Source organism: Stenotrophomonas capsici (assembly GCF_034961085.1).
Taxonomy (GTDB): Bacteria; Pseudomonadota; Gammaproteobacteria; order Xanthomonadales; family Xanthomonadaceae; genus Stenotrophomonas; species Stenotrophomonas capsici.
Genome location: NZ_JAYFUH010000249.1, coordinates 378,239 through 492,315 on the forward strand (window position 1 = coordinate 378,239; position 114,077 = coordinate 492,315).

The 114,077-nt window shown below is 67.5% G+C and carries 99 protein-coding genes (2 of these 99 running past the window's edge); 38 read left to right on the top strand and 61 right to left on the bottom strand.

Translation table 11 applies throughout. The features are described from left to right. The 6 genes from VA603_RS14870 to VA603_RS14895 all read right to left on the bottom strand — a co-directional run. Window positions 1–86: the beginning of an MFS transporter gene (locus VA603_RS14870; protein WP_323439306.1), read on the bottom strand. Its footprint begins 1,714 nt before the window's first position; the window shows 86 of its 1,800 coding nt (coding positions 1–86); its start codon is at window positions 84–86; the stop codon falls past the left edge of the window. 79 nt (window positions 87–165) lie between these two features. Beyond that, window positions 166–1,290, bottom strand: a complete 1,125-nt coding sequence (gene nagA / locus VA603_RS14875) for an N-acetylglucosamine-6-phosphate deacetylase (protein ID WP_323439307.1) — start codon at window positions 1,288–1,290, stop codon at window positions 166–168. Further along, window positions 1,287–2,063 (bottom strand): DeoR family transcriptional regulator, encoded by a 777-nt coding sequence (locus tag VA603_RS14880; protein ID WP_323439308.1) that lies wholly within the window; start codon window positions 2,061–2,063, stop codon window positions 1,287–1,289. Before VA603_RS14880 ends, nagA begins: the two co-directional genes overlap by 4 nt. A gap of 36 nt (window positions 2,064–2,099) precedes the next feature. After that, window positions 2,100–3,434, bottom strand: coding sequence for a D-tagatose-bisphosphate aldolase, class II, non-catalytic subunit (locus tag VA603_RS14885; RefSeq protein ID WP_323439309.1), 1,335 nt, complete (start codon window positions 3,432–3,434; stop codon window positions 2,100–2,102). Between the two features lie 18 nt (window positions 3,435–3,452). Further along, window positions 3,453–4,388: an ROK family protein gene (locus tag VA603_RS14890; protein ID WP_192287352.1), complete on the bottom strand. Its 936-nt coding sequence runs from the start codon at window positions 4,386–4,388 to the stop codon at window positions 3,453–3,455. Next, the gene (locus VA603_RS14895) at window positions 4,381–5,529 is read right to left on the bottom strand and encodes an SIS domain-containing protein (protein ID WP_323439310.1); all 1,149 of its coding nucleotides are present in this window, start codon (window positions 5,527–5,529) and stop codon (window positions 4,381–4,383) included. Before VA603_RS14895 ends, VA603_RS14890 begins: the two co-directional genes overlap by 8 nt. A gap of 320 nt (window positions 5,530–5,849) precedes the next feature. Between VA603_RS14895 and VA603_RS14900 the strand changes: the two genes are divergently transcribed. The 3 genes from VA603_RS14900 (at window position 5,850) to VA603_RS14910 (ending at window position 13,789) form a co-directional block, all read left to right on the top strand. After that, a complete protein-coding gene (locus VA603_RS14900; RefSeq protein ID WP_323439639.1) occupies window positions 5,850–9,212 on the top strand; it encodes a TIM-barrel domain-containing protein in 3,363 nt (1,120 codons plus the stop codon). 124 nt (window positions 9,213–9,336) lie between these two features. Further along, the gene (locus tag VA603_RS14905; RefSeq protein WP_323439311.1) at window positions 9,337–12,312 is read left to right on the top strand and encodes a TonB-dependent receptor plug domain-containing protein; all 2,976 of its coding nucleotides are present in this window, start codon (window positions 9,337–9,339) and stop codon (window positions 12,310–12,312) included. Window positions 12,313–12,433: 121 nt separating this feature from the next. Further along, window positions 12,434–13,789 (top strand): Gfo/Idh/MocA family protein, encoded by a 1,356-nt coding sequence (locus tag VA603_RS14910; protein ID WP_323439312.1) that lies wholly within the window; start codon window positions 12,434–12,436, stop codon window positions 13,787–13,789. 147 nt (window positions 13,790–13,936) lie between these two features. Here the strand turns inward: VA603_RS14910 and VA603_RS14915 are convergent, their stop codons facing one another. Further along, window positions 13,937–15,418 (bottom strand): MATE family efflux transporter, encoded by a 1,482-nt coding sequence (locus tag VA603_RS14915; RefSeq protein ID WP_323439313.1) that lies wholly within the window; start codon window positions 15,416–15,418, stop codon window positions 13,937–13,939. 103 nt (window positions 15,419–15,521) lie between these two features. Here VA603_RS14915 and VA603_RS14920 point away from each other — a divergent pair, with 103 nt between their 5' ends. After that, window positions 15,522–15,932, top strand: a complete 411-nt coding sequence (locus VA603_RS14920; protein WP_323439314.1) for an RNA-binding S4 domain-containing protein — start codon at window positions 15,522–15,524, stop codon at window positions 15,930–15,932. Window positions 15,933–16,084: 152 nt separating this feature from the next. Here the strand turns inward: VA603_RS14920 and VA603_RS14925 are convergent, their stop codons facing one another. Together VA603_RS14925 and VA603_RS14930 are read right to left on the bottom strand one after the other, a co-directional pair. After that, window positions 16,085–16,693 (bottom strand): DUF937 domain-containing protein, encoded by a 609-nt coding sequence (locus VA603_RS14925; RefSeq protein ID WP_323439315.1) that lies wholly within the window; start codon window positions 16,691–16,693, stop codon window positions 16,085–16,087. 154 nt (window positions 16,694–16,847) lie between these two features. Continuing rightward, a complete protein-coding gene (locus tag VA603_RS14930) occupies window positions 16,848–18,488 on the bottom strand; it encodes a catalase (protein WP_425603719.1) in 1,641 nt (546 codons plus the stop codon). A 236-nt stretch (window positions 18,489–18,724) separates the two neighbouring features. On the opposite strand from VA603_RS14930, the gene VA603_RS14935 reads away from it, so the two are divergent. After that, on the top strand, window positions 18,725–19,417 hold the full coding sequence (locus tag VA603_RS14935) for a helix-turn-helix transcriptional regulator (protein WP_323439316.1): 693 nt from the start codon (window positions 18,725–18,727) through the stop codon (window positions 19,415–19,417). Between the two features lie 66 nt (window positions 19,418–19,483). Next, window positions 19,484–20,104, top strand: coding sequence for a glutathione S-transferase family protein (locus VA603_RS14940; RefSeq protein WP_132865203.1), 621 nt, complete (start codon window positions 19,484–19,486; stop codon window positions 20,102–20,104). An 81-nt stretch (window positions 20,105–20,185) separates the two neighbouring features. On the opposite strand, the gene mutS is transcribed toward VA603_RS14940, so the two are convergent. The 8 genes from mutS to VA603_RS14980 all read right to left on the bottom strand — a co-directional run bounded on the left by mutS (window position 20,186) and on the right by VA603_RS14980 (window position 33,636). Continuing rightward, the gene (gene mutS / locus VA603_RS14945) at window positions 20,186–22,756 is read right to left on the bottom strand and encodes a DNA mismatch repair protein MutS (RefSeq protein ID WP_323439641.1); all 2,571 of its coding nucleotides are present in this window, start codon (window positions 22,754–22,756) and stop codon (window positions 20,186–20,188) included. A gap of 137 nt (window positions 22,757–22,893) precedes the next feature. Continuing rightward, on the bottom strand, window positions 22,894–24,213 hold the full coding sequence (locus VA603_RS14950) for an amino acid permease (RefSeq protein WP_323439317.1): 1,320 nt from the start codon (window positions 24,211–24,213) through the stop codon (window positions 22,894–22,896). After that, entirely contained in the window at window positions 24,210–25,115 is a 906-nt protein-coding gene (locus VA603_RS14955; protein WP_132865200.1) for a cation diffusion facilitator family transporter, read from the bottom strand. Before VA603_RS14955 ends, VA603_RS14950 begins: the two co-directional genes overlap by 4 nt. Window positions 25,116–25,460: 345 nt before the next feature. Further along, entirely contained in the window at window positions 25,461–27,749 is a 2,289-nt protein-coding gene (locus VA603_RS14960) for an Orn/Lys/Arg family decarboxylase (protein WP_323439318.1), read from the bottom strand. A gap of 30 nt (window positions 27,750–27,779) precedes the next feature. After that, a complete protein-coding gene (gene adiC / locus VA603_RS14965) occupies window positions 27,780–29,129 on the bottom strand; it encodes an arginine/agmatine antiporter (RefSeq protein WP_323439319.1) in 1,350 nt (449 codons plus the stop codon). 102 nt (window positions 29,130–29,231) lie between these two features. After that, window positions 29,232–30,656, bottom strand: a complete 1,425-nt coding sequence (locus VA603_RS14970) for a DcaP family trimeric outer membrane transporter (protein ID WP_323439320.1) — start codon at window positions 30,654–30,656, stop codon at window positions 29,232–29,234. A gap of 349 nt (window positions 30,657–31,005) precedes the next feature. Further along, on the bottom strand, window positions 31,006–32,115 hold the full coding sequence (locus tag VA603_RS14975) for a metallophosphoesterase (RefSeq protein WP_425603720.1): 1,110 nt from the start codon (window positions 32,113–32,115) through the stop codon (window positions 31,006–31,008). A gap of 87 nt (window positions 32,116–32,202) precedes the next feature. Beyond that, window positions 32,203–33,636 (bottom strand): GGDEF domain-containing protein, encoded by a 1,434-nt coding sequence (locus VA603_RS14980; RefSeq protein ID WP_323439321.1) that lies wholly within the window; start codon window positions 33,634–33,636, stop codon window positions 32,203–32,205. A 137-nt stretch (window positions 33,637–33,773) separates the two neighbouring features. Here VA603_RS14980 and VA603_RS14985 point away from each other — a divergent pair, with 137 nt between their 5' ends. From VA603_RS14985 to VA603_RS14995, 3 genes are all read left to right on the top strand, one after another. Continuing rightward, the gene (locus VA603_RS14985) at window positions 33,774–34,571 is read left to right on the top strand and encodes a TlpA disulfide reductase family protein (protein WP_323439322.1); all 798 of its coding nucleotides are present in this window, start codon (window positions 33,774–33,776) and stop codon (window positions 34,569–34,571) included. A gap of 28 nt (window positions 34,572–34,599) precedes the next feature. After that, window positions 34,600–35,424 carry a thiol:disulfide interchange protein DsbG gene (gene dsbG, locus VA603_RS14990; RefSeq protein WP_323439323.1) on the top strand — a complete coding sequence of 275 codons (825 nt, stop codon included), beginning with the start codon at window positions 34,600–34,602 and terminating at the stop codon, window positions 35,422–35,424. A gap of 83 nt (window positions 35,425–35,507) precedes the next feature. Continuing rightward, complete coding sequence (locus tag VA603_RS14995) at window positions 35,508–36,488, top strand: cation diffusion facilitator family transporter (RefSeq protein WP_323439324.1); 981 nt, start codon at window positions 35,508–35,510, stop codon at window positions 36,486–36,488. Window positions 36,489–36,587: 99 nt separating this feature from the next. Here the strand turns inward: VA603_RS14995 and VA603_RS15000 are convergent, their stop codons facing one another. Continuing rightward, on the bottom strand, window positions 36,588–38,651 hold the full coding sequence (locus tag VA603_RS15000) for a 3-hydroxyacyl-CoA dehydrogenase NAD-binding domain-containing protein (protein WP_323439325.1): 2,064 nt from the start codon (window positions 38,649–38,651) through the stop codon (window positions 36,588–36,590). Between the two features lie 238 nt (window positions 38,652–38,889). On the opposite strand from VA603_RS15000, the gene rpoE reads away from it, so the two are divergent. From rpoE to recO, 9 genes are all read left to right on the top strand, one after another. Beyond that, complete coding sequence (gene rpoE, locus VA603_RS15005; RefSeq protein WP_132865191.1) at window positions 38,890–39,510, top strand: RNA polymerase sigma factor RpoE; 621 nt, start codon at window positions 38,890–38,892, stop codon at window positions 39,508–39,510. Next, window positions 39,507–40,400 carry a sigma-E factor negative regulatory protein gene (locus tag VA603_RS15010; protein ID WP_243694024.1) on the top strand — a complete coding sequence of 298 codons (894 nt, stop codon included), beginning with the start codon at window positions 39,507–39,509 and terminating at the stop codon, window positions 40,398–40,400. The genes rpoE and VA603_RS15010 overlap by 4 nt, the downstream gene beginning before the upstream one ends. A 121-nt stretch (window positions 40,401–40,521) precedes the next feature. After that, window positions 40,522–42,042, top strand: a complete 1,521-nt coding sequence (locus VA603_RS15015; protein ID WP_192288537.1) for a DegQ family serine endoprotease — start codon at window positions 40,522–40,524, stop codon at window positions 42,040–42,042. A gap of 156 nt (window positions 42,043–42,198) precedes the next feature. Continuing rightward, window positions 42,199–43,989 carry a translation elongation factor 4 gene (gene lepA, locus VA603_RS15020; protein ID WP_165931246.1) on the top strand — a complete coding sequence of 597 codons (1,791 nt, stop codon included), beginning with the start codon at window positions 42,199–42,201 and terminating at the stop codon, window positions 43,987–43,989. Window positions 43,990–44,042: 53 nt separating this feature from the next. Beyond that, window positions 44,043–44,846, top strand: a complete 804-nt coding sequence (gene lepB / locus VA603_RS15025; protein ID WP_132865188.1) for a signal peptidase I — start codon at window positions 44,043–44,045, stop codon at window positions 44,844–44,846. A gap of 29 nt (window positions 44,847–44,875) precedes the next feature. Further along, complete coding sequence (locus VA603_RS15030) at window positions 44,876–45,247, top strand: DUF4845 domain-containing protein (protein ID WP_323439326.1); 372 nt, start codon at window positions 44,876–44,878, stop codon at window positions 45,245–45,247. Beyond that, window positions 45,237–45,914 carry a ribonuclease III gene (gene rnc, locus VA603_RS15035; protein WP_323439327.1) on the top strand — a complete coding sequence of 226 codons (678 nt, stop codon included), beginning with the start codon at window positions 45,237–45,239 and terminating at the stop codon, window positions 45,912–45,914. The genes VA603_RS15030 and rnc overlap by 11 nt, the downstream gene beginning before the upstream one ends. After that, window positions 45,911–46,810 carry a GTPase Era gene (gene era / locus VA603_RS15040; protein WP_132865185.1) on the top strand — a complete coding sequence of 300 codons (900 nt, stop codon included), beginning with the start codon at window positions 45,911–45,913 and terminating at the stop codon, window positions 46,808–46,810. Before rnc ends, era begins: the two co-directional genes overlap by 4 nt. Window positions 46,811–46,921: 111 nt before the next feature. Continuing rightward, entirely contained in the window at window positions 46,922–47,647 is a 726-nt protein-coding gene (recO, locus tag VA603_RS15045; protein ID WP_323439328.1) for a DNA repair protein RecO, read from the top strand. Between the two features lie 9 nt (window positions 47,648–47,656). Here the strand turns inward: recO and VA603_RS15050 are convergent, their stop codons facing one another. Next, window positions 47,657–48,373: an Hpt domain-containing response regulator gene (locus tag VA603_RS15050; RefSeq protein ID WP_132865183.1), complete on the bottom strand. Its 717-nt coding sequence runs from the start codon at window positions 48,371–48,373 to the stop codon at window positions 47,657–47,659. A 124-nt stretch (window positions 48,374–48,497) separates the two neighbouring features. Here VA603_RS15050 and rlmD point away from each other — a divergent pair, with 124 nt between their 5' ends. The 9 genes from rlmD (at window position 48,498) to VA603_RS15095 (ending at window position 57,097) form a co-directional block, all read left to right on the top strand. Then, window positions 48,498–49,835, top strand: a complete 1,338-nt coding sequence (rlmD, locus tag VA603_RS15055) for a 23S rRNA (uracil(1939)-C(5))-methyltransferase RlmD (RefSeq protein WP_323439329.1) — start codon at window positions 48,498–48,500, stop codon at window positions 49,833–49,835. Between the two features lie 3 nt (window positions 49,836–49,838). Then, complete coding sequence (locus VA603_RS15060) at window positions 49,839–50,324, top strand: CYTH domain-containing protein (protein WP_323439330.1); 486 nt, start codon at window positions 49,839–49,841, stop codon at window positions 50,322–50,324. Window positions 50,325–50,610: 286 nt separating this feature from the next. Beyond that, a complete protein-coding gene (locus VA603_RS15065) occupies window positions 50,611–51,300 on the top strand; it encodes a DsbA family oxidoreductase (RefSeq protein WP_323439331.1) in 690 nt (229 codons plus the stop codon). Window positions 51,301–51,366: 66 nt separating this feature from the next. Then, window positions 51,367–52,374 (top strand): beta-N-acetylhexosaminidase, encoded by a 1,008-nt coding sequence (gene nagZ, locus VA603_RS15070; RefSeq protein WP_323439332.1) that lies wholly within the window; start codon window positions 51,367–51,369, stop codon window positions 52,372–52,374. Further along, window positions 52,374–52,925 carry a hypoxanthine-guanine phosphoribosyltransferase gene (locus VA603_RS15075; RefSeq protein ID WP_132865178.1) on the top strand — a complete coding sequence of 184 codons (552 nt, stop codon included), beginning with the start codon at window positions 52,374–52,376 and terminating at the stop codon, window positions 52,923–52,925. Before nagZ ends, VA603_RS15075 begins: the two co-directional genes overlap by 1 nt. Window positions 52,926–53,043: 118 nt before the next feature. After that, window positions 53,044–53,790: an S-methyl-5'-thioinosine phosphorylase gene (locus VA603_RS15080; RefSeq protein WP_132865177.1), complete on the top strand. Its 747-nt coding sequence runs from the start codon at window positions 53,044–53,046 to the stop codon at window positions 53,788–53,790. A gap of 90 nt (window positions 53,791–53,880) precedes the next feature. Beyond that, window positions 53,881–54,087, top strand: coding sequence for a cold-shock protein (locus VA603_RS15085; RefSeq protein ID WP_005410590.1), 207 nt, complete (start codon window positions 53,881–53,883; stop codon window positions 54,085–54,087). 80 nt (window positions 54,088–54,167) lie between these two features. Beyond that, entirely contained in the window at window positions 54,168–55,403 is a 1,236-nt protein-coding gene (locus tag VA603_RS15090; RefSeq protein ID WP_132865176.1) for an FAD-dependent oxidoreductase, read from the top strand. Window positions 55,404–55,459: 56 nt separating this feature from the next. Further along, entirely contained in the window at window positions 55,460–57,097 is a 1,638-nt protein-coding gene (locus VA603_RS15095) for an acyl-CoA dehydrogenase family protein (protein WP_323439333.1), read from the top strand. A gap of 119 nt (window positions 57,098–57,216) precedes the next feature. On the opposite strand, the gene VA603_RS15100 is transcribed toward VA603_RS15095, so the two are convergent. The 3 genes from VA603_RS15100 to VA603_RS15110 all read right to left on the bottom strand — a co-directional run bounded on the left by VA603_RS15100 (window position 57,217) and on the right by VA603_RS15110 (window position 59,424). After that, window positions 57,217–57,645, bottom strand: a complete 429-nt coding sequence (locus VA603_RS15100; protein ID WP_313251548.1) for a hypothetical protein — start codon at window positions 57,643–57,645, stop codon at window positions 57,217–57,219. Between the two features lie 140 nt (window positions 57,646–57,785). Further along, window positions 57,786–58,127, bottom strand: a complete 342-nt coding sequence (locus tag VA603_RS15105; protein ID WP_132865173.1) for a hypothetical protein — start codon at window positions 58,125–58,127, stop codon at window positions 57,786–57,788. 121 nt (window positions 58,128–58,248) lie between these two features. Then, window positions 58,249–59,424 (bottom strand): thiolase family protein, encoded by a 1,176-nt coding sequence (locus tag VA603_RS15110; protein ID WP_323439334.1) that lies wholly within the window; start codon window positions 59,422–59,424, stop codon window positions 58,249–58,251. Window positions 59,425–59,614: 190 nt separating this feature from the next. On the opposite strand from VA603_RS15110, the gene VA603_RS15115 reads away from it, so the two are divergent. After that, window positions 59,615–62,449 carry a S8 family serine peptidase gene (locus tag VA603_RS15115; RefSeq protein WP_323439335.1) on the top strand — a complete coding sequence of 945 codons (2,835 nt, stop codon included), beginning with the start codon at window positions 59,615–59,617 and terminating at the stop codon, window positions 62,447–62,449. Window positions 62,450–62,506: 57 nt separating this feature from the next. On the opposite strand, the gene VA603_RS15120 is transcribed toward VA603_RS15115, so the two are convergent. After that, window positions 62,507–63,604 carry a Glu/Leu/Phe/Val family dehydrogenase gene (locus VA603_RS15120; protein ID WP_323439336.1) on the bottom strand — a complete coding sequence of 366 codons (1,098 nt, stop codon included), beginning with the start codon at window positions 63,602–63,604 and terminating at the stop codon, window positions 62,507–62,509. Window positions 63,605–63,910: 306 nt separating this feature from the next. On the opposite strand from VA603_RS15120, the gene VA603_RS15125 reads away from it, so the two are divergent. After that, on the top strand, window positions 63,911–67,429 hold the full coding sequence (locus VA603_RS15125; protein WP_323439337.1) for a methylmalonyl-CoA mutase family protein: 3,519 nt from the start codon (window positions 63,911–63,913) through the stop codon (window positions 67,427–67,429). A 130-nt stretch (window positions 67,430–67,559) separates the two neighbouring features. Beyond that, a complete protein-coding gene (locus VA603_RS15130) occupies window positions 67,560–68,603 on the top strand; it encodes a S66 peptidase family protein (protein ID WP_323439338.1) in 1,044 nt (347 codons plus the stop codon). 39 nt (window positions 68,604–68,642) lie between these two features. On the opposite strand, the gene VA603_RS15135 is transcribed toward VA603_RS15130, so the two are convergent. The 6 genes from VA603_RS15135 to VA603_RS15160 all read right to left on the bottom strand — a co-directional run bounded on the left by VA603_RS15135 (window position 68,643) and on the right by VA603_RS15160 (window position 73,646). Continuing rightward, window positions 68,643–69,605, bottom strand: a complete 963-nt coding sequence (locus VA603_RS15135; protein ID WP_323439339.1) for a tetratricopeptide repeat protein — start codon at window positions 69,603–69,605, stop codon at window positions 68,643–68,645. Window positions 69,606–69,658: 53 nt separating this feature from the next. After that, on the bottom strand, window positions 69,659–70,249 hold the full coding sequence (locus VA603_RS15140; RefSeq protein ID WP_323439340.1) for a TMEM175 family protein: 591 nt from the start codon (window positions 70,247–70,249) through the stop codon (window positions 69,659–69,661). Window positions 70,250–70,339: 90 nt separating this feature from the next. Further along, a complete protein-coding gene (locus tag VA603_RS15145) occupies window positions 70,340–70,678 on the bottom strand; it encodes a tRNA-binding protein (protein ID WP_323439341.1) in 339 nt (112 codons plus the stop codon). Window positions 70,679–70,758: 80 nt separating this feature from the next. Continuing rightward, window positions 70,759–71,157: a nuclear transport factor 2 family protein gene (locus VA603_RS15150; RefSeq protein ID WP_323439342.1), complete on the bottom strand. Its 399-nt coding sequence runs from the start codon at window positions 71,155–71,157 to the stop codon at window positions 70,759–70,761. 26 nt (window positions 71,158–71,183) lie between these two features. Next, entirely contained in the window at window positions 71,184–71,645 is a 462-nt protein-coding gene (locus VA603_RS15155; RefSeq protein ID WP_323439343.1) for a methyltransferase family protein, read from the bottom strand. Between the two features lie 198 nt (window positions 71,646–71,843). Continuing rightward, the gene (locus VA603_RS15160; RefSeq protein WP_323439344.1) at window positions 71,844–73,646 is read right to left on the bottom strand and encodes a DUF885 domain-containing protein; all 1,803 of its coding nucleotides are present in this window, start codon (window positions 73,644–73,646) and stop codon (window positions 71,844–71,846) included. A 193-nt stretch (window positions 73,647–73,839) separates the two neighbouring features. On the opposite strand from VA603_RS15160, the gene VA603_RS15165 reads away from it, so the two are divergent. After that, window positions 73,840–74,634 carry a DUF4349 domain-containing protein gene (locus tag VA603_RS15165; protein WP_132865161.1) on the top strand — a complete coding sequence of 265 codons (795 nt, stop codon included), beginning with the start codon at window positions 73,840–73,842 and terminating at the stop codon, window positions 74,632–74,634. A 49-nt stretch (window positions 74,635–74,683) separates the two neighbouring features. Here the strand turns inward: VA603_RS15165 and VA603_RS15170 are convergent, their stop codons facing one another. The 5 genes from VA603_RS15170 to VA603_RS15190 form a co-directional block, all read right to left on the bottom strand. Beyond that, a complete protein-coding gene (locus VA603_RS15170) occupies window positions 74,684–74,932 on the bottom strand; it encodes a hypothetical protein (RefSeq protein ID WP_132865160.1) in 249 nt (82 codons plus the stop codon). Window positions 74,933–74,947: 15 nt separating this feature from the next. After that, a complete protein-coding gene (locus VA603_RS15175; protein WP_132865159.1) occupies window positions 74,948–75,340 on the bottom strand; it encodes an OsmC family protein in 393 nt (130 codons plus the stop codon). A gap of 107 nt (window positions 75,341–75,447) precedes the next feature. Beyond that, entirely contained in the window at window positions 75,448–76,842 is a 1,395-nt protein-coding gene (locus VA603_RS15180) for a DUF2867 domain-containing protein (RefSeq protein WP_323439345.1), read from the bottom strand. A gap of 18 nt (window positions 76,843–76,860) precedes the next feature. Then, entirely contained in the window at window positions 76,861–77,181 is a 321-nt protein-coding gene (locus VA603_RS15185; protein ID WP_057635045.1) for a metalloregulator ArsR/SmtB family transcription factor, read from the bottom strand. A 194-nt stretch (window positions 77,182–77,375) separates the two neighbouring features. Next, window positions 77,376–78,290, bottom strand: coding sequence for a peptidylprolyl isomerase (locus VA603_RS15190; protein WP_425603721.1), 915 nt, complete (start codon window positions 78,288–78,290; stop codon window positions 77,376–77,378). A gap of 153 nt (window positions 78,291–78,443) precedes the next feature. On the opposite strand from VA603_RS15190, the gene VA603_RS15195 reads away from it, so the two are divergent. Both VA603_RS15195 and VA603_RS15200 read left to right on the top strand, forming a co-directional pair. Then, entirely contained in the window at window positions 78,444–78,806 is a 363-nt protein-coding gene (locus VA603_RS15195) for a PadR family transcriptional regulator (protein ID WP_132865156.1), read from the top strand. Beyond that, a complete protein-coding gene (locus tag VA603_RS15200; protein ID WP_323439346.1) occupies window positions 78,806–79,786 on the top strand; it encodes a sensor domain-containing protein in 981 nt (326 codons plus the stop codon). The genes VA603_RS15195 and VA603_RS15200 overlap by 1 nt, the downstream gene beginning before the upstream one ends. An 85-nt stretch (window positions 79,787–79,871) precedes the next feature. Here the strand turns inward: VA603_RS15200 and VA603_RS15205 are convergent, their stop codons facing one another. Continuing rightward, window positions 79,872–80,141, bottom strand: coding sequence for a DUF2798 domain-containing protein (locus VA603_RS15205; protein WP_225591887.1), 270 nt, complete (start codon window positions 80,139–80,141; stop codon window positions 79,872–79,874). A 319-nt stretch (window positions 80,142–80,460) separates the two neighbouring features. On the opposite strand from VA603_RS15205, the gene VA603_RS15210 reads away from it, so the two are divergent. The 3 genes from VA603_RS15210 to VA603_RS15220 are packed head-to-tail and all read left to right on the top strand — an operon-like array spanning window position 80,461 to window position 81,766. Beyond that, window positions 80,461–81,039 carry a TetR/AcrR family transcriptional regulator gene (locus tag VA603_RS15210; RefSeq protein WP_323439347.1) on the top strand — a complete coding sequence of 193 codons (579 nt, stop codon included), beginning with the start codon at window positions 80,461–80,463 and terminating at the stop codon, window positions 81,037–81,039. A 54-nt stretch (window positions 81,040–81,093) separates the two neighbouring features. Then, complete coding sequence (locus VA603_RS15215; RefSeq protein WP_323439348.1) at window positions 81,094–81,450, top strand: DMT family transporter; 357 nt, start codon at window positions 81,094–81,096, stop codon at window positions 81,448–81,450. 1 nt (window position 81,451) lies between these two features. After that, window positions 81,452–81,766, top strand: coding sequence for a DMT family transporter (locus VA603_RS15220; RefSeq protein ID WP_323439349.1), 315 nt, complete (start codon window positions 81,452–81,454; stop codon window positions 81,764–81,766). Between the two features lie 265 nt (window positions 81,767–82,031). Here the strand turns inward: VA603_RS15220 and VA603_RS15225 are convergent, their stop codons facing one another. Then, window positions 82,032–83,348 (bottom strand): polyhydroxyalkanoate depolymerase, encoded by a 1,317-nt coding sequence (locus VA603_RS15225; protein ID WP_425603722.1) that lies wholly within the window; start codon window positions 83,346–83,348, stop codon window positions 82,032–82,034. 83 nt (window positions 83,349–83,431) lie between these two features. Then, window positions 83,432–84,028, bottom strand: a complete 597-nt coding sequence (locus VA603_RS15230) for a class I SAM-dependent DNA methyltransferase (RefSeq protein ID WP_192287959.1) — start codon at window positions 84,026–84,028, stop codon at window positions 83,432–83,434. A 63-nt stretch (window positions 84,029–84,091) separates the two neighbouring features. Between VA603_RS15230 and VA603_RS15235 the strand changes: the two genes are divergently transcribed. After that, complete coding sequence (locus VA603_RS15235) at window positions 84,092–84,547, top strand: CopD family protein (RefSeq protein WP_323439350.1); 456 nt, start codon at window positions 84,092–84,094, stop codon at window positions 84,545–84,547. Between the two features lie 161 nt (window positions 84,548–84,708). Here VA603_RS15235 and VA603_RS15240 read toward each other — a convergent pair whose 3' ends face one another. The 22 genes from VA603_RS15240 to VA603_RS15345 form a co-directional block, all read right to left on the bottom strand. Beyond that, a complete protein-coding gene (locus VA603_RS15240) occupies window positions 84,709–85,458 on the bottom strand; it encodes a tetratricopeptide repeat protein (RefSeq protein ID WP_323439351.1) in 750 nt (249 codons plus the stop codon). Between the two features lie 26 nt (window positions 85,459–85,484). Then, a complete protein-coding gene (locus VA603_RS15245; RefSeq protein WP_132865147.1) occupies window positions 85,485–86,444 on the bottom strand; it encodes an acetyl-CoA carboxylase carboxyltransferase subunit alpha in 960 nt (319 codons plus the stop codon). A 73-nt stretch (window positions 86,445–86,517) separates the two neighbouring features. Further along, window positions 86,518–90,111: a DNA polymerase III subunit alpha gene (dnaE, locus tag VA603_RS15250; protein WP_323439352.1), complete on the bottom strand. Its 3,594-nt coding sequence runs from the start codon at window positions 90,109–90,111 to the stop codon at window positions 86,518–86,520. Window positions 90,112–90,301: 190 nt separating this feature from the next. Next, window positions 90,302–90,913 carry a ribonuclease HII gene (locus VA603_RS15255; RefSeq protein WP_243694102.1) on the bottom strand — a complete coding sequence of 204 codons (612 nt, stop codon included), beginning with the start codon at window positions 90,911–90,913 and terminating at the stop codon, window positions 90,302–90,304. 38 nt (window positions 90,914–90,951) lie between these two features. After that, complete coding sequence (lpxB, locus tag VA603_RS15260; RefSeq protein WP_425603739.1) at window positions 90,952–92,220, bottom strand: lipid-A-disaccharide synthase; 1,269 nt, start codon at window positions 92,218–92,220, stop codon at window positions 90,952–90,954. 2 nt (window positions 92,221–92,222) lie between these two features. Next, window positions 92,223–93,014, bottom strand: coding sequence for an acyl-ACP--UDP-N-acetylglucosamine O-acyltransferase (lpxA, locus tag VA603_RS15265; RefSeq protein WP_132865143.1), 792 nt, complete (start codon window positions 93,012–93,014; stop codon window positions 92,223–92,225). An 18-nt stretch (window positions 93,015–93,032) separates the two neighbouring features. Further along, on the bottom strand, window positions 93,033–93,491 hold the full coding sequence (gene fabZ / locus VA603_RS15270; RefSeq protein ID WP_132865142.1) for a 3-hydroxyacyl-ACP dehydratase FabZ: 459 nt from the start codon (window positions 93,489–93,491) through the stop codon (window positions 93,033–93,035). Then, window positions 93,488–94,510: a UDP-3-O-(3-hydroxymyristoyl)glucosamine N-acyltransferase gene (gene lpxD / locus VA603_RS15275; RefSeq protein ID WP_132865141.1), complete on the bottom strand. Its 1,023-nt coding sequence runs from the start codon at window positions 94,508–94,510 to the stop codon at window positions 93,488–93,490. Before lpxD ends, fabZ begins: the two co-directional genes overlap by 4 nt. Before the next feature lie 324 nt (window positions 94,511–94,834). Then, window positions 94,835–97,300: an outer membrane protein assembly factor BamA gene (gene bamA / locus VA603_RS15280; protein WP_165931192.1), complete on the bottom strand. Its 2,466-nt coding sequence runs from the start codon at window positions 97,298–97,300 to the stop codon at window positions 94,835–94,837. A 71-nt stretch (window positions 97,301–97,371) separates the two neighbouring features. After that, window positions 97,372–98,730, bottom strand: coding sequence for an RIP metalloprotease RseP (gene rseP / locus VA603_RS15285; protein ID WP_323439354.1), 1,359 nt, complete (start codon window positions 98,728–98,730; stop codon window positions 97,372–97,374). Window positions 98,731–98,756: 26 nt separating this feature from the next. Further along, entirely contained in the window at window positions 98,757–99,953 is a 1,197-nt protein-coding gene (locus VA603_RS15290; protein ID WP_323439355.1) for a 1-deoxy-D-xylulose-5-phosphate reductoisomerase, read from the bottom strand. Window positions 99,954–99,955: 2 nt separating this feature from the next. After that, on the bottom strand, window positions 99,956–100,777 hold the full coding sequence (locus tag VA603_RS15295) for a phosphatidate cytidylyltransferase (RefSeq protein WP_132865137.1): 822 nt from the start codon (window positions 100,775–100,777) through the stop codon (window positions 99,956–99,958). Beyond that, window positions 100,774–101,550 (bottom strand): polyprenyl diphosphate synthase, encoded by a 777-nt coding sequence (gene uppS / locus VA603_RS15300; RefSeq protein WP_132865136.1) that lies wholly within the window; start codon window positions 101,548–101,550, stop codon window positions 100,774–100,776. Before uppS ends, VA603_RS15295 begins: the two co-directional genes overlap by 4 nt. Window positions 101,551–101,553: 3 nt before the next feature. Beyond that, on the bottom strand, window positions 101,554–102,111 hold the full coding sequence (gene frr, locus VA603_RS15305) for a ribosome recycling factor (protein WP_132865135.1): 558 nt from the start codon (window positions 102,109–102,111) through the stop codon (window positions 101,554–101,556). Between the two features lie 78 nt (window positions 102,112–102,189). Further along, window positions 102,190–102,918: a UMP kinase gene (gene pyrH / locus VA603_RS15310; RefSeq protein ID WP_132865134.1), complete on the bottom strand. Its 729-nt coding sequence runs from the start codon at window positions 102,916–102,918 to the stop codon at window positions 102,190–102,192. A gap of 109 nt (window positions 102,919–103,027) precedes the next feature. Next, window positions 103,028–104,539, bottom strand: coding sequence for a GGDEF domain-containing protein (locus VA603_RS15315; protein WP_132865133.1), 1,512 nt, complete (start codon window positions 104,537–104,539; stop codon window positions 103,028–103,030). Between the two features lie 173 nt (window positions 104,540–104,712). Next, window positions 104,713–105,591 (bottom strand): translation elongation factor Ts, encoded by an 879-nt coding sequence (gene tsf / locus VA603_RS15320; RefSeq protein ID WP_132865132.1) that lies wholly within the window; start codon window positions 105,589–105,591, stop codon window positions 104,713–104,715. Between the two features lie 134 nt (window positions 105,592–105,725). Beyond that, window positions 105,726–106,532 (bottom strand): 30S ribosomal protein S2, encoded by an 807-nt coding sequence (gene rpsB / locus VA603_RS15325; RefSeq protein ID WP_132865131.1) that lies wholly within the window; start codon window positions 106,530–106,532, stop codon window positions 105,726–105,728. A gap of 287 nt (window positions 106,533–106,819) precedes the next feature. After that, window positions 106,820–107,839 (bottom strand): Csu type fimbrial protein, encoded by a 1,020-nt coding sequence (locus VA603_RS15330; RefSeq protein WP_323439356.1) that lies wholly within the window; start codon window positions 107,837–107,839, stop codon window positions 106,820–106,822. Continuing rightward, the gene (locus VA603_RS15335) at window positions 107,830–110,145 is read right to left on the bottom strand and encodes a fimbria/pilus outer membrane usher protein (RefSeq protein ID WP_323439357.1); all 2,316 of its coding nucleotides are present in this window, start codon (window positions 110,143–110,145) and stop codon (window positions 107,830–107,832) included. The genes VA603_RS15330 and VA603_RS15335 overlap by 10 nt, the downstream gene beginning before the upstream one ends. Window positions 110,146–110,176: 31 nt before the next feature. Beyond that, window positions 110,177–110,950, bottom strand: a complete 774-nt coding sequence (locus VA603_RS15340; protein ID WP_165931190.1) for a fimbrial biogenesis chaperone — start codon at window positions 110,948–110,950, stop codon at window positions 110,177–110,179. Between the two features lie 37 nt (window positions 110,951–110,987). Further along, window positions 110,988–111,365, bottom strand: a complete 378-nt coding sequence (locus VA603_RS15345) for a Csu type fimbrial protein (protein ID WP_323439358.1) — start codon at window positions 111,363–111,365, stop codon at window positions 110,988–110,990. Between VA603_RS15345 and VA603_RS15350 the strand changes: the two genes are divergently transcribed. Continuing rightward, window positions 111,349–111,831, top strand: coding sequence for a hypothetical protein (locus tag VA603_RS15350; RefSeq protein WP_323439359.1), 483 nt, complete (start codon window positions 111,349–111,351; stop codon window positions 111,829–111,831). The two genes, VA603_RS15345 and VA603_RS15350, sit on opposite strands and share 17 nt — an antisense overlap. Here the strand turns inward: VA603_RS15350 and VA603_RS15355 are convergent. Together VA603_RS15355 and VA603_RS15360 are read right to left on the bottom strand one after the other, a co-directional pair. After that, entirely contained in the window at window positions 111,784–112,743 is a 960-nt protein-coding gene (locus tag VA603_RS15355; RefSeq protein WP_323439360.1) for a Csu type fimbrial protein, read from the bottom strand. The two genes, VA603_RS15350 and VA603_RS15355, sit on opposite strands and share 48 nt — an antisense overlap. An 89-nt stretch (window positions 112,744–112,832) precedes the next feature. After that, window positions 112,833–114,077, bottom strand: the 3' portion of a protein-coding gene (locus tag VA603_RS15360) for a fimbria/pilus outer membrane usher protein (RefSeq protein WP_323439361.1). The gene runs 1,149 nt beyond the window's last position; 1,245 of the gene's 2,394 nt are visible here — the last part of the coding sequence; its start codon lies off the right edge, out of view; it ends in the stop codon at window positions 112,833–112,835.

The following is a 114,077-nucleotide window of genomic DNA, read 5'->3' on the forward strand; positions in this document are numbered from 1 at the left end:
CCCAGCCCGGCGATGAAGAGCAGGTAGCGCACCGGCCAGCGCGGGGCGGCCTCGGTGGCGGGTACGGCGAAGGCGGTATCGGTCATCGGGAGCGCTCCGGGAGCGGTGGCAGGTGCGCGGCTGCGCGTTGGATGCCGGTGCGCGTTGCACGCACCGGAACAGGGGTCAGTGCAGGGCCGGGCGTGGGTCGATCGGTTGGCCGTTGACCCAGACCTGCTGCAGCTGCAGGTCCGGGCCCAGTACGACCATGTCCGCGCGCAGGCCCGGGGCGATGCGACCGCGGTCGTCCAGGCCGAGGTAGTCGGCGGGGATGGTGGACACGCGCTGCGAGGCATCGGCCAGCTCCAGGCCGACGTCGACCAGGTTGCGCAGCGCCTGGTCCATGGTCAGCGCGCTGCCTGCCAGCGAACCGCTGGCCAGGCGCACGCAGCCCATGCACTTGTGCACGCGTTGTTCGCCCAGCGCGTACTCGCCGTCGGGCATGCCGGTGGCGGCGGTGGCATCGGTGACCGCGTACAGGCGCGGGATGGCGCGCGTGGCCATGCGGATCACGCCACGATGGACGTGTTCCAGGTCGGGGATGAGTTCGGCGTACTCGGCGTGGGCCAGGGCGGCCGCGGCGATGCCGGGATTGCGGTGGTCCACGCCGGTCATGCCGTTGAACAGATGGGTGAAGCCGACCGCGCCGGCCTGCAGCGCGGCCACCGCGTCCTCGTAGGTGCCGGCGCTGTGGCCGACCTGCACGCGGATGCCCATTGCCGCCAGCGCGGGAATGAGCGCGGTGTGCTGGCCGATCTCCGGCGCGAGGGTCAGCACCTTGATGGGCGCCAGCGCGTGCAGGTGCTGCACCGATTCCAGCGTGGCCTCGAGGGTGCGCGGCGGTTGTGCGCCGAGCCGTTGCGGGCTGATGAACGGGCCTTCCAGGTGCACGCCGATGATCTGCGCGGCGTCGGCATCGGGGGTGGCGATGACCTGGGCCAGCCCGCGCAGCGCATTCTCGATTTCCTCGAACGCGGCGGTCATGGTGGTGCCGAGCAGGGTGGTGGTGCCGTGGCGTGCATGGGTGCGGGCGATGGTGCGGGCGACGTCGCCGCCCTGCATCAGGTCCACGCCGGCACCGCCGTGCACGTGCAGGTCGATGAAGCCTGGCAGGAGGATCGGCAGGTCGCCGGCATCACCTGCGTGGTCCTCCACCTGCAGCGTGCGGATCCGCTGGTCGAAGTGCACGCTGCCGCGGCGCCAGCCCAGCGGGGTGAGCACGCGGCCGTGCAGGGAGCGGGTGTCGGTCATGAAGAGGGCTCGGCGATGATCACTTCGATCCCCTGCTGCAGCAGGCCGTCGCGGGTGGCGTCGTCGATGCCGGGGTCGGTGATGATGGCGTGGACCTGGTCGAGGCGGACGATGCGGTGCAGGCTGACGCGCCCGAACTTGGAGGCGTCGGTGAGCACCACGATGCGCCGCGCGCGTTCGACCATGCGGTGGTTGAGGCGGGCTTCGCCCTCGTCGTGGGTGGTCAGGCCGAACTGCAGGTCCAGGCCATCCACGCCGAGGAACAACGTGTCGAAACTGTAGGTGGTGAGGCTGGACTCGGCCTGGCTGCCCTGCAGCGACAGCGACTGCTTGCGCAGCACGCCGCCGGTCAGCAGGACGTTGATGTTCGGTGCGTTGGCCAGCTCCCAGGCGATGTTCAGGCCGTTGGTCATCACCGTGACGTCGCGCTGGTCGTGCAGGTGGCGGGCCAGGGTCATGGTGGTGGAGCCGGAGTCGATGATGATGTTGTCACCGGGCTGCACCAGTTGCGCTGCACGCGCGCCGATGGATTCCTTCAGCGACAGGTTCAGCACGTCCTTCTCGTGGATGTCCTGTTCCATCGGCGGCACCCGCACCAGCGTGGCGCCGCCGTGGGTGCGCGTGGCCAACCCCTGCGACTCGATCTGCCCCAGGTCGGTGCGGATGGTGACCGCCGAGACACCGAACTGCTCCACCAGGTCCGATACCTGCACCGAACCCTGCTCGATCAGGAGCTGCAGGATCTGCTGGCGTCGCGGGCGGGTGTTGCGCATGTCGGGTCTCGTTCTGGTGGGAAGGAAAGGGGGAGATTACCCTTTCGCAAGAACGGAAGTTTGCGTGCTTTCGTTTTCCCGGCGTGTGCCGGCCTGGTTGTCGCTGCAGGCGCGCGCGTATTCGGCCAGGCACAGGCCGACGTGGAACTGCACCAGCTCGGCCGGCGTGTTGGACAGCGCACCGGCGCGCACGGCGCGGAACTGCTCGGGCAAGTACTGGCTGAGCAGCACCAGCGGCGGCGCATGGGCTTCCAGGTTGGCGAACAGGGTGGCCACGGCCTGCACCAGCGCCGGCTCGCCCCAGTAGTAGCGGCAGCGGTCGCTGAAGGCGAACGCGCGCAGCAGGCGCAGCGTGGCCTCGTCGCCGTGGTAATGCGCCTGCCAGTACTTCGGCTGCGCCAGCATCACCTGCTCCAGCACCTGCGGCAGCTGCGAGCATTGCCCGGCGGGCAACAGCTGTGCTTCGATCGCGGCCAGCGCGAACAGGGCCTCGCGGTAGGCGAAGGTCGCGGCCGGGCCGACCTTGAGGATGGCGAAGTGGTCGCGCACCAAGGCATGCAGGCCGGATTCGCGCTGGTAATCGGTGGAGTGCGCCTCGAACACGATGCGCGGCTGCTGCTCAAGGAAGTCGGCCAGCTCGCCGGCGTCGGCAGGGTCGTAGTCGTGCACGCTGCTGTGGTCGAAGTCCACGCCCGGCTGCACCACCATGGCGATCACGCGCTGCCAGGCATCGCGCAGCGGCGGCGTGTCGAAGGCCTGCTGATGGATGGCCAGGGTCTGCGCGGCGGCGGCCGGCGTGGTGACGGCCAGCCCGCCTTCGAGCGAGGCTTCGCCGCCGGGGACCGGCACTTCGGTGCCGATCACGTAGACCGGCAACGGCAGCCCGTTTTCAACGGCGGTGCGTTCGGCGATGACGGCCAGCTCGGCCGAGCGCGCGGCGACGACGGCGTCGGGCAGCGGCGTGGGGTCGTCGGCACAGGACATGCTGCAGTCCAGGTGGATCTTGTGGAAGCCGGCGGCGACATAGGCTTCGATCAGCACGCGGGCGTTGGCCATCGCTTCGGCGGCCGGCAGCTTCTGCCAGGCGTTGGGGCCGAGGTGGTCGCCTCCGAGCACCAGGCGCTCGCGCGGGAAGCCTTCGGCGTCGGCCAGCTGCCACACGTAGTCGCGGTACTGCGGTGGGGTCATGCCGGTGTAGCCGCCGAACTGGTCCACCTGGTTGGAGGTAGCCTCGATCAGCAGCAGCGTGTCGTGCGCCAATGCCACGTGCATGGCCGCGCGCAGCACCTGCTCGTTGCTGCAGCAGACGCTGTACAGGCCCACGTTGTGGCCTTGGCGATGGGAGAGGAGCAGGGACTGCAGCGGTGACATGGACGGACTCCCGGGGAATCAGGAAAAGACGGGTTGGCTGACGAGCAGTGCGGCACCACGGGCACCGCCGGCATCGCCGAAGCGCGGTGGCACGATCGGTGGCACCTCCACGCCGTCGAACAGGTGCGCGGCGATGGCGGCCGGCAGTTGCTCATACAGCGGCGCGTACTGCGAAAGGCCGCCGCCGAGCACGATCACGTGCGGGTCCAGCGCCAGCACCAGCGCGGCGAAGCTGTGGCCGAGCAGGTCGCGGTGGATGTCCAGCGCCTGGCGTGCACGCGCATCGCCGGCGTCGGCCAGGGTGATCACGTCGCTGGCGTTGCGGGCGACGCCGCCGAGGTGGCGCTCGATCATCGCCACGCCGCTGCCGGAGACATAGCGCTCGACGCAGCCGCGCAGGCCACAGCCGCACTCCAGCAGTGGCAGTTGATGGCGTTGCAGCAGGCCGGCCGGGACACTCCAGTGCCCCCATTCGCCCGCCAGCCCGTTGAAGCCGCTGACCAGCCGCCCCTGCACGCAGTAACCGCCGCCGGCACCGGTGCCGAGGATGGCGCCGAACATGCTGGCGTAGCCATCGGCGGCGCCGCCATGCGCTTCGGACAGGGCGAAGCACTGCAGGTCGTTGCCGAAGTGCAGCGGGCGCTGCAGCAGGTCGCGCAGGTCCTGGGCCACGGCCTGGCCGGTGAGGGCCGGCACGTTGGCGCTGAGCTGGCGGCCACTGCGACGGTCACGCACGCCGGGCAGCGCGATGCCGATGGCGACGGCCGGATTGCCGCGCGCCTGGTCGGCATCGTGGACCAGGTGCTTCACCGCCTGCAGGAAGGCCGGATAGTCCCCCTGCGGGGTCGCAACGCGTTTGCGCCACGTCACCTGCAGGGTGGCGTCGCAGGCCACCAATTCGATCTTGGTGCCGCCGATGTCGATGCCGTAGCAGGTGCGGGTGGCGTCAATCATGGTGGATGGTCACGCCCTTGACGACGCGGTTGACCGTGCCATCGGGGAAGGGATTGTCTGGGGTCAGGCCGAGCGCGGCCGAGCGCTGCAGCGCGTACAGCTGCGCGAACGGCAGCCACACCGGCGCCAGCCAGCTGTCCGGCAGGGCCGGTACCGGCAGCGTGTAGTCGTCGCCGGCGTCCACCTGCGGGCCGATCGACAGCACCTTGCCGGCCACGCCATCGGCGCGCAGCTCTTCCAGCAGGTCCTGTTCGTAGCGACGCGCCAGCGGCTGCACGCTGCGGAACACGACCACCAGCGTCTCGCCGTTGAGGGTGGACTTGGGGCCATGGCGGAAACCCAGCGGCGTGTTGGCCAGGGCAAGCACCCGTCCGGCGGTGAGCTCGAGCACCTTCAGCGCGGCTTCGCGGGCCAGTGCTTCGTGCGGGCCGCTGCCGAGGTAGATCACGCGCGAGAACGGTTGTTGCGCGAGCGTGGTGACGGCTGCATCCCAGTCGGCGATGCCCTGGCGCGCGAGCGCGGCCACCTGCGCCAAACGCTGGATGCGCGCGTTCCACGGCGCACGGTCGAAGCTGGCCAATGCCGCCAGCAGCATGCAGCTCAGGCTGCTGGTCATGGCGAAGGCGCGGTCGCAGGACGCCGGTGGCATCAGCAGCGTGAAGGTATCGGCACGGCCGGCGCCGCGGCGGGCCAGTTCGCCGTCGGCATTGCAGGTGATGTCCAGGAAGCGCGCGTCGTCCACGTCGGCGCGCACGCGTTCTACCGCGGCGACGCTTTCCGGGCTGGAGCCGCTGCGGCCGAACGACACCAGCAGGGTCGGGCGGTCACGCTGCAGGTACAGCGCCGGATGGGTGAGCAGGCTGGTGGTATGCACGGCGCGGATTTCGGCCGGCCACTGCGCGTTGAGGGTGTCGGCCACCATCTCGGCGATGAAGCCGGAACTGCCAGCACCGGTGAACAGCACGCGTTGCCGCGGGTCGTCCAGGCGTTCGCCGAGGAAGGCCTGCAGGCGCGGCGCATGTTCGGACAGATCGTGGGCCAGCGCCTCCCACAGCAAGGGCTGTTGGGCGATTTCGGCGGCGGTATCGGCACCGCCCAGGCGCTGCCAGTTGGACAGATCGGAAAGCAGGGTGAGGTCCATTCTTGGTTCCTGTTGTGCAGGCGAACCATCTTCGTTTTCTTTCGAAATGTCAAATATCGAAAGCAAATGAAAAGAAGATGCCGGCGGTCATGTACCCGTCGCGATCGGCGTCACGAACGAAAGGTTTCCATGAAAACCCTTTCGTACCGGGTGAATGCGCGAATCCAGGGGCAACAGAAAGTGGTGCTTTGCACCATCTTTCGATTGCAAGAAATTCCACTTACTTTTTGCTTTCATTTTGTTGACATCTTTCGATTTGCTGCCCTAGAGTCGGCCACAACCGCATTTCGAAACGTCCGATGAACGGGCCTGGGGACACGATGCACAACCGCTTCCGTCAATCGCCGCTGCTGGTGGCCCTGCTTTCGGCGCTGTTGTTGCCGGCGCTTCCGGCGCAGGCCGAGCCGGTGGGCAACCTGCGCTCGGTGAGTGCTTCGGACGGGCGCGATGGCGTGCGCGGCTGGGAACTGCTCACCGACAACGGCAGCAAGCTGCGCATCGAAGTGCTGGCCAATGACATCGTGCACGTGCAGGCCGGGCGCAACGGCAAGCTGACCGACGCCGGCAACAAGGCCGCGCCGATCGTGCTGCCGCAGCCGGTGCAGCCGGTGCAGGCACAGCTGGAGGAGGATGCCAGCGAGATCCGCGTACGCACGCCGGCCCTGGTGCTGCACGTGCAGCGCCAGCCCCTGCAACTGCGCCTGGAACGGCTGGACGGCGCGCGCGGCGTACCGATGTGGCAGGAGCTGCAGCCACTGGACCTGGATGCGGCGCAGAGCGTGCAGGTGCTGTCCTCGCAGGCCGATGAGGCGTTCTATGGCGGTGGCCAGCAGAACGGCCGTTTCCAGTTCAAGGGCCGCGAGCTGGAGGTGTCCTATTCCGGTGGCTGGGAAGAGGGCGACCGCCCCAGCCCGGCGCCGATGCTGCTCAGCTCGCGGGGCTGGGGCATGCTGCGCAATACGTGGAGCGACGGCAGCTACGACCTGCGCCAGCCCGACCAGTCCACGTTGCTGCACCGCGAGGACCGCTTCGACGCGTACTACTTCGTGGGTGCCGACCTGCAGCGCCTGCTCGAACGCTACACCCAGCTGACCGGCCGCCCGAACATGGTCGCGCGCTGGGCGCTGTCCTACGGCGATGCCGATTGCTACAACGACGGCGACAACATCAAGAAGCCCGGCAGCGTGCCCGAAGGCTGGAGCGATGGCCCCACCGGCACCACGCCCGACGTGGTCCAGAGCGTCGCCGCCAAGTACCGCGAGAACGACATGCCCGGCGGCTGGATCCTGCCCAACGACGGCTACGGCTGCGGCTACAAGCAGCTGCCGGAAACCGTGCAGGGGCTGGCCAGGTACGGCTTCAAGACCGGCCTGTGGACCGAGAACGGCGTGGACAAGATTGCCTGGGAAGTCGGCAAGGCCGGCAGCCGCGTGCAGAAGCTGGACGTGGCCTGGACCGGGCAGGGCTACCAGTTCGCGATGGACGCCAACCAGCAGGCCTTCAATGGCATCCTCGACAATTCCGACTCGCGCCCGTTCCTGTGGACGGTGATGGGTTGGGCCGGCATCCAGCGTTATGCGGTGGCATGGACCGGTGACCAGAGCAGCAGCTGGGATTACATCCGCTGGCACGTGCCGACCTTGGTGGGCTCGGGCCTGTCGGGCATGGCCTACGCCAGCGGCGACGTCGATGCGATCTTCGGCGGCAGCGCCGAGACCTTCACCCGCGACCTGCAGTGGAAGACCTTCACTCCCGTGCTGATGGGCATGTCCGGTTGGTCGTCCAATGCGCGCAAGCACCCCTGGGCCTTCGACGAGCCATATCGCTCGATCAACCGCGACTATCTCAAGCTGAAAATGCGCCTGACCCCGTACATGTACGGGCTGGTGCACGACGCTGCACAAAGCGGTGCGCCGCCGGTGCGCGGGCTGATGTGGGACTACCCGCAGGACCCGCACGCGCAGGATGAAACCTACAAGTACCAGTTCCTGCTCGGCCGCGACCTGCTGGTCGCGCCGGTCTACCGCAGCCAGGCGGCGAGCCGTGGCTGGCGCCGCGACATCCATCTGCCGGCCGGTGGCTGGTACGACTATTGGGATGGCCGCCACCTGCAGGCAGGTGCCGCAGGCAAACAGTTGGACCGTGCGGTCGAGCTGGCGACGCTACCGGTATTCGTGCGCGCCGGTGCGATCCTGCCGATGTACCCGGAGATGCTGTTCGACGGCGAAGAGCCGTTGGATGAGGTGACCTTCGATCTGTATCCGCAGGGTACATCCAGCTACACCCTGTACGAAGACGATGGCAGCACCCGCCGTTACCAGAAGGGCGAGTCAAGCACGCAGCAGATCCGCGTGCAGGCACCGGCGCAGGGCAGTGGCCCGGTGCAGGTGGAGATCGCGCCGGTGCAGGGCGAGTATCAAGGCCAGTTGGCGCAGCGCCGTTATGGCTTGCGTGTACTGAATCGCAGCGCACCGACCGCCGTGCAGCTGGATGGCCGCGCGCTGCCCCAGCTGGCCGACGCGGCCGCGCTGCAGGCCGCCAGCGAGGGCTGGTACTTCGATGGCAAGGAGCGCAAGGGCACGCTGCATGTGCGTACCGCCAGCCAGGACATCCGCACCTCGCTGAAACTGCAGCTGGATTTCCCGGTCGCCGCCGCGCTGGCCGACGACGCGTTCCCGAACGCGCCCGAACTGGGCCGCGCGCTGCCGTCCGACAGCCTGCTGGTGGTCAACCGCCCGGCCGAAGAGCCCGGCCATCCGCTGGAAAATGCCTTCGACGACGATCCGGCAACTTGGTTCCGCAGCGTGCGCAACCAGGCCATCCGCACCGGCGCCCACGAATGGGTGGTGGGCTTTGGCGAGCGCAAGCTGATCGACGGCATCGAGCTGGCACCGCGCAGTGACCAGCACTGGAAGCATGGCCAGGTGCGTGATTACGAAATCTACATGGCCGACAGCAATGGCGAGTGGGGCAAGCCGATCGCCAGCGGTCATCTGCAGCTGAAGCAGGAACTGCAGCGTATCGACTTCCCGGCCCACGCCGGCCGCCTGCTGCGCTTTCGCGTGCTCAGCGTGCAGAACCCGGAGGGAGATGGCGCAAGCGGTGCCGATCCGATGGTGAGCGCAGCGCAGGGCAGCAGCGCACGTGCGGTGGATGCACTGCAGCCGCGCGACGTCGGCCCGATCGCGCTGTCCACCTTCCATATCCTCGAGCAACAGGCGGCCGAGCGGCCGGCCCGGCAGCAGTACCTCTCCCAGCTGCCGCTGCCGGCCGCACTGGCCGCGTCGGTCCATGCCGACCGCGCGTTCAGCGCCGACGTGCCGATGCGCATGAACGGCCTGCAGTTCCGCCGCGGCCTGGGCGTGTCGGCCAGCAGCCGCATCGATATCGCGTTGAAGGGCAACTGGAAGCTGCTGCGCGCCGACCTGGGCATCGACGACCAGTGCCGCAAGGCCGGTGGCATGCAGTTCCAGGTGTGGGGCGAGGATCGCCTGCTGTACGACAGCGGCCTGGTCAAGGCACCCGGCGTGGTCAAGCCGGAACTGGATGTGCGCGGGCTTTCCCGCCTGAGCCTGCGCACGCTGGGTGCGCAGGGGGATGACTCGGCCCGGGTGTGTGGCAACTGGGCCAACGCCGTGCTGATCGGCGAGGAGGGCGACACCGTCGACTACGTCGCCCCCTGACCACCACCACCACGTAACACCGCTGCTCCCCCGTACCACGCCGACCACGGCCGCAAGGCCGTGGCCCGGGATCGCTTTGCCCGCCAACTGCTGTTCTTGCGTGACCTTTCCAGGAGAGAACCCGATGTTGCCAGCCCGCCGCAATCCCCATCGCTGTACATTCGCCCCGTTGTCGCTGGCCATCGCCAGCACCCTGTTCGCCATCGCCGCACCTGCCTTCGCGCAGGACCCCGACGGCAAGGACAAGGACAAGGCCACCGAACTGGCCCGCATCGAGGTCACCGGTTCCAACATCCGCCGCACCGACGTGGAAACCGCCTCGCCGGTGCAGGTCATCAGCAAGCAGGACATCCAGAACATGGGTGCGCGCACGCTGCTGCAGGTGCTCGACAACCTGCCTGCCGCGCGGCCGGGCCAGGTGGATTCCAAGTCGTTGTTCACCGGTTCCGATGGTGCCTCGCAGGCCAACCTGCGCGGTCTCGGCGCACAGGGCACGCTGGTGCTGTTGAATGGCCGCCGCCTGTCGTACTACGGCGCACCGGCAGGCTTCCAGACCCAGTTCGTCAACATCGACGCCATTCCCGCCGCGGTCATCGAGCGCATGGAAGTGCTGACCGATGGCGCCTCGGCCGTTTATGGCACCGACGCGGTGGCCGGCGTCATCAACGTCATCACCAAGAGCAGCTACCAGGGCCTGGAGGTCAGCGGTACCTGGGACACCGCCTCGCGCTTCGATTCGTTCGGTGAAACCCAGGCCAGCATCACCGGTGGCTTCGGTGACCTGTCCGAAGACCGCTACAACGTCTATGCCAGCGTCAACATGTACAAGCGCGACGGTATCCCGGACAGCGAGTGGTACCTCAAGAACCCGGCGCAGTTCTACGTCAACAACCCGGACTACATCAAGAACCTGCGGCTGGACACCGGCAGCGCGCCCGGCGTGTTCAACCCCGGCTACTACTACGCCATCGACCCGGTCACCGGGGCGCGGATGGACGAGGCCGCGCCGGGCTGCAACAACGTGCTGCAGGTGGCCAGCGGCACGCGCTGCATCTGGCAGACCTGGATGAACCGCCAGATCAACGGCGGCGCCGATTCCAAGCGCGTGACCGCCTACGTCAACGGCCACTTCCAGCTCAACGATGCCACCGAAGCGTTCGCCGAGGTCACCTACACCGACATCGACCTGCATGCCAACGGCGGCACGCCGCGCGCCTATGGCACCACCACCGGCAACCCGCAGAGCTGGTTCTCGCGCAACACCGGCAACACGGTCAACCAGTTCCTGACCCCGTGGCTCGGCCCGAACAACGAATACAACCACGCCAGCCCCGAGATGAAGGCACTGATGGGCGGCGTGGTCGGCCTGGGCTACCTGCTGCAGGACGTGGGCGGCGGCCATTTCGGCCAGCGCAACACCGACGAGAGCTACCGTGCGGTGGCCGGCCTGCGCGGCAGCGCCGGCGACTGGAACTGGGAAACCGCGTTCGCCACGGCCGGCTCGCACTCGGTCACCTACCAGACCACCAACGTCAACCTGAAGGGGTTCGAGAAGGCATTCGGCCCGTACACCATCGATCCGGGTACCGGCCGCGTCATCATTTCCGATCACCCGGCCTACAAGTTCGGCGAGATCAGTGAAGCCAACGCGGCGCTGATCCGCGAAGCCTTCCCGACCTTCGACATCGAGTCGTGGACCCGCCTGCATACCCTGGACGGCAAGATCGAGGGCCCGCTGTTCAAGATGCCGGCCGGCGAGGTGCGCGCGGCGTTCGGCTTCAACGCCACCCGTGAGACCTTCTACACCCCGGGCAATCCGGATGCCGCCAACGGCCTGATCACCCAGCAGGGCGGTTCGTGGTTCGACGGCAAGCGCAACACCTACGCGCTGTTCGCCGAAGCCGTTGCGCCGCTCACCGAGAAGCTGGAGATGGACCTGGCGTTGCGCCTGGACAAGTACCCGGGCTTCAGCGCCAACGCCGCGCCGAAGATCGGCCTGAAGTACCAGGCATTGCCGCAGCTGATGCTGCGCGGTACCTACTCCGAAGGCTTCCGCGCCCCCAGCCTGGCCGAGGCCGGCAGCGGCGGCGTGTATGCGCAGATCGGTGGCTACCGCGATGAGATCCGCTGCAACGAGACCAATGCCATCGCCGGCCTGCTGCGGCAGTCCAACCGCGTCGTCGACCAGGACCTGGGCAACAGCCTGTGGAACAGCGACTGCAGCCGCAACGTGGCACGCATGACCCAGCCCAACCAGGACCTGAAGCCGGAGAAGGCCAAGATCGCGACGCTGGGCGTCGTGTTTGAACCCACCGACTGGCTGTCGGTGTCGGCCGACTACTGGTTTGTGTACCGCCGCGACGAGATCGTCGCACCGGACTACAGCAAGGAAGAGGACATCGACTCGATGACCCGCTTCCCGATCACCGAGACCGACCTGTCCAACCTGGCCGCGCTGGCCAACATGTGCAACGACCCGGCCAGCGGCGTGAGCTGCCCGTCCACCTTGCCCGGCTACAGCACCGGCAACGTGGCCAGCGTGATCGGCCAGTACAGCAACCGCGGCCGCACCCTGATCGACGGCTTCGACGTGGACCTGCGCAGCCGCTTCGACCTGGGTGAATGGGGCCGCCTGAACATCGGTGTCGCCGCGACCATCGCCAACCGCAACATGTACAACTCCGACAACGGCGACGGCTGGTACTACGGCAACGTGGTCGGCTACTACAACAACCCGAAGGTGCGCGCCACCTTCAACACCAACTGGACCTACGGCAAGTGGGACACCGGCTTCTACGTCAACTATGTCGGTGGCACCAAGTGGGCGTATGACCGCATCGACGCGCAGGACAACAACGCCCAGACCTGCACCGGCAGCTACCTGGACCTGGCGCCCGGCCATTGCGGTGGCGCACCGGCGTGGTGGACGGCCAACCTGAGCGTGAACTGGCGTCCGATCGAGAAGCTTAGCGTGGGCGTGACCGTGAAGAACCTGTTCAACCGCCTGCCGTTCTACGACCCGAACGACTGGATGAACTTCGCCGGCTACGCCAACAACTTCGGTCGCATCTACAGCGTGACGGCGACCTACAAGTTCTGAGCCTGCCACGCCCCGGCACCCTCCCTCGCATGCGTTGCATGCGCGGGAGGGTGATGGCACCGTCAGTGCGGGGCCGATACGCCTGCCGGCAACGGCACGATTTCACGAAAGAGGACATGCAATGAAACGCAGGGAATTCATCCTGGCCAGCGCGGCCCTGGCCGCCACCACCCTGTTGCCGCAGATGCCGGCCTGGGCGCGCAACCGCAAGGTGCGGCTGGGCATGATCGGCACCGGCATGCGCGGCCAGGTGCTGCTCAAGGAGCTGGTGCGGCGTGAGGACGTGGAGGTGGTGGCGCTGTGCGACATCGAGCCGATCATGCTGGGCCGGGCGATGGACATGGTCGCCAAGGCCGGCAAACCGGCGCCCACCGCCTACGGCCAGGACGGCGACGTCAATGCCTGGAAGCGGCTGCTGGAGCAGCGCGGCCTGGATGGCGTGATCATCGCCACGCCGTGGGAGTGGCATGCGCCGATGGCCATCGCAGCGATGCAGGCCAAGGTGGCGGTGGGTTGCGAAGTGGTCGCCGGCATCACCCTGCAGGATCACTGGGACGTGCTGCGCGCCCAACTGGACACCGGCACGCCGTACATGCTGCTGGAGAACGTGTGCTACCGCCGCGACGTGATGGCCGCGCTGCAGATGGTCCGCGCCGGCCTGTTCGGCGAACTGGTGCACCTGCAGGGTGGCTACCAGCATGACCTGCGCGGGGTGAAGTTCAACGACGGCAATCCGGAGCACCCCTATGGCAGCGGCGTGGAGTTTGGTGCCAAGGGCTGGTCCGAGGCGCGCTGGCGCACCGAGCATTCGGTCACGCGCAACGGCGAGTTGTATCCCAGCCACGGCATTGGCCCGTGCGCGATGTACACCGGCATCAACCGTGGCAATCGCTTCACCCACATCAATGCCTTCGCCAGCAAGGCGCGCGGCCTGCACGAGTACACCGTGGCCAAGAGCGGTGGCACCACGCATCCCAGCACGCAGGTGCAGTTCAAGCTGGGCGACATCGTCACCACCACGCTGGCCTGCGCCAACGGCGAGACCATCCTGCTGCAGCACGACACCTCGCTGCCGCGCCCGTACTCGCTCGGGTTCCGCGTGCAGGGCACCAAGGGCCTGTGGATGGACCTCAACCACGGCATCCATATCGAAGGGCGCAGCCCGCCGCACCAGTGGGAGGAGTTCCAGGTCTACCAGGACCAGTACGAGCACCCGCTGTGGAAGAAGCACGCCGAGACCGCCGCCGGGGCAGGGCACGGTGGCATGGACTGGTTCGTGATCCATGCCTTCGTCGAGTCATTGAAGGCGCAGGCGCCGATGCCGATCGACATCTTCGACGCGGTGACCTGGAGCGCGATCACGCCGTTGTCCGAGCAGTCCATCGCCAATGGCTTCCAGACGCTGGAATTCCCGGACTTCACCAACGGCCTGTGGCAGCAGCGCAAGCCGATCTTCGCGTTTGACGCCAGTTACTGAAGGCCGTACAGCGGTAGTGCCGAGCCACGCTCGGCGGCAGGTCTTGTCAACGCCGGCGCCGGGCATGGCCCGGCGTCACCCGTCCCTTCCGCACAGCGAAGGGGCGGAGAGGGCAAAGAAGCCCGTCATCCGCACCGGCCACGCCCTTCAGCGCGCCGCCGGTTCCTCGACCTCGACCTCGGGGTTGGCATCGGCCACCGGCGACGGCGGCGTGGACGCCACCTCGGCCGGCGTGGCCAGGGTGTCCGGCGCATGCTTGTCCAGCATCTTGGCCTTGCGCCAGTTGCCCCAGCGGTAGTACGCCATCACCATCAGCATCGAACAGAACGCACTGGTCGGGAAGCTCCACCAGATCGCGTCGGCCCCCAGCGCCGGCTGCAGCAGCTTGGCCATCGGCACGCGGATGCCCCACATGCCGATCGCCAGGATCACCAGCGGTGGCACCACCGCGCCGGTGGAACGCACCACGCCGGACACCACGAAGTTCACGCCGAAGAACAGGAACGACCACACCGCGATGTGGTTGAGGTGGCGGCCGATCTCCAGCGCCGGGCTGGCCTCGGGCAGGAACAGCGCCAGGGTGCTGCGGTCGAACAGGAGGATCGGCGCGATCAGCGCACCGGTCAGCAGGAAGTTGAACAGCACGCCGGTGCGCGCGGTTGCATCCACGCGGTCCCAGCGCCCGGCACCCACGTTCTGCGCGGCCATCGACGAGCAGGCCGCGCCGATGGCCATCGCCGGCATCTGCACGTAGGTCCACAACTGCAGTGCCGCACCATAGGCCGAGGCGGTCTCCACGCCGTAGCCGTTGACCATGGAGATCATCATGATCATCGCCAGCGAGATCAGCACCATCTGCAGGCCCATCGGCACGCCCTTGAGCACCAGTGCCTTGAGGATGTCCAGGTCGATCTTCAGCAGCGCGGCATCCTTGCGGCCCAGCCACAGCATGTGGCGCTTGTTGCGCAGGTACAGCAGCATCGCCGCCAGCGACAGGCCCTGGGCGAAGAAGGTGGCCCACGCCGCACCGGCCACGCCCAGTTCCGGGAATGGGCCGATGCCGAAGATCAGCAGCGGGTTGAAACCGATGTCCAGCAGCACCGACAGCAGCAGGAAGCGGAACGGCGTGCGTGAATCGCCGGCGCCGCGCAGGGCCGCGGTGAGGAAGGCGAACGCATAGATCAGCGGCATGCCGAGGAAGATCACCTTCAGGTAGGCATCGGCCAGCGGCATCGATTCGGCCGGCGTGCCCATGGCCACCAGCAGCCGGTGCGACAGGAACCAGCCGGCCACCGCGATCACCGCCGACAGCCCGATGAAGAAGGTCGCGCTGGTGCCCATGACCCGGCGCGCCTGCGGCAGGTCGTTCGCGCCGATCGATTGGCCGATCAGGATGGTGGCGGCCATGCCGATGCCGAACACCGAGCCGATCAGGAAGAACATGATGTTGTTGGCATTGGCCGTGGCGGTCAGCGCCGCCTCGCCCAGGAACTTGCCCACCCAGATCGCGTTGACCGAGCCATTGAGCGATTGGGCGATGTTGCCGGCCAGGATCGGCAGCGAGAACAGCAGCAGGCTGCGGCCGATCGGGCCCTCGGTCAGGTTGCGGGCTTGGCTTGCTTTCGACATGAATGCGCTGGTCAGGCTCGAGGTCCGGCACGTTAGCATCTTGACGGTGACGATGCCGGCCCCATGTAGGCAGGGCAGACCTGTTGCAACCCAGTGGAGCCTGATGAATCCCGAAGCCCTTCCCGTGGTCCCCAGTATCCGCCTCGACGTGTGGTTGTGGGCGGCACGTTTCTACAAGACCCGCAGCCTGGCCAAGCAGGCGGTGGACACCGGCAAGGTCGAGGTGGGTGGCCAGCGGCCCAAGTCCTCGCGCGCGATCCGCATCGGCGATGCGTTGCGGGTACAGCGCGGTGAGGAGGTGTTCGAGATCAGCGTGCGCGGGCTGAGCGACATGCGTGGCCCCGCACCGGTGGCGCAAGGGTTGTACGAGGAGAGTGATGCGTCACGAAAGGCCCGCCAGGAGATGCGCCTGCGTCGTGCCGCCGAACGCACCGGCTACCAGGCCCCGGAGCACAAGCCCGACAAGCGCGCCCGCCGCCTGATCCGCGCCCTGGGCGACATCGACGCCCTGTAGGAGCGGCCTCGGCCGCGAAGCCGGGATTCGTCCGCTGCAGGGAATGATTGCAATTGCAGAAGCCCCAGCCTCGCGCCCGAAGGCGCTCCCACGAGGGAAAAAAAACGCCACCGCGAGGGTGGCGTTATTGTTTCGGGCGCAGCCCGAACAGGTCAGCGCTTGCCCGAGCCCAGCAGGCCGCTGCCCAGCTTGATCAGGTCGGACACGCCGAACTGGCCGTCGCCGTCCTGGTCCAGCACGCTGCCCAACAGGCCGCCGCCGATGCCGCCGGCCTGAGTGACCTGCTGCTTCTCCTGGCCCAGGATCTGCGCCAGCCCACCGGCACTGGCCTGGTTGCCCCCCCCGGCCATGCGCTGGGCCAGGTAGGCCATCACGATCGGGGCGAGGATCTTGAGCAGCTGGCTGGAATTGCCCTGGCTCAGGCCGGTGGCCTGGGCCAGGCCGGTTTCCGCGCGGCCTTGGTTGCCGCCGAAGATGTGGCCGAGGATGCCGGCACCGTTGGTGGCCGGGCTGCTGCCGCCGCCCAGCACCGAGCCCAGCACGCCGCCGATGTCCAGGCCGCTGTGATTGTTCTGCAGCGCGCCGAGCAGGGCTTCGGCGCCCTGAGGCTTGGCGGCGTTGTTGCCCAGGGCGCCCATCAGCAGCGGCAGGGCGGCACTGATCGCGCCGGAAGCCTGCTGGCTGTCGATGCCCAGTTGCTGGGAAACCTGTTGCAGGGGTGCACCCTGCAGCTGGGAAAGAAGGTCGTCGGTCAGGCTCATCGGTGGTTTCCTTTGCGGTGGGTGGCCAAGCCGGGATGGTAACCCCGCGCGGGGTGGCCGGTGTGGCAGACGGCAACGCCCGGAATGCCATCCAGGCATCCCGGGCGTCGGGGTGGTGCGGGTGACCCGCCCGTTCAACCGGACGGGTGCGGTGTCACAGCGTGATGTCCTCCGCACCCGGGGTGGCGCTGGGGAAATCGCTGCCCGGATGGGCGGGCTGGAACGGGTCGGACGGGTTCGCCGCCAGCTTCTTCAAGGCCTCGGCGATACCGGCGCCATACGCCGGGTCGGCCTTGTTGCAGTTGTCGATGTGGCGCTGCTTGATGAAGTCCGGCGCATCACCCAGGGCACGCGCGGTGTTGTCGAACAGGCGCTGCTTCTGCTCGGCGTTGTAGCTGCGGAACAGCGCGCCGGGCTGGCTGAAGTAGTCGTTGTCGTCCTCGCGGAAGTTCCAGAAGTCGGCATCGCCACGGATCTTCAGCGGCGGCTCGCGGTACTGCGGCTGTTCCTGCCACTGGCCATAGCTGTTCGGCTCGTAATGCGGCAGGCCGCCGTAGTTGCCGTCCACGCGCATGGCGCCGTCGCGGTGGTTGCTGTGCACCGGGCAGCGTGCCGCGTTCACCGGGATCTGGTGGTGGTTCACGCCCAGGCGGTAGCGCTGTGCATCGCTGTAGGCGAACAGGCGGGCCTGCAGCATCTTGTCCGGCGACGGGCCGATGCCCGGCACCAGGTTGCTCGGTGCGAACGCCGACTGCTCCACGTCCTGGTACCAGTTGTCCGGGTTGCGGTTGAGCTCGAACTCGCCCACCTCGATCAGCGGATAGTCACTCTTGGGCCACACCTTGGTCAGGTCGAACGGGTGGATGCGGTAGGTCTCCGCCTCCAGCTCCGGCATGACCTGCACGAACAGCTTCCACTTCGGGAACTCACCGCGCTCGATCGCCTGGAACAGGTCGCGGCCGTGGCTCTCGCGGTCCTTGCCCACCAGTACTTCGGCCTGCGCGTCGGTCAGGGCCTGGATGCCCTGCTGGCTGTGGAAGTGGAACTTCACCCAGAAGCGCTCGCCGTCGTTGTTGGTGAAGCTGTAGGTGTGCGAGCCGAAGCCGTGCATGTGGCGGAAGCTGCGCGGGATGCCGCGGTCGCTCATCACCACCGTCACCTGCATCAGTGCCTCGGGCAGCAGCGTCCAGAAATCCCAGTTGTTGCGCGCGCTGCGCAGGTTGGTGTGCGGGTCGCGCTTGACCGCCTTGTTGAGGTCGGCGAACTTGCGCGGGTCACGCAGGAAGAACACCGGGGTGTTGTTGCCGACCAGGTCCCAGTTGCCTTCCTCGGTGTAGAACTTCAGCGCGAAGCCGCGAATGTCGCGCTCGGCATCGGCCGCGCCGCGCTCGCCGGCCACGGTGGTGAAGCGGGCGAACATCTCGGTCTGCTTGCCCACCGCCGAGAACAGCTTGGCGCGGGTGTACTTGCTGATGTCGTGGGTCACGGTGAAAGTACCGAACGCGCCGGAGCCCTTGGCGTGCATGCGCCGCTCGGGAATGATCTCGCGGTTGAGGTTGGCCAGCTTCTCCAGCAGCCACACGTCTTCCATCAACAGCGGGCCACGCGGGCCGGCGGTCTTGCTGTTCTGGTTGTCCACCACCGGCGCACCGAAGGCGGTGGTCATCGGCGTCACCGGCGCGTCGCCGTGCTTCTGCGTGGGCGTGGTGCTGGTATCGCGCTGCGATTGGGCGGCCTGCTCCGGTGTCGGGGCACTGTGGTACGGACAGGTCGGCTTGGTGTCGTTGCTGCTCATCGCTGGCTCCTGCTGGCTAGTGGGACATCTTGGACCGACTGTAGCCACGGGCAGGTGAAATGGACAATCAAATGATCCGTTCGCATTGATAGCATTCATCTATCACCGCCCGGAAATGCATCTGTGCCGGCTGTTGTCTTTCCGCTGCCTCGCCTCGGTCATCGCACCGCAACATGGCGCGGTGCAGGGGCGGGTGTGGCGGCTATGCTGTGCGCCCCCGTTTCCCGGTCACCGGCATGAGCCAACGCGCCACCCGCCTGCTGCACCTGCTTGATGAACTGCGCCGACGCCGCAAGCCGGTGCGCGGTGCGCAACTGGCCGACCGGCTCGGCGTCAGCCTGCGCACGGTGTACCGCGATATCGACGCACTGCGCGGGCAGGGGGCCGACATCGTCGGTGACCCGGGCATCGGTTACCAGCTGCGTGCCGGCTTCCTGCTGCCGCCGATGATGTTCTCGGCCGAGGAACTGGAAGCACTGGTGCTCGGCGCGCGCTGGGTGGCGTCGCACGCCGACCCGGAGCTGGCGGTAGCCGCAGGCGCGGCGCTGGAGCGGATGACGGGCGTGTTGCCGGAAGGGCTGCGCCTGCAGGTGGAGACCAGCGGCCTGTTCGCACCGCAATGGCATGCCGCCGAACCGGAGCCGTGGCTGCCGGCGTTGCGCCGTGCGATCCGTGCCGGCAACGCGGTGCGCATCCATTACCGCGATGGGGAGGGACGCGCCAGCGAGCGGGTGATCTGGCCCTTCGCCATGGCCTTCCTGGCCGAGATCCGCCTGCTGGTCGCATGGTGCGAAATGCGCGGTGATTTCCGCCACTTCCGCGCCGACCGCATGGTCTGGCTGGAGGACACCGGCCAGCGTTATCCGGAGCAGCGTCATCGCTTGTTGCGGCGCTGGAACCAGGAGTGCTTGCAGCGCGGTCCGCGTTGACTGCTGACAACCGCTGTCAGCAGGCCCTGCGCACACTGCAGGCTCCTTACAAGGCAGGCGCCTGACATGTCCGACACGCTCACGTTCCATACCCATCCGCAATCGCGCGGGCGCATCACCCGTTGGATGCTGGAGGAAACGGGTTTGCGCTACGACGCGGTGATACTGGAGTACGGCACCAGCATGAAGTCCGCGCAGTACCTGGCGCTCAATCCCATGGGCAAGGTCCCGGCGTTGCTGCAGGGCAGTACGGTCATTACCGAGAACGCAGCGATCTGCCTGCATCTTGCGGATCTGGCACCCTGGAAGGGATTGTTGCCGCCGGTGGGCAGCGCCGAGCGTGGTGCCTGCTACCGCTGGGTGCTATTTGCGGCCGGGCCGCTGGAGGCTTTCGTCACCGATCGTCGCCATGGCTCGCTGGCACCGCCAATGGAAGCGGGTTATGGCACCGCCGAGGACCTGATGCACACATTGGAAACGGCGGTGGCCGGCAAGCGCTATCTGGTCGGGGATAGCTTCACCGTCGCCGATCTGTATATGGCCTCCTTCCTGAGCTACTACATGCGTGTCGGCGAGCTGGAGGCCAAGCCGGTGTTCACGGATTACTGCGCAGTCCATCTGCAGCGACCGGCGTCGGTGCGTGCGGGTGAGCTGGATGATGCGCTGGTGACCGCCAGCGCAGCCTGAGCCCGTCATCGCAGGAGCGGCCTCGGTCGCGAACCGCGTCTGGATACATCGAGGGCCGCTTTCGCGGCCCTCGGTATTTCGTTACAACAACGACTTCACGCGGTACAGCGCTTCCAGCGCCTGCTTGGGCGTCAGCTCGTCCGGATCGATCGCCTGCAGGGCATCCAGCGCGGCCGAGCTCGGGGCGGCGAACAGCCCGAACTGCTGCGGTGCATCCAGTGCCTGTGGTGCCATCGCGGCGGACTGGGTCTCGCCGCCGCGTTGCTCCAGTTCGGCTAGGCGACGCCGCGCCTGCGCCACCGTCGCACGCGGCAGGCCGGCCAACGCCGCCACCTGCAGGCCGAAGCTGCGGTTGGCCGGGCCGTCCTTCATCGCATGCATGAACACCAGCCGTTCGCCACCGTTCTTGTCGGTGTGCTCCACCGCGTCCAGGTGCACGTTGGCGATGCCGCTGGCGCCGCCTTCGTGGCTCTCGTCGGCCAATGCGGTCAATTCGAAGTAATGCGTGGCGAACAGGGTGTAGCAGCGGTTCTGGTAGGCCAGGTGGCGGGCCACCGCATCGGCCAGCGCCAGGCCGTCGTAGGTGGAGGTGCCGCGGCCGATCTCGTCCATCAGCACCAGCGAATGCGCGGTGGCGTGGTGCAGGATGTAGCTGGTCTCGGCCATTTCCACCATGAAGGTGGACTGGCCCTTGGCCAGGTCGTCGCCAGCGCCGATGCGGGTCAGGATGCGGTCGATCGGGCCGATCAGCGCACGGCTGGCCGGCACGAAGCTGCCGATATGCGCCAACAGCACGATCAGCGCGTTCTGGCGCATGTAGGTCGACTTGCCGCCCATGTTCGGGCCGGTGATGACCAGCATGCGGCGGTCCGGGTACAGGTCGATGTCGTTCGGCTCGAACGGTGCATCGCGCACCGCCTCGACCACCGGGTGACGGCCGCGCTCGATGCGCAGGCAGGGTTCGTCCTGCAGTTCGGGCTGCGCCCAGTCCAGCGCCTGCGCGCGTTCGGCGAAGGCGGCCAGTACGTCCAGCTCGCTGAGTGCGGCCGCGCAGCGCTTGAGCGGCTCCAGGTGTTCGCCGACGGTGTCGAGCAGGCCTTCGTACAGCAGCTTCTCGCGGCTGAGCGAACGCTCGCGCGCGGACAGCACCTTGTCCTCGAAGCTCTTCAGCTCCTCGGTGATGTAGCGCTCGGCGTTGGTCAGGGTCTGGCGGCGGGTGTAGTGCACCGGCGCCTTGTCGGCCTGGCCCTTGCTGATCTCGATGTAGTAGCCGTGCACGCGGTTGTAGCCGACCTTCAGCGTGGCGATGCCGCTGGCCTCGCGCTCGCGCAGTTCCAGGTCGATCAGGAACTGGTCGGCGTGGGTGGACAGCCGGCGCAGTTCGTCCAGCTCGGCGTCATAGCCCTCGGCGATCACGCCGCCGTCGGACAGCTTCAATGGCGGTTGTTCGGCGATGGCGCTGGCCAGCAGCTGCGCGCTTTCGTCGTGCGAGCCCAGTTCGGCGCGCAGTTGTTGCAGACGCGGGGAGTCCAGGCCCTGGAGATGGTCGTTGATGGCCGGCAGCAGGCCCAGGCCGTCGCGCAGGGTGGAGAAGTCACGCGGGCGTGCCGAGCGCAGCGCCATGCGGGTGAGGATGCGTTCGATGTCGCCCAGCGCACGGAAGCTCTCGCGCAGGTCGGCATCGGTGCCGCGGTCGATCAGCGTGGCGACGGCGTGGTGGCGCTGCTGCAGCACGTTGCGCAGGCGCAGCGGACGGTGCAACCAGCGCCGTAGCAGGCGCCCGCCCATCGGCGAGACGGTGCTGTCCAGCACGCCGAGCAGGGTGTTGCGGGTGTCGCCATCCACGCGCGTGTCCAACTCGAGGTGGCGGCGGGTGGCGGCATTCATCGCGATCGCCTCGCCGGCGTTCTCCATCGCGATCGAGGTCAGGTGCGGCAGGCGCTGCTTCTGGGTTTCCTCGACGTAGCCGAGCAGCGCACCGGCCGCGGCGGTGGCACGCGGCTTGTCGTCGATGCCGAAACCGGTGAGGTCGTGCAGCTTGAAGAAGTTCAGCAACTGTCGGCGGCCGCTGTCGGCATCGAACAGCCACGGTGCCCGCCGGCGCACGCCGCTGCGCTGGCGCAGGAACTCGGGCCAGTCCTCCTCGTCGGGCACCAGCAGCTCGGCCGGTTCCAAACGGGCCAGTTCGGCTTCCAGGGCGTCGTCGGTCTCCACTTCGTTGACCAGGAAGCGGCCACCGGCCAGGTCGGCCCAGGCCAGCCCGTAGCCGGCCTTGGTCCGCGACAGCGCCATCAGCAGGGTGTCGCGGCGTTCATCGAGCAGGGCTTCGTCGGTGACGGTGCCGGGGGTGACGATGCGCACCACCTTGCGCTCGACCAGCCCCTTGGCCAGCGCCGGGTCACCGATCTGTTCGCAGATCGCCACCGATTCGCCCAGCGCCACCAGCCGTGCCAGGTAGCCCTCGTAGGCATGCACCGGCACGCCGGCCATCGGGATCGGCGCACCGCCCGAGCTGCCGCGCTGGGTCAGGGTGATGTCCAGCAGGCGCGCGGCCTTGCGCGCGTCGTCGTAGAACAGTTCGTAGAAATCGCCCATCCGGAAGAACAGCAGCAGGTCCGGGTAGTCGGCCTTGGCTGCGAAGAACTGCTTCATCAACGGGGTGTGTTCGGGCTTTTTCTCGGTCACGCGCATTCCACTTCGATAGCCGGGCAGGGGGCTGCCACAAAGGGGGCATTGTAGTGGCTGGGCGCGGGCAGGACGAAGCGGGAGGCCGGGCGAGCCGGCCGGGGTCAGTCCCGGTTACCCTGCGTGTGCATGTGCTGGCGGAAGAACGGGTACAACGCCGCGCTGAACAGCAGGGCGACGGTGGCGTAGGCCAGCAACTGAGCGTCGGCGCCAACCAGCGCATACAGGCAATAGGCCACGGCGGTGGCGGCGATGAGCAGGCAGCCGGCGCGCAGCGCGCCTTGCTCGTTGCGCTCCAGCGTGGTCGCGACCAGCGCGCCGGCCGAGAACAGGTAGGGGATGATGGTCAGCAGCACCGCGATGTTGGTGAGCTGGTCGAACTGGCGGGCCAGGGTGGGCGAAGAGGTGACCAGCAGCAGCCCGCTCATCAGCACCGCCACGATCATCAGGCCGGTGCCGGGCATGCCATGCCGGTTGAGCCGGCAGAACACGCGCGGGAACAGGCCATCCTCGGCGGCCGCCTTGGCCGACTGCCCGACCAGCAGCATCCAGCCGCCCAGCGCGCCCACGGACTTGAAGATGGCGCATAGCGCGATCACCACCACGCCCCAGGGGCCGATCATCAGCCTGGCCACCTCGGCGAACGGCGCCGAGGAGTCGCGCAGCTGTTCCATCGGCAGCATGCCCATGATCACCAGCGAGCAGCTGACGTAGACCACCGCTGCCAAGGCCAACCCGAACAGGGTGGCCAGCGGGATGTTGCGGCGCGGGTCGTCGATGACGTCGGCCGAGACCGCCGCGCTCTCCACGCCCATGAATGCCCACAGCGCGATCGACGCGCTGCGCGAGATCGCGGCACTGTCGCTCATGCCGCTGACGTTCCAGCCGGCGCGGAACAGGTCCGGGTCGAACCACCACCAGCCGGCGATGGCGATGCCCAGGATCGGGACCAACGCCAGCAGCAGGGTGCCGGTCTCCAGCGCGCCGATCCAGCGGGCGCCGCGTGCGTTGGCCAGGCTCAGCAGCCAGATCACCGCCAGGGTGAAGCCCAGCCGCGGGTAGATGCCTTCCAGCCAGGGCCACAGCTGGCTCAGGTAGCCAGTGACCACCAGCGCGATGGCGACGTTGCCGATCCAGTTGCCGAACCAGTACGCGTAGTTGCTGACGAAGCCGATGTAGTTGCCGAACGTGTCACGCGCATAGGCATAGGGTCCGCCCGACTGCGGGTTGAGCTGCGACAGGCGGGCAAACACCAGGCCCAGCGCGATCGCCCCGGCGGTGGCGATCATCCAGCCGAAGGAGGAAATGCTGCCGACCGTGGCCAGGTTGGCTGGCAGCAGGAACACGCCGGTGCCGATCATGTTGCCGGCGACCAGCATGGTGGCCATGGTCAGGCCCATCTTGCGCGGGGCGGAGGTGCTCATGTCCAGGCCGGGTCGGAGGTGAAGTCGATGGTCAGCCAGAACCGGCCCGAGCGGGCATCCAGGCGGTTGGCGATGCCGTCGCGCAGGCGGTCGACGTCGCCGATGCTGCCAAGCCGGGCGTCCGGCCGGGTCAGCACGTGGATCTCGATGAACTGCATGCGGCCGATCTTGGCGACGTGGCTGGTGAAGCCGTCGAAGCCATGCTCGGCGACGAACTGCTGCATGACCTCGCGCACCCGTCGGTCCAGGTCGTCCGGGGCCACCTGCAGCACCTCGCGGGCGGCCTTCCATGCCGCGCGCAGCGGCACCGGCAATGCCACCACGCTGATCGCGGCCAGCACCAGCGGGTCGATGTAGGGGATCCAATGCGCGTGTGCGCCACCGCGCAGGGCAAAGGCGATGAGGAAGGACAGCACCACCGCCAGGCTCATCAGCCCGGTCAGCAGCCACGCACGCGCATCCAGGGCCAGCAAACCGGATTGCAGGCGACGGGCATGGCGGCCGATCCAGACCGCCATGACCAGGTCGACCACCGCCAGCAATGCCGCCCAGGCCAGGCCGGGGCCGAGCCGTGTCTCGTGCCCGCCATCGCTGAAGCCGATGACGGCATTGGCCAGCGCGTAGATGCAGGCCAGGCTCAGGATTGCGCCGCCCAATGCCTCGACCATCGGTTCCAGGTGCCAGAACCCGTACTGGAAGCGCGGGCTCTGTTCGTTGGCCATCAACCGCAGTACCGCCAGCGCGACCAGGGTCAGCGCGACATCGACCAGGCTGTAGATGCCATCGAACAGGATCGCCTGCGACCGTGCCAGCAGGCCCCCGAAGAAACCGATCGCCGCGACCAGGACGGTCGCCGCGATCGACAGTTGCAGTACGCGTTGTTCCTGGCCGGTGCTGGTCATCAAGGCGTGCCGTGGTGCATCCGTTGGTTCCCGTCATCGCGCGGGCGGCGGGTGTCGCCCGCATCGTAGCTGCTTCTCCGGCCGGCGGCAGGGTGCGGCCGGGCTGAAGGGAAAGCACAAAGCACCCTCATCCGCCCTGGCGGGCACCTTCTCCCGCCAGGGCGGGAGAAGGGAGCGGCCCGGGCATCGCCGCCATCGCCGTACCTGCCGGCCGAAGCAGCGCTGCCACGCCTTGCAACCCACCGAAGTAGGAACGCGCGTCTGCCGTGCCAGAGCCCCTCTCCCGCAGGCGGGAGAGGGGTTGGGGTGAGGGCGTTTGCCATATCCCCCGCGCCGCTTCGGCGGTTACAGCTTCAGGACTTCCACCTTGTAGCTGGGCTGCGCGCCGCTGTCGTCGATGATCAACCCATGCACGTCCGACTCGAAGCCCGGGAAGCGGGCGTTCTGCTCGCGGGCGATGCGCAGCGACTGGATGATCGGTTCATCCTGCGCGCCGAAACGCTCGCCCGGCATGATGGTCGGGATGCCCGGCGGATACGGTACCAGCATCGTGCCGGCCACCCGGCCGCTGATCTGGTCGATGTCCACGCGCTCGATCTCGCCGCGCACCAGGTGGTTGTAGGCCTCGGCCGGCGTCATCACCGGTTCGGGCAGGTCCACGTACATCTCGCGCATGACCTCGGCCACGCGGAACTCCCGGTTGAAGGCGTGCAGCGCCTCGCACAGGTCGCGCAGGCCCCAGTTGGCGTAGGCGGCCGGGTGGTCCTGGATCAGGCTGGGCAGCGATTGGCTCAAGGGGGCGTTGGCGTCGTAGAGGTCCTTGAACGCCATCAGCTCGGTGACCAGCGTGCTCCACTTGCCCTTGGTGATGCCCATCGAGAACAGGAACAGCACCGAGTACAGGTTGGTCTTCTCCACGGTGATGCCGCGGGTCCACAGGAACTTGCTCAGCACCGCGGCCGGGATGCCCAGCTTGCCCATTTCCCCGTCCATCGACAGGCCCGGCGTGAGCAGGGTGACCTTGACCGGGTCGATCAGCACGTAGTCATCGGCCAGGTTGTCGAAGCCGTGCCAGCGTGCATCCGGGCGCAGGTACCAGTCCGGTCGCGAGGTGACCATCGGCTTGCTGCTGTCCTCGCGCGCCAGCGTGCGCTCCACGCCATCGGGCTGCCAGACCTTGAACCACCATTCGTCCCGGCCCAGGTCCTCGCTGACATGCAGCATCGCCCGCCGGAACGCCACCGCCTCGTCGTGCATCTCCTGCACCAGCGACCGGCCGGCCTCGCCCTCCATCATCTTCGAGGCGACATCGCAGGAGGCGATGATGCCGTAGTGCGGGCTGGTGGAGGTGTGCATCATGAACGATTCGTTGAACCGCTCGGCATCCAGCTCGCGGGTGGCGGCATTGCGCACGTGGATCATCGAGGCCTGCGAGAACGCGGCCAGCAGCTTGTGCGTGGACTGGGTGGTGAAGATGATCGCGTCCTGTTCGCGCGGCTTGCCCTTGGCCATGCCGTAGTGGTTCTCGTAGAACGGGTGGAACGCGGCGTAGCCGTACCAGGCTTCGTCGAAGTGCAGGAAGTCCACCGCGGTGCCGAGGTTGTCGGCGATCTTCTCGGCGTTGTAGCAAAGCCCGTCATAGGTGGAGTTGGTGACCACCGCGATGCGGGGTTTGGCCCCCGGCTTGGCCGCCTTGCTGGCCAGCGGATTGGCCTGGATCATCCGCTGCAGCGCCTCGCCGGAGAATTGGTCCAGGCTGATCGGGCCGATGATGCCGTGCGCGTTGCGGCTGGGGGTGAAGTACACCGGGATGCCGCCGGTCATGATCAGCGAGTGCAGCAGCGACTTGTGGCAGTTGCGGTCCACGAACACGATGTCGCCGCGCGCCACGGTGCCGTGCCACACGATCTTGTTGGCGGTGGAGGTGCCGTTGGTGACGAAGAAGGTGTGGTCGGCGCCGAAGTTGCGCGCGGCCTCGGCTTCGGCGTCGCGGATCGGGCCGGTGTGGTCGAGCAGGGAGCCGAGTTCCGGTACCGAGATCGACAGGTCGCTGCGCAGCGTGTTCTCGCCGTAGAACTGGTGCAGCGCACGGCCCACCGGCGACTTGGTGAACGCCACGCCACCGGCGTGGCCGGGGGTATGCCAGGAATAGTTGGACTCCGCGGCGTGGTGGATCAGCGCCTTGAAGAACGGCGGCAGCAGCGTGGCCATGTAGTCTTCGGCCGCGCGCATCACCTGGCGGGCGATGAAGCTCTTGGTGTCCTCGAACAGGAAGATGTAGCCGTGCACGTACTTGAGCAGCTTGCTCGGCACCTTCTCGATGGTGCGGCGGTCGCCGTACAGGAACACCGGCAGGTCGGCGCGGCGCTTGCTCTGCTCGCGCAGGAAGGCGAGCAACTGCTGGAACTGGTCGTCGTTCTCCTCGGTGCCGTCGATGGAGATCAGCACCGCCGAGGCGGCCACGTAGGTGCGTGCGCCGGCGCGCGCGTCATCCAGGGTCAGGCCGCACAGCACGCGCTGGTCGTTGTGGCGCAGCTCGTCGGCCAGGGCGCGGATCAGGATACCGTTGATGCGCGGCGACTCGTAGTCCGCGTCGATGATGACGATGGGATAGTCCAGGGACTTGAAGTACATGGTGGTTTCCTTTTCTACCGAGCGGGGGATTCAGTTCGAAGCGGCACGCGGCGTGCCGGCGGGCGAGAAGCGGGCAAGCCGTTGCTTGCGGCGTTCTTCGCTGAAGAAGGGATAGAAGACGGTGATGAACAGCACGAACAGGAACGCGTACTGCACGATCGTGCCGGACGAGCCGAAGATGGCCCACAGGCAATACACCACCGTGATGCTGGTCAGCACCCAGAACGCGCCGGTATGCACCAGCGTGTGCGAGCGCTCCACCACGAAGTAGCAGGCCACGCAGGAGTAGATGTAGGGCAGCAGGGTCAGCACCACCGCCGCGGATGTGATGACGTCGAACTGCGCCGACGCGGTTTCCGAGGTGGAGGTGATCAGCACCGCCAGGGTCATCAGCACCGCCACGATCAGCACGCCCTTGACCGGCACTTCGTCCTTGTTGATCTTGCTGAAGATGCTGGGGAACAGCCCGTCGTCCGAGGCCGCCTTGGCGCTTTGCGCGGTCAGCAGGATCCAGCCGCCGAGCGAGCCGGCCGCACCGATGAAGGCGCACAGGCTGACCAGCGCACCGCCCCAGCCACCGACCGCATTGGCCGCGGCCAGGGCGAACGGCGCGTCGGAGACCTGCAGGTCCGCGTTCGGCACCATGCCCATGATCACCGAGGAGCTGGCGATGTAGGCGATCGCCGCGAGGAATACCCCGGCCAGCGTGGCACGGGCGACGTTCTTCTCCGGGTTCTCGACCACGCCGGCGGTGACCGAGGCCGATTCCACGCCGATGAAGGCCCACAGCGTCAGCGCCGCGGCGCTGGACACCGCGCCGAAGTTGGACTCGCCGGAGACGTTGTAGGCGCCCTTGAAGATGGTCGGGTCAAAGAAGAACCAGCCGAAGATCGCGATGCCCAGGATCGGCACCAGCGCGAAGCTGGTGGTCACCGTCTGCACGCGGCTGACGAAGGTCGGGCCGATCACGTTGGCGAAGCTCAGCGCCCACACCAGCAGCAGCACCGCGATGCAGCGCGGCAGCGGTTGGGACAGGATCGGGAAGAAGTAGCTGAAGTAGCCCACCGCCGCGATCGGGATGGCCACGTTGCCGATCCAGTTGGCGAACCAGTAGATGGTGTTGGTCTGGAAGCCCATGTACGGGCCGAACCAGTCACGTGCGTAGGCATAGGGGCCACCGGCCTGCGGGGCGAGCTTGCCGAGCTTGGCGAACACGAACGCCAGCAGCAGTGCGCCGGCGGTGGTGATCAGCCAGCCCCAGATCGAGGCGGTGCCGATCTTGGCCAGGCTGGAGGGCAGCAGGAACACGCCCGAGCCCATCATGTTGCCGGCGACCAGGAAGGTTGCACCGACCACGCCGATTTTCTTCTGACCTGCCATGGGTGTCTCCTTTCACCGGGTTGCCGGTGTGATTACAGGGAAAGGCGGTGGACGTTCTCGATAGCTGGCGGCCGGTCGCGCTGCTGCCGGCGTGCGGGCTGGCTACTTGATGAAGCTGTACTGCAGGCTGCCCTGCACGCGCAGGGTGTCCGCGCTGCGGCCGTCCTGCAGGCGCTGCTGGCCGTAAAGCACCTCCATGCCCATCGTCCACGATGGGGCAGGGCTCCAGATCAGGTTGAGCGCGCCGTACTGGCTGCGGCGGAAGGCATCGCGGGCCAGCGCGTCGGCGTCGTCCAGATGCAGTTGGCCGTAGATCAGGTTCGAGCGCCACATGTCCGACCAGTAGTGGGTGTAGCCGAAGAAGCCGCCATACAGCGGCAGCGCCTTGAGCTGGCCGTTGGCGTTGATCGCCGCATCCAGCCCCGAGCCGGTGAGGTCGGCGGTGTAGCGGCTGATGCCCTTGCCGCCGACCACGCCGAACAACAGCAGGTCGCGTTCGGCGATGGCAAACGAGCCGCTCAACTGCAGGCCACCGCCGAAGGTACGGTCGCTGCGCCCGTCGCCGTCATAGCCGAGGCTGCGCGCGACCGCGCCAAGCTGCAGGTGGCCCCAGTCGCGCTCCATGCGTGCGACCAGGCTGATGTCGGGTAGCCGCTCGGTGCTGATGTCGGCGTCGCCGGGGTTGGCCAGCTGTGAATCGGGGTCTTCGGCAGCGAGAGTCAGGGTGTTGCCCTTGCCCAGCGCGAAGCTGTGGTGGATGCCGGCCACCAACAGGTAGCCGGCCGCACCGGGTCCGGCGAAATCCAGGGTGTCCGGCAGCGAGTCGGCATCCATGAACGTGGAATAGCCGTAGCCGGCGTAGGTGTTGCCCAGCTGCCCGTAGGCATGGCGCAGGCGGAATTCATAGCTGTCGCTGCTGCCGAAGAAGTCGTTCTCCAGGTAGAAGCGCAGGTTGCCGTGGGTGGTTGGGCGGCGCGCCTCGAAGCTGAAGCGCGTCTGCTTGGCATGCATGTCGAAATGCGAGACATCGCGATGCGGGCCGCCGACCGGGATGGACGAGGTGACGAACTGCTGGTTGTCACCGGCCGCGCGGCTGTCGGCGATGGCATCGAGCTTGGCGTAGCCGCCCAGGCGGATCAGGGTCTCGGTGCCGGGGATGGCGAAGAAGCCCTTCAGTTCCGGATCGGTGGGCGAGGGCGCGTTGTCCGGGCGCGATGCCGCCGTGGACGGGTCGGCGACCGAGTCGCGTGGCGGCAGGATGGACGGTGCGGCGGCCGCGCCATGGGTGGGGGACGCTGCGGTTTCAGCCTGCGCCAGAGGCGCCGTCGCCTGCGTATCAGGTGCTTGCGCGGGCGACGGGCTTGTTGGCGTGTATGGCGGTGGATCCTTGCCCTGTTCGCGTTCCAGCGCGTCCAGGCGCGCGGTCAGCGCTTGCAGGCGTGCCTGCACCTGGGTGATCTCCTGCCTCAGGGCACCGACGGAGTCCTGGGCGAGAGCGGCTCCCGGGGCCAGGAGCAACGGCAGCATCGCAAGTTTTCGTGGTTTCATCGCCTGTCCCAAGCTATGCAAAACACCACGTCGCGACAGGCGCTGGCCCGTGCGCGGCTTCTGTTCTCAGTGTGGTCGCCTGGCAGTTCCCGATGTCCGGCGACGTTCCCCCTCGGTCACGTTGGCCCAGATTTCATAACAGGAATGTGAAACAAACCGAAAAAAGTCGAAATCCGGCGATGGGCAGCCGCACACGCCCCTCGTGATGCGGGCAAGGCGTGACCGGCTTCCGTGCGGGTGAGAATCCGTGAGCGTGCGCAGCACCGGAAACCGGCCGGGCGTGGCCCGCCGGTGTTGCGGATTGCAACACTTCGGCGTGGGCTGGGCGTCAGTCGTCCGCGTCGAGGGTGCCTTCGGCCAGCGGCACACGGCTGCCATCCAGCAGCCCGCGGCTGAGCTGGTCGTTCTCGATGAACAGCAGTTCCCCGCTTTGGCCGTCCTTGATGCTGCTGTCGATGGCGATCACGCGCCCATCGTGGAACTGGCTGACATGCGGCATCGAGGTGTGACCGACCACGATGCGGCGCAGATCGAGCTGGTCGAGCACCTGTTGCACCCCATCGGCATCCAGGCGGCCATCGAAGTAGCCGCGGTACCAGATCGGGCTGGTCTTGCCGTCGTACAGCGGTGCAGTGGCCGGGTCCGCCTTCACCTCGGCCTTGGGCCTGCCCAGCGACGCGCGGTAGGCCGCGTTGGTCGATTCCGGCGCCAGTGCCATCTGCACCGCTTCCGGTGCAATGCCGCCGTGCAGGAACAGCGTGTCGCCGATGCGCAGCAACACCGGGCGGGTGCGCAGCCATTGCCCGATCACCGAGTCGGCACCGTACAGGTCCGGGTAGCTGCGCCCCAACCGCTGCGCACTGCGCAGGTACTTGGGGTTGACGTAGCGCAGGTCGTCGTAGAGCACCATCGTTTCGTGGTTGCCAAGGACGAAATGCACCGCGCCACCGGCGTCGGCGGCCTGCTGCTGCAGGCTGTAGAGCAGCCAGAAGGCTTCGGTCACCTGCGGGCCCCGGTCGAACACATCGCCGGCCACCACCAGGGTGTCGCGGCCCAGCGACCAGCGATCCCGTGCGTCGATCACATGGTGTGCGCGCAGCAGGCGGACCAGCAGATCGTACTGGCCATGGATGTCGGAGACCGCCACGATGCGCGGCACCGCGGGCAGTACGGCAGCCGCCGATGCAACCGGTGCGGCCAGGCGCAGGGGATGGGGATAGCCGCAGCGCGGTGGCAGCCGCGCGCCGCGCAGGCGCTGCCGCAGCGTGCGCGAGACCACCTGGTCATCGCAGATCCAGCGCGCCTGCAGCCGCTTTCCGTTGCGGAACACATAGGGCCCGTCGGCATCGACGTGTTCGGCAGGCGCCACCGGTTCGGCGGCTGCCGCGATCATCGGGAACAGGCACAGCAGCAGGGTGACGGCGCGGAGCAGGGACATCGGCAGGGAGCGGGTGACGGAGGTGGGCGGCATCGACTCCGAGCATATGCCGCCGCCATGACGCCAGGCATGTGCCGATGGTCGGCCTCAGCCGCGCTGCAACGCGGCCCGGCCCGGGGCGGTCGGCAGTCCTTCATCGCCGAGTACGACGCGGTTGCGGCCCTGCTTCTTGGCCTGGTACATCGCCGCGTCGGCGCGCGCCATCACCCGCTCGTAGTCGGGGTGGCCGTCGTACATCGCCACGCCGATGCTGGAGCTGACGTCCAGCAACTGCCCGTCGGCCAGGGCCACCGGTGAATCGGCGATGCGACGGCACAGCCCTTCGGCGATCACCAGCGCCTGGCGCTGGTCGACCGCGACCAGCACCACGACGAACTCCTCGCCGCCGTAGCGGAACACGTAGTCGCTGCCGCGGGTGAACTGGGTCAGGATGCCGGCTACATGCTGCAGCGCGCGGTCGCCGGATTCGTGGCCGTGCGCGTCGTTGATGTGCTTGAAGTGGTCCAGGTCCAGCAGCAGCACGGCGAAGCTGCCTGCCGATTTCTCGGCCAGTTCGATCTCCCTGCGCAGCACGGTGGGCAGGAAGCGGCGGTTGAGCAGGTTGGTCAGCGCATCGCAGCCGGCATCCAGTTCGCCGATGCGCTCGAACAGCATGCCGAGCAGGTTGCGCACCTGGCCCACCTTCATGCGTACGTCCTGCAGCTGCGCGGCGCGCAGGGTGGCGTCCTCGTGGCTGGAGAGCGTGTGCTCCAGCAGCTGGTCCACTTCCGCGATCAGGTGGAGGACCTGGTTGGTCTCGGTGCTCTCGCCAAAGCTGGGAATGCCCTTGTGGGTGAACCACAGGCCGAACTCCGAACTCGCCAATGACTGGAAGCCGGGCATCCGGCCCGTGCTTGCCAGGGCATAGAGCAGGGTGTTCTCCCAGTCCAGCAGCAGTGCACGCTGGCGCTCGCGCTCGGTGCTGACGTTCTGCACCAGCGAGAACAGCCGGTAGGCGGCATCCGTGCGCGAGGAACGCTCGCGGGCGTTGGAGTAGGCCAGGGTCATGCCTTCCAGCGCGATGTCGAAGGATGCGGTCAGGCTGGCGATTGCCGCGTGCGCGGTTTCGCCGTGCCCGGCCTGCTCCACGATCAGGCTGAAGATGCGTTGCTTCAGTACGCGCGTGCCACGCGTGACCAGGTCCACCGGGATGCCCACGCGTGCATGCACGTCGCCGATCACGCGTTGCGCGGCCAGCAACTGCTCGACGTCGTCGGGCGTTGCGCCCAGCAGTCCGGTCAGCCAGCGCTGCATGGCCGGCTGCAATCGCACCCGCACCTGGTCGTGCGACATCGAGCGTGATGCACGGCTGTCGTTCAGCATGACCTTGTAGAAATGGGCCGCCAATGCCGGGGCGTGGTCGCTGGCGATCGCGGCCAGCAGTGCATGGGCGGCGGGGCCTGCGGTGGCCAGGCTTTGTTGCCAGCCAGCAACCAGCGGGCAAGCCTCGGGATCGCAGGAGTGGGGAGATGCAGGTTTCATGCGTAGGATAGGCAACCGCCGGCAGGCAGGTGCCCTGTATCGGCAAATTCAACGGTAACTTTAGGAAGTAGTGTGCGGAAGTCTCCAACTGCCGTCCAATCTGTTTGCATGGCTTTTCCTGATATGCGGAGTGCGCTGTGATCAGCGCCGGGCCGTTCCCGATGATGGCAGTGATCGCGCTGGTGGCGTTTGCCATTGCGTGGTTTTTCGCGCGTGCATTGGTCCCGGCCGGCGACGGCCTGCGTACCCGCACCGGCGCGGTCGTGCTCGATGCGCTGCTGCTGGCACTGCTGGGCGCGCGCCTGGTGCACGTGCTCCTGCATGCGCCGGACTATCTGTCCCAGCCACTGTCGATCATCCGCCTCGGCGATGGCGGCTGGTCGATCTGGGCCGGCGTGCTGGTGGCTGCCGCGTATGCGTTGTGGAAGACGCGTGCGGTGGTGCCACGCAAGCCGGTGCTGCTGGGGTTGGCCGCGGGTGCGGCGTTCTGGGCCATTGGTGGCATGAGCCTGTTCGCGTTGCAGCGTGCTTCCATTCCCTTGCCCGAAACGGTGCTGCAGGACCTGCAGGGGCAACCGGCGCCGCTCACGGCCTTCGCCGGAAAGCCGGTGGTGATCAACCTGTGGGCGACCTGGTGCGGCCCGTGCCGGCGCGAGATGCCGGTGCTGGCTGCCGCGCAGAAGGCACACGCATCGGTCGATTTCGTGTTCGCCAACCAGGGCGAAACAGCGGAGGAGGTCATCGACTTCCTGCAGTCGGGCCAGCTCGGGCTGGAGAACGTACTGCTCGACGCGGACTCGGCGGTGATGCAGCAGACCGGTGCACGCGCATTGCCGACGACCCTGTTCTTTGGCGCCGATGGCCGCCTGCGCGACGTGCACATGGGCGAACTGTCGCGGGCAACGCTGGAAACGCGCCTGCGTGAGCTGCAATGAATTCCAAATCCTGATGACGAGGTTGATGATGATCCGCCCCCGTTCGATGTTGTTCCTGTTGGCCACCGCCGCGCTCGTGCCGGCAGCCTGTGCGCGTGATGCCGAGCCGGCCAAGGCGCAGGCACCTGCTGCTGCGTCCGCCGCCACGCCGGGCCAGGCCAATGAGCCGGAAGTGATCCGGACGCTGCGCACGCAGGGCGTGGAGTTCATGGGTACCTTCGAAACGCCGCTGGGCCTGACCGGCTACGCCGGTGCGGCCGGCCAGCAGCCGCTGGCGGTCTACGTGTCCAAGGATGGCCAGTACGCGGTGGTCGGCACGCTGGTCAACGCCAAGGGCGAGGACATCGGTGCCGGCAAGTTGAAGGAACTGGTGTCCGGCCCGATGGGCGCGCAGGCATGGAGCAAGGTGGAAGCCAGCCATTGGGTGGCCGACGGCAAGGCCGACGCCCCGCGCGTGATCTATGCCTTCAGCGACCCGAACTGCCCGTACTGCAACCATTTCTGGGAAGCCGCGCGGCCGTGGGTGGAGGCGGGCAAGGTGCAGATCCGCGAGATCCTGGTCGGCGTGATCCGCCAGGACAGCGCCAACAAGGCTGCCGCCATCCTGGCAGCGGCATCGCCGGAGCAGGCGCTGCTGGAGAACGAGCGCAACTTCGCCAAGGGCGGCATCAAGCCGTTGGCGACCGTGCCGGCCGAGGTGCAGGCCCAGCTGCGCGCCAACGAGATGTTGATGATGGAACTGGGGTTCCAGGGAACGCCGGGCATCGTGTTCAAGGACGCTGATGGCGCGGTGCAGATGCGCTCGGGCCTGCCGCAGGGGGCCGACCTGCAGACCGTGCTCGGCCCGCGCTGAACCCGCGCATGGGCGCGTGCGGCGATGTAATAGTCTCCGCCGCACGCGCCTGACTAAGCTGGCCCCGTTTCCTGGAGCCTGCCATGAGCCACGACCACAACCACCTGCCCAGCGAGATCCGCCACGAGAAGCCCTTGTGGTGGGCGCTGGGCCTGACCACGTCCTACCTGATCGTCGAAGTGGTGGGCGCGTTCTGGACCAACAGCCTTGCGCTGCTGTCCGATGCGGCGCACATGGCCACCGACGCCATCGGCCTGGTGATCGCGCTGACCGCCGTTCGCCTGAGCCGACGCCCCCCCGACGCCCGCCGCACCTATGGCTACGCCCGCCTGGAGGCGCTGGGAGCGGTGGTCAATGGCCTGCTGCTGTTCGGCGTGGGCCTGTACATCCTGTGGGAAGCCATCGACCGCTTCCGCGAACCGCAGGCGATCGCCTCGACCGGCATGATGTGGGTGGCCGCGTTCGGCCTGGTGGTCAACCTGATCGCCATGCGCCTGCTCAGCGCCGGCAGCGGCGAGAGCCTGAACATCAAGGGGGCCTACCTGGAAGTGTGGAGCGACATGCTCGGTTCGGTGGCGGTGATCGCCGGCGGCCTGATCATCCACTTCACCGGCTGGACCCTGGTCGACCCGATCCTGGCGGTGTTGATCGGCCTGTGGGTGATCCCGCGCACCTGGGTGCTGCTGCGTGATGCGATCAACGTGCTGCTCGAAGGCGTGCCGAAGGGCGTGGTGCTGGGCGACATCGAACAGGCGCTGCGTAGCCACGACGGCGTGGCCGGAATCCACGACCTGCATGTGTGGGCACTGGCATCCAGCACGCCGGCGTTGACCGCGCACGTGGTGATCACCGACGGCCGCGAGCAGGACAACCTGCGTCGCCAGCTGGCTGACCTGCTGCACGAGCGCTTCGCGATCGACCATGTGACGTTGCAGATGGAAATCGACCATTGCGGTGATGACTGCGCCGTGCCGAAGCCGCAGGCTGATCACGATCACGATCACGATCACGATCACGATCACGGCCCGGACGCGCAGGGCCATCACGGCCACGTCCATCGCTGAGCACCTGCCGGCGCGAAGCCGACGGCCTCACCGGCCACGAAAAAAAACGGAGCCCTCGCAGGCTCCGTTTTCGTATCCACACGGTGGGCGGGTGAACCGTCAGGCCACCGGTTCGCGCAGCACCGGCAGGTCCCAGCCCGGGCGCGGCGCGAAGCGGTCGCCATGGCGGGCCTGCAGGACCTTGAGTTTCTCGACCAGGCCATCAGCCCCGGCCGACCGGATGTACTGGATCGGGCCGCCGCGGAACGGGGCGAAGCCGGTGCCGAAGATCACGCCCGCGTCGAGCAGGTCGGCATCGGCAACCACGCCGTCGTGCAGGCAGGCCACCGCTTCGTTGAGCAGGGGCAGGATCAGGCGGTCTTCCAGGTCACCCGGGGCTTGGTAGTCCTTGGCCACTTCCGGCTTCACCGCACGGCCGTTTTCCCACTTGTAGATGCCCTGGCCGTCCTTCTTGCCACGCTTGTCCTGCTCGACGGTCGCCAGCGCCGCCGGGATCTGCAGGCCCAGGAACGGTGCCAGCTCCTTGCCCACGCCGGCGGCCACGTCCAGGCCCACGGTGTCGAGCAGCTCGATCGGACCCATCGGCATGCCGAACTTCACCGCCGCCCTGTCGATCACCGGGCCGGGGATGCCTTCGGCATAGGCGGTGGCCGCTTCCAGCATGTACGGGAACAGCACGCGGTTGACCAGGAAGCCCGGGGTGCCGGCCACCGGCACCGGGAACTTGCCCAGCGCCTTGCAGAACGCGGCCAGCCGCTTCTCGGTTTCCGGGGCCATGCCGTCGTGGTGGATGATCTCCACCAGCGGCATCTGCGCGACCGGGTTGAAGTAGTGCAGGCCGGCGAACTGCGCCGGGCGCTGGATGTGGTCGCGCAGCTCCACCAGCGGGATCGACGAGGTGTTGGTGGTCAGCAGCGCATCGGCCTTCATCTTCGGTTCCAGCGACTGGTACAGCGCACGCTTGGCCTCCGGGTTCTCGATGATGGCCTCGATCACCAGGTCGGCCTGGGCCACGCCGTCGCCGGCCAGGTCGGCCTTCAGGCGCGCGGCGACCTCCGGGCGCTTGGCCGGGTCCTTCACCTTCTTCTCGAACAGCGCCTGAGCGCGGGTCATGGCCGGGTCGATGAAGCGCTGTTCGCGGTCCTGCAGGGTCACGGTGAAGCCCTTGTAGGCCGCCCATGCGGCGATGTCGCCGCCCATCACGCCGGCACCGACCACATGCACGTGCTGGATGCCCGAATCCTTGCCGCCCAGGCCCTTGAGCCGTTCGGTCAGGAAGAAGATGCGGATCAGGTTGCGTGCGGTCGGGCTGCTGGCCAGCTTGACCACCGCGCGGCGCTCGGCGTCCAGGCGCTTCTGGATCGGGCTGCCACCGGTGCGCTCCCAGGTGCTGATCAGCGCGTACGGCGCCGGGTACTGGTCCTTCTTGGCCTTGCGGGCGACCTGGTTGGCCATCTGCGGGGCCAGGATCTTGCGCGCCAGCCAGGTATTGGTGGCCCACGCGGTGGCGCGTTGCTTGAACGGCCGGGTGGTGCCCGACTGCGCCAGCGACACCGCCGCATCCACCAGCACCGCAGGTGCGGCAACCTTGTCGACCAGCCCGATCGCGCGCGCGGCCGAGGCCGACAGGGTGCGTCCGGTCAGCATCATGTCCATCGCCGCCGGGGCGCCGACCAACTGCGGCAGGCGTGCGCTGCCGCCCCAGCCCGGGAAGATGCCCAACTGGGTTTCCGGCAGGCCGATGCGGGTGGAGGCGTCGTTGGAGGCCACCCGGTAGCGGCAGGCCAGCGCCAGCTCGGTGCCGCCGCCCAGGCAGTGGCCGTGGATGGCGGCCACGGTCGGGCAGGGCAGTTCGGACAGCTTCTGGTAGACGGTCTGGCCACGCCGGATCGCGTCATTGACGGTGCCGCGGCGGTCGAATTCCTGGAATTCCTTCAGGTCGGCGCCGGCGATGAAGCCGGCCGGCTTGGTCGAGCGCACCACCACGCCCTTGGGCGGATCGATCGCCAGGCGCTCGATGATGTCACTCAGTTCCAGCAGCACGTCCTGCGACATCGCGTTGACGGGGCTGTCCTTGCGGTCGAGGCTGAGCACGGCGATGCCGTCCTGCCGCAGCTCGGTGTGCCAATGATTGAAGCGGAGCCCATCGAAGCCTGAAAGCATGGGACGTTCCATCCGGTTGTGTATGGAGAAGATCGCTATGATCCAGAGGTTGTTTCCTCGGCGTCAAATCCCAATGCTTGGGGATGTGATGCGTTCGCACCGCCGCCGGTTCAGGGCAGGCTATCCGAACGGAAGTTAAAAGCGGGTTCGCCCCCCTCTGGCGAGGGGACTGAACTTTTTCCGCGAGCAGCGGTCATAACGCCCGACGTCGGTTGGGCTGACAGGAGTGCGGCCCGTTATGGCCGAGGTTGAAACACCGCAGGAGCTGGATCTGGAGCTGGTCCGGCGCGTGCAGCGCGGCGAGAGCGCGGCGTTCGATGTCCTGGTGCGCAAGTACCAGCATCGGATCATCGCGCTGATCGGGCGCTACATCGCCGACTGGAGTGAATGTCAGGACGTGGCCCAGGACACTTTCGTCCGCGCCTACCGCGCGATCGGGAATTTCCGTGGCGACGCCCAGTTCTATACCTGGTTGCATCGAATCGCAGTGAATACCGCAAAGAACTACCTGGCTGCACACAACCGGCGACCGCCGACCGATGACGTGGAAATCGGCGACGCCGAACAGTTCGACAGCGGTACCCGGTTGCGGGATACCGATACGCCCGAGCGCGAGTTGATGCGCCAGGAGCTGGAACAGACCGTGATGAAGGCGGTCGACGCGTTGCCCGAAGAGCTGCGCTCGGCCATTACGTTGCGAGAGGTGGAAGGCATGAGCTACGAGGAAATCGCACAGAAGATGGGCTGCCCGATCGGCACGGTGCGTTCGCGGATCTTCCGTGCGCGCGAAGCCATCGACGCCCAGTTGCGCCCCTTGCTGGACACCGCCAGTGCCACCCGTGAGCGGAGCCGCGTATGAACCCCACAGGCCGTACCCCGGAAATGACCGACATCCCCGACAAGCTGGACCTCCACAACCGCCTGCAGTTGTCCTGTCTGGTGGATGGCGAGCTGGCCGCTGACGAAGCGCGCTTCCTGTTGCGCCGGATCGAACACGACACCGAACTGGCCAGCTGCCAGGAGCGCTGGCAGCTGGTGGGTGACGTGCTGCGCGGGCGCGCCGTGGCCCCGGCACCGCTGGATTTCAGTGCGCGGGTGCAGGCGGCCGTGGCCGCCGACCTCCAGGCGCAGGGGCCGGTGCAGGTCACGCGGGCCAAGCCACGCGGTGGCTGGCGGCGTTGGGGCGGCGGGGCCGCGCTGGCGGCGTCGGTGGCGGCCGTGGCCCTGTTCATGGCCCGCGAGCAACTGCCTGATAACAGTGCGCCGGAACCGGTGATCGCCTCGGCGGCACAGGTGGCGACACCGGCCGCGCCGTCGGCCCCGGCACCGCAGCAGGGCGCGGTGCTCAATGACGCCGCCGGCCTGGCTGCGGCGGCACCGGCCGTGGCAGCCGCCGTGGCCCGCCGTGAGTCCGCGCCGCGGCGTGGCAGTGCCACCCGGACCCAACAGGCCGCCCGTGCCTCGGCCGTGGCACGGGCCAGCGAGCCGCAACGTGCAATCGCCGTCGCGGCGCCGGTGCTGCCGGCCGCTCGCGTCGTCCATGACCCGCTGCAGGCGGCCGATCCGTTCGCCGCGGCCGGCAGCCTGCAGGCACGTCCATGGCCGCGCTCGGCGCTGTCGCAGGGCGGGGCGTTCAATGCCAGTTTCCCGGCCCAGCAGGGCGGTGCGACCTTCTATCCGTTCGAGCCGCGTCTGCCGGCGCAGGATGCCGAACAGGCCGACCTGCCGCGCTTGCCCTCGCATCGCTGAGTACTTCCCGGCTGGCCACAGGCGCTGGCCGGATCTTCCCCCTTGATCCCGGATGGCATGCTGCACGCCTGCCCTGACGGATCTCCTTGACCCCAATTCCTGAATCGGAGGCTCGACGCTGATGTCCAACCGTATCCATGCCCAGATGCTGGGCCTGCTGGCGATGACCCTGCCGCTGGCCGCTTGCGCACAGACCACTGCTCCGTCCGCCCCGACCGAGCAGGTCGCCGCGGCGCGCCCGCAGGCCCCTGCGGCACCGCTGGTCAGCGGCCTGCCGGACTTCACCCAGTTGGTGGACCAGGTGGGTCCGGGCGTGGTCAACGTGGAGACCATCATCGGCGCGCGCCGAAACCCCCGCATGGTCAATGGCCCGGGCATGGACGACATGCCGGAGTTCTTCCGCCGCTTCTTCGGCCCGGATTTCCAGATGCCGGGGCCGGGCCAGCAGGCGCCGGACAGCGGGCCGCGTGGCCGGGGCATGGGCTCGGGCTTCATCATTTCCAATGACGGCTACGTGCTGACCAACCACCACGTCATCGACGGCGCGGAGTCGGTCAAGGTCAAGCTCAGCGACCGCCGCGAGTTCACCGCCAAGGTGGTCGGCAGCGATGCCCAGTACGACGTGGCCCTGCTCAAGATCGAAGGCCGGAACCTGCCGACCGTGCGCGTGGGTGATTCCAATACCCTCAAGCCGGGCCAGTGGGTGGTGGCCATCGGCTCGCCGTTCGGCCTGGACCATTCGGTCACCGCCGGCATCGTCAGTGCGCTGGGTCGCAGTACCGGTGGGCAGGAGCAGCGCTACGTGCCGTTCATCCAGACCGACGTGGCGATCAACCAGGGCAATTCCGGCGGCCCGTTGCTGAATACGCGCGGCGAAGTGGTGGGCATCAACTCCCAGATCTTCTCCGCCTCCGGCGGCTACATGGGCATCAGCTTTGCCATCCCGATCGACCTGGCGATGAATGCGGTGGACCAGATCAAGAAGACCGGCAAGGTCAGCCGTGGCCAGCTGGGCGTGATGGTCGGGGCGATCAACGCCGACGCGGCCGAGGGCCTGAAGCTGCCGGACGGCCGCGGCGCGCTGGTCAACCAGCTGGTGCCGGACAGTGCCGCCGCCAAGGCGGGCATCGAGGTGGGCGACGTGATCCGTTCGGTCAATGGCACCGAGATCAATTCCTCCAGCGACCTGCCGCCGCTGATCGGCGCGATGGCGCCAGGCAGCAAGGTGCGGATGGGGATCCTGCGCGATGGCCGGGCCCGTGACATCACGGTCACCCTGAGCGAGCTGGCCGAGGACGCGCAGGGGGCCACCCCGGCTGCCGGTTCAGCCGACGAGGCCAAGCCGCAGGTGGGCGCCAACGCCCTGCTGGGCCTGGACGTGGCCGACCTGACCGCGCCCGAGCGCCGCCAGCTGGGGCTGGGGGCCAACGAGGGCGTCCGGATCACCCGGGTCAACAGCCAGGCAGGCCGCGAGGCCCAGCTGGCCCCGGGCATGGTGGTGCTGCAGGTGGGGCGTACCCCGGTGGGCAGCGTCGCGGCGCTTAACCGGGAGCTGGCCGGCTACAAGAAGGGTGACGTAGTCATGCTGCTGGTCCGGGCCGGTGCCAACAGTGCCTTCGTGGCCATCCGCGCCGGCGACTGAGCCCGCAGGCCCAGCCGTTGCAAGGGGAGCCGCCTTCGGGCGGCTCCTTTCGTTCAGTCCGTTCAGGCCTTGGTGCTGGGCTGCTTCCGGGCATGCGATAATGCCCCGTTATCCTGACGACGCCGCGCGCCGCCGCTACCTATGTCCCACGATTCAATGCGGATGATCCGCAACTTCTCCATCATCGCCCACGTCGACCACGGCAAGTCCACCCTGGCCGATCGCATCATCCAGTTGTGTGGCGGCCTGAGCGCGCGTGAAATGGAAGCGCAGGTGCTCGACAACAACCCGATCGAGCGCGAGCGTGGCATCACCATCAAGTCGCAGTCGGTGTCGGTGCCGTATACCGCCCGCAACGGCCAGACCTATTTCCTGAACTTCATCGACACCCCCGGGCACGTCGACTTCTCCTACGAGGTCAGTCGCTCGCTGGCCGCGTGCGAGGGCGCGCTGCTGGTGGTCGATGCCGCCCAGGGCGTGGAGGCGCAGTCGGTGGCCAACTGCTACACGGCCATCGAGCAGGGCCTGGAGGTGGTGCCGATCCTCAACAAGATCGACCTGCCGACCGCCGACATCGACCGTGCCAAGGCCGAGATCGAGGCCGTGATCGGCATCGACGCCTCCGACGCGGTGGCGGTCAGCGCCAAGACCGGCCTGAACATCGAGGAGGTGCTGGAAGCCATCGTGCACCGCATCCCGGCCCCGGCCGACCGTGGCAGCAACAAGCTGCAGGCGCTGATCATCGACTCCTGGTTCGACAACTACCTGGGCGTGGTGTCGCTGGTGCGCGTGATGCAGGGCGAGATCAAGGCCGGCGACAAGATCCAGGTCATGTCCACCGGCCGCTGGCACCAGGTCGACAAGGTCGGCGTGTTCACCCCCAAGCGCAAGGAAATGCCGTCCCTGCGCGCCGGCGAGGTGGGCTGGATCAACGCCAGCATCAAGGATGTCCACGGCGCGCCGGTCGGCGATACGCTGACCCTGCTGGCCGACCCGGCGCCGGAACCGCTGCCGGGCTTCCAGGAAATGCAGCCGCGCGTGTTCGCCGGCCTGTTCCCGGTCGATGCCGAGGACTACCCGGACCTGCGCGAGGCGCTGGACAAGCTGCGCCTGAACGACGCCGCGCTGCGCTTCGAGCCGGAGAGCTCCGAGGCGATGGGCTTCGGCTTCCGCTGCGGCTTCCTGGGCATGCTGCACATGGAAATCGTGCAGGAGCGCCTGGAGCGCGAGTACAACCTCGACCTGATCAGCACCGCGCCGACGGTGATCTATGAGGTGCTCAAGAGCGACGGGACCATCGTGATGATGGACAACCCGGCCAAGCTGCCGCCGATCAACACGGTCGAGGAAATCCGCGAGCCGATCATCCGCGCCAACATCCTCACCCCCGAGGAGTACATCGGCAGCATCATCAAGCTGTGCGAGGAAAAGCGCGGCAACCAGATCAGCATCACCTACATGGGCAGCCAGGTGCAGATCAGCTACGAGCTGCCGATGGCCGAAGTGGTGCTGGACTTCTTCGACAAGCTCAAGTCGGTCAGCCGCGGCTATGCCTCGCTGGACTACCACTTCGTCCGTTTCGAGGCCGGCCCGTTCGTGCGCGTGGACGTGCTGATCAACGGCGACAAGGTCGACGCGTTGTCGCTGATCGCCCACCGCAGCCACGCCGATCGCCGTGGCCGCGAACTGTGCGAGAAGATGAAGGACCTCATTCCCCGGCAGATGTTCGACGTGGCCATCCAGGCCGCGATCGGTGCGCAGATCATCGCCCGTACCACGGTCAAGGCCATGCGCAAGAACGTGTTGGCCAAGTGCTATGGTGGCGACGTTTCGCGCAAGAAGAAGCTGCTGGAGAAGCAGAAGGAAGGCAAGAAGCGCATGAAGCAGGTGGGCCGCGTGGAGATCCCGCAGGAAGCCTTCCTGGCCGTGCTGCAGATGGACAAGTAAGCAAGCCTCTGGGGCCGGTGCGATGCACCGGCCAACGCTGCAAAGGACCGTGAATGAAACTGTTTGAGATCCTCCTGGTCGTGCTGACCCTGGGCTCCGGCCTGATCCTGCTGGCCGACAAGCTGTTCCTGGCCAAGCGCCGGGCGGCCAAGGCCGGCCTGCTGGACGGCGACGAGCCGGCCGTCGTCGATTACTCCCGGGCGTTCTTCCCGGTGCTGGCGGTGGTGCTGATCCTGCGCAGCTTCGTCGCCGAGCCGTACAAGATCCCGTCCAGCTCGATGATGCCGAACCTGCTGATCGGCGATTTCATCCTGGTCAACAAGTTCTCCTACGGCTTCCGCCTGCCGATCACCAACACCAAGATCATCCCGGTCGGCGAGCCCAAGCGCGGCGACGTGGTGGTGTTCAAGCCGCCGCACGCGCCGGACCAGAACTGGATCAAGCGCGTGGTCGGCCTGCCGGGCGACCGCATCGGCTTCCACGGCGACACCCTGTCCATCAATGGCCAGCCGCTGGGCTACCAGGAGAAGGGCGAGTACATCGGCAAGGGCCCGGGCGCGGAGATGACCGGCGCCAGCCTGTTGACCGAGGATCTGCCGGGGCGTACCCATACCGTGCTGGAACTGCTGGGCCGCGCCGATCCGCGCGGGCAGGGGGACTGGGTGGTGCCGGAAGGGCAGTACTTCGTGATGGGCGACAACCGCGACAACAGCGAAGACAGCCGTTTCTGGACGCAGACCCACTTCCTGCCGGAAGAGAACCTGCGCGGCAAGGCCTTCATGATCTGGCTCAACTGCTCGGGCTGGTTCTGCAAGGCGAGTTTTGAACCGTCCCGGATCGGGACGGGCATCCAATGATCCATCAACGCGTATCTGGGGAGATCGCTATGAAGCACAAGCAAGGTGGTATGACGCTGCTGTCGTTCGTGATGGTGCTGGCCGTGGTCGGCTTCGCGCTGTTCATCGGCATGAAGCTGTTCCCGATGTACCAGGAGTTCTATGCGGTCAAGACGTCGATGGCCGCGTTGGCCAAGGAGCCGGGCAGCGGTGACCCGACCCGGGCGCGCGAGATGTTCTTCAAGCGCATGGACCTGAACTACTCGGAGAGCGTGAAGCCGGGTGACCTCAAGTTCGACCGTGCCGGTGGCGGCATGCGCATGACCGTGGATTACGAGGTCCGCCGCCCGCTGGTCGGCAACCTGGACATCGTTGCCCACTTCGAACATTCCCAGGACCTGACCGGAAGCAGTGTTGACTAAGACGTTCCAACGGAATGACCTGATCGGTCATCCATTCAAGGATCAGGACCTGCTCAAGCAGGCCCTGACCCACCGTAGTGCCGGCGCTCCGCACAACGAGCGCCTGGAGTTCCTCGGCGACAGCATCGTCAACCTGCTGATCGCCGAAGCGCTTTTCAGCCGTTGGCCCAAGGCCGACGAGGGCGCGTTGACCCGCGCCCGCGCCTCGCTGGTATGCGAGAGCGCGTTGGCGGTGATCGCGCGGACCCTGAACCTCGGCGAGCGCCTGACGCTGGGGCCGGGCGAGATGAAGTCCGGTGGCCACCGCCGTGATTCGATCCTGGCCGACACCGTCGAGGCGGTGGTCGCCGCGATCTACCTGGATGCCGGCTTCGAAGTCTGCCGCGCGCGCGTGCTGCCGTGGTTCGAGGCCTCGCTGGCCGCGGTGCCGGCCGGCAAGCCGGAGAAGGACCCCAAGACCCGCCTGCAGGAATGGCTGCAGGCCCGGCAGAAGCCCCTGCCGGTATACGAGCTGGTATCGGAGACCGGCGACGACCACGCCAAGCACTTCCATGTGCGCTGCAGCGTGGCTGACCCGGCCGTGACCACCGAAGGCGAAGGCACTTCGCGACGACTGGCCGAACAACAGGCGGCGGCTGCCGCGATCGAACAACTGGATCCCAAGTGAACGACACCACTTCCCATCGCTGTGGCAGCGTCGCGGTCATCGGCCGCCCGAATGTCGGCAAATCGACCCTGACCAATGCCCTGGTCGGCGCCAAGATCAGCATCGTTTCCAACCGCCCGCAGACCACGCGCCATCGCCTGCTGGGCATCGCCACCTTCCCGGAAGGCCAGCTGGTGCTGGTCGATACGCCTGGGTTGCACCGCCAGCAGAAGCGGGCGATGAACCGGGTGATGAACCGCGCCGCGCGCAGCTCGCTGGAAGGCGTGGACGCCGGCCTGCTGGTGATCGAGGCCGGGCGCTGGGACGAGGAGGACACGCTGGCCTTCAACGTGCTGCGTGACGCCGGCATCCCGGTGGTGCTGGTGGTCAACAAGGTGGACCGCCTGAAGGAGAAGGGCGCGCTGCTGCCGTTCCTGCAGGAAATCACCGTCGGCCGCGAGTTCGCCGCCGTGCACCCGATTTCCGCGCTCAAGCGCAACGGCCTGGAAGCGCTGGTGCGCGACCTGATCGGGCTGGTGCCGGAAGCGCCGCCGATGTTCGGCGAGGATGAAATCACCGACCGCAGCCAGCGCTTCCTGGCCGGCGAGCTTGTCCGTGAGCAGTTGATGCGCCAATTGGGCGAGGAACTGCCATATGCCACCACCGTGGAGATCGAGCGCTTCGCCGAGGATGGCGGGCTGCTGCGCATCGGCGCAGTGATCTGGGTCGAGCGCGAAGGCCAGAAGGCCATCGTGATCGGCAAGGGCGGTACCCGCCTGAAGGAGATCGGTGCCAAGGCCCGCCTGCAGATGGAGCGCCTGTTCGGAGCCAAGGTGTTCCTGGAAACCTGGGTGCGCGTGCGCGAAGGCTGGTCCGACGACGAAGCCGCCCTGAAGGCTTTCGGCTACGGCGAGTAAGCCGTGAGTGCGGGCGGGGGCGCTGGCCGTTCCCCGCCTGCCCGACCCGGCATGGCCGCACGCCGTCACAGGCTGGCCATTGCCCCCTGACTACTGTCCCGGTTCCCCCCGATGCGTATCGAAGACCAGCCGGCCTACGTACTGCATGCGCGCCCCTGGCGCGAGACCAGCCTGCTGGTCGAGGTGTTGAGCCTGGAGCATGGCCGTCTGGGCCTGCTGGCGCGCGGCGTGCAGGGGCCGAAGAAGCAGGCCCTGCGGGCTGCCCTGCAGCCGCTGCAGTCGATCCGTTTCGATGCGGTGATGGGCGGTGAGCTGGCCCAGCTGCGCCGTGCCGAAAGTTGTGACGTGGCGCCGCGCCTGCACGGCCACGCCATGCTGGCCGGCTTCTATGTCAATGAACTGGTGATGCGGCTGGCGCCCCGCCAGGATCCGCTGCCGGAACTGCATGCCGCTTACGGCCAACTGCGCGCGCGGCTGGAACAGGCCGGCCCCCTGGCCTGGTCGCTGCGGCGGTTCGAGCGGGACTTGCTGGAGGCGCTGGGGGTGGGGTTTGACTGGAGCAGCGCGGCCGACGGTGAGCCGATCGACCCGGCGGCCCGGTACCGGCTGGATCCGCAGGAGGGGCCATTGCGGCAGCTCAGCGAGCGCAGCAGTCAGGAGCGGCGCGCGCTGGCCACCGGTGCCGCGTTGCTGGCCCTGGCCGAGGACCGTTGCCCCGGGGCCGCCGACCTGGCCAGCCTGCGCCCGCAGATGCGCGCGGTGCTGCTGCATCACCTGGGCGGGCGTGGGTTGAAGTCCTGGGAGATGCTGGGCGACCTGAGCCGCCCGGCGGAGTAGGGCCCGCGCTCAGCGGAGCAGCGTGCCGACGGCCAGCTCGAACTGCTGGCGTGCCGGTGCCGAGCCCGGATGGGCATGCAACTGGCGCACGGCCCGGGCCAGGCGCAGCGCGCCGACGAAGCCGCAGCTGGCCTTGAGCCGGTGCAATTGGCTGCGGGCCTCGTCCTCGTCCTGGTGCTCCAGGGCGCGGCGCACCGCATCGCGCGCGTTGGGCAGTTCGGACAGGAACAGCTCGCGCAGGGCGCGCAGGTGTGCCTGCTGCCCATTCAGCGCGCTCAACGCCACGGTCTCGTCCCAGTCCGGGACTTCCTGGTTGTCGTCCACTTCGTTGCTGTTGGCCGCGGACTTGGCCAGCGTGCGGCGGATCGCCTTGAGCAGCGTTTCGCGGCTCATCGGCTTGATCAGCGTTTCGCTGAAGCCCGCGCGCTGCAGGTTCTGCTGCATTTCGCTGCTGGCATCGGCGGTATGGGCCAGCGCCGTCACCTGCGGATCGCGGGCACGCAGGTGCTGCAGCAGGCTCGGGCCATCGCCGTCGGGCAGGTTCACGTCGATCAGCAGCAGGTCGTAATGCGCGGATTCGGCGCGACGCAGCGCGCTGGCGAACGAGTCGGCGATGTCCACCGTCGCTGGCAGCGATTCAAGGGCGAACTGGAAAAAACCTTGGCTGGTCATGTCGTCCTCGACCAGCAGCAGGTGCGGGATGGTTCCCTGTCGTTGCGTATTCATCTGCTGCCTCCATGCCAGCGTCCTTTTGCATATTAGCCGCAGGATCGTCAGGCGCAAGCGGCCGGGTTCCTCCCGGCCCGCTTCTGCGACAATACGCCCCCTTTTGCCCGCAGCCGTTCGCCACGTGGCCCGATCCAGATCCCGCATAGACAAGACCCCGTTCCAGACCGACATCCTCGACCTGAGCCACGACGGCCGCGGCGTTGCCCGCCGTGAAGGCGAGGGCGGCAAGGTGACCTTCATCAGCGGCGCGCTGCCGCAGGAAACGGTGATGGCCGAGCAGACCGGCAAGAGTCGCCATTTCGATGAGGCACGCACCGTCGAGGTGATCACCGCCTCGCCGCACCGGGTCGCGCCGCGTTGCCCGCATTTCGGCGTCTGCGCCGGCTGCGTGCTGCAGCACCTTGACGAGCCGCAGCAGATCATCGCCAAGCAGCGCGTGCTGATGGACAACCTGGAGCGCATCGGTCACGTCACGCCGGGCACCGTGCTGCCGCCGTTGTCGGGCGAGGCCTGGGGCTACCGTCGCAAGGGGCGGTTCTCGGTGCGCCGCGTCGAGAAGAAGGACAAGACGCTGGTCGGTTTCCGCGAGCAGGACCCGCGCTTCGTCGCCGACCTGGGCCAGTGCCTGACCGTGATCCCGGAGATCGGCACCAAGGTGTCGGCGCTGTCTGCCTTCATCGAGACACTGGACGGCAAGCGCGACATCCCGCAGATCGAGTTCATTGGTGGCGATGCCGCCATCGCGCTGACCGTGCGCCACCTGCAGCCGTTGTCCGATGCCGACACGCGGGCATGGGCCGCATTCGGCCAGGAGCACGGCTTCGCGATTTATCTGCAGCCCGGTGGGCTGGAGTCGGTGCACCCGCTGTGGCCGGCCGAAGGCGTACCGCTGTCGTTCGCGTTGCCGCAATGGGACGTGGAGCTGGCGTTCCGTCCGCTGGACTTCATCCAGGTCAATGCCAAGCTCAACCAGCAGATGATCGCGCATGCGCTGACCCTGCTCGACGCGCAGCCGGACGAGCGCGTGCTCGACCTGTTCTGCGGCCTGGGCAACTTCACCCTGCCGCTGGCACGCACCGTGCGCGAAGTGGTGGGCGTGGAGGGCGAGGCCGGGCTGGTGGCGCGTGCGCGTGAGAACGCGCAGCGCAATGGCCTGGACAACGCGCAGTTCTTCGCCGCCGACCTGACCCAGGACCAGGGCAACACGCCGTGGATGAAGCAGGGCTTCGACAAGCTGCTGCTGGACCCGCCGCGCTCGGGCGCGATCGACGTGCTGCAGCAGCTGCCGCTGAAACAATTCAAGCGCATCGTCTACGTCAGCTGCCATCCGGGCTCGCTGGCACGCGATGCCGGCTACCTGGTCAACGAGCAGGGCTTCACCCTGGTCAGTGCCGGCGCGATGGACATGTTCCCGCACACCGCGCACGTGGAAAGCATCGCCGTCTTCGAGAAGAAGTAAGCCATGGGCATCGAGATCGAGCGCAAGTTCCTGGTCACCAACGACGACTGGCGTGCCGCCGCGCATGCGGTCATCCCGATGGCGCAGGGCTACATCAACGACACCGCGGCGATGGACAGCGGTGCGCAGAAGGCTTCGGTGCGGGTGCGCATCCAGGGCGACGCGGCCTACCTGAACATCAAGTCGCGCGAGCTGGGCCACACCCGCCAGGAGTTCGACTACCCGATCCCGGTGGGTGACGCGCGCGATCTGCTGGCGCTGTGCGTGGGTGGGCTGATCGACAAGCGCCGCCACCTGGTCCACCACGGCGGCCTGCTGTGGGAAGTGGATGAATTCCTCGGCGACAACGCCGGGCTGGTGGTGGCCGAAGTGGAGCTGCAGAGCGCTGACCAGGCGTTCGACAGGCCGGGCTGGGCGGGTGCCGAAGTGACCGACGAGCTGCGTTATTACAACCTGGCGTTGGCTTCGCACCCCTACACCCGCTGGTAGGGGCGGCCTCGGCCGCGAAGCGGGAAGGGCTGAACGGCGGAACGGCAGACCCCTCCCCAACCCTCCCCTTGCCGATGGGCAAAGGGCAGGGCCCAGAGCGGGCTTCGCTGTGATCTGAGCGCGCTGCACGAACCGCCCCCTCCCTTTGCCGCTGGCAAGGGGAGGGCTGGGGAGGGGTGACGCTCGACCATCCCATCCACGGCACGATCCAATCCATCAGGCCGCAACGCCGACGGCGCAGACTCCGCTAGGCTGATCCATCCCCTTTGCGAAAAGAAGAATCCCCATGCGCATCGACATCTGGTCCGACGTGGTCTGCCCCTGGTGCTGGATCGGCAAGCACCGTTTCGAACGCGGCCTGGCGCTGCTGGGCGACAAGGCCCCGGAGATCGAGGTGCATTGGCATCCGTTCCTGCTGGCCCCCGATGCCGATGAAACCCCGGTGCCGCTGCGCGAGGCCTATGCCGCCAAGTTCGGTGGCGTGGAGCGCACCAACCAGATGCTGGCCCAGACCCAGTCCACCGCCCAGGCCGAGGGCCTGCCGATGGACTTCGACCAGGGCCAGGTCAAGGTGACCACGCTGCCGGCGCACCGGCTGCTGTGGCTGGCCGGGCGTGAAGGCGTGCAGGCACCCGTGGGGGAGGCGCTGTTCCGGGCCCATTTCGCCCAGGGCCGCAACCTGGCCGACCCGCAGGTGCTGGCCGACGCGGCGGCGGCCGGCGGCATCCCGGCCGAGCGTGTGCAGGCGTTGCTGGCCTCGGACGAGGGCATGGACGAGGTCCGTGCCGGGCTGGGCCAGGCGCAGGCGCTGGGCATCCAGTCGGTGCCGACCTTCGTCATCAACGGCCGCTATGCCGTTCAGGGCGCGCAGCCGCCGGAAGTGTTCGCCGAGGTACTGGCCAAGGTTGCCGCCGAGCTGGCGCCGGCCCCGGCACAGGATGAACAGGCCTGCGGTCCGGACGGCTGCAGCATCTGACGGCGCTGGCGCCATCTGCGACAATGCACGGCTTCGCCGCCGCCTGCGGCGACCAGGAGTCTTTGCATGCTGTTGATCGGCGTCGCCGGAACCGAACTGACCGCCCAGGAACGTGACTGGCTGCAGCACGATGCCGTGGCCGGGGTGGTGCTGTTCAAGCGCAATTTCGCCTCGCGTGCGCAGGTGGTCGAGCTGACCTCGGCGATCCGTGCCGCCGCCGCGCGTCCGTTGCTGGTGGCGGTGGACCAGGAAGGCGGACGGGTGCAGCGTTTCCGCGAGGGCTACGCCGATCTGCCGCCGCTGGACGGCTTCGGCAAGTTGTTCGCCACCGACCCGGAAGCGGCGCTGGCCCTGGCCGAGCAGCACGCCTGGCTGATGGCCAGCGAGATCCGCGCCAGCGGGCTGGACCTGAGCTTCGCGCCGGTGGTCGATGTCGGCCACGGCAACCTGGCCATCGGCAACCGCGCCTTCAGCGAGGACCCGCAGGCCGTGGCCGCGCTGACCGCGGCGTACGTGCGCGGCATGCACTCGGTCGGCATGGCCGCCACGCTCAAGCATTTCCCCGGGCACGGCACGGTGCGCGAGGACACCCACGTCGATACCGCCGTGGACCCGCGTCCGCTGCAGGCAATGGAAACGCATGATCTGGTACCGTTCCGCGCAGGCATCGCCGCGGGCGCCGATGCGGTGATGATGGCCCATGTCATCTACCCGCAGGTCGCGCCCGAGCCGGCTGGCTATTCGCCGCGCTGGATCAACCAGATTCTGCGCCAGGACATGGGCTTCCGCGGCGTGGTGTTCTCCGACGACATCGGCATGGCGGCCTCGTTCGCCGCCGGTGGCGTCAAGGCCCGGGTCGATGCCCACCTAGATGCCGGTTGCGACGTGGTGCTGGTCTGCCACCCGGAACTGGTCGAAGAATCGCTGCAGGCCGTGGCCGGCCGCAGCTTGAATACCGCCGCGCTGCTCGGCCTGATCGGCCGTGGCGCGATGGGTTGGGGCGGCCTGCTCGCCGATACCCGCCATGGCGATACCCGTAACCGTCTGCTTGAAAACCTTGGAAGAACTGTCTGATGTCCAAACTCACTCTTGAACAAGCGGTGGCCCAGGCCGACCTGCTGGTCGACCGTCCCACCATCGACAAGGCCATTGCCGGTATCGCCGACGCCATCGCGCGCGATTACAAGGGCGAGGTTCCGGTGTTCCTGTCGATCATGAATGGCGCGCTGCCGTTCGCCGGCCAGCTCGCGCTGGAACTGGGCGCACGTGGCCAGGACGCGCAGTTCGATTACATGCAGGCCTCGCGCTACCACGGCGAGACCGGCGGCGAGCTGGTCTGGAAGCACCGCCCGGTGTCGGCGCTGTTCGGCCGTCGCGTGATCCTGGTCGACGACATTCTGGACGAGGGCTTCACCCTGCAGGGCGTGCGTGACTGGTGCATGGAGCAGGGTGCCACCGACGTGCGCATCGCGGTGCTGACGGTCAAGCAGCACGACCGCTGCCTGGCGGGCGTCAAGGCCGACTACGCCGGTGTGAACCTGCCGGATCGTTTCGTGTTCGGCTTCGGCATGGACGTGGACGAGTCGCTGCGTTCGCTGCCGGCCATCTACGCGATGAAGCAGTAACAAGCACGAAGCCGCACCCGGACCGGACGGGTCCGGGTGCGTGCTGTCCAAACGTGGGGCCGGTCGTGCGCAGGCGCGGCCCGGCCCCATTGCGTACCCGTACCTTCAGGAAACAAACATGGAACCCATCGCCCTGGCCGTGATCGGCGGCACCGGTGTCTACAAGCTCGCCGCCCTGGACGATGTCCAGGCCCATGAGGTGGAAACCCGCTACGGCGCTCCGTCCGGCCCGGTCCGGGTCGGCCTGCTCAACGGCCAGCGCGTGGCCTTCCTGGCCCGCCACGGCGAGGGCCATTCGATCCCGCCGCACAAGATCAACTACCGCGCCAACCTGGCCGCGCTGCAGCAGCTGGGCGCGACCCGGGTGCTGGCACTGAACACCGTCGGTGGCATCACCGAGCAGTTCGGCCCGCGCGTGCTGGCCTGCCCGGACCAGTTGATCGACTACACCTGGGGCCGTATCTCCACGCTCAGCGAGGAGGAAGGCAGCGAGGTGCTGCACGTGGACTTCGGCCATCCGTACACGCCGTCTTTCCGTGCCAAGGTGCTGGCCGCCGCGCAGGCCAGGGGCGTGGTGGTGCAGGACGGTGGCTGCTACGGCGCCACCCAGGGGCCGCGCCTGGAGACCAACGCGGAAATCGCGCGGATGCGCCGTGATGGCTGTGACCTGGTGGGCATGACCGGCATGCCGGAGGCGGGCCTTGCGCGTGAACTGGGGCTGGAATACGCCTGCCTGGCGATCATCGCCAACTGGGCCGCCGGCTGCGGCGACGCCGGGGAGATCACCATGGCCGAGGTGCTGGCCAACGTGGACGCCGCCTCTGCGGGTTTGCCGACTTTGGTCGGAGAACTGGCCCGGGGGTGATTGTCTTCCCGGCCCAAGCTTTGCATACTCCGTCCGTGCGCTTCATTCAGCGTGCATCAATCCATTCATCGAACAAGGTCTCGCATCACCATGCCGAACGGTACCGTCAAGTGGTTCAACGACGCCAAGGGATTTGGCTTCATCTCACCGGAGGACGGCAGCGCCGATGTCTTCGCGCACTTCTCCGCGATCAATTCCAAGGGCTTCCGCAGCCTGCAGGAAGGCCAGCGCGTCACGTATGACGTGACCCAGGGCCCGAAGGGTGCCCAGGCTTCCAATATCACGCCGGCCGAGTAATCCACTCGGTTGTGCCGAAAAAACCCCGCTGAGGCGGGGTTTTTTTTTAGTGGCCGTGGCCGGGCCAGGGAGAACTGGGAATGCGCAAGTCGTTGGATATCGCCATCGTCGGTTACGGCACGGCCGGCCAGTCGCTGGCGGTGCTGCTGAGCCGGGACGGGCACCGGGTGCAGGTGTTCGAGCAGGTGCCGCGGCCGGGGCCGGTGGGCGCGGGCTTCCTGCTACAGCCGACCGGGCTGCAGGTGCTGTGGCAGATGCAACTGCTGCCGCAGGTGTTCGCGCATGGCGCAGTGGTGCGCCGCCTGTATGGCGAGACGCCCTGCGGGCGGGCGGTGATGGACATGACCTACGCCGGGCTGGACCGGCGCCTGTACGGCGTGGGCATGCAGCGCGGCGCCCTGTTCGCGCTGCTGGACCAGGCCTGGGATGCATCCGCGGCGCTGCATGTGGACAGCCGCATTACCGCCATCGATGACAGTACCCGGCGCGTGCAGGACCAGCATGGCCACTGGCATGGCCCGTTCGACCTGGTGATCGCCACCGACGGTTCGGCGTCGGGCCTGCGTGCGCAGGTGCGGGGTACGCGGCTGGACCGCGTCTATCCGTGGGGCGCCCTGTGGTGCCTGTTGCCGGCCGATGACTGGGCATTCGCCGACGAACTGCGGCAGCGCTACGTGGCCGCGCGCAAGATGATCGGGCTGCTGCCGGTGGGGACCCGCCCGGGCGACGACACGCCGCGCCTGAGCTTCTTCTGGAGCCTGCCGCGTGATGGCTTTGCGGCCTGGGAGCAGGCCGGGCTGGCGCCGTGGCTGGAAGAGATCGCGCAACTGTGGCCCGAAGCACGCGCGCGTCTGCACGGTGTCACCGTGCAGTCCCAGCTGGCGCGGGCCAGCTACCGCGACGCGGTGATGGACCGCTGGTACCGGGGGCGGCTGGTGCTGGCCGGCGACGCGGCCCATTCGATGAGCCCGCAGCTGGGCCAGGGCGTGAACATGGCGCTGCTGGATGCGCTGGCGCTGCGCGACGTGCTGCGCGCCGAGGACGACGTCGATGTGGCGCTGGCCCGCTACCAGGCGCAGCGCAAGGCGCACGTGGGCATGTACCAGTTCTGGAGCCGCTGGCTGACGCCGGTGTTCCAGTCCGACCGCGACTGGGTGGCGCGCGCACGCGACCTGTTGTTCAAGCCGATGGGGCGCATGCCGGGCGGCCGCGGACACATGCTGCGCGTGCTCAGCGGCACCCAGCACGGCCTGTTTGGCAGGTTGCCGCTGGAGGAGGCCTTCATCGCCGCGTTGCAGGAACACCACGGCCGTTAGCACGCCCTTGGCGGGCATGCGGCAGAATCGGGCGTCAGACCCAGGGAGCCGACGCCATGTCATCGCAGCCGCCACCGTTCGAAACCCACGTCGTCGACAACCAGGTGCCCCCCTTCGGCGGGCGGGACCTGTGGCAGGACGACCTGGCCCTGCAGCAGGCGGTGGTGCGCGAGGGTGCGGCGTTCTTCAGTGCCGAACTGCGCCACTACGGCGCGCTGGCCGGCGGCGACCTGTACCGCGCCGGTTTCGAGGCCAACCGCCAGCGCCCGCAGTTGCGCACCCACGATGCGCAGGGGCATCGCATCGATACGGTGGATTTCCATCCGGCATACCACCAGCTGATGGCCACCGCCAAAACCCACGGCGTCGCTGGCCTGTCATGGCATCGCCCGCGTCCGGGCGGGCATGTGGCGCGGGCGGCGCTGAGCTACCTGCACCACCAGGCCGAGGCCGGGACCAGTTGCCCGTTGACCATGACCCATGCCGCGGTGCCGGTGCTGCGGCAGGAGCCGGCGCTGGCCGACTGGGCCGACAAGGCCGCCGCGCCCTTCTACGACCCGCGCGACCTGCCGATCGGCGACAAGGTCGGCATCACGCTGGGCATGGGCATGACCGAAAAGCAGGGCGGTTCGGACGTGCGCGGCCATACCACCACGGCCACGCCACTGGCCGCCGACGGGGAATACAGCCTGGTCGGCCACAAGTGGTTCTTCTCGGCACCGATGTCCGATGGCTGGCTGGTGCTGGCGCAGGCCCCCGGTGGCCTGACCTGCCTGCTGATGCCGCGACGGTTGCCGTGCGGCCGTCGCAATGCCTTCCACCTGATGCGGCTGAAGGACAAGCTGGGTGATTGGGCCAACGCCTCCAGCGAAGTGGAGTTCTGCGGGGCGTGGGCGCGGCGGGTGGGCGAGGAAGGGCGGGGCGTGGCCACCATCATCGAGATGGTCATGCTCACCCGCCTGGATTGCATGCTCGGTGCGGCGGCGGAGATGCGCATGGCGCTGGCACAGGCGCTGCACCATGCCCGGCACCGGCGCACGTTCGGCAAGCGGCTGGTCGAACACACGCTGATGGCCAACGTGCTGACGGACCTGGCCATCGAATCGGAAGCGGCCACGTCATTGGCGATGCGGGTGGCACGGGCGGTGGACGCCGCCCCGACCCAGCCGGCCGAGGCCGCGTTCGCGCGCATCGCCACCGCGATCGGCAAATTCTGGGTCTGCAAGCGCGTTCCCGCGTTCGTCAATGAGGCCCAGGAATGCCTGGGCGGCGCGGGCTATGTCGAGGAGTCGATGTTGCCGCGGTTGTACCGGCAGGCACCGTTGAACTCGATCTGGGAAGGCAGCGGCAACGTGCAGTGCCTGGACGTGCTGCGTGCATTGGCGCGCGAGCCGCGCGCACTGCAGGCGTTGCTGGATGAACTGCAGCAGGCCGAAGGGCAGGGCGGGGCGTATGACGCTGCGCTGGAGGCGCTGCGCGTGCAACTGGCCGCCGGCGAGGTGGCCGAGGCCGATGCGCGCTCGCTGGTGGCACGGTTGGCGGTGCTGCTGCAGGCCGCGGTGCTGCGGAAAGCCGGCAGCCCGCTGGCGGAGGCGTTCGTGCAGTCGCGGGTTGCGCGCAGTGGTGGCGTCTACGGGCAACTGCCCGCCGACCTGCCCTTCGCAGGGATCCTGGCGCGCGCGTTGCCGGCCTGAACCGTTCGTCGTTGCCGCAGCGGCGAAGCTGCCGCATGAGGCCGCTTCGGCGGCAAAGCTTCGGGCCTGCGGGAAGAACGCCACGCAGCCGCGCTCAGGCGGCCGCGTGGCGGTTCACGTCAATGCTTGGCTTCGTCAGCCTTGGCGCGCGCATCCTGGGCGACGTCATGCGCATGGTCGGCGGCCTTCTGCGCGGCGTTGGCGGTTGCCGCGCTGGCGTCGGCGGCGGCCTGCTTGGCTGCAGCGTCGGCATCGGCGGCGGCTTCCTTGGCGGCACTGCCAGCGTCGCGGGCAGCCTGGGCGGTGGCATCGGCCGCCTTGTCCAGCGCCTGCTGTGATTCGGCGGCGGCATCACGGGTGGCCTGGGCGGCTTCGTGCGCGGCATCGCGGGTTGCATCGGCAGCCGAGTCCGCCGCGTTGCGTGCCGCGGCGGCGGCATTGTCGGCAGCGGCGGCGGCATCACGCTTGGCCTGCTCGGCATCGGGGTTGTTGCAGGCAGCCAGGGCCAGTACCAGGCTGGTGGCCAGCAGCGGGGTGAGCAGCTTCATCGTGTCTCTCCTTGTGTGGGAACCCGGCCACAATCTAGGGCGACACGTATTCAGATCTTGTCAACGCGCCGGACGCCGGCAATAAAAAAAGCCGCTGGCGAACCAGCGGCTTTTCAAGACAAGCGTGGAAGCAGAAGTTATTACTTCTTGGCTTCTTCAGCAGCGTCCTTGGCTTCAGCAGCGACGTCCTTGGCGGCGTCGGCAGCGTCGGCAGCGGCGCCGGCAGCGGCGTCGGTGGCGGCGCCAGCAGCAGCCTGGGCAGCGTCGCCAGCGGCGTCAGCAGCGGTGGCGGCGGTGTCGGCAGCAGCCTGAGCGGCGTCAGCGGTGGCGGCGCCAGCGGTGGCAGCCTGGTCAGCAGCAGCCTGGGCTTCGGTGGCGGCCTGGTTGGCGTCGGCGGCAGCGTCAGCAGCCTGTTCCTGCTTCGAGCAGGCAGCCAGGGCCAGACCCAGGGTCATCGCGATCAGCAGCTTGTTGATGCTCATTTGTGAATCCTCGTCGTGAAATTTGGCAACGCGCCATTGCGCGCCGGGAACATGATGACAAGCCCATTTGGGGTGTCAAGCGGGTACGCATTCAGGTTTGAGAAAATCTGAGAAATTCCAATCAGATCAATTCGATGGCAATTGCGGTTGCTTCGCCGCCGCCGATGCACAACGATGCGACACCGCGCTTGAGGCCGCGCGTGCGCAAGGCATTTACCAGCGTAACCACCAGGCGCGCGCCCGAGGCGCCGATCGGGTGGCCCAGTGCGCAGGCACCGCCATTGACGTTGACCTTGCCGTGCGGAATGCCCATTTCGCGGATCGGCGCCATGGCCACGACGGCGAAGGCTTCATTGATCTCGAACAGGTCCACGTCGGCCACACTCCAGCCGGCCTTTTCCAGCACCTTGCCGATCGCGCCGAGCGGGGCGGTGGTGAACCATTCCGGCTCCTGCGAGAAGGTGGCATGGGCCACGATGCGGGCCAACGGCTGCACGCCACGCTTGGCGGCATCGTCGGCCGAGAGCAGGACCACCGCGGCGGCGCCGTCGGAAATGCTGGACGAGCTGGCGGCGGTGACGCTGCCGTCCTTCTTGAAGGCCGGGCGCAGGGTCGGGATCTTGGCGATGTCCGACTTGCCGGGCTGCTCGTCCTGGTCCACCTCGACCTCGCCCTTGCGGGTGGCGACCTTCACCGCAACGATCTCGTCGTTGAAGGCACCGTTGGCCTGGGCGGCCTGGGCGCGCTTGACCGACTCGATGGCGTAGGCGTCCTGCTCCTCGCGGGTGAAGCCGAACTTGCTGACGGTGGCTTCGGCGAACACGCCCATGGCCTGGCCGTCGTACGGGTTGGTCAGGCCATCCCATGCCATGTGGTCCACGGCCTGGAAGTTGCCGTAGCGGTTGCCGGTGCGCGAGTTGGGCAGCATGTGCGGGGCGTTGGACATGGACTCCATGCCGCCGGCCACCACGATGCTGGCCGAGCCGGCCTTGATCAGGTCATGGCCCAGCATGATGGCCTTCATGCCCGAACCGCAGACCTTGTTGAGGGTGGTGGCGCCGGTGCTGATCGGCAGGCCGGCGGCCAGTGCGGCCTGGCGGGCCGGGGCCTGGCCCAGGTTGGCGGGCAGCACGCAGCCCATGATCACTTCGGAAACGTCGCCAGCGGCAACGCCGGACTGGGCGAGGGCGGCGCTGATCGCGGCCGAACCCAGGGTCGGGGTGGGGACGCCGTTGAACTGGCCAAGGAAGGAGCCAATGGCGGTGCGCTTGGCGGCGGCGATGACGATGTCGGACATGGGCAATCTCGGTTATATCTTGCGGCAATTATCGAACGTCCCCGGTGGCAGGCCCATTGGACCATCGGCACATCCATCAGGGGGACGGACTGTCGTTGCAGTATAGAAGGTGGGGATGACCGGGCCGATTGCCGGTATTACCTGAATTGGCAATTGCATCGTAAGGCGCTGCGTGCGCCGGGAGAGGGCGATGACGACGAAGACGATCCGCCACGGGCTGTCGGTGGCCTTGGTGCTGGCGTTGGGGGCATGCGGCGGCGGAGGTGGCAGCAAGTCCAGCCCGCCACCGGCGACCCCGCCGCCGCCCACGCCCGATCCGCCGACCACGCCCCAGCCGGCGTTCGATGCGCACCTGGCTTTGACCAACACGCGTGCCGCACAGGCCCGTAGCCTGACCGGCAAGGGCCTGCGCATCGGTGTGGTTGATTCGGGGGTGATGCGCAATCACCCGACGCTGGCTGGGCGGGTGGTCGCCAACTACACCTACCTGGATTCGCCGCCCAACAACCTGACCGTCGATGACGTGGTGGGGCACGGCACCACGGTGGCGCAACTGGCCGCGGGTGCGGCCGCCGGCAGCTGGCCCGGAGGCGTGGCGCCAGGGGCGGAAATCGTGTCGGCGCGGATCATCGCCGACGAGAGGCCCCGCGATGATGGTTCCGGCCAGGGCAATGAAGTCACCGGGGCCCTGGGCATGGCATCGGTGCACCAGGACCTGATCAATGCCGGCGTGCGCATCATGAACAACTCCTGGGGCGGGTTGTACTGGACCCGCGCCAGCGCGACCGCCGCGATCGCCGCCGAGTACCGCCCCTTCGTCGTCGACCACGACGGGCTGGTGGTGTTCGCCACCGGCAACGAGTCGCGTGGCAACCCGTCCGACACCGCCGCATTGCCAAGCAAGGCCGGTGTGGACGGAAGCCTGCCGGCAGCGGACCTGGAACGCGGGTGGCTGGCGGTGGCGGCGCTGGATACCGCCAAGCCGACCCAGCTGGCCAGCTATTCCAATGCCTGCGGCGTGGCGAAGAGCTACTGCCTGGTGGCGCCGGGGACGGCGGCCTTCGTCGGTCACGGGAGTACCGCCGGCAACCTGCAGTACTTCTACGGCAGCGGCACCTCGTATGCGGCGCCGTTGGTGTCCGGTGCCGCCGCGCTGGTCTGGGAGGCGTTCCCGTACTTCAACAACGACCTGGTGCGACAGACCCTGCTGGGTACGGCCACCGACCTTGGCGCGCCGGGCCCCGACGCGGTGTTCGGCTACGGCCTGCTCAACGTCGGCAAGGCCGTCCTAGGGCCGGGCAGGTTCGACTGGGGCGATGTGACCGTCAACGTCGATCAGACCGGGCTCGATTCGACATGGCGCAACCCGATCAGTGGGGCTGGCGGGCTGGTCAAGACCGGCGTCGGTGCGTTGGTGCTGACCGGCACCAACAGCTATGCCGGCACAACCCGCATCGAGCGCGGCACGCTGGCCCTGCGCGATGGCGGCTCGATCCGTTCAGCGGTCACCATCACCGCGCAATCCACTCCGTCCGCCGCTGCGTTGCAGTTCATGTCCGGTGACAACCGGGTGACGGGCAACGTGGACAACGGCGGCAGCGTGATCCTGCTGGCCGGGGACGGCACGGGCACGATCGAAGGCAACTACGTGCAGCGCTCCAATGCCCTGTTGATGGTGGCGCTGGGCACGCAGGCGTTGCAGGTCACCGGCACGGCGACCCTGGCCGGCGGCGTGCAGATCAACGGGATGGTCGGTGGTTATGTGGCGCAGGACGGCAAGCGCCAGGACCTGGTCCAGGCGGGTGGGGGCGTGAGCGGCGAATTCACCCCGGCACCGGTGGTGACCGGCAACACGGGCCTTAGCCTGCTGGAAAGCCATTACGGATACGACGCCAACCACGCCTGGCTGGTGCTGGACCGGGTCAGCGTGACCCGTGCTGCAGCGGCAGCCGGAGCAGGGAGCGCGGCGCGATCGTCCGCACAGCGCGTGGAGCAGGCGTTCGAACTGCTGGATGCCGACGCGACGGCGCAGGCATCCCCGTTCGCGACGGCGGCAGCAGCGTTGCAGCGGGTGGATGGCGGTTTCGCGGGGTTGGAGCGGAGCCTGGAGAGCCTGTCCGGACGTGCTCATGCCGCTGCAACGACAATGACCTTCGACAGCATCGACATGCAGCGGCGTGCGCTGTCCAGCCAGTTCGCTGGCAAGGGCGCAGCCCCGGCAGCTGACGGGACCTGGATGCGCGCGCTGGGCGGCGGAGGGCAGGGCGGGTACCTGGGCAGCGACTACAACGTCGGTGGCTGGATGATGGGCCGTGATGTCGCCATCGCCGGCAACGGGGTACTGGGCTTCGCCTTCGGCCAGACACGCGCCAACGATGCCGGCGGCACGTCACTGGAGCGGAGCCGTGACCGCCAGACACAATCGCAGGTGTATGCCGGCTGGGGGTTCGGGCAGGCCTATCTGCTGGGCCAGGCCGGGTTCGGCCGGTTCCAGCGGGAGCTGGACCGGGGCCTGTTGCTGGGCAGTGAGCGCGCTGGCGTGCAGTCGCGGTACGGCGGCCGGTTCCTGAGCGGCAGCATCGAGAGTGGCTACCGCTTCGGGACGGCGGCGAGGCAATGGATGCCCTACCTCGGCGTGGAGTACGCGCGCATCGACAACGACGCTTTCCATGAGCAGGGCGGCCAGGGCTTCGGCCTGCGCAGTGAGGCCTGGAGCAGCCGCCGCCTGCAGGCCTTGGCAGGCATGCGCGGTAGCTACCGCTGGAAACGCGTTGCCCTCAACGGGTACGCCGAATGGCAGCAGGCCCTGCAGCAGAGCGGCCTGGCCCTGGATGCCCGTTTCGTCGGCATCGATGCCTGGGCACCGTTGGATGGCGTGCAGCCGTGGCGTTCGGGTGGCCTGTTCGGGACGTCGCTTGAGGCATGGATGAGTGCACAGGCGCGGTTGTCGCTGGGCTATGACCAGCGGTTTGGGCCGCGTGCTGAAAACCGCCAGGTGTCGCTGCGGCTTGCCCGGGAATTCTGAGGAATCGGGGCGGAAGTGAGGGCGCGCGGGTGACGGCGGCCCTCATCCGCGTCCGCCTTACTCGCCGCGCAGGCGGTTCATCCGCGGGGTGGAACGGCCCATCGGCATCTTCAGCTTGCCGATGGCTTCCAGCCGGGCTTCGGCGATGCGGTCGGCCGCGCGCTGCGGGGAGACATTCTCACGCTTGGACTGGTCGAAGATCCTGCCGAGGTTGTGGTAGATGCTGCGGATCAGGCGCATCGCGCGTTCGCGGTTGTAGCCGTCGATCTCCAGCGACACATTCATCACGCCGCCGGCGTTGACCGCGTAATCCGGGGCCCACAGCACGCCGCGCTTGTACAGCTCGTCGCCCACCGCATGGCTGGCCAGCTGGTTGTTGGCGGTGCCGCAGATGACCTTGACCTTGAGCCGGTCCAGCGTGGCCATGTCGATCGCGCCTTCCATCGCGCAGGGCGCCAGCACGTCGGCGGCGACATCGTAGATGGCGTCGGGCTTGACCGCCTCGCAGCCGTACTCGCTGACCGCGCGCTGCACCAGCACCGGGTCCAGGTCGGTCACGTACAGCTTGGCGCCGCGCTCGCGCAGCAGCTTCACCAGCTCCATGCCGATATGGCCCAGGCCCTGCACGGCGATGCTCAGCTTGCCGATCTCCTCGTGCCCGAACTGGCGCTTGACCGAGGCCATCAGCGCCTGCAGGGCGCCATAGGCGGTGAACGGGGCCGGATCGCCGGAGCCGCCATGGACCTGGTGGACGCCGGTGACGTAGCCGGTCTCCAGGTAGATGTTCTCCATGTCGTTGACGTCGGTGCCGACGTCCTCGGCGGTGATGTAGCGCCCGCCCAGGGCCTCGACCTGGCGGCCGAAGGCGCGGAACAGCACCTCGCTCTTGTCGGTGCGCGGGTCGCCGATGATCACCGCCTTGCCGCCGCCGACGTTCAGCCCGGCCAGCGCGTTCTTGTAGGTCATGGTCCGGCTGAGCCGCAGCACGTCGCGCAGGGCGTCGTCGGTGTTGGCGTAGGGGCGCATGCGCACGCCGCCCAGGGCAGGGCCCAGCGTGGTGTTGTGGATGGCGATGATTGCCTTCAGGCCGGCTTCGCGGTTCTGGCAGAACACGACCTGTTCGTGGCCGGAAGTCTCGAGGGTTTCGAAAAGCATGGAAGCTCCGATGGCGTTTGTTGCCACAACGTCAGTGATCCTGCAGGCAAACAGCAGGCCGGAAAACAAAAAATGCGACTTCCTCGTGTGCAGGACGGGGGTCGCGGGCCGCCATTCTAATCCATTCCCGGTATGGGAATGTTCAGGACGGTAGTACCTGACTGGGCGCTTGGCTTTGCCCAGACAGGGCGCGTCGCCATCACCCGATAGCGCAAACGGCGAAAAGGTCACGCTGCGCTGCAACCTGACCTGCCGCGCGCGCGGTTCTATCATCGGTTTCAACAGAAACCGGATGTTGCACGGCCCATGAGTACTCCCGCCTCCCAGCTCCCGCAAGTCCAGCCGGAGTCCACCCCGCTGCGCTTCGTCACCGCCGCCAGCCTGTTCGATGGCCACGACGCGGCGATCAACATCATGCGCCGCCTGATCCAGGCGCAGGGCGCGGAGGTCATCCACCTGGGCCACAACCGCAGCGTCGAGGACGTGGTGCGGGCGGCGCTGCAGGAGGACGCCGACGCGATCGCGCTGTCCTCCTACCAGGGCGGCCACGTGGAGTACTTCAAGTACATGGTCGACATGCTCAGGGAGCGTGGGGCCGGCCATATCAAGGTGTTCGGCGGTGGCGGCGGCACCATCACCCCCGAGGAGATCCGCGAGCTGCAGGCTTACGGCGTGGAGCGCATCTACCACCCCAATGACGGCATGAAGATGGGGCTGGTGGAGATGATCGAGGACGTGGTGGCGCGCGCGGGCAAGGCGCGCGACGCCCGCGCGGCGGAGTCCGGCGACACCGCCCCGGCGATCGAGGACGAGATCGGCATCGGCCGGGTGCTGTCGCAGCTGGAGGACGGCGACCATTCCGAGGCGGAGCTGGCGCACCTGCGCAAGCAGTGGCAGCTGGCCTCCGGCAGAACGCCGGTGGTGGGCATCACCGGCACCGGCGGCGCCGGCAAGTCCTCGGTGACCGACGAGCTGCTCAACCGCTTCCTGGCCAGCTTCCCGCAGATGCGCATCGCGGTGATCTCGGTGGACCCGACCCGCCGCCGCACCGGTGGCGCGCTGCTGGGCGACCGCATCCGCATGAACTCGCTGCGCTCCAAGCGCGTGTACATGCGCTCGATGGCCACCCGCCGCCAGCATGCGGCGATCAACACCGTGCTGCGCGACTGCATCGGCTTCCTGAAGTCGCTGCAGTTCGACCTGGTGATCGTCGAGACCGCCGGTATCGGCCAGAGCGATTCGGAGATCGTGGACCTGGTCGACTTCCCGATGTACGTGATGACCAGCGACTTCGGCGCGCCGAGCCAGCTGGAAAAGATCGACATGCTCGACTACGCCGAGCTGGTGGTGCTCAACAAGTTCGACAAGCGCGGCGCCGAGGATGCGCTGCGCGACGTGCGCAAGCAGTGGAAGCGCAACCGCACCGCCTTCACGATGAAGGACGAAGACGTGCCGGTCTACCCGACCATCGCCAGCCAGTTCAACGACCCGGGCATCAGCTGGATGTTCGCCAACCTGTGCCGCCTGCTGCGCGAGAAGGCCAAGGCCGGTGCCGGGCTGCAGCCGCGCATCGATACGACGCTCAAGGAGCCGCGCGCCACCGTGCTGATCCCGGGCAGCCGCGTGCGTTACCTGGCCGAGATCGCCGAGCAGGGCCGTGGCATCAACGCCCGTATCGACTCGCAGGCCGAGGTGGCCGAGCGTGCGCAGAGCCTGTGGCAGGCGCTGAAGGAACTGGGTGATGCGGCATTGCCGGGCGCGCTGGATCTGTACCCGGCCGATGCCCTGACCGACGCCGCTGCCGACAACAGCATCCGCACCCTGCGCCAACGTTACAACGACGCGGTGCAGTCGCTCGACTCCGAAGCACTGCGCCTGTTGCGCGAGTGGCCCGCACGCCTGAAATCGATCACCGAGCCGGTCAATGAGTACCAGGTGCGCGGCAAGACCATCCGCGTGGAGAACTACCGCGAGTCGCTCAGCCACCAGCAGATCCCCAAGATCGCCGCGCCCACCTACCGCAGCTGGGGCGAGCTGCTGGTGTTCCTGCAGAAGGAGAACCTGCCGGGCTCGTACCCGTACACCGGCGGCGTCTACCCGTACCGCCGCACCGGCGAGGACCCGATCCGCATGTTCGCCGGCGAAGGCACGCCGGAGCGCACCAACCGCCGCTTCCATTACCTCAGCGTCGGCCAGCCGGCCGCGCGCCTGTCCACCGCCTTCGACAGCGTGACGCTGTATGGCGAGGACCCGGCGCCGCGCCCGGATATCTACGGCAAGATCGGCAACTCCGGCGTCAACATCCCCACGCTGGACGACATGAAGAAGCTGTACTCCGGCTTCGACTTGTGCGCGCCGACCACCTCGGTGTCGATGACCATCAATGGCCCGGCGCCGATGATCCTGGCGATGTTCATGAACACCGCCATCGACCAGCAGGTCGAGAAGTACCTGCAGGAAGACCCGGTGCGCTGGGCCGAGGCCGAGGCGAAGATCGCGAGGATCTTCGAAGGCCGCACCCGACCGCAGTACCACGGCGAGCTGCCGCCGACCAACAACGGCCTGGGCCTGGCGCTGCTGGGTGTCACCGGTGACCAGCTGGTCGATGCCGACACCTACGCGCGCATCAAGGCCGAGACGTTGTCCACCGTGCGTGGCACCGTGCAGGCGGACATCCTCAAGGAGGATCAGGCGCAGAACACCTGCATCTTCTCCACCGAGTTCGCGCTGCGGATGATGGGCGACATCCAGCAGTACTTCGTCGACCACAAGGTGCGCAACTTCTACTCGGTGTCGATCTCCGGCTATCACATCGCCGAAGCCGGCGCGAACCCGATCAGCCAGTTGGCCTTCACCTTGTCCAACGGTTTCACCATCGTCGAGTACTACCTGGCGCGTGGCATGAAGATCGATGACTTCGCGCCCAACCTGTCGTTCTTCTTCTCCAACGGCATGGACCCGGAGTACACCGTGATCGGCCGCGTGGCGCGCCGCATCTGGGCACGGGCGATGCGCGAGCGTTATGGCGCCAACGAGCGCAGCCAGATGATGAAGTACCACATCCAGACCTCCGGCCGCTCGCTGCACGCGCAGGAGATCCAGTTCAACGACATCCGCACCACGTTGCAGGCGCTGTATGCGCTGTTCGACAACTGCAACAGCCTGCACACCAACGCCTACGACGAGGCCATCACCACGCCGACCGAGGAGAGCGTGCGCCGCGCGGTGGCGATCCAGATGATCATCAACAAGGAGCTGGGGCTGAACTTCTGCGAGAACCCGTGGCAGGGCAGTTTCATCGTCGACAAGCTGACCGACATCGTCGAGGAGGCCGTGTACAAGGAGTTCGAGGCGATCAGCGAGCGCGGTGGCGTGCTGGGCGCGATGGACACCATGTACCAGCGCGGCAAGATCCAGGAAGAGTCGCTGTACTACGAGCACAAGAAGCACGACGGCAGCCTGCCGCTGGTCGGCGTCAACATGTTCCTGTCCAAGGAGCATGCCGGCGAGGTGGCCACCGAGATCGAGCTGATCCGCTCGACCGAGGAAGAGAAGGGCCAGCAGATCGAGAACGTGCACAACTGGCAGCGCAACCGCAATGCGCTGGCGCCGGCCGGCGAGACCTCGCATTCGCATGAGGTTGAAGGCGTGGCGGCTGATGAAAGCGATGTGCATGACGGCCATGGCCTGGCGTATCTGCAGAAGACCGCGCGTGATCGCCGCAATGTGTTCGAAGCGTTGATCGAGGCGGTCAAGACCCACAGCCTGGGCCAGATCAGCCATGCCCTGTACGACGTGGGTGGCGAGTACCGCCGCAACATGTAATCGAAGCGGGTAGTGCCGAGCCATGCTCGGCACGAAGCCGGCAGTATCGGCAGGGCCGCAGCGGAGCGTGGCTCCGCTCTACCGCGGCGCGCTGTTACTCTTGTGCTGACTCCCGGTAGCAGGCAGCAACATGGATAGACGGCGTTTCATCGGTGGTACCGCCTTGGCAGCCACGCTGCCGCTGCTCGGCCTGCAGGGCGCGATGGCAGCGCCGCGTGGGCGTCTGCTGCCGCCGGCCCTGAACAAGGGCGACACCGTCGGGCTGGTCAGCCCGTCCTCGGCCAGCAGCGATCGATTGAGCCTGCAGCTGGCGCGCGAAGCGATGGAAGCGTTCGGCCTGAAGGTGAAGACTGGCGCACACTACGACGCGCGCCATGGCCACCTGGCCGGTACCGATGCCGAGCGCGCCGCTGACATCAACGCGATGTTCGCCGACATGCAGGTCAAGGCGATCGTCTGCGTGCGGGGTGGCTCCGGTGCCGCGCGGCTGCTGCCGTTGCTGGACTACGCCCGCATCCGCGCCAACCCCAAGATCCTGCTGGGGTACTCGGACATCACCGCCCTGCACAGCGCCATCCAGGCCCGGACCGGGTTGGTGACGTTCCATGGGCAGATCGGCTCGGGCACCTGGAACCGCTTCAACGCCGACCAGTTCGAGCGCCTGTTCTTCAAGCGCGAGCTGATGCACTACCAGAACACGGTGGTGGATGCCGACGACGAGCTGGTGCCGCGCCGCAACCGCACGCTGACCCTGCGCGGTGGCACGGCCCAGGGCGAGTTGGTCGGCGGCAACCTCACCGTGCTGACCGCCTTGGCCGGGTCGCCGTACCTGCCGGACTTCACCGGCAAGATCCTGTTCCTGGAGGACGTGGAAGAGGCGCCTTACCGCATCGACCGCATGTTCAGCACGTTGAAGCTGATGGGCGCGCTGGACAAGGTCGCCGGCTTCATCTTCGGCGAATGCACCGATTGCACGCCGGGCGACGGTTACGGCTCGCTGACGCTGGACCAGATCTTCGACGACTACATCCTGCCGCTGAAGATCCCGGCCTATCGCGGTGCGATGATCGGCCACATCCGCGAGCAGTTCATCGTGCCGGTCGGCGGCAAGGTGGCGATGGACGCCGATGCCGGCACCTTCCGCCTGCTGGAGCCGGTGTTCTCCGGCGCGTGAGTGGCAACGGACGCAGCGATCAGCGCTGCGCCGGTTGACTCATTCTTCCTCGTCCGCGTCGTCTTCTTCACCCTCGTCCTCGGGGGACTGCCACCAGGCGCTGCCGGCCACCGGGGCCGGGGGCGCGCATTCGCGTGTTTCGATGGCGTCGACGTGACGCCCGGCATGGCCATCGGCCCAATCCCTGAGCAGCTTCTCAACCGACCTGCGGCTCTGCGCGGCGACGCCGAGGTTGCGCTCGGCCTGCCACGCGGCGTCTTCCTGCGCGGCGTGCTGATGCGGCGCACCGTAACTGCAACGCAGGCAGTAGTGGCGGATGCTGCGCGTCCAGTCCTCGGCGTGGCCGATGCCGGGCACGGTCGCCCGCAGCAGCGCATCCAGGTCGTCCTGGCCATCGGCGCGAACGAACACCACGAAGGTCTGGAACGCCGACGGCACCAGCCGACCCAACTGGTTGAACACATGCACCTCGCGCTCGCCGTCGAAGCGGCTGCCGGTCGATGCACCATCGTGCAGCACGATGTCGCCGAAGCGGTGGCCACTTTCCGGCAGCGGTACGTTGAGCACGCGTGCGCGCACCGGATCAACGCGGCGCACGAAGACGGTCTCGCCACCCTGCCAGGGATTCAGGAGAACCACGGCCACGCCGAAGTCGCCATCGATCGGGCCTTCGGTGCCGGGCAGGGCGATGCCGCAGGCGGTCCATAGTTCACGCACGGTGTCCCAGCGGCCGAGCGCGGTGGCGGCGATGGCCGCGTTCCAATGCTCGGCCTGGCCGTGTTCCTCGTTCAGGGCGATGGCCTGCAGGTTGTGCCGCAGCGAGGTGGGCCAGTCCAGCAGGTACTTGTGCACCAGCCCCTGCATGTAGTGGTAGTAGCGGTTGTCCGGGTGATGCTGGAGCAGGGTACCGAAATCGCGTGCGGCGTCTTCCAGCGCGCCATCATCCACCGCGGCATAGGCGCGGTGATGGATCTGCTCCAGTTCATCGGGGGTGTCGTTCATGCCGCTGCCAGTGTCCAGGTCGGCGCATGATCGCACGGGCCTGCCGGCCAGGATCAGGGGGCGGGAGGGTCGACGGCCAGCCCGCGCTCGATGCGACGGTCGGGGATCAGCCACATCAGTGCCACGCCGACGTAGATCGCCTGCGCGACATGCACCTGCACGAAACTGACGCCGATGCCGGTGAGGTAGAGCAGCGGCGACAGCTTTCCCTTCCAGTCCCGGCCGAGTACCTCGCGCAGGGTCGACTCCCGGCCTTCGGCGACAACGATGCGTTGTTGCAGGAATGCGTAGGCGATGGCCGCGGCCAGCAGTACACAGCCGTAGGCGGCGGTAGGCAGCGGCAGCAGGTAGTAGTCATCCATCCAGCGCGTGGCGAACGGCAGCAGCGACAACCAGAACAGCAGGTGCAGGTTGGCCCACAGCACGCTGCCGGAGATGCGCTTGCAGGCCTGCAGCAGGTGGTGATGGTTGTTCCAGTAGATGCCCACGTAGATGAAGCTGAGCAGGTAGGCCAGCAGGGTGGGGATCAGCGGGCGCAAGGCCTGCAGGGTGCCGCCCTCCGGCGTTTTCACCTCCAGCACCATGATGGTGATGATGATGGCCATGACCCCATCACTGAATGCTTCAAGCCTGCCCTTGCCCATGTGTGGTTTCTGCCGGTCAGTGGTGGGTACGTGGTTGCCGCACAGTATCGGCCGACGGCGTGAGGGCGCCGTCGGGATCCACCGGCGGCCTCACAGCAGTCGTGTGCCCAGCGGGACGTCGTGCTCGGGCACGCACAGGCTGACCCGGCCTTCGGCATCGTGGAAGCCGGTGACCAGGCATTCGGACATGATCGGGCCGATCTGCTTGGGCGGGAAATTGACCACCGCCACCACCTGCTTGCCAACCAGCGTGGCGGGATCGTACAGGGCGGTGATCTGGGCGCTGGACTTGCGCACGCCCAGTTCCGGGCCGAAATCGACCTGCAGCTTGTAGGCAGGCTTGCGGGCTTCGGCGAACGGCTCGGCGGCAATGATGCGGCCGACGCGCAGTTCGACCTTGGTGAAGTCCTTCCAATCGATCGTTTCCATGGTGCCTCGGTGGTTGTGGCTCATCCTGCGGTGGTGGATGAGGCCACCACGGCGATGCGGGTTGTGCGGTACTGCCGACGTCAGGTGGTTGCCGGCAGCGGGACGTAGACCTCGTGCCAGAGCACGACCTTGCCATCCGCGTCGAAGCGCATCAGCAGCATCGCGCGGAAGTGTTCGCGGCGGCCGTCGCCGTAGGCGATGTGCGCCCGCATCGACAGGGTGACGGCATCGCCATCGGCCAGCGCGTGGTCGACGTCGTAGTCGATGCCCGCCATGCCGGCCTTCATGTCGTTGAGGAAGGCCAGGTAGTCTGCACGGCTGGCGGCGTAGTGGCGCCCATTCGGCTCGACCACGAAGTGCTCGGCGAAGCATTCGCCAACCTGCGCTTCGCTCAGCACCGAGGTGGCATTCAGATGCCGGCGGTTCCAGTCGAGGACGGCGTTGGCCTGGCGCAGCAGTTGTTCACGGTCGAGGGGCATGCAGCATTCCTTCAGGGGTGAGGGCCTTACAGCCAGCGTCGCGTGCGGGCACGGAAGGCGTCGAAGGCAGGGCCGAAACGCTGTGCCAGATGACGTTCCTCCGGGAGGATCTGGAAGCGTGTGATGTAGGCGATGAAGACAGGGACCACCCCCAGCGCGACGGCATTGCGCAGCCACAGGCAGGCGGCCAGCAGGACCAGCGCCTGGCCCAGGTACATGGGGTTGCGGGTGAAGCGGTAGACGCCGTGCGTCACCAGTTGCGTCGTACGCTGCGGGCGTAGTGGGTTGACCGTGGTGCCGGCGCGCTGGAACAGCAGCTTGGGTACCAGGTTGAGCAGCACCCCGGCGCTCGCCGTCACGGTGACGATGGTGATCCGCACCGGCAGGGAAAAGGCGAAGCCCGGCAGTTGGTGGGCACACAGCCAGGCGAGCAGGCCGCACAGCAACAGCACGATCGGTGGCGGAAGGCGGGTGTCGAGCGTGGTCATGACGCAGCGATGCTACGCGCGTGATGCTCGTCCATCCAGTGCATCGGCAATGGCCGGTGATGGCTCAGAGGTTGTGCCAGATGCGCCACAGCACGCCGACAGGATCGACCCGCGTGAAGTCGCGGATGTCCCACGGCGGAAAAGCCAATGCCCGGGAGAACCCGGGCGTTGGCATGGGACGTACAGCCGGCCGCGTGCTTACTGGATCGGCTGGTCCAGCATCAGCTGGCGGGCGAAGCGCACCGGCGGTGCGCCGTAGGACAGGATCTGGTCGTGGTAGGCCTTCAGGTTGAAGTTGGCCCCCTGCTTGTCCTGCACCGCCTTGCGGGTGTCGAAGTGTTCCTGTGCACCGACGAAGTAGGTCGGCAGCTGTGCCGAGGTCAGCTGCGCGCGCACCCACTTGCCGGCCGCTTCGCTTTCCTGCTGGAAGGCGTCGTGGGTCATCAGGCGCATGGCCTGCTCGCGGCTCCAGTTGTCCACGTGCACGCCCTGGTCGAGGATGGCGTTGGAGATCGTGCGCAGGTAGAACTTCAGCTGCACCAGGTGGAACAGCGGGTCGTTATCCAGGTAGCCCTGCTCCTGCATCATGCGCTCGGTGTAGACCGCCCAGCCTTCGGCGAACAGGCCCGAACGCAGCACGGCGCGCAACGTGGACGGGAACTTGCCCGAGTGCCAGCCTTCCAGGTAATGGCCCGGCGTGCCTTCGTGGATCGACAGCAGGTGGATCATGCGGCTGTTGTACTCGCGCAGGAACGAGTCAACCTGCTTGTCGTTCCAGTCGTCCGGGATCGGCGAGACGGCGTAGAAGGTCTTCAGGTTCTTGTCCAGCGGGCCGGGCGAGTCGCAGTAGGCCACGGCCACGCCGCGCTGGAACTCCGGCATCAGGATGATGTCCACCGGTGCATCGGGCAGGGTCATCAGGTCATGCGTGCGCACGAACTCGGTGGACTGGGCCAGGGAGGCCTTGGCGTCGTCGACCACCTTGTCGCGCGCCGGCTTGTCGGCATAGGCCAGTTCCAGCGCAGCCTCGATGGCCTTCTGTTGCTGGTCGTCGGTCGGGTTGGCCGGCATTTCCGGTGCGCCCGGCTTGTCCTTCAGCACCTGTTGGGCGATGCCGTACATGTCCGCGCGCACGCGGGTCAGCTCGGCGCGGGCACGCTCGCCGATCTCGGCGCGCGAGAGCGAGGAGTTGAGCGAGAACTTCAGCTTCTGGTCGTACTTCTCCGCACCGATGCGGAAATCGCCCTTGGCGTTCGGCACCAGGGTCTTGTCCAGCCATTCCTGCTGCTCGGCCACGGCCTTGTTGAGGGCGTCGATGGCAGCGGTCAGGCGTTGCTGGTCGGCGGCCTCGAGCTGGCCGATGTTGGGCGTGATGAAGGTCTCGACCAGGCTGAGGATGCCCTTGTTCTGCTTGGCAACGGTCTCGGCGTGGATCTTCGGCACGCGGGCCGGGTCCAGGTTGGCACGGGCGGCGGCGAAGATCTGCGGGATCTTCTCGATGCGCGCGGTGGCCGACTTCAGGCGCTCGGGCAGCGGCGCGAACTCGCGGGCCATCAGGCCATAGATGGCACTGCCGGCCAGGCCGTTGTAGACCTGCGGATCCCACTGCCAGGACTGCAGGGTTTCGTTGTTCCAGATATCGGACTGCAACTGGTTGCGCAGGATCGCGGCGTCGACCTGGTTCTCGCGGCCGAGCTTGCTGACGTCGACCTTGTCCAGGTCGGCGAGCAGGGCCTTGCTGGCTTCCAGGCTCTTCTTCTGGCCGTCGGCGCTGAGGTCGTCGAGCTCGCCGTCGTAGCGGTGGTCGCCGATCTGGGTGGCGCTGACCGGGGACAGCTGCATCCAGGTATCCAGCGCCTTCTTCGACAGTTCGGCGAACTGGGCGTCGGCCTGGCTCTGGCCGGCCTGCTCGGTGCTGGCGGTCGGAGCGGTGGGGGCTTGGCCATCCTGGCAACCGGCCAGGCCGGCGAGCAGGGCGGCGGCGAGCAGGTGCTTGCGCATCGTTGATCCTGGAGCGTTGGGAAACCCCGAGCATAGGCCGGGTGCGGGGCGGGGCGCACCTGCCGTTGGTTGGGCGGGCCGTGCCGGATCGGGCAGAGGCAGGCGCCACCGCGCCTGCACATTTCCTTAGCGTTCGTATTCAGGCAGGTGGTTATGCTTGCGCGGCACGATCAATTCACGGGAACAAGGACGCATGAAGTATCTGCAGGGAACGGGCTGGGCGGTCGGGTTGGGCGCATTGCTGGCATTGGCCGGCTGCGGCAAGCATGAAATGGCCAGTGCCGGCGCGGTGGCGGCCGAGGCGGTGCAATCGCCGGAAGGGGCCTTCCTGGCCTATGAACACACCGTGCAGCTGCAACTGCCGGGCAAGGAGATCGCGCCGCGGGTGAAGGCGGTGGCCGAGGCCTGCCAGAGCGCGACGTTCGGCGACTGCGCCGTGTTGAATGTCTCGCAGCAGGCCGGCGACGCGCCGCGCGGAACGATCAAGGTGCGCATCGCCCCCAAGGGCGTGGAGCCACTGATCGCCCTGGCCGCCGACAAGGGCGAGGTCACCAACCGCAACACCGAGGCCGAGGACCTGGCCCAGCAGGTGGCCGATACCCGGTTGATGCAGGATCGCCTGAAGAATGAGCATGCGCGCCTGGTCGAGTACCAGCAGCGCAGTGACCTGGCGGTGGCCGACCTGTTGACCCTCTCGCAGCGGCTGTCCGAGATCGAGGCCGGGTTGCAGCAGGCCGACCGCGACGCCGCGCAACAGCACCGACGCATCGACACCCAGTTGGTCACCCTGGATTTCGAGTCGACCAACAGCCAACGCAATCGCAGCGAGATCGGCCGTGCATTCGGCGATTCCGGCGAGATCTTCACCACCAGCCTGGCCTACATGATCCGCGTGGCGGCGGGCCTGTTGCCGATGCTGATCGTCGGCGGCTTCCTGTTGTGGTGCCTGCGCATGTGGCTGCGCCGGCGCCGCGCGAAGAAGGGCTGAACGACAACGGCGCCGAAAGGCGCCGTTGTCGTTCAGCCGTAGGAGGCGGTCAGCCGTGCAGGTGCAGTTCCGGTACCTGCTTCTCGTGCACCGCGAACAGCTCCTGGAACTCTTCCTCGTTCAGCTCGTCGGGCAGGTAGACCGCCACCTGGCTGACCGTGCCGTGTTCGTCCACCCGCTCACGCGGGCCTGCACGCAGCGAGATCTCGCGGTCCTTCCAGGTGGTCACCATCGGGGCGTCTTCCCATTGGGTGACTTCGGCGTTGTCGTTGTCCCAGAGCACGACGATCGTATACATGCGTGTAGTTCCTCTTCAGCTGCGGCGTTCGCTGGTGATGGTGGCGCCTTCGCGCATCACCAGGGTCACCGGCGTGCGCTGGACCACGTCCAGCAGGCGTTCCCATTGCGCATCGCTCAGCGGGCCGGTGGCCGACAGCACGCGATGCACCTGCAGCTTACCGGCTTCGTCGCGGCTGGAGGTCAGCTCGGCGCTGAACTTGCCCAGGTCCCAGCCTTTCTTCTGTGCATACATGCGCAAGGTAATCGCCGTGCATGAGGCCAACGAGGCCAGGTACAGGTCGAACGGCGCCATGCCGGCCCCCTGTCCGCCCAGGCTTGGCGGTTCATCGGCGATCAACTGGTGCTTGCCGTTGCTGATGGCATGCGCGTAATCGGTATCGGTGGATTCGATGGTGACGTGCGCCATGGCAGCCGCTCCGGTAGTAGGGATGGGCTTACGTTAGCTGCTGGAGGTACCGGCCGGTAGGTCGGGCCGGTGGCCAGATCGTTCCATCGCCTGAACGATGCGGCGGCTCAGGCTGCGCCGGCCGGCGCCATCTCCCGTTCTTCCGCGCGTACCAGCGCAGCCACCGCCGATTGCAGCATCCGCGGCGCGATGTAGTGCCGATGCACCGGGTCCACCACCCCCATGTAGGCGCGGCCGAACAGGTTGCGGCAGCGCACCCGCGTGGACAGCGTGAACAGCATGTCATCGCCGTCGCGCTGCACCGAGACACCGCTGCGGAACCCAAGGTGGCGATCGTCGGCCCCCAGCAGCACCTGCGCGTGCTCGGCGTCGACCTGGGCGTCCAGCACCGGGAAGCGTTGCGCGAAGCGCTGTGCCGCCGAATCGTTGAGCAGCGACGACACCGGGCAGCCCAGCGTGGACGTGCGCAACCCCAGCGGCTTGACCAGCAGGTTGCGGAACCGCATCAGGCCGCTGACCGGCGCGGCCGGCTGTTCGATGAAGGCCTCCAGCAGGCGTACCAGCAGGTGTTCCGGCGACTGCCGCCCGAGCCAGCGGGTGTCGATGCGGATCTGCACGCTGTCCTGGTGGTGATGACCGTGCAATTGCGCGGCGAGCAGGGAGCGTGCGGGCAGGGCAGGCAGTGTGCACGTGCGCAGCGCGGGCAGGTCCTGGCCGACAACCCCGTGCAGCCGGCACAGGCGGGCGAGCGTCTGGCGCGCCCTGCCGACATGCCGACGCAGGTGCGCACACAGGCCGATGCACCAGGACGTGTCCATCGCGTGGATGAAGCCCAGCGTGGTGGTCGGGACCGGCGCCTTGGCCGGGTCGAGCTGCGACAGCGCCTGCAGCAGCGCCGGCGGCAGCAGTTCGGTCAGGCTGGCCAGATCCGCTTCGCCGCGATCGACCTGTGCGCGGGTGGCCGGGTCCAGCTCACCGGCGGTTTCGTCAGGGTGGCACGACACCGCGAACAAGGCCGGGTGCTGCCCGTTGCCGTGCAGGGGCTGGAACTGGTGCCAGGTGCGTGCCGCCATGCGTACGGTGAACAGGCAGTCGGCAGGGATCTCGACGTGGCGCAGGCCTTCCAGCGCACCGGCCTCGGCCGATGACGTGGCCGGGATGAATCGCAGCCGTGCGCCGCCGCTGCCGCTGACCGCGGTGAACAGGCGCGGGCCGGCGTGCCGATGGAACGGATGGCCGGCGCTGCCGACCGAAAAGGTGTACAGCGAGGCGGGATCGTGTGCCGCGAAGTCAGGTGCGGACAGGCGTACCGATGGCTCATCGAGCGCATCGTTGAACTGCGGGTGATGCTGCTGGCGCTGGCCGGCACGCAGGGCCAGCGCATCGCCGGCACCAGGATCAAGCTGGCTGAGCAGGGTGACTTCCACCGCCCGCCTTCCATCGGCGGCGGCAATCGAGACACGGGGAAAACTGCGGTCGCGGGTCGTGCGGGTGCGTTCCATGGCGTGCCTCGATGGCGATCAGGTAGCGGGTTTGGCCTTGGCCTTGCGGCGCGATTCGCGTTGCAGCGGGCCGGCCGTGGGGCAGACCTCGAAGGCGAACCTGCTGAGGGTGTTGACCATGTTGTCCGGGGTCAGCCGGTAATAGACGAACTGGCCGCGGCGCTCGCTGGTGACCAACCCGGCGGCAGCCAGCACCGACAGGTGGCGGGAGATGGCCGGTGCGCTCATGTCGAAGCGCTGGCCGATCTCGCCGGCGGTGAGTTCCTGTGCGGACAGGTAGGCCAGGATCTCGCGGCGTGGACGCGAGGCCAAGGCTTCAAAGATCTGGTCGGCAGCCATGGGTAATCACTTAACTAATTCGTTAATTAATTAATTGCACGGGCGCGCCGTGCTGTCAAGCGTGGATGCAGGGCGGCGGGGGCGCCTTGTGCCCGGTCCTCTCCTTTGCGGAGCAAATGGCAGGACCGGGCAGGGGGGGGGGGGCTGGCCCGCGTGATCCACTTCGGGCAGGCCTTGCCGCCCGGGTCGACCGCTTACTTCACCGCCGCACCCACGCGTACCGGCAGCGGGATGTTGCACAGGTCGATGTGCCCGGCGGCACGCTTGTAGAAGCCGTCCACGCGGTTGCGGCGCGCTTCCACCGCATCGGCGAAGGTTTTGGAATCGGTGCGCAGCACCTGCAGTGGCACGCGCTGGTCGGCCGGAAGCTCGCTGGCCAACTGGATCGAGATGATCGGCGTGCGCTCGGCGGCATTCTCGTAGAAGCCCATCGGATCCGGGCCGCGGGTGATGGTGCTCAACAACTCCATGCCCTTGAGCACGCGCCCGACCACGGTGATGTTGCGGTCCAGCTGGCGCGGCGATTGCCCGGTGACCACGTACAGCTCCGCGCCAACGCTGCTGTCGTCGTCATTGTTGCGGCCGGCACCCAGCGCACCATAGCAATGGGCCAGCCATGCCTTCTCGCCATCGCTGCCGACGGCGAAGTCACCGACGAAGCCGGTCTTCGCTGCCCAGCCGTCGCGGTCGGGCAGGGCGGTGAACGCCAGCCCCTGCGCCGGGCGCTGGAACTCGGCCGGCAGGTGCGGCTTGGCGCTGCCCATCGACTTGGCCTTGGCGGTGTCGTCGGCATCGGCATCGCCGAACTGGACCACGAAGTTGTCCTGCGAGCGGTAGATGCTGAGCCCGTCCCAGAAATGCTCGCGTGCCAGGGTGCGGATGTTGCCGGCATGTTCCGGGGCGAACGCCGGCGCCAGTTCGATGATGACCCGGCCACCGGCCAGGTTCATGTACAGCAGGTTCTCCGCGGCCGGGGTGTGCCAGTCGCTGGCAGGCGAGGCGTCGATGATCTCCTGCGCGCTGCGGTACTTGGCGGGGGCATCGGCGGCCAGCAGCGGCAGCGGGGACAACATCAGGGCCAGGGCCAACAGCGAGGGACGAAGCGTCATCGGGCGCATTCCGGATTGAGTGTGGGCCGATTCTGCGCGATTGCCCGCGCCGCCGGCCAGCAGCATGACGCAAGGTGGGATGACTACCGGCACATTCGCTATACCGAACTCAACACTAGTATTCGCTTCAGGCTAGTTGGAAGGAGTGGGGCGATGAGTGACCTGGATGCCCAGCTACGCAAGTTCCAGAAGGAACTGAGCTCCGGCACGGTCTCGCTGGCGCTGCTGGCGGTGTTGGCCAAGGCTTCGGAGCCGCTGTACGGCTACCTGATCGCCAAGGAGCTGGAGCGCGTCGGGGAGGGCGTGCTCAGTGGCAAGCAGAGCGCCCTGTACCCGGTGCTGCGCAACCTGGAAGGTGCCGGGCTGTTGGAAAGCCATGTCGAACCCTCGGTGTCCGGGCCGCCGCGACGTTACTACCGTATCAACGATGACGGCCGCGCCGCGCTGCGGCAGTGGATCGCCGCCTGGGATGCCACTCGCAACTCTTTGCAGTACGTACTGGAGGGAATCCACTGATGAACGCTGACAACCACGCAAGGCCGCTTCCCACCACCATCCCCGAGTACCTGGAGCAACTGCGCGCGGCGCTGGCCGGTGCCGATCCGGCGATGATCCAGGACGCGCTGTACGACGCGGAGGAGTACCTGCGCTCGGAACTGGCCGAGCAGGCCGGCAAGACCGAGGCGGAGGTCATCGCCGGTGTCGCCGGCAGCTACGGCGCGCCGGAGGAAGTGGCCGAGATCTACCGCGAGACCGAAGTGACGGTGAACCGCGCGCTGCGTGCGCCGGGCATGCGGATCACGCCGGCGGCGGTGGCCGCCGCAGCGGCCGCCCCGGCTGGGCCGGCGTCGCCACCGTCGGCCGCCGCACCGCAGCGGTCGCTGGTGGCGCGCTTCTTTGGCGTCGTGCTCGACCCGCATACCTACGGCGCGCTGTTCTACATGCTGCTGTCGCTGGCCACCGGCACGTTCTTCTTCACCTGGGTGGTGACCGGCCTGTCGCTGTCGGTATCGCTGCTGATCCTGATCATCGGCATCCCGATCCTGCTGCTGTTCCTGGGGTCGGTGCGGGTGCTGTCGCTGGTGGAGGGCCGCATCATCGAGACCATGCTCGGGGTGCGCATGCCGCGCCGTCCGGCCTACACGGACAAGAGCCAGGGCTGGCTGGCGCGCATCGGGGCGATGTTCGCCGACGGGCGCACCTGGCTGACGATGTTGTACTTCCTGCTGATGCTGCCCTTGGGCGTGGCCTACTTCACCATTGCAACGACCTTGTTGTCGCTGTCGCTGGCACTGATGTTCGCGCCGCTGGGGGAACTGTTGTTCGACCATCCGGCCGGCATATGGATCGACGGCGTGAACGTGGCCACCGCCTTCTGGGTGTGGCCGGTATCGGTGGCGGTGGGTGCATTGCTGCTGTTCGGCACGCTGCACCTGGCACGGGGCATCGGCAAGCTGCATGGCGCGATGGCCAAGCATCTGCTGGTGCGCCTGTAAGCCACATGCCAGCAGGAACAAACGAACGGGGTGCCCTTGGCGCCCCGTTCGTTTGTGGCATGACGGTGGAGCCCTGCGCGGATGCTCAGGGCGAGCGCACCAATGCGGCGGTCGCCCGGCGCACCACCGGCAGGAGCAACAACAGCACGGGGAAGGCGATCAGCCAGGAAACGCCCCAGGCGCCCAGCCACTTGGACGTGAGCTGCGGCGACAGGCCGATGCTTTTCAGGGTGCTGATCAACGACACGATGCTGGTCATCAGCAGGGACAGCAGCAACGGCATGACCAGGGCGCCGTAACGCACGGGAAGCTTGGGAATGCCGAGGAAAATGGTGGGTTTGTGTGAAGCGTTCAAGAGCGATCTCCAGGATCCGGTCAAGCAAAGGCGCCTATTGCCCGCGAGCGGGCAAACAGCCCCGGCAGGGCCGGAGTTGATGGGCGCGTTGGTTGACGTGAACGCTTACGGTCGTCACGAGAACCGGGACGACGGCGCGCATGTTAGGGGCCGCGCCGGCCGCTGGCAAGCGATCCTGTCGGGTGGGGCCGGGTGTTCCTTCCGGAACGCGGGCAAGGGGTCTTTCTAAATCGTGGTTCAGCCCCGGCGCGGGTCCGGGTTGACCTTGCGGAGCGGATCCCTAAAATGACTGACAGTCAGTCAGTCAGTTGGGTTTGCCATGGACAAGCGCGCCGCCATCATCGACGCCGCCATCGCCGTGTTCGCCGAAAAGGGCGTCGAAAAGGCAACGGTATCGGACATCGTCAAGCGCGCCGGCATCGCTCAGGGCACGTACTACCTGTACTTCCCGTCGCGGTTGGCGGTGATGGGCGGCATCGCCGAGCGCGTGCTGACCCAGCTGCTGGCGCGATTGCATGCGCAGCTCGATGGCCTGCCGGCCGGCGCGCAGTTGGACCGGTTGGCGGCGGTGATCTTCACCGAGGTCGGCGCGCAGCACCAGGAGGTGGCACTGCTGTACAGCGGCATGACCCAGACCGACCAGATGCGGCGTTGGGAGCAGATCTACGCGCCGCTGTACGCGTGGCTGCAGCAGCTGCTGGAGCAGGCACGCGCGGACGGTGCGATCGCCGCCGGCGTGCAGCCGCGGCATGCCGCGCGGGTGCTGGTCGGTGCCATCGAGGCCGCCGCCGAGCAGGTGCATCTGTATGCCGATACGTCGGCCGACGAGGCGCGGGCGCATCTGGCCGAACTGGAGCGTTTCATCGGCGCCGGACTGGGGCGCGCGCCGGCGGTCTGATCACGGCGGTACCGATGCGCACCGCACACAACAACGAGAAGCAAGGAGAACGACATGGCCGGGAAAGGCTGGCTGTTTGTTGCCCTGACCTGCGTGTTCGAGCTGGTCTGGGTGTATGGGTTCAACGTGGCCTCGGCCTGGTGGCACTGGATACCGATCATCGCGGTCATCCTGGTCGACTTCCAATGGCTGGCCCGCGCCTGCGAAACCTTGCCGACCGGCACCGTGTACGCGGTGTTCGCGGCAGTGGGTACGGTGGGCGCCGCATTGATGGACATTTTCCTGTTCGGTGGCAGCTTCAGCGTCGCCAAGGGTGCCTTCATGGCGCTGCTGGTGGCGGGCGTGATCGCGCTCAAGCTGGCCGATGGCAAGGAAGCAGACACGGCCGGTGTGACCGGCAAGGAAGGTTGAGATGGGTTGGTTCCTGGTGGTGATCGCCGCACTAATGGAAACGCTGGGCGTGGTTGGCCTGAAGCGCTACAGCCAGCGCAGGAATGCGCTCAATGCGCTGCTGTTCTTCGGCGGCTTCGGTGCCTCGTTCGTGCTGCTGTACCAGTCGTTCCGCTACCTGCAGCTGAGCGTGGCCTATGCGGTATGGATCGGCCTGGGCACCGCGGCGGCGGTGCTGGTGAACATGGCGTTCTTCGGAGAATCGCGCAGCACCGCGCGCGTGCTGAGCCTGGGCGTGATCGTGGCCGGCGTGGTCGGGTTGAAGGCAGTGTCGTAAACGCAGAAGGCCCCGGTGATTGCCGGGGCCTTTGTATTGAATGAGGCAGGCGCTGATTGCATCCCTTCTCCCGCGAGCGGGAGAAGGTGCCCCGCTAGGGGCGGATGAGGGGATTCTGAGCACTTGAGCATTTGAGGCTTCTGCCTTGGCCCTGACAGCGGGTTTTGGGCAGTACGCTGCCAAGCGCATTGCCATCGTTTCGATCTCCACTCACCCCAACCCCTCTCCCGCAGGCGGGAGAGGGGCTACAAAGGTCCAAATGTACTCAGCGCTGCGCGCGACGGCGCAGCGGCGTGACGTTGCTCGCCGCTGCCTTGCGGCTCTTCTTCGCCGCGGCCGGCTGCGATTGCGCGCTGAAGAAGTCGCGCATCTTCGGGTAGACCACTTCGCGCCAGCGGCGACCACTGAAGATGCCGTAATGGCCGGCACCCTCGACGATGAAGTGGTTGCGGCGCGACGCCGGGATGCCGGTGCACAGTGCCTGCGCCGCTTCGGTCTGGCCCAGGCCGGCGATGTCGTCCAGCTCGCCCTCGATGCTCAGCAGCGCGGTGTCGCGGATCGCCGACGGGTCCACGCGCTCACCGCGTACGTACCATTCACCGCGCGGCAGCAGGAACTCCTGGAACACCACGCGGATGGTGTCCAGGTAGAACTGTGCCGGCATGTCCAGCACCGCGTTGTACTCGTCGTAGAAATGACGGTGCGCGTTGGCGTCGTCCAGGTCGCCCTTGACCAGGTCGGTGTAGAAATCCCAGTGCGACATCAGGTGCCGGCTGGGGTTCATGGCGACGAAGCCGGCGTGCTGCAGGAAGCCCGGGTAGACCCGGCGGCCCTGGCCCGGGTACGGGGCAGGCACGGTGTGGATGACGTTGTTCTCGAACCACGACAACGGGTTGCGCGTGGCCAGGTTGTTGACCGCGGTGGGGCTGTGGCGGGCATCGATCGGGCCGCCCATCATCACCAGCGAACGCGGCGTGGCCTCGCCACGGCTGGCCATCAGCGAAACCGCCGCCAGCACCGGCACGGTCGGCTGGCACACGCTGACCACGTGCACGTTGTCGGCGCCGACGTGGCGGATGAATTCCTGCACGTACTCGATGTAGTCGTCCAGGCCGAACTCGCCCTGTTCGACCGGCACCATGCGCGCATCCACCCAGTCGGTGACGTAGACGCGGTGGTCGCGCAGCAGCGTGCGCACGGTGTCGCGCAGCAGGGTGGCGTGGTGGCCTGACAAGGGCGCCACCACCAGCACGATCGGCTGGGCCAGCAGGGCTTCGACCTTGGACGTCTCGTTGCTGTGGCGCTTGAAGCGCAGCAGCTTGCAGAACGGCTTCTCGACCTCGGTGAGCTGGGCGATCGGCACGATCTCGCCGTCCAGCTCCAGCTCGTGGATGCCCCATTCCGGCTTTTCGTAATCCTTGCCGAGGCGATGGAACAGCTCGTTCATCGCGGCCAGGCGGTCGGCGCCGGGCATGGACGACCACCAGTGCCCGCCGTTGTTGAAGAACGCCGCGTTGGCCTGGGCCTGATGGACCCACGGGGCAAGCAGGTTGCGGGTCAATTCATGCAGTTGATAAAGCATGACGTCCAAATATGTATGGTCATATGGTGCTGCGCAGCATACTCCAGTCTGGCAGCGATGGCGTTAAGGCCGGCCGGACTGGCTCAGCGGGGGCTTTCGAGCGCGGCGACGTCGTCGCTGAATGCGGGGCCGAGCCAACAGTGCGAGCCCACCGCGCGGAAGCCGGCCTCCTGCAGCTGCCGCCGGTACCAGCGCGCCGGGCGCTTCTGGAAACCGTCATGGTCGCCGTGGAAGTCGTCCTCGGCGGTGAAGGTTTCCAGGAAGGCGACCCCGCCGCACAGCTCGGCCAGGCCTTCCAGCCCGGCCTTGAGCTCGCGGCTGGGCACGTAGTGCATCACGTCCGAGCAGACCAGCAGGTCCACCGGCGCGCACGGGCGCAGCCACTGGAAGTCGCCGAAACGCGCCAGGTGCAGGTCGCGGGTGCGGCCGAACCGGCGCACCGCGTACTCGCTGCCGTCAAAGCCCATGTACTGCAGCTTCGGGCGCAGCTTGAGCAGGGGCGCGCGCCAGGCGCCTTCACCGGCGCCGATGTCCAGCACGCTGCGGATCGGCCGCTCCAGGTAGTACTCGGCGCTGGCCACCGCCAGTTGCACCTTGCGCGCCAGGCGCGCGGCGCCACCGATATCGCCACGGCGGTACCAACGCTGGAAGTAGGCGGCGTCGTACTGTTTTTCCTGCATGTGCGTGTCTTGTGCGGATGGGCGAAAATGGCGCACATCCTACGCCGCGGCTGGAGCCAGTGCATGCAGTCCTATTTTTGGGTCAAGACCTTCCACCTTGTTTTCGTGGTGGCGTGGATGGCGGCGGTGTTCTACCTGCCGCGGATCCTGGTCAACCTGACCGAGACCGCCGGGCAGGCGCCCGTGCAGCAGCGCCTGCAGTTGATGGGCATGCGCCTGTATCGCTTCGGCCACATGATGTTCGGCATCGCTTTCCTGTTGGGGCTGGTGTTGTGGCTGGGCTACAAGGTGCTGCCGGACTTCCCGACCATGGTGGCGCCGGGCGGCGCCGGTTGGCTGCATGCCAAGCTGGGGCTGGTGGTGCTGCTTCTGGTCTATTACATCTTCACCGGGCGTTGGTTGAAGGGCGTGGCCAAGGGCAGGGGGCTGCCGTCCTCGCGCGCGCTGCGCTGGTTCAACGAACTGCCGCTGGTGCTGTTCATCGCCATCGTGTACTTCGTGATCGCCAAGCCGTTCTGATACGCGGCGGGTATCAGGCAGAAAGGCCGGCAATGCCGGCCTTTTTTGTACCCGCGATGCCATTGCGGCGTCCGCGCGCATGAAAACCGCCCGCCAATGGGTTGCCATGGCGGGCATTCCGGTGAGGGGAGGGGTTCCCTGCTTCGCGGCCGAGGCCGCTGCTACGCGGTGAGCTGGCGCAGTTCCTTGCGGGCCAGGTCGGTCCATTCGCGCTGGGCGCGCTGGTAGTACTTCGGTGAGAGCTCGGCACGATCCAGCAGCTTGCGCAACTGTGCGGTCGCCTCGTCGGGGCGGCCGGCGCGCTTGAGCAGCAGGGCATAGCGCAGGCGTGCTTCCTCGCCGGCAAAGCCGTCGACCATGGCCTCGTACTCGTGCAGGGCGGCATCGACATCGCCGCTGTCCTCCACGGCGCGGGCATACAACAGATGACCATCCTGCGAGCGGAAGGAGGGATTGGCGGCGATCAGCGCGTCCAGTGTCTGCCGGGCCTGTGCTGCCTGGCCGAGCCCGTACTGGGCCTTGGCCAGGCCCAGCATCAGGTCCGGGTCGGTGCGGTGGATGCCGCGCAGGGCACCTTCAAAGAGCGGGACGGCGTCAGCGTATCGGCCTTGCGCCAGATGCTGCTCGGCCAATTGCCGGCGGTTCTCGGCGGTGTCGGACACGCGCAGGCGCTGGTCGGCCTCGCGCGTGCGGCGCGATGGATCGAGCTGGTCACGCACCTGGCGCAGTCCGCGCCGCGCGTTGGGGTTGTTGCGCAACCCCGGCAGGATCTCGGCGATGAAATAGATCAGCACCGCCAGGTACGAGAACATCAGGATGATGACGATCCAGTACAGCGGCCGCCCGTTGCGCACGACGTGCACGCAGCAGGCAACCTGCAATACCAGCGAAAGCAGAATGATCGGGCTCATCCCTGTATCCCCGTGTCGGCGTTGGCTCAGGCGGCCTCGTAGGCACCGTAGCTGCGCAGGCGCTTGTAGCGCTGCTCCAGCAATGCTTCCACGCTCAGCTTGTCCAGCGCGTCCAGTTCATTGAGCAGCACGGCCTTCAGGCGGGTGCCCATCTGCTTCGGGTTGCGGTGGGCACCGCCGATCGGCTCGCGGATCACCTTGTCGACCAGGCCCAGGCTCTTCAGGCGCGGGGCGGTCATGCCCAGCTGCTCTGCGGCGTCCTTGGCCTTGCTGGCGTCCTTCCACAGGATCGAGGCACAGCCTTCCGGGCTGATGGTGGAGTACACGCTGTACTCCAGCATCAGGGTGCGGTCGCCCACGCCCAGTGCCAGCGCGCCGCCGGAGCCGCCTTCACCGATCACGGTGCAGATCACCGGCACCTTCAGCTCGGCCATTTCCATCAGGTTGCGGGCGATGGCCTCGGACTGGCCGCGCTCTTCGGCGTCGATGCCCGGCCATGCGCCGGCGGTGTCGATCAGGGTCAGCACCGGCAGCTTGAAGCGCTCGGCCATCTTCATCAGGCGCAGCGCCTTGCGGTAGCCCTCCGGCTTGGGCATGCCGAAGTTGCGCTTGACCTTTTCCTTGGTGTCGCGGCCCTTCTGGTGGCCGATCAGCATCACCGCGCGGCCGCCGATGCGGGCCAGGCCGCCGACGATTGCCTTGTCATCGGCGAAGGCGCGGTCGCCGGCCAGTTCCTGGAACTCGTCGCAGAAGATGCGGATGTAGTCCAGCGGGTACGGGCGCGACGGGTGGCGGGCCACCTGCAACACCTGCCAGGGGGTCAGGTTGCGGAAGATCTGTGCGGTACGCAGGCGCAGCTTGTCTTCCAGCGCCTTCACCTCTGCATCGACATTGACCGCCGGCCCGGCGCTGGCGCTGCGCAGGTCCTTGATCTTGGTTTCCAGATCAGCGATGGGTTGCTCGAAGTCGAGGTAGTTCGGATTCATCGGAAACCGTCATGAATTAAAGGGGGGAAGTGTAGCCGAACGCGTCGAATGAACCCGTACGCGTCCGTCCGGTTCAGTTCGCCCAGGGCGGGCTGTACTTGACCTTGACCCGACGCACGGCCGGGTCCTCGCGCAGGGTGTCCAGCAACTGGGGGCTGACCCGCACCGCCCCCTGGCCGCCCAGGTCGAGCATGCCGGCCACGCTGCCGTTGGGTTTGCCGTTGAGCAGCAGGTCCAGGCGCAGCGGGGTGCGGCCGGGCCGGCTGCCGGCCAGCAGGGCATCGATGCGCTGCCAGATCGGGCCGCCGCGGCCATCCACGCGCAGGAACATGCCGGTGGCATGGTCGGCGCTGAGCTGTTCATAGTCCCAGCACTGGCGGATGCGCAGGGCATAGCCGCCGTTGAATTCGTCCTCGCGCAGGCCGCCCTTGACCACCAGGATGCGGTCCTTGGTCATCAGGTGCCCGAATTCGGCCAGGCCGTCGGAGAAGGCGCTGCACTCGACCCGGCCCTTGCCGTCCTCCAGCGTCACGAACACCTGGCTGTCGCCCTTGCGGCGCACGCCGATGACCATGCCGGCCAGGATCACCTGCGCCTCCTGCCGCCAGGCGCGCTTTTCGCCGTCCTTGGACGGCAGCGCCGGGGTGACCATCTTGTCCAGGCCGCCCAAGTCGGTGCCAACCAGTTCCTTGACGTCCTCGGCGTAGGGGTCGAACGGGTGGCCACTGAGGTAGAAGCCCAGCGTCTCGCGCTCGCCGCCGAGCAACTGCGCCAGCGGCCATTCCTTGCTTTCGGGCAGGTCCAGCTGGTTGGCGGTGCTGACCGGGTCCGGCGCGCCGAACAGCGAGTTCTGCCCGGAGGCCTTCTCGCGCGCCATCTGGTCGGTGGCCTTGAGCACTTCCGGCAACTGCAGCATCAGCGTGGCGCGGTTCTTGCCCAGCCCGTCAAGCGCGCCGCAGTTGATCATCGCTTCCAGCGTGCGGCGGTTGAGCTTGCCGGACTCCACGCGGGTGCAGAAGTCCAGCAGCGAAACGTACTCGCCGCTGCGCAGGCGCTCGTCCACCACGGCCTCGCAGGCCCCCTGGCCGACGCCCTTGATCGCACCCAGCCCGTAGCGGATGGTATCGGCGTTGGCGGCCTCGAACATGTAGGCCGAGTCGTTCACGCGCGGCGGCAGCACGGTCAGGTTGAGGTTGCGCACCTCGGCCAGGAAGCCGACCACCTTGTCGGTGTTGTCCATGTCCGAGGACAAGGTCGCGGCCATGAATTCGGCCGGGTAGTGACGCTTGAGCCACGCGGTCTGGTAACTGACCAAGGCGTAGGCCGCGGCGTGCGACTTGTTGAAACCGTAGCCGGCGAACTTCTCCATCAGGTCGAAGATTTCATCGGCCTTGGGGCCGTCCACGCCGCCCTTGGCCGCACCCTCGCGGAAGATCTCGCGGTGCTTGGCCATTTCCGCCGGTACCTTCTTGCCCATCGCGCGGCGCAGCAGGTCGGCGCCGCCCAGCGAGTAGCCGCCGACGATCTGCGCCATCTGCATCACCTGCTCCTGGTACACCATGATGCCGTAGGTGTCCTTGAGGATGGCTTCGGTGCGCGGGTCGGGATAGATGATTTCTTCCTGGCCATGCTTGCGCGCGTTGAACGAGGGAATCAGGTCCATCGGGCCGGGGCGGTACAGCGACACCAGCGCGATCAGGTCTTCGAAGCGGTCCGGGCGCGCGTCCTTCAGCAGGCGGCGCATGCCCGAGGATTCGAACTGGAACACCGCGCCGGTGTTGCCGTTGGCGAAGATGTCCTTGTAGGTCGGGGCGTCGTCGAGCGGGATCTGGGTGATGTCCACCGGCGGGATGCCGGCGCGCTCGTGGCGCTTGTTGATCGCCTTCACCGCCCAATCGATGATGGTAAGCGTGCGCAGGCCGAGGAAGTCGAACTTCACCAGGCCCACTTCTTCCACGTCGTTCTTGTCGAACTGGGTGACCGGGTTCTTGCCGATGCCGCCTTCGTCGTGTTCGGCGTACAGCGGGCAGAACTCGCTCAGCGGCTCGGGGCCGATCACCACGCCGCCGGCATGCTTGCCGGCGTTGCGGGTGAGGTCTTCCAGCTGCAGCGCCAGGTCGATCAGGTCGCGGACGTCGTCCTCGGTCTCGTAGCGCTGGATCAGCTCGGCCGAGGCCATTTCCGAATCCACGCCTTCCTTGCCCTTGCCCAGCGCATCCTTCAGGTGGATGCCCAGGATGTTGGGGATCAGCTTGGACACGCCGTCGACCAGGCCGTACGGGAAGCCCAGCACGCGGCCGGTATCGCGCACCACTGCCTTGGCCGCCATGGTGCCGTAGGTGATGATCTGGCTGACGCGCTCGCGGCCGTACTTGCGCGCGACGTAGTCGATCACCTCGTCGCGGCGGTCCATGCAGAAGTCGATGTCGAAGTCGGGCATCGACACGCGTTCGGGGTTGAGGAAGCGCTCGAACAGCAGGTTGTACGGCAGCGGGTCCAGGTCGGTGATCTTCAGCGCCCAAGCCACCAGCGAGCCGGCGCCCGAGCCACGGCCCGGGCCGATCGGGATGCCCTGGTTCTTGCCCCACTGGATGAAGTCGGCAACGATCAGGAAGTAGCCCGGGAACCCCATCTTGATGATGGTGTTGAGCTCGAACTCGAGCCGCTCGAAGTAGTCCTCACGGCTCATGCCCGGCGCCAGCGGGTTCTTCTCCAGGCGTTCGGTCAGGCCGTCGCGGGACATCTTCTGGATCCAGGTGTCCAGGGTCTCGTCGTCGGGCACCGGGTAGTTGGGCAGGAAGTAGGTGCCCAGCCGCATCTCCACGTTGCAGCGCTGCGCCAGCGCCAGCGTGTTGTCGATCGCGTCGGGGATGTCGGCGAACAGCTCGCACATCTGCTCGGGCGTCTTCAGGTACTGCTCGCGGCTGTACTCGCGCGGACGCTTGGGGTCATCGAGCACGCGCCCGGTGGAGATGCACACGCGCGCTTCGTGCGCGTCGAAATCCTCCGGTGCCAGGAAGCGCACGTCATTGGTGGCGACCACCGGCAGGCCACGCTGGCCGGCGGCCATCAACGCGAACTGGTTGAAGGCTTCCTCGCCCTCGCGCTGGGTACGGGTCAGCTCCAGGTGCAGGCCGTCGCCGAACACGCGCTGCCAGTCGGCCAGCTGCTGCTCGGCCAGGTCGTGGCGGCCTTCGGCGGCCAGGCGGCCGGCCAGGCTGTGGCGGCCGGCCAATGCGAACAGGTGCTGGCCGCCGTCCTTGAGCCATTGCGGGTGCACCGCCACGCCGCCTTCGTTGCGGTGGCCTTCCATCCAGGCGCGGGTGAGCAACCGCGACAGGCTCAGGTAGCCCTCGCGGTCACGGCACAGCAGCGTCATCCGCCACGGGTCCTGGTTCTCCTCGGCGATCAGCAGGTCGGCACCGGCGATCGGCTTGATGCCCACGCCTTCGGCGGCCTTGTAGAACTTCACCAGCGCGAACATGTTGTTCAGGTCGGTGACGGCCAGCGCGGGGGCCTGCATCTCCACCGAACGGCTGAGGATGTTGGCCTGCTTGGCCTTCTTCGGGTCCGCCTGGTCCGGCTTGGCCGGCACGCGGATGGTGGAGTCCACCATCGAGAACTCGGTGTGGACGTGGAGATGGACGAATCGGGAAGAAGTAGACATGCCGGGCCAGAAGTGTGCCGAAGCAGGGTAGCGACGGGGGAACGGGGGAACAAGGGCTCAGGGGTGAACAGGGGGCGGGGCGGCTGCCGGCACGGTTTCGCTCCCCCTTGCAGGAACGAAGGCCAGGAGCAGGAGCGCGGTCAGGTTGCGCCGTTGTCCTGCCGTTGCCGCCTTGCGTAGCCCTCCGGCGCTAGCCGAGGGCGTCCCGGACCGGCGCGAACGACCTTCGGTGTTCGGCGCAGGGCCCGTGGGCTTTCAACGCGGCCAGGTGGAACGGCGTGCCGTAGCCCTTGTGCTGGTCGAAGCCGTATTCAGGGTGTCGCTGGTGCAGCTCCAGCATGTAACGGTCGCGGCTGACCTTGGCCAGGATCGAGGCGGCCATGATCGCGCGATCGATGGCATCACCGCCGACCAGCGCTTCGGCCGGGCAGGGCAGCCCCTTGGGGATCTTGTTGCCGTCGATGCGGGCGAACTGGGCCACGTGGCCGACGCCTTCCACCGCGCGGCGCATGCCCTGCATGGTGGCCTGGAAGATGTTCAGGCTGTCGATCTCGGCCACGTCGACGAAGATGATCGAATAGGCCAGGGCGCGTTCGACGATGCGGTCGTACAGCAGTTCGCGCTTGCCGGCGGTCAGGGCCTTGGAATCATCCAGTCCGTTGATGCGCGGGCGTGCCGGGTCGAACACCACCGCGGCGACGGCCACCGGGCCGGCCAGCGGGCCGCGGCCGGCTTCGTCCACGCCTGCGACCAGGCGCGGGGCCTGGCGTTGCGCCAGCGCGGCATCGTCGAACAAGGACAGCGAAAGGTCCGCTGTCCTGGCAGGAACACGGCGGGCGTTCACGGCTGGGCTTGCCGGGCCGGTGCATCCAGCAGGCCGGCCACCGCATCGGCGGCGCGGGCGGAAGCGTCCTGGCGCAGTTGCTGGTGCAGGCGCAGGTAGTCGTCCTGCAGTCCGGCCACGCGGGCCGGGTCGTCGAACCAGTCACGCACGGCGCCGGCCAGGTTGTCGGGCGTGCAGTCGTGCTGGATCAGCTCCGGTGCAAGGTCCTTGCCGGCCAGCACGTTGGGCAGTGCATAGCGGTTGACCTTGATCAGCCCCAGGCTGCTGACGATGCGGTAGGTCAGCTCGGACACCCGGTAGCCGACCACCATCGGTCGCTTGACCAGCATGGTTTCCAGCGTCGCGGTGCCGGAGGCCAGCATCACCACGTCGGCGGCGGTCATGGCCTCGCGGGCGCGGCCATCGAGCAGGTGCACGCGCGCGCTGGGCAGCGCCGCGGCGCGGATCTGCTCGACCAGCATCGCCTTGCATTTGGCATTGGCGGCCGGCACCACCAGGTGCAGGTCATGCCGGTCCTCGCACAGCTGCCAGGCGGCGGCGAAGAACGGCGGGCCGAGGCGGCTGACCTCGCCCAGCCGGCTGCCGGGCAGCACCGCGAGCACCGGTGCCTGCGCGGGAATGTCCAGTGACTGGCGTGCCTGCAGGCGGTCGCTCTGCAGCGGGATGTCATCGGCCATGGGATGGCCGACGAAGCGCGCGTCGATGCCGTGCCGGGCATAGATCGGCGGCTCCATCGGGAACAGGCACAGCACCAGGTCGGCGCTGGCGCCGATCTTCTCGGCGCGCTTCTCGCGCCATGCCCAGACCGACGGGCTGACGTAGTGAACGGTGCGGATGCCGCGTTGCTTGAGCCACTTCTCCACGGCCAGGTTGAAGTCCGGCGCATCGATGCCGATGAACACGTCCGGCTGCCATTCCAGCACGCGCTGGCGGAACGCCTTGCGCAGCTTCAGCAGGCGGGGCAGATGGCGCAGGATCTCGGCCAGGCCCATCAACGCCAGTTCACTGGCATCGAACCAGGTTTCGCAGCCGGCGTTGCGCATGGCATCGCCGCCGATGCCGGCGAATTCGGCGTCCGGATAGCGCGCGCGCAGCGCCTTGATCAGGCCGGCGCCGAGTCCGTCGCCGGACGCTTCGCCCGCGACCAGCGCGATCCGGACCTTGCGGCGGGAAACAGGGAGCAGGGAGGCGGGAAGGGCCGTTGGCTGCACCGTGGTCGGCGCACTTGCTGCCGCCAGCTCCCCGTTCCCCGGGCGGTTCCCCATGCTCATCGCTGCAACGGGCGCTCGCCGCTTTCGATGAAGTCCAGCAGCTGCTTCACGTCGTCGCTGTCGCGCGCCTGTTCGGCCAGTTGTTGCTTGGCCTCGGCCAGCGGCAGGCCAGCGACGTAGATGGTGCGGTAGGCGCGCTTGATCGCGCTGATGCGCTCGGCATCGAACCCGCGGCGCTTGAGGCCCTCGCTGTTGATGCCGCGCGGGCGGCCATGGCCATCGATGCCGACCATGGTGAACGGCGGGATGTCACCGGTCACCAGCGAGCCCATGCCCAGGAAGGCGTGGTCGCCGATGCGGCAGAACTGGTGGGCACCGGCAAAGCCGCTGATGATCACCCAGCTGCCGACGCTGACATGCCCGGCCAGCGTGGTGTTGTTGGAGAACACGCAGTGGTCGGCCACATGGCAGTCGTGGGCGATGTGGGTGTAGGCCAGCATCCAGTTGTCGTTGCCGATGGTGGTCACGCCACCACCGCCGGCGGTGCCACGGCTGAGCGTGACGAACTCGCGGAACACGTTGCGGTCGCCGATGACCAGCTCGGTGCGTTCGCCGGCGAACTTCTTGTCCTGCGGCTCGCCGCCGACGGCGACGTGGCCGATGAAGCGGTTGTCGCGGCCGATGCGGGTCGGGCCGTGGACGCTGCAGTGCGGGCCGATCTCGGTGCCGTCGCCGATCTCCACTTCCGGCCCGATCAGGGTGAACGCGCCCACGCGCACGCCGCTACCCAGCTTGGCGGAAGGGTCGATGACCGCGGTCGGATGGATCAGGGAGGCGCTGTCACTCATGCAAAGACTCCGGCTGGATTACTCGCGGGTGCCGGCGCACAGCACTTCGGCGTGCGCGACCACTTCACCGTCGACCTTGGCTTCGCCGTAGTACACGGCCATGTTGCGGATCACGCGCTTGACCTGCACATGCAGCTCCAGCACGTCGCCCGGCACCACCTGCTTCATGAAGCGCACGTTGTCGACCTTGACCAGGTAGAACAGCTTGGACTGCGCATCACGGCCCAGGCTCAGCTGGGTCAGCACGCCACCGGCCTGCGCCAGCGCCTCGATGATCAGCACGCCCGGCATGATCGGCTGGCCGGGGAAGTGGCCCTGGAAGAACGGCTCGTTGATGGTCACGTTCTTGTGCGCAACGATGCGCTTTCCTTCCACGTCCAGCTCGACGACCTTGTCGACCAGCAGGAAGGGGTAGCGGTGCGGGATCAACGTCTGGATGGTGTTGACGTCGACGGGCAGCTGCAGCGGTGCGTTCATTCCTTCTCCTTGCTCACAGCCAGGATGCGCCGCGCGAGCGCATCGAGCTGCTTGAAGCGCGCGGCGTTCTTGCGCCACGTGCGGTTATCGGTCAATGGGGTACCGGACGAGTACTCGCCCGGTTCGGTAATGGAGTTGCGGACCACCGACTTGCCGGTGATCACCACGTGGTCGCAGATTTCCAGGTGGCCGACCACGCCTACCGCACCGCCGAGCAGGCAGTAACGGCCGATCTTGGCGCTGCCGGCGATGCCGGTGGAACCGGCGATGGCGCTGTGCGCGCCGATCTGCACGTTGTGGGCGATCTGCACCAGGTTGTCCACGCGCACGTCTTCGTCGAGCACGGTGTCTTCCAGCGCGCCGCGGTCCACACAGCTGTTGGCGCCGATCTCGCAATCGTCGCCGATGCGTACGCCGCCCAGCTGCGGCACCTTGATCCAGTGGCCGTTGTCCATCGCCAGGCCGAAGCCCTCGGCGCCAAGCACCGCGCCGGGATGGATACGCACGCGCTTGCCCAGCTTGACCCGGGCGACCAGGGTGACGCGGGCCAGCAGTTCGCTGCCGGCCTCCACGATGCAGTCATCGCCGATCACGCAGCCCGGGCCGATGATGGCCGCCTCGCCGATCACCGAGCGTGCGCCGATGCAGACGTGGGGGCCGATGTGCGCACTGTCCGCCACCGTCGCGCTGGGATCAATCACCGCGCTGGGATGGATGCCGGGCTCGCGGACCGGCACGGTTTCGAACAGCGCACCGATCTTGGCGAAGGTGGTGTAGGGATCCTTGGCGATCAACGCGGTGCCGGGTGCGGCCTCGGCGTCATCGGCGCGCAGCACCACGATCGAGGCCTTGCTGTCGGCCAACTGCGCGCGATAGCGGGGATTGGCGAGGAAGGTCAGCTGGCCGGGGCCGGCATGGGCGAGCGTGGCCACGCCGGAGATGGCGGCAGCCGGATCGCCGTGCACCTGCAGGCCGAAGCGGTCGGCAAGTTCCTGTGCGGTATGGGTAGGAATATTCACGTGGCGAGTTTACAGCCTGTGCAGGTGGTGGTCATGCGGGCGGCCGGGCCGACGTGGCGCGAGACAGACGGACGTGGACCGGCCAACAGCGGTCAAGGCGTGGACCGGAAAGGGAGCCAGAGCCCGTCACCGCCCACGCAGGCCGGGGAGGGGGCCGTAAACCGGAAGCCCTAAACGACCAGAACCGCGCGCCGGCGGTTCTGGAGGAAAGCCACTTTGGTAAGGGCGCGCGGGGATCTGGAAGTCCCGGAGCGCGCCCCGGCAGCGCGCCCATGGCGTGATGCCGGGTACCCCGGGCCGCCCCGGGGTCAGCGTGGCAGTCGCTTAGAACTGCCCACCGAAGGTGAACTGCAGGCGTTCGATCTCGTCGCCGTCTTCCTTCTTCAGTGGGATCGCGTAGCTGATCGAGATCGGGCCGACCGGGGCGCGCCACAACAGGGCGACACCGGCTGAGGCACGCAGCTCGTTGGCCTTGAAGTTGTCCACGCCGTTGTAGACGTTGCCGAAGTCGACGAAGGCCGACACGCGCGCGGACGGGCTGTCGAACAGCTTCGGGAAGTAGGCTTCGATCGAGCCGACGGTCTTCACCGAGCCACCCAGCGGCTGGCCGTTGTAGTAGCCACCGATGATCTCCGAGCGCGGGCCCAGGGTGTTGTCCTCGAAGCCGCGCACCGAGTTGGTGCCGCCGGCGTAGAAGTTCTCGAAGAACGGCAGGCCGGTGGCCTTCACCTGGCGGTGGTTGGCGGTCGGGTTGGTGGCGCAGTCGACGACCTGGGTGGTGTCCGGGGTGCCCGGGACCGCCGGCGTGCTGCCGTTGGCCGGCGTGCCCGGCGTACCGGGGATCACGTTCCAGCAGATGTCACGGACCTTGTCGCTGCCGTACGAATCACCGTAGCCCAGTTCCAGGCGGGTATTGATGACCAGCGACGGGATGATCGGCCAATACTTGGAGAACTGGTAGCTGAGCTTGTAGTACTCCACGGTCGAACCCGGCAGCGTGGCTTCCAGGCCCAGGCGCTGGTAGGTACCGGCGGTCGGCATGAAGTAGTCGTTGCGGGTGTCGCGCGCCCAGCCCAGCTCGGTACGCCAGGAGTGGAACGTCTTGGAGCCAATGGCATCGATGTAATCGATGATCGCCTTCGGCGTGTAGCCCTGGTAGGTCGTGATCTGGTTGCTGTCGATGCCGAACATCAGCGAGAACGCATCGTTCTCGGTGATCGGCACGCCGAACACCACCTGCGCCGCACCGTTGGTGCTGTTGTACTGGGCGGTGTTGAAGTCGGAGTAGTCCAGCTCGCGCCAGGACAGGTTGTAACCCAGCGACACGCCGTCATCGGTGAAGTACGGGTTGGTGTAGGAGAAGCCATAACGCTGCAGGTAGCTGCTGCGCGAAGCCTCGACCGACACGCGGTTGCCGCCGCCCAGGAAGTTGTTCTGCGACAGCTGCACCGAGGTGGTCATGCCGTAGGACTGCGAATAGCCCAGGCCGAACACGAAGCTGCCGGAGGTGGTTTCCTTGACGTTGTAGACCACGTCGACCTGGTCGTTGCTGCCGGTGACCGGGGTGGTTTCCACGTCCACCGACTCGAAGTAACCCAGGCGCTGCAGGCGGATCTTGGAGCGGTCGATGGCGGCCTGCGAGTACCAGCTGTTCTCGAACTGGCGCATCTCGCGGCGCAGCACCTCGTCGGCGGTGCGCGAGTTGCCCTTGAACACGATGCGGCGCACGGACACGCGCGGGCCCGGCACGACCTGCATGTTCACCGCCACGGTGCGGTCACCGCGGTTGCTGGTCGGGATCGGGTTGACCTTGGCGAAGGCGTAGCCGATGTTGGACAGGCTGTTGGTGATGCTGTCCGCGCTCAGCTCCAGCAGGCCGCGCGAGAAGATGTCGCCGGACTTCTGGAACACCATCTTCTCCACCGTTTCCTGCGGCAGGATGGTGTCGCCGGTGACCTTGATGTCGGAGATCTTGTACTGCTCACCCTCGGTCACGCCGGTGGTGATGAACATGTCGCGCTTGTCGGGGCTGATCGAGACCTGGGTGGAATCGACGCTGAAGTCCACGTAGCCGCGGTTGAGGTACCAGGAGTTCAGCTTTTCCAGGTCGCCGGACAGCTTTTCCTTGGAGTACTGGTCGTCGCGGCGGTACCACGAGGCCCAGTTGTGCTCCTTGGACTCCCAGGTTTCCAGGATGTCCTCGGCTGGGAACTTCTCGGTGCCGATCAGGTTCACGTGGCGGATCTTGGCGGCCTTGCCTTCCTTCACGGCAATGGCCACGTCCACGCGGTTGCGGTCCAGCGGGCTGACGGTCGGGGTGATCTCGACGTTGTACTTGCCGCGGTCGTTGTACTGGCGGCGCAGCTCCTGGGTCACGCGGTCCAGGCTCAGGCGGTCGAAGGTGCCACCCTCGCTCAGGCCGATGTCGGCCAGGCCCTTGAGCAGCTGCTCGCTCTTGATGTCCTTGTTGCCGGTGACGGTCAGCTTGTTGATCGCCGGGCGTTCCTTGACGGTGACGACCAGGATGTCGCCCTGGCGGTCCAGCTGCACGTCCTCGAAGAAGCCGGTCTTGTACAGCGCACGGATGGTGTCGCCGACCTTGGCATCGTCGACCACGTCGCCACGCTCCACCGGCAGGTAGGTGAACACGGTGCCGGAGGAGATGCGCTGCAGCCCGTCCACGCGGATGTCGCTGGCGGTGAACGGCTCGGCCGCCTGTGCGAGCGCAGGCAGTGCCAGGCCGGCAGCAAGGGCGAGGGCTAGCAGGCGGCGATTGGGGAGTCGCGTCATATCACGTCCGGTTGGAGTCGATTTCAGAGTTGCGTGGGTGCCGGCGTATGACGACGTCAGCGGGAAAAAGTTCATCGCGGGACCAGGCTGAGGATGTCGTTGTAGAACGCCAAGCCCATCAGCCCGGCCAACAGCGCCAGGCCGATGAATTGACCCGTCGCCATGGCACGCTCGCTCAGCGGGCTGCCCTTGACCAACTCGATAAGGTAATACAGCAGGTGCCCGCCGTCCAAGACAGGGATGGGCAGCAGGTTGATGATGCACAGGCTCAGCGACAGCAGGGCCAGGAAATACAGGAACCAGTCCACCCCGCGCTCGGCCGAGGCATTGGCCACGCGGGCGATGGTGATCGGGCCGGAAACGTTCTTCAGCGAGGCGTGGCCGGTGAGCATCCGGCGCATCATGCCAAGCGAGTCTGACGCCAGTTTGCCAGTCTCGCGCACCGCGGCCGGCAGGGCGGCCAGCACGCCGTACTGCTGGCGGGCGTCATAGGCAGGGGCCTGTCCCTGCTGGAAACCCACGCCCAGCAGCCATTGCGGCTTGCCGTCGGCACCCTGCCCGGGCTTCGGGGTCAGTTCCAGCGCCAGGCGCTCGCCATTGCGCTCGACCTCGACCATGCCGGGGCCGCCGCGCTTGCCCAGCGCCTCCACCAGCGGGGTGACCTGGTCCATGCTGTCCACGCGCTGGCCATCGACGGCCAGGATCAGGTCGCCGCTCTGCAGCAGGTTGGCGGCGGCCGAGCCGGTGACCACGCTGTCGACCCGGGCCGGCTGCAGCCAGAACTGCCAGACCAGGCCGGCCTGGGCCGGAACCTGGCGCTCGTCGAAGCCGGCCGGCAGCTGTGACAGCGGCAGCACCCGGGTGCGCTCGTTGTCCAGGGCGTCGCGGACGCGCACACGGGCGTCCTGGCGGTCCATGGCCGCGGTGGTCAGCGCCATGCTGGCCTCGGCCCAGGTGTCGACCATGCGCCCATCCACCTCCAGCACGCGGTCGCCGCTGGCGAAGCCGGCGCTGGCAGCGATGCCGGTGGTGCGGCCGAGGGTGGCTGAATAGTCCTGCCGGCCGATCACGAACATCACCCACAACAGGGCGATGCACAGCAGCAGGTTGGCGGCCGGGCCGGCGGCGACGATGGCGATGCGCTGCCAGACGGTCTTGTTGTTGAACGCGACCGCACGCTCCCCGGCGGGGACCTCGACCTCGCGCTCGTCGAGCATCTTCACGTAGCCGCCCAGCGGGATCGCGGCGATCGCGAACTCGGTGCCGTCCTTGTTGTAGCGGCTCCACAGCGGCTTGCCGAAGCCCACCGAGAAGCGCAGCACCTTCACCCCGCAGCGGCGGGCCACCCAGTAATGGCCGAATTCATGGAAGGTCACCAGCAGGCCAAGGCTGACGATCATCCACCACACGGAACCGAGGAAGTCAGCCATGTGCAGCGCTCGGTTGGGGGAAGGGCTCAGACATGCGGCAGGTGGGCGATGGCGGTGCAGGTGGTATGGCGGGCCTGTGCATCAGCGGCCAGCAGGGCCTCCAGTGTATCGGCGGCCGCGTGAGGCAGGGTGGAGAGGGCATGTTCCACCAGCGCAGGGATCGACAGGAAGCCTATGCGGCCCTGAAGAAAGGCTGAAACCGCTTCTTCATTGGCCGCGTTCAGGATGGCCGGGGCGGTGCCGCCGGCGTCCATCGCCTGCCAGGCCAGGCGCAGGCAGGGGAAGGCGTCCAGGTCCGGGGCCTCGAAATCCAGCCGGCCCTGGCTCAGCAGGTCCAGCCCGGCCACGCCGGATTCGATGCGGCGCGGCCAGCCCAGGCCCACGGCCAGGGTGGTGCGCATGTCCGGCAGGCCCATCTGGGCCAGGGTCGAGCCGTCGATGAACTCGACCAGCGAATGCACCAGGCTCTGCGGGTGGACCAGCACGTCGATGCGCGAACCGGGCACGTTGAACAGGTGGTGGGCCTCGATGACCTCCAGCCCCTTGTTCATCAACGTCGCCGAATCCACCGAGATCTTCGGCCCCATCGACCATTTCGGGTGGGCGACGGCCTGGGCGACCGTGACCGTCTCCAGCGCGGCCCGGCTGCGGCCGCGGAACGGGCCACCGGAGGCGGTGAGGATGATCCGGCGCACGCCGGAGTCCAGGCTGGCATCGCGCGAGCGCAGGCACTGGAAGATGGCGTTGTGTTCGCTGTCGATCGGGATGATCTCAGCGCCGGCGGCGGCCGCTTCCCGGGTCAGCAGGGTGCCGGCCAGGACCAGCGATTCCTTGTTGGCCAGCAGCAGGCGCTTGCCGGCGCGGGCGGCGGCGAGCGTGGAGGCCAGGCCGGCGGCGCCGACGATGGCGGCCACCACGGTGTCACAGGCGGCGCTGGCCGCCAGCGTCTCGATGGCGGCATGCCCGGCATGGGCTTCGGTCGCCAGCCCGGCGTCGGCCAGCCCGTCACGCAGGCGTTCGAACAGGGCCGGGTCGCCGATCGCGGCATGGTCGGGGCGGTGGGTGCGGCACAGCGCGAGCAGCGCATCCACGCTGCTGCCGGCGGCCAGCACGCTGGCGCGCATCTGCTCCGGGTGGCGGGCGATGACGTCCAGCGCTGAGGTGCCGATGGAGCCGGTGGCGCCGAGGATGGCGACCTGTCGCGGGGTCGAGGAGGAGGACATGGTCAGAAACCGAAGATTTCCTTGCCCAGCGCGAACACCGGCAGCGCGGCCAGCACGCCGTCGATGCGGTCCAGCACGCCGCCGTGGCCCGGGATCACGTGGCCCGAATCCTTGGCGCCGGCGTGGCGCTTGAGCAGGCTTTCAAACAGGTCGCCGAGCACCGAGGCCAGCACGGCGATGGCCGCCACCAGCATCAGCCAGCCGAACTGCGACATCTGCACCCCGGCGATCCAGCCGAACACGCCCGCGGTGACCATGCCGGCGACCAGGCCGCCAAGCAGGCCTTCGATGGTCTTGTTGGGGCTGATGCGCGGGGCCAGCTTGTGCTTGCCGAAGGCGCGGCCGGCGAAGTAGGCGCCGGAGTCAGCGGCCCAGACCAAGGTCAGGGCGGTCAACAGCCAGCGGTGTCCGTTCGGCTCGCTGCCGTGGATGAGCACCAGCGAGGCCCAGGCTGGCACGATCGCCAGCGTGCCGGCCGCCAGCTTGAGCGGGCGGGCGCCGCTTTCCTCGTGCGCGCCGAAATTGAAGAAGCGCAGCCACAGCAGGGCCAGCAACCAGAAACCGACGCCGATCAGCGCGGTCAGCTGGAACAGCACGTCATAGCCGGCCGAAGCCCAGACCATCAGCACCATCAGCAGCAGGTTCAGGACCAGCAGCACGGTGCGCGGCAGGCCGTCCACGCCGGACAGCTTCAGCCATTCCCACAGCCCGACCAGGAACACCAGCGCGGCCGCGGCCGCCAGCCATTGGGTGGGCAGCAGCAGAATCGCGCAGATGGCCACCGGGGCCATGATCAGCGCGGCGATCACTCGGGTCTTGGTCATGGAAGGGCGCTCTCGGCCGCCTTGCCGGCGGCGATCTGGGCGCTGGTCAGGCCGAAGCGGCGTTCGCGCCCGGCATAGTCATCCAGTGCCTGTTGAAGGATGGCAGCATCGAAGTCCGGCCACAGCACCTCGGTGAACCACAGTTCGGTATAGGCCAATTGCCACAGCAGGAAGTTGCTGATGCGGGTATCGCCACCGGTGCGGATGAACAGGTCCGGCGGCGGCATGTCGGCCAGGGCGACGTGTTGCCCGAGCAGGGCCTCGTCGACCTGGTCGGGGCGCAGCGTGCCTGCGGCGACCTGCTCGGCCAGGCGTCGGGCGGCCATGGCGATGTCCTGGCGGCCGCCGTAGCTGGCAGCGATGCTCAGGGTCATCGTGGCGTTGGCCGCGGTGCGCTGCTCGGCCTTGTCCATGCGCTGGACGATGCTGGCGGCGAAGCGGGAGCGGTCGCCGATGAAGCGCACGCGCACGCCGCGCCGGTGGAGTTCATCCACCTCGCGGTCCAGCGCGCCGAGGAACAGCTTCATCAGCGCATCCACCTCGTCCTGCGGGCGGCCCCAGTTTTCACTGGAGAACGCGAACAGGGTGAGCGCGGCGATGCCGCGTTCCAGGCAGAAGTCGATGGTGCGGTTGACCGCGCGCGCGCCGGCGCGGTGGCCGATCATGCGCGGCCGACGGCGTTGCTGCGCCCAGCGCCCATTGCCATCCATGATGATGGCAATGTGGCCCGGCAGGCGCGGTGCGGGTGTGCCGCTGGGCAGGACGGATGGCACCGGTCAGACCGCCATCAGTTCCTGTTCTTTCTGCTTGACGATGTCGTCGACGTCCTTGATGGCCTTGTCGGTCAGCTTCTGGATGTCGTCCTGGGCGCGACGGTCGTCGTCCTCGGTGATGGCCTTGTCCTTGAGCAGCTTGGCCACGTCCTGGTTGGCATCGCGACGGATGTTGCGGATGCCGACCTTGGTCTCCTCGCCTTCCTTGCTGACCGACTTGGCCAGTTCCTTGCGGCGCTCCTCGGTGAGCGGCGGCAGGTTCAGGCGGATCACCGTGCCCATGGTGGTGGGGGTGATGCCGATGTCCGAGGCGTAGATGGCCTTCTCGACTTCCTTGATCATGTTCTTGTCGAACAGGGTGATGACCAGCGAGCGGCCTTCGGACACGCTGATGCTGGCCACCTGGTTCAGCGGGGTGTCGGTGCCGTAGGCCTTGACCTTGATGCCGTCCAGCAGCGCCGGGGAGGCACGGCCGGTACGGATGGTGGTGAGGGTGTGGCGCAGAGCGTCGAGGCTCTTTGCCATGCGCGTCTGCGCCGTGGTTTTGATGTCGTTGATCATCGCCCGAATCCTTGATGGTGCTGGAACCGGGCGATTATAGGCGAAGACCCCCCTCCATCGGACCGGAACCGTGGAAGGTCAGTGTGCGTCGCGGCCGTGGACGAGGGTGCCGATGTTCTCGCCGTGCAGGATCTTGAGCAGTTCGCCCGGCTGGCCCATGTCGAACACGCGCAGCGGCAGGTCGCTGTCGCGGGCCAGGGCGAAGGCGGCGGTGTCCATCACTTCCAGGCCCTGGCTGATGACCTGGTCGTAGCTTAGGGTGTCGTAGCGGACCGCGTCGGCGTGCTTGTTCGGGTCCTTGTCGTAGACCCCGTCGACCTTGGTGGCCTTGAGCAGCAGGTCCGCGCCGATCTCGATGGCGCGCAGCGCGGCACCGGAGTCGGTGGTGAAGAACGGGCTGCCGACGCCGGCGGCGAAGATCACCAGGCGGCCCTTTTCCAGGTGGCGGATGGCGCGGCGGCGGATGTAGTCCTCGCACACGTCGTTGATCTTGATCGCGCTCATCACACGCGCCTTGGCGCCGAGCTTCTCCAGCGCGTCCTGCATGGCCAGCGCGTTGATGACCGTGGCCAGCATGCCCATCTGGTCGCCGGTGACTCGGTCCATGCCGCCGGCGGCCAGGCCGGCGCCGCGGAAGATGTTGCCGCCGCCGATCACCAGCGCCACTTCGGCACCGGCCTGCTGGGCTTCGATGACCTCACGCGCCAGGCGGTTGATGATCTTGGGGTCGATGCCGTAGTCCTCATCTCCCATCAGCGCCTCCCCGGAGAGTTTCAGAAGGATGCGTTGGTAGGCGAGTTTGGACATGACGACCTCTGGTGGCTGGAAAACGCGGGAATTCTAACGGAACCCGGGTCGTACAGTCAGAGCTTTGTTGCAGTGCGGCGACAATTCGCGGGAATTGCCGCCCGCCGGTTCAGCAGGCGGACGGTTGCGACACCGGGGACGGTGCGCGGGCGATGACCCGGTTGCGCCCCAGGTTCTTGGAGCGGTAGAGCACGTCGTCGGCGGCCTGGAGCAGGCCGCGGGTGTCGCTGAAGCGCTCGTAGGCGCCGTGGGTGGCCACCCCGGCGGAGAAGGTGACATACAGCGGCGCCTCGTTGACGATGGCCATCGGGGTCTGGGTGATGACCTGCAGCACGCGGCGGATCACTTCCACCGCGATCTGCTCGTTCGCGCCCGGGAACAGCACCACGAACTCCTCGCCGCCGAAGCGGGCGACGGTGTCGGTGCCGCGCAGCTGGCCCTGCAGCCGGCTGGCGAAGGCCTGCAGCACCTGGTCGCCGACCAGGTGGCCGTGCTGGTCGTTGATCTTCTTGAAGTCGTCCAGGTCGATGAAGGCCACCGACAGCGGCCGGGCGGCGGCGCTGGCGCGGGTGAACTCCTGTTCCAGCACGACCTCCAGCTGGCGCCGGTTGAGCACGCCGGTCAGGGCATCCAGGTGGGCCTGTTCGGACAGGCGCCGGGCCTGGGCCTCGAAATCGTCGGCGCGGCGGTGCGAGGCGCTGGCGTCCTGCAGTTCGCGCAGGTTGCGCAAGGCCATCAGCTCACTGGCGTGGTCGAGCAGGTAGGTGATGCGTGCCGGCGAGGGGACCGGGATGTCGAACAGTGCGCTGATCTCCGGCAGCATCTGGCTCATCTGCTGCAGGACCTGCTCGAACTGGGCGCTGTCCAGGCCCAGCTGGGTGTGGACCAGGTTCAGTGCGTGGGCACGGGCCGCGTCGACGTCGTCGGCCAGCCACATCTCGGCCAGCGCGCCGGACAGCGCCACGCAGCGTTCGAACGGGTCGGCCGGTTCGGCCGGGGGTTCGCTGTGCGCGATGGCGTGGGTGAGGTAGTGGGGCAGGCCCCACATCTCGACCAGCCGCGCACCAATATCGGCGTGGGTGCAGTCGAACAGGGCGCGCTCGTGGTCGAGCAGGCCGTCGTTGCTGGTGGCATCGGCCAGGATGGCCGGGTAGCTGTCGGCCCGGACCTGCAGCAGGGCCAGGATGCCGATGTCCTGCAGCAGCCCGGCCAGCATCAGTTCCTCGAGGCGGCGCACGCCGATGGCCAGGCCCAGGTAGCGGGCGCCCAGTGCGCTGAGGATGCCGCGGCGCCAGACCGCCTCATGCAGTTGCGCGTTGCGTGCGTCGTCCTCCAGGGCCCGCGAGAGACTGAAACCCAGTGCGAGCTGCAGGGTGGCGTTGAGGCCGAGCATGGTCAGCGCCTGGCCGAGGTTCTCGATGCGGCGGCGGCTGGCGTAGAGCGGGGAGTTGGCGATGCGCATCATGCGCGCGCTCAGGCCCATATCCAGTGCAATGACATCGGCCGCGGTGGCGATATCGGTCTCCGGATCCTGCGCCAGCTCGATCAGGCGGACGGCGATGGCAGGCGGCGAGGGCAGGTTGCGGCAGAGGGACAGTGCAGCGTTGAGCTCGGGCGACATGACAGGCAGGCAGGAGGCAATCCCTCAAAGCATACAGACACCCCCCGAATATGAAAGGGGCGTCATGGTTTTGCATGAAAGTGGTTGCACTTCCCGCGTGCTTCGGTTTGCGGAAAAACAAAGAAGCCGCGGAGGTCCGCGGCTTCTTCGGGTGTTGCGGGCTCAGGCAGGGATCAGACCTGCATGGCCTTGGCAACTTCGGCGGCGTAGTCTTCCACCACCTTCTCGATGCCTTCGCCGACCATCAGGCGCTGGAAGCCGACGACGTCGCCACCGGCGGCCTTGACGGCCTGCTCGACGGTCTTGTCGCTGTCCAGCACGTAAGCCTGGCCGTACAGGGTCACTTCGCTGATGATCTTGTTGATCTTGCCGCTGATGATCTTTTCCAGGATTTCGGCCGGCTTGGCCTTGTCCTTGTCGGTCATCTTGGCCAGCTCGATTTCCTTTTCCTTGGCAACGAACTCGGCCGGCACGTCGGCGGCCTTGTTGTGCGGCGGGTTCATCGCGGCCACGTGCATGGCCAGGCCGTTGGCCAGCTCGGCGTTGCCGCCGGCCAGGTCGACCAGCACGCCGATCTTGCCGTTGGAGTGCACGTAGGCGCCCACGGTGTTGTTGCCGTCAACCTTGACCAGGCGGCGGATCTGGATGTTCTCGCCCAGCTTCTGGATGGCGGTGGCGCGGGTTTCCTCGACGGTCTCGCCGGTCGGCAGCTTGGCCGACTTCAGGGCTTCCACGTCGGCGGCGCCGGAGGCCAGGGCGGCCAGGGCGACGGAGTCAACGAATGCCTTGAAGTTGACGTCGTTGGCGACGAAGTCGGTTTCCGAGTTCACTTCGACCAGCACGGCCTTGCCGCCGTCGACGGCGACGCCAATGCGGCCTTCGGCGGTGACGCGGTCAGCCTTCTTGTCGGCCTTGGCGGCGCCGGACTTGCGCAGGGCCTCGGCAGCGGCGTCGATGTCGCCGTTGGTTTCGGACAGAGCCTTCTTGCACTCCATCATGCCGGCGCCGGTGCGCTCACGCAGTTCCTTGACCAGGGAAGCAGTGATTTCCATGGAATTTCCTCACGAATAGAAAGGGGCAGGCCGGCAATGGTCGCCGGCCGTTGTTACGTGGCCCTGTCAGAAGCCGGCGCGCTGGGCTGCCGGTACAGGGAGAGCGGGCGCAGGGGCTGCGCCCGCCGGGTGCATCAGGCCGAAGCCTCGTCGCCCTTCTTGGCGCCCTTCTTGGCCGGAGCGCGGCGAGCCGGCTTGGCTTCTTCGCCGGCGTCGGCGTCGGCGAACTCTTCCTCGCGCACCGAGGCGGCGTTCGGAGCAGCGGCCTTGCCTTCCAGCACGGCGTCAGCGGCGGCGCGGGCGTACAGCTGCACGGCGCGGATGGCGTCGTCGTTGCCCGGGATGGCGTAGTCCACCAGTTCCGGGTTGTAGTTGGTGTCGACCACGGCGATCACCGGGATGCCGAGCTTCTTGGCTTCCTTGATGGCGATGTCTTCGTGACCGATGTCGATGACGAAGATGGCGTCCGGCAGGCGGTTCATTTCCTTGATGCCGCCCAGCGAAGCTTCCAGCTTGTCGCGCTCGCGGCGCAGGCCCAGCACTTCGTGCTTGACCAGCTTGTCGAAGGTGCCGTCGGTTTCACCGGCTTCCAGTTCCTTCAGGCGGGCAACGGACTGCTTCACGGTGCGGAAGTTGGTCAGGGTGCCGCCCAGCCAACGCTGGTTCATGAACGGCATGCCGCAACGCTCGGCTTCTTCCTTGATGGCATCGCGTGCGCTGCGCTTGGTGCCCAGGAACAGGATGGTGCCGCGCTTCTGGGCAACGGACGAGATGAAGTTCATCGCATCGTTGAACAGCGGGACGGTCTTTTCCAGGTTGATGATGTGGATCTTGCCGCGGGCGCCGAAGATGTACGGAGCCATCTTGGGGTTCCAGTAGCGGGTCTGGTGGCCGAAGTGGACGCCGGCTTCCAGCATCTGACGCATGGTGATCTGGGGCATTGCAAAAACTCCTGACGGGGAACCGGCTGCCGGGTAAAAGGGAGGGCAGTCCGCATTGAAGCGGTAGGTTCCGGGGTTGGGCTTCCCCGACGCCTCCGTGGCCGAACCCTGACTGGCAAGGCACCCCGGCACGGATGGGGGCGAAGGGTGTGGATTCACCGATGACGCACGGCGTGGGCGGCATTTGGCAGGGCAGGGCCCGGCAAAGCCCGCGAAGTATAGCGGCAGCGGGTGTCGGCCGCAAATTGCCAGACCCGGCGGCGCCCGGGGGCAGGCAGACGGGCGGATCAGTAGGTCAGGGTCACGGTCACGGTGTCCGTGTAGCTGCCGGCGCGGGTGCCGGGTTGGGCGGGGATGCGGCCATAGACGGTCAGGATGCTCGGGTTCTCACTGCCGGTACCCGCAACGCCGGAGGCCGGCGAGCTGCCCCAGCGTTCCAGCCGGTTTGCATCCCGGTACAACTCGTAGGTGATGCGGTTGCCTGCCGATGCCATGCGCCGGGTGCTGCCGTTGGCATTGGCGCCATCGTTCAGCGTGACGTTCCATGGTGCGCCGATCGGGCATTGCAGGCTGATCGTGGAGGTCTGTTCGCGGGGGCTGGCCAGGCCGTCGCTGCGGCCGAAATCCATGTCGCTGGCAGCGTTGATGCGACAGCTGTTGGTGTAGAGGGCATTTACCCCCGCCCAGGTGAAATTGGCCTGGCCGGCACCGCCACCGGCACCGGCCGCCCCGTTGCGGCAATCGTCCACGCTTGGGGTGAGCACGTAGCCGTAGCTGTAGCGGACCACGGAGGCGCCGGGAGTGCCCAGATATGGGAAGGTGGCCGGCAGGTTCTGCCCCGCGGGTACGCGGCCATACAGGGGGATGCTGAGCTGGCGCGACTGGCGGACGCCCACATCGAAGCTGAGGCTGTAGACGGGATAGGCGCTCCCCAGAGGGCCGACCAGTTGGGTGCGTGCCGGATCCGCATACAGGTCGTAATTCATGAAGGCGCCGTTGCCATTGCTCATGCGCCGGGGGGCGATGCCAGCGGGCGTGCCTTCACCGACGAACACGCAGACGCTGAACTGCGCGGGCAGGATCGACCATAGATCGGCGGGCCCTTGGCAGGTAAGTTGCAGGGTGGTTTGCGCGTCACTTCTGCCTGCCGAGGTGACGGTGCCGAAATTCAGCTGTAACGGACCGGTGACCGAGCAGCTCTGGGCAGGGACCGATAGCGGGAGACTGGCCAACAGGAAAGCAGGCAACCGTACCGTCCGGCCTGGCGACCGGCGGGATGCCCGGCGATGCCAGCGGCTCATCGGCATATCACGTCGGCAAGTTCGAAGTGGCCTTCGCGGGCCGGGACAACCGGCAGCGCGGCGTGGCACGCGGCATCGCCGCCATCGAAATGGAGGCGTGCCTGTGCGGGGGGATCCTGCACATAGACCTTGCCTTCGTGACCCACGCTGAGCGCAATGGGCGCACTGCCCTCGGCTTGCAGGATGATGTGGCTGCCGGCCGGCAGCCATTGGCCGTGGCGGTCACGGATGCCGAATTGCAGGGACAGGGTGCGGCGCATCGCGAAACTCACCTTGGCCCCGCTGCGGGAGGCGGGGACGACATCAATGCGGGTCGCCTTGATCAGCATGTCCGCCGGCAGTTGTTGGGGGTCGATCGAGAGCTGGTTGTGCTGCCAGGCGTTCAGCGGCGTGACCAGCAGATAGCCGCGGGCGTCGGTGGTCCCGACCATGCGGTTCTCCAGGTGTATCGGCACATGGCCGATGCCATCGGTGGAGACCAGGGCGAAAGCATCGTCGACCCGTCGTAGCGCTTGCAGGTATCCGCCCAGCCAGACCACGCCGCCGCTGGCGCTGGCATAAAGCAGGGTCGAGTGGGCACCGCTGCTGTCGGTGCGCTCCAGGCCGGCGCTCCATTGCCCGTACTCGCCGAGTCGGGTGACTTCGGCGCGCGCGCTGCGGTAGTTGCCCTCGCTGGCCTGGGCGTGCCATCCCCAGCCGCCCAGGTCGCTGGAAACACCACGACCGGCTTCCATGGACACGCTGTTACCGTCCAGGCCATGGCGGGCCGAGGCGGCGATGCTGGTGTGGCGGTCGAGGGGCAGTGACCAATACAGGAAGGCGCTGTCGCTGCGGCTGCCTCCCAGGTTGCGGTTGTAGCTCAGGCTCAACAACGCGTTGCCGCTGGAGCTGCGGGACCAGTTGAAGCTGGCGTAGCGGCTCGGATCGACGCCGGGCAGCCGTTGGGACACGTAACTCAGTCCGAACTGGCCGAAGCGGGTGCTGAAGCCGGCATACGCCTGGTCAGTCCGGCGCGGCAGCGTCGCCTGCTCAAGAACCGCCGGGACATCGCGAAAGCCTTGGCTGCGGCGCAGCGTGCTGGCGGCCAGGGAGAGCCATGAAGAAACCCATTGATAGCCCAGTCCGTACTGGCTTCCCTGGCGTGGGCCGGCCTGGCTGGCTGCCAGCGAGGCGCTGAGCACGCCGCCACGTTGGCCCAGCAGCATCTGCATGCCGGCACCGGCCTGGACGATTCCCGCACTGGCCTCGGCGTGGGCTTCCACCGTGAGCCATTCTTCCAGGCCGCGGCGCGTGCTGGCACTGGCCACCGGTTTGTTGCCGTAGACGAACGAGCGCCGGCCATAGTCACGGCGCAACGTGCCGAGTTCCAGCGACCAGTCGGACAGCCCTGCCTGCAGCAGGCGCGGGCTGGCGTACAGCGCGAAGTCCATGGTCCGGCGTTGGCCATTGATGTCGGTGACCACCAGTTGTGCTTGGCCTGCGCCGTTGATCGAAGGTGCGGCGTCGAGTTGGAAGCCTCCAGGCAGCACCTGCTGGCTGGACTGGCGAATGCCATCGATGTACAGGTCGACGGTGGACGGCAGCACGGCCTCGCCCGCGAAGGACGCCAAGGGCGTGGTGACCCGGTACGGCTGCAAGGCGAAATTTCGCGACAGGCGGATGCCGCCGATGCGCGTGGCGCGCGACCAGTCGAGCGCGCCGCTGAGGGTGTCGCCGATGCTCAACGTGAGCATGGTGTCGGGGAGGTCCAGTTGCCAGCGGCTGTCCAGGCGCGTGGTACGGATACCGGTGCCGGCGCTGCCGGTGTGGAGTTCACTGGACATCGTAGTGCTCCACTGGCCGGGCCCCATGCCGAACAGGAGCAGTTCGTTGTACGCGTTGTAGTTGCCTGTGCCCGCAAAGCGCTGTCCGTACAGGTCGTAGTTGAGCAGGACACCGGGGCTGCGTTGGCCGGGATCGGGGCCGAGCATGGGCCGCCGCGCCAAGTCAATGTGCGTGAGTGGGCGCTCGAGCATCTGCACTGGCACGAGCAGGTCCAACTGCTGGAGTGAGGCGTCGAAATCGACGCGGACGCCGGCCAGCGCATGCAGGGCGATCAGTCCCGTTGCATCGGCTGCGGCGGGCGGACGCAGGCCCAGTTCGCGCAGGGTGGATGGACTGGCCAGCAGCACGCCATCACGGGTGATGAAGCGGGCCAGCCGGGTATTCGGTTCGTGGTTGATCCGGGTTTCGAGAAACAATACCTGCCCGGCCGGAGCCGTTTGGCCGGCGGGAGTAGCGGTGGCGCCATCCACAGGGGCGTTCACGGACATGGCTTTGCCGGCGGACATGGCGAGCGCGACGCTAACGATCGGTGCCGGCCAGCGGTAGGGCCTGCGCGCTGGTGTCGTCGTTGAGCTTGGCGTGGAGGGTGCCATGGGCAGCAAGGGCCTCGGGCAGGGAAAGGGTCCATCGCATCTGCTGTCCGGCAAGCACGTAACCCAGCAGTCCCGGGGTGATGTCGACGCGGCGTCCGTCGGCCGACAGCCACGACACCTGACTGATGCGGATGCGGCCGGTGCCGTTGTTGTGCAGGGTCAGGCTGGCGCTGCGGCCCTGTGCCCGCCAACTGCCCTGCAGCAGGCCGATGTCGGTGTTGGCGGCCTTGCCAGCCGGTGGCTGCGGTGCCCGTGTGCCGGCCGGTAGTACGAACACCGGGATCGAATGCCTCAGCAGGAACTGCAACCCACCCGCCGAAGTGGGGGCTGCCGGCTCAGGTAGTTCGTCGACAATCAGCCGGAAAGCCTGCTCGCGGGCCGATGGGGGCACCTGTTCGCGCACGATGCGTACCAGTTGGCGTTGCCCGGGGGCGATCTCGCTCATCGGTGGGCTGGCCACCAGGGCGTTGCTGGGGAGCAGTTGCTCCTGGCCATCTGCCTGCTGCCACTGGTGAATGCGCACCTGCGCGCGCAGCGGTTGCGTGCCGTTGTTGCTCAGCCACAGGATCTGCGCGGGCTGGGTGTGTTCGAACTCCAGCAGGATGGGTTCAACCTGCAGGTTTCCGGCGCCAGCATGGCCGGCGGCCCCCACGAAAGCCAGGATCGCAGCGCTGAACCGTCGCCGGCGGTTGCCTGTCAATCGTCCAAGCGGCGGGTTGCACATGGCTGCCCGCCGTTCAGTAGGTGACTGTGGCGACCACGGTATCCACATAGCTGCCGGCCGCGGCATTGGTGGAAGGCACCCGGCCGAACACCGGGATCAGCTGATCGGTGGCAGTGCCGGTGCCGGCCAGCGTATTGCTGCCCAGTACATCGCCCCAGACGTCCTGGCGGCCGGCATCGCGGTACAGGCCATAGGCCACGTACTGGTTGTTGGCGTCGGCCATGCGTCGGTTGTCACCCGCGGCGGTGGGGCTGCTGGCGTTGGTGCCGGCATTCAGGCCGATGGCATAGGGCGTGCCCAGCGTGCAGTTCACCTGCAGGGTGCCCTGTGCATCGACCGGTGTGCCGGTGGAGCGCGCATGGCTGGAAAAATCGATGTCGCTGGCACTCACCGATTGGATGAGGCACGACTCGGTGATCACGATCCGTACCTGGAACTGGGTCGTGGCGGTGGCTGTCTGCGCGTGGCTGGAGAAACTGGCGAGGGCAAGCGCGCTCGCGACCAGGAATGCATTGAAAGTGTCGATGACCGTCTCCTTGCAGGTTGGGCCGCCGCAGCGCCGCTGGATTCACCGATTGGGCGCGCGTCAGGGCTGGAGTCCGCGATCGAATTGGAATGCGCGGCAGGCACCATCGATGATGTGCCGCGCCGTGGCCGCAGGGAAGCGAGGGGGGCTGCCGATACAAAAGCCGAGCAATATCAATGCCGGCATGGATCGTGTGCGTACCATTTCGGGGTACAGCCAGGTGACGGTCCACTCATTCCTGCCTGCCGAGTGGAGCACGTTCGGGAAAGATGGCGCGGCAGTTTCAGAAGGTGAGCGTGACCGTGATGGTGTCGCGGTAGCTGCCTGGTGAGGCGGCGGGGTCGCTGAAGACACGGCCATGGACCGTCAGTGATTGTTCGACATTGGTGCCGATGCCACTGACCCCGGTGGCCCGGGTATTGCCCCAGCGTTCGAGCAGCGCGGGGTCCCGGTACAACTCGTAGCCGAGGCGCTTGCCGCCGGCGTTCATGAAGCGACGGCCCGCCTGGGCGTAGGCGCCATCGTTCAGGGTGACGTGCCATGCGGTATTGGCCGGGCACTTGAATCGGATGGCCGAGGTCTGCTCCAGCGCGGCAGCCAAGCCGCCGGCCGTGCCGAAATCCATGTCGGTGGCGGTGGAGATCCTGCAGGTGTTGGCGACGCGTGCGTGGATCCCGCTCCAGGTGAAGTTGGCGATGCCGGCACCGCCAAAGTGGCCTGGCGTCCCGGCGCGGCACTCGCTTTCCGTCGGGGTGTAAACGTAGCCGTAGCTGTACCGCACCATCGAATTGGTTGGCAGCCCTTTGTAGGCCGAGGTGGCGGGCAGGTTCTGTCCTGCCCGTACCCGGCCATGGATGGGAAAGTCGTGGTAATAGGTGGCTCGCGGGGCGACGCCGAAGGTGGCGCTGTGCAGGGGATGGTTGGATCCCGGTGTGCCGATCATCAGCGTCCGGCTGGAATCGGAGTAAAGGTCGTAGTTCATGTAGGCATCCGTGCCGTTGTACATCCGCCGTGGTGCGATGCCGGCAGGCGAGCCTTCGCCGATGAACAGGCAGACCCGGAACAGGGCGGTGCTGATCAAGGTGTTGGTGCCACCACTGCATTCCACGCGAAGGTAAGCGCTGGCATCGCGCGCACCGGTGCCGGAGACGGTGCCGAAGTCCAGGGATGCCTGCTGGCGGACAGTGCACACCGGGTAGGCAGCAAACGACAGGCTGGGCGCCAACAGGATGGCCAGGGACACCAGCACCCGCGTTGACCATGCGTGGGCGTGGCCTCTGGAATGGATGTACATCAGGGGGCCGGGACGGCGCAGGGGAGTGCAGGAATGGCTCATTGGCAGACCACATCGGCCAGGTTGATGCGCCCTTCGCGCAAAGGGGCTTCGGGCACGGCGGCGCTGCAGGCGTCGCTGTCGGAACGGAAGTACAGGTGCGCCAGCGGGGGCGGATCGAGCAGGTAGACCTTGCCTTCGTGGCCCACCAGCGTAGTGGCCGATGGGGCGCCGGGTGCCTTGAGGGTGAGGCGGCTGCCGGCCGGCAACCATTGGCCGGCCCGGTCGCGCACGCCGAACTGGATGGCCAGGGTGCGGCGCATCGCAAACGCCACCTGGATCGCGCTGCGTGTTTCCGGTACGGCGTCATGCCGGACGGTCTCCAGCAGCATGTCGGCCGGAAGGTCCAGCGGGTCGATGGACAGCTGGTTGCGTTGCCAGGCAGTGAGATGCGGAATCAACAGCTGTCCATGCCTGTTGGTGACGCCGACGGTGCGGTTCTCCAGTTGCACCGGGACACCGGCCACGCCGCTGGTGGATACCAGTGCGAAGGCATCATCGACACGTGGCAGGGCGTGCAGGCGCCCGCCCAGCCAGGCGATTCCGCCGTTGGCACCGGCGTAGAGCAGCGGGCTGTTGCCGCTGCGGTTGTCGTGGTCCAGGCCGGCCGTCCATTGGCCATGGTTGCCGTGCTGACTGATTTCCCCGCGCGCGCCATAGCGGTGATTGCCCGCGCTGGTCTGCGCGCGCCAGCCCAGTTCGCCCTGCCCGCGGCTGGCGCTGCGATGGGCTTCCACGGACAGGCTGTTGCCGCCGCGGTCATGGCCGATGGACGCGGCCGTGGCGATGTGCCGGTCCAGGGGCATCGACCAGTACAGAAACGCGCTCTCGCCGCGGTGGTCGGTGAGGTCGCGGTTGATGTTGAGGTTGAGCAGCGCACCGCCGGGGGATGTCAGGGACCAGTTCAGTCCTGCATGGCGGTTGCGCGAGGTATCCGGGTACTGCTGCATCACATAACTCAGGCCCAGCTGTCCGGCCGGGGTGCTGATGCCGAGGGAGGCCTGTTCGGTCCGGCGCGGCAGGGTGGCGCCCTCATGCACGGCGGCCACGTCGCGATAGTCCGCGCTGCGGCGCAACGTGCTGGCCGCGGCGGCAAGCCGCGGTGACGTCCATTGGTAGCCCAGCCCCCGTTGCTGGCCCGTCCTGGCACCGGCGCGACTGCTCGCCCACGAGCCGCTGACTACCCCGCCACGCTGGCCAAGCAGCAGGACCGCGCCGGCTCCGGTCTGGCCGATGCCGTGACT

What these genes read in the sequence shown, in the direction of transcription:
- nagA (WP_323439307.1), bottom strand. Translation starts at nt 1,290, where the DNA reads ATGACCGACACCCGCTCCCTGCACGGCCGCGTGCTCACCCCGCTGGGC.
- VA603_RS14880 (WP_323439308.1), bottom strand. Translation starts at nt 2,063, where the DNA reads ATGCGCAACACCCGCCCGCGACGCCAGCAGATCCTGCAGCTCCTGATC.
- VA603_RS14885 (WP_323439309.1), bottom strand. Translation starts at nt 3,434, where the DNA reads ATGTCACCGCTGCAGTCCCTGCTCCTCTCCCATCGCCAAGGCCACAAC.
- VA603_RS14890 (WP_192287352.1), bottom strand. Translation starts at nt 4,388, where the DNA reads ATGATTGACGCCACCCGCACCTGCTACGGCATCGACATCGGCGGCACC.
- VA603_RS14895 (WP_323439310.1), bottom strand. Translation starts at nt 5,529, where the DNA reads ATGGACCTCACCCTGCTTTCCGATCTGTCCAACTGGCAGCGCCTGGGC.
- VA603_RS14900 (WP_323439639.1), top strand. Translation starts at nt 5,850, where the DNA reads ATGCACAACCGCTTCCGTCAATCGCCGCTGCTGGTGGCCCTGCTTTCG.
- VA603_RS14905 (WP_323439311.1), top strand. Translation starts at nt 9,337, where the DNA reads ATGTTGCCAGCCCGCCGCAATCCCCATCGCTGTACATTCGCCCCGTTG.
- VA603_RS14910 (WP_323439312.1), top strand. Translation starts at nt 12,434, where the DNA reads ATGAAACGCAGGGAATTCATCCTGGCCAGCGCGGCCCTGGCCGCCACC.
- VA603_RS14915 (WP_323439313.1), bottom strand. Translation starts at nt 15,418, where the DNA reads ATGTCGAAAGCAAGCCAAGCCCGCAACCTGACCGAGGGCCCGATCGGC.
- VA603_RS14920 (WP_323439314.1), top strand. Translation starts at nt 15,522, where the DNA reads ATGAATCCCGAAGCCCTTCCCGTGGTCCCCAGTATCCGCCTCGACGTG.
- VA603_RS14925 (WP_323439315.1), bottom strand. Translation starts at nt 16,693, where the DNA reads ATGAGCCTGACCGACGACCTTCTTTCCCAGCTGCAGGGTGCACCCCTG.
- VA603_RS14930 (WP_425603719.1), bottom strand. Translation starts at nt 18,488, where the DNA reads ATGAGCAGCAACGACACCAAGCCGACCTGTCCGTACCACAGTGCCCCG.
- VA603_RS14935 (WP_323439316.1), top strand. Translation starts at nt 18,725, where the DNA reads ATGAGCCAACGCGCCACCCGCCTGCTGCACCTGCTTGATGAACTGCGC.
- VA603_RS14940 (WP_132865203.1), top strand. Translation starts at nt 19,484, where the DNA reads ATGTCCGACACGCTCACGTTCCATACCCATCCGCAATCGCGCGGGCGC.
- mutS (WP_323439641.1), bottom strand. Translation starts at nt 22,756, where the DNA reads ATGAAGCAGTTCTTCGCAGCCAAGGCCGACTACCCGGACCTGCTGCTG.
- VA603_RS14950 (WP_323439317.1), bottom strand. Translation starts at nt 24,213, where the DNA reads ATGAGCACCTCCGCCCCGCGCAAGATGGGCCTGACCATGGCCACCATG.
- VA603_RS14955 (WP_132865200.1), bottom strand. Translation starts at nt 25,115, where the DNA reads ATGACCAGCACCGGCCAGGAACAACGCGTACTGCAACTGTCGATCGCG.
- VA603_RS14960 (WP_323439318.1), bottom strand. Translation starts at nt 27,749, where the DNA reads ATGTACTTCAAGTCCCTGGACTATCCCATCGTCATCATCGACGCGGAC.
- adiC (WP_323439319.1), bottom strand. Translation starts at nt 29,129, where the DNA reads ATGGCAGGTCAGAAGAAAATCGGCGTGGTCGGTGCAACCTTCCTGGTC.
- VA603_RS14970 (WP_323439320.1), bottom strand. Translation starts at nt 30,656, where the DNA reads ATGCTGCCGTTGCTCCTGGCCCCGGGAGCCGCTCTCGCCCAGGACTCC.
- VA603_RS14975 (WP_425603720.1), bottom strand. Translation starts at nt 32,115, where the DNA reads ATGTCCCTGCTCCGCGCCGTCACCCTGCTGCTGTGCCTGTTCCCGATG.
- VA603_RS14980 (WP_323439321.1), bottom strand. Translation starts at nt 33,636, where the DNA reads ATGAAACCTGCATCTCCCCACTCCTGCGATCCCGAGGCTTGCCCGCTG.
- dsbG (WP_323439323.1), top strand. Translation starts at nt 34,600, where the DNA reads ATGATCCGCCCCCGTTCGATGTTGTTCCTGTTGGCCACCGCCGCGCTC.
- VA603_RS14995 (WP_323439324.1), top strand. Translation starts at nt 35,508, where the DNA reads ATGAGCCACGACCACAACCACCTGCCCAGCGAGATCCGCCACGAGAAG.
- VA603_RS15000 (WP_323439325.1), bottom strand. Translation starts at nt 38,651, where the DNA reads ATGCTTTCAGGCTTCGATGGGCTCCGCTTCAATCATTGGCACACCGAG.
- rpoE (WP_132865191.1), top strand. Translation starts at nt 38,890, where the DNA reads ATGGCCGAGGTTGAAACACCGCAGGAGCTGGATCTGGAGCTGGTCCGG.
- VA603_RS15010 (WP_243694024.1), top strand. Translation starts at nt 39,507, where the DNA reads ATGAACCCCACAGGCCGTACCCCGGAAATGACCGACATCCCCGACAAG.
- VA603_RS15015 (WP_192288537.1), top strand. Translation starts at nt 40,522, where the DNA reads ATGTCCAACCGTATCCATGCCCAGATGCTGGGCCTGCTGGCGATGACC.
- lepA (WP_165931246.1), top strand. Translation starts at nt 42,199, where the DNA reads ATGCGGATGATCCGCAACTTCTCCATCATCGCCCACGTCGACCACGGC.
- lepB (WP_132865188.1), top strand. Translation starts at nt 44,043, where the DNA reads ATGAAACTGTTTGAGATCCTCCTGGTCGTGCTGACCCTGGGCTCCGGC.
- VA603_RS15030 (WP_323439326.1), top strand. Translation starts at nt 44,876, where the DNA reads ATGAAGCACAAGCAAGGTGGTATGACGCTGCTGTCGTTCGTGATGGTG.
- recO (WP_323439328.1), top strand. Translation starts at nt 46,922, where the DNA reads ATGCGTATCGAAGACCAGCCGGCCTACGTACTGCATGCGCGCCCCTGG.
- VA603_RS15050 (WP_132865183.1), bottom strand. Translation starts at nt 48,373, where the DNA reads ATGAATACGCAACGACAGGGAACCATCCCGCACCTGCTGCTGGTCGAG.
- VA603_RS15060 (WP_323439330.1), top strand. Translation starts at nt 49,839, where the DNA reads ATGGGCATCGAGATCGAGCGCAAGTTCCTGGTCACCAACGACGACTGG.
- VA603_RS15065 (WP_323439331.1), top strand. Translation starts at nt 50,611, where the DNA reads ATGCGCATCGACATCTGGTCCGACGTGGTCTGCCCCTGGTGCTGGATC.
- nagZ (WP_323439332.1), top strand. Translation starts at nt 51,367, where the DNA reads ATGCTGTTGATCGGCGTCGCCGGAACCGAACTGACCGCCCAGGAACGT.
- VA603_RS15075 (WP_132865178.1), top strand. Translation starts at nt 52,374, where the DNA reads ATGTCCAAACTCACTCTTGAACAAGCGGTGGCCCAGGCCGACCTGCTG.
- VA603_RS15080 (WP_132865177.1), top strand. Translation starts at nt 53,044, where the DNA reads ATGGAACCCATCGCCCTGGCCGTGATCGGCGGCACCGGTGTCTACAAG.
- VA603_RS15085 (WP_005410590.1), top strand. Translation starts at nt 53,881, where the DNA reads ATGCCGAACGGTACCGTCAAGTGGTTCAACGACGCCAAGGGATTTGGC.
- VA603_RS15090 (WP_132865176.1), top strand. Translation starts at nt 54,168, where the DNA reads ATGCGCAAGTCGTTGGATATCGCCATCGTCGGTTACGGCACGGCCGGC.
- VA603_RS15095 (WP_323439333.1), top strand. Translation starts at nt 55,460, where the DNA reads ATGTCATCGCAGCCGCCACCGTTCGAAACCCACGTCGTCGACAACCAG.
- VA603_RS15100 (WP_313251548.1), bottom strand. Translation starts at nt 57,645, where the DNA reads ATGAAGCTGCTCACCCCGCTGCTGGCCACCAGCCTGGTACTGGCCCTG.
- VA603_RS15105 (WP_132865173.1), bottom strand. Translation starts at nt 58,127, where the DNA reads ATGAGCATCAACAAGCTGCTGATCGCGATGACCCTGGGTCTGGCCCTG.
- VA603_RS15110 (WP_323439334.1), bottom strand. Translation starts at nt 59,424, where the DNA reads ATGTCCGACATCGTCATCGCCGCCGCCAAGCGCACCGCCATTGGCTCC.
- VA603_RS15115 (WP_323439335.1), top strand. Translation starts at nt 59,615, where the DNA reads ATGACGACGAAGACGATCCGCCACGGGCTGTCGGTGGCCTTGGTGCTG.
- VA603_RS15120 (WP_323439336.1), bottom strand. Translation starts at nt 63,604, where the DNA reads ATGCTTTTCGAAACCCTCGAGACTTCCGGCCACGAACAGGTCGTGTTC.
- VA603_RS15125 (WP_323439337.1), top strand. Translation starts at nt 63,911, where the DNA reads ATGAGTACTCCCGCCTCCCAGCTCCCGCAAGTCCAGCCGGAGTCCACC.
- VA603_RS15130 (WP_323439338.1), top strand. Translation starts at nt 67,560, where the DNA reads ATGGATAGACGGCGTTTCATCGGTGGTACCGCCTTGGCAGCCACGCTG.
- VA603_RS15135 (WP_323439339.1), bottom strand. Translation starts at nt 69,605, where the DNA reads ATGAACGACACCCCCGATGAACTGGAGCAGATCCATCACCGCGCCTAT.
- VA603_RS15140 (WP_323439340.1), bottom strand. Translation starts at nt 70,249, where the DNA reads ATGGGCAAGGGCAGGCTTGAAGCATTCAGTGATGGGGTCATGGCCATC.
- VA603_RS15145 (WP_323439341.1), bottom strand. Translation starts at nt 70,678, where the DNA reads ATGGAAACGATCGATTGGAAGGACTTCACCAAGGTCGAACTGCGCGTC.
- VA603_RS15150 (WP_323439342.1), bottom strand. Translation starts at nt 71,157, where the DNA reads ATGCCCCTCGACCGTGAACAACTGCTGCGCCAGGCCAACGCCGTCCTC.
- VA603_RS15155 (WP_323439343.1), bottom strand. Translation starts at nt 71,645, where the DNA reads ATGACCACGCTCGACACCCGCCTTCCGCCACCGATCGTGCTGTTGCTG.
- VA603_RS15160 (WP_323439344.1), bottom strand. Translation starts at nt 73,646, where the DNA reads ATGCGCAAGCACCTGCTCGCCGCCGCCCTGCTCGCCGGCCTGGCCGGT.
- VA603_RS15165 (WP_132865161.1), top strand. Translation starts at nt 73,840, where the DNA reads ATGAAGTATCTGCAGGGAACGGGCTGGGCGGTCGGGTTGGGCGCATTG.
- VA603_RS15170 (WP_132865160.1), bottom strand. Translation starts at nt 74,932, where the DNA reads ATGTATACGATCGTCGTGCTCTGGGACAACGACAACGCCGAAGTCACC.
- VA603_RS15175 (WP_132865159.1), bottom strand. Translation starts at nt 75,340, where the DNA reads ATGGCGCACGTCACCATCGAATCCACCGATACCGATTACGCGCATGCC.
- VA603_RS15180 (WP_323439345.1), bottom strand. Translation starts at nt 76,842, where the DNA reads ATGGAACGCACCCGCACGACCCGCGACCGCAGTTTTCCCCGTGTCTCG.
- VA603_RS15185 (WP_057635045.1), bottom strand. Translation starts at nt 77,181, where the DNA reads ATGGCTGCCGACCAGATCTTTGAAGCCTTGGCCTCGCGTCCACGCCGC.
- VA603_RS15190 (WP_425603721.1), bottom strand. Translation starts at nt 78,290, where the DNA reads ATGACGCTTCGTCCCTCGCTGTTGGCCCTGGCCCTGATGTTGTCCCCG.
- VA603_RS15195 (WP_132865156.1), top strand. Translation starts at nt 78,444, where the DNA reads ATGAGTGACCTGGATGCCCAGCTACGCAAGTTCCAGAAGGAACTGAGC.
- VA603_RS15200 (WP_323439346.1), top strand. Translation starts at nt 78,806, where the DNA reads ATGAACGCTGACAACCACGCAAGGCCGCTTCCCACCACCATCCCCGAG.
- VA603_RS15210 (WP_323439347.1), top strand. Translation starts at nt 80,461, where the DNA reads ATGGACAAGCGCGCCGCCATCATCGACGCCGCCATCGCCGTGTTCGCC.
- VA603_RS15215 (WP_323439348.1), top strand. Translation starts at nt 81,094, where the DNA reads ATGGCCGGGAAAGGCTGGCTGTTTGTTGCCCTGACCTGCGTGTTCGAG.
- VA603_RS15220 (WP_323439349.1), top strand. Translation starts at nt 81,452, where the DNA reads ATGGGTTGGTTCCTGGTGGTGATCGCCGCACTAATGGAAACGCTGGGC.
- VA603_RS15225 (WP_425603722.1), bottom strand. Translation starts at nt 83,348, where the DNA reads ATGCTTTATCAACTGCATGAATTGACCCGCAACCTGCTTGCCCCGTGG.
- VA603_RS15230 (WP_192287959.1), bottom strand. Translation starts at nt 84,028, where the DNA reads ATGCAGGAAAAACAGTACGACGCCGCCTACTTCCAGCGTTGGTACCGC.
- VA603_RS15235 (WP_323439350.1), top strand. Translation starts at nt 84,092, where the DNA reads ATGCAGTCCTATTTTTGGGTCAAGACCTTCCACCTTGTTTTCGTGGTG.
- VA603_RS15240 (WP_323439351.1), bottom strand. Translation starts at nt 85,458, where the DNA reads ATGAGCCCGATCATTCTGCTTTCGCTGGTATTGCAGGTTGCCTGCTGC.
- VA603_RS15245 (WP_132865147.1), bottom strand. Translation starts at nt 86,444, where the DNA reads ATGAATCCGAACTACCTCGACTTCGAGCAACCCATCGCTGATCTGGAA.
- dnaE (WP_323439352.1), bottom strand. Translation starts at nt 90,111, where the DNA reads ATGTCTACTTCTTCCCGATTCGTCCATCTCCACGTCCACACCGAGTTC.
- lpxB (WP_425603739.1), bottom strand. Translation starts at nt 92,220, where the DNA reads ATGGGGAACCGCCCGGGGAACGGGGAGCTGGCGGCAGCAAGTGCGCCG.
- lpxA (WP_132865143.1), bottom strand. Translation starts at nt 93,014, where the DNA reads ATGAGTGACAGCGCCTCCCTGATCCATCCGACCGCGGTCATCGACCCT.
- fabZ (WP_132865142.1), bottom strand. Translation starts at nt 93,491, where the DNA reads ATGAACGCACCGCTGCAGCTGCCCGTCGACGTCAACACCATCCAGACG.
- bamA (WP_165931192.1), bottom strand. Translation starts at nt 97,300, where the DNA reads ATGACGCGACTCCCCAATCGCCGCCTGCTAGCCCTCGCCCTTGCTGCC.
- rseP (WP_323439354.1), bottom strand. Translation starts at nt 98,730, where the DNA reads ATGGCTGACTTCCTCGGTTCCGTGTGGTGGATGATCGTCAGCCTTGGC.
- VA603_RS15290 (WP_323439355.1), bottom strand. Translation starts at nt 99,953, where the DNA reads ATGTCCTCCTCCTCGACCCCGCGACAGGTCGCCATCCTCGGCGCCACC.
- VA603_RS15295 (WP_132865137.1), bottom strand. Translation starts at nt 100,777, where the DNA reads ATGACCAAGACCCGAGTGATCGCCGCGCTGATCATGGCCCCGGTGGCC.
- frr (WP_132865135.1), bottom strand. Translation starts at nt 102,111, where the DNA reads ATGATCAACGACATCAAAACCACGGCGCAGACGCGCATGGCAAAGAGC.
- pyrH (WP_132865134.1), bottom strand. Translation starts at nt 102,918, where the DNA reads ATGTCCAAACTCGCCTACCAACGCATCCTTCTGAAACTCTCCGGGGAG.
- VA603_RS15315 (WP_132865133.1), bottom strand. Translation starts at nt 104,539, where the DNA reads ATGTCGCCCGAGCTCAACGCTGCACTGTCCCTCTGCCGCAACCTGCCC.
- tsf (WP_132865132.1), bottom strand. Translation starts at nt 105,591, where the DNA reads ATGGAAATCACTGCTTCCCTGGTCAAGGAACTGCGTGAGCGCACCGGC.
- rpsB (WP_132865131.1), bottom strand. Translation starts at nt 106,532, where the DNA reads ATGCCCCAGATCACCATGCGTCAGATGCTGGAAGCCGGCGTCCACTTC.
- VA603_RS15330 (WP_323439356.1), bottom strand. Translation starts at nt 107,839, where the DNA reads ATGCCGATGAGCCGCTGGCATCGCCGGGCATCCCGCCGGTCGCCAGGC.
- VA603_RS15335 (WP_323439357.1), bottom strand. Translation starts at nt 110,145, where the DNA reads ATGTCCGTGAACGCCCCTGTGGATGGCGCCACCGCTACTCCCGCCGGC.
- VA603_RS15350 (WP_323439359.1), top strand. Translation starts at nt 111,349, where the DNA reads ATGTCGCTGGCACTCACCGATTGGATGAGGCACGACTCGGTGATCACG.